This window comes from Kribbella koreensis (assembly GCF_039525325.1).
Classification (GTDB): Bacteria; Actinomycetota; Actinomycetes; order Propionibacteriales; family Kribbellaceae; genus Kribbella; species Kribbella koreensis.
Window position 1 is genome coordinate 1 of the sequence record NZ_BAAAHK010000007.1, and the last position, 115,343, is coordinate 115,343.

Below are 115,343 nucleotides of genomic sequence, written 5' to 3' on the forward strand. Positions count from 1 at the left end.
ACAGTTTCGGGCCGGAAAGCCCTTATCCACAAGGTGAATTCCTCACCACTTCACATCAACCAGGTACCTGTATGTTGTTTGAAGGGCGGGCCTCGTTCGGCGTTCGCGCCGGCGGCTACGCCACTCGAGTTCGACAGCGGCCGACCCTATGCTGCCTCTCATTTTGGCGCCCTTGCCGCCCAGCAAGCCGACCTTCACCCCTGGCACCGAGTGAACCACAGCGGCAGTCGGGCCTTGCCTGTAGTCCTTGCCTGTAGTCCTTGCCTGTAGTCCTTGCCTGTAGTCCTTGCCTGTAGTCCTTGCCTGTAGTCCTTCTCTCCACACCTGCCGCTCCTGGCACTGGCTAAACGACAGCGACAACCAGGACTCTCTGTAGCTCTTCTCTGTAGCTCTTCTCTGTAGCTCTTCTCTGTAGCTCTTCTCTGTAGCTCTTCTCTGTAGCTCTTCTCTGTAGCTCTTCTCTGTAGCTCTTCTCGCCTGGAAGCCCGGCACCGGGTGGACCACAGCGGCAGCCGGGACGGTCTGTTGCTCTTGGCCGTTGCACTTGGCCGTTGCACTTGGCCGTTGCACTTGGCCGTTGCACTTGGCCGTTGCACTTGGCCGTTGCACTTGGCCGTTGCTCTTGGCCGTTGCTCTTGGCTGTTGCTCTTGGCTGTTGATCTTTAGGAGTCGCCGAGGCCGGCGGAGCGGGCTCGGATTATGGCTTCGGGGCGGGTGGCTACCTGGAGTTTGGCGAAGATGTTGGTGATGTGGTTGCCGACTGTGGCTGGGGCCAGGGATAGGCGGTGGGCTATGGCTGCGTTGCCCAGGCCGGTGGCGATGAGGTCTAGGACTTCGCGTTCGCGGGGGGTCAGCTCGGGGAAGGCGGGTTGGTCGGGGCGGGGGCCGGAGAGGTAGGCGAGGGCTCGGCGGGCTACGCCGGGGCCGAAGATTGCTTCGCCGGCGGCGACGGCGGTGATTGCGCGGATCACGTTGTCGGGGGCGGCGCCCTTCAGGACGTAGCCGCGGGCGCCGGCTCGCATCGCGGCGAAGACTGATTCGTCGTCGTCGAACATGGTCAGCATCAGGACCGCGACCTCGGGTGCCACCTTCGCGATCTCGCGGGTCGCCTCGATCCCGCCGAGGTCGGGCATCTGGATGTCCATCACCAGTACGTCGGGGCGCAACGTGACCGCCGAGCGCACGGCCTCGGCGCCGGTGGCCGCGGTGCCGACGAGTTCGAAGCCGGCATGGGCCGACAGCAAAGCGCCCAGTCCTTCGCGGACGATGCCGTGATCGTCCGCGACCACGATCCGCAGGTCAGCCGAGGCACGTCTCCGCGGATCACCGGAGGCACCGATCCGCGGATCAGCCGAGACACCAATCTGCGGATCAGCCGAGACACCGATCCGCGGATCAGCCGAGACACCAATCCGCGGATCGGCGGAGGTGCCGATCCGCAGGTCGGCGGAGGTACCGTCTCCAGCCGCGGGTCCATTCATCGACGAGCTCCTTCCAACGGCAGTACGACGTCGACACGGCAACCGGTTCGGTCGTACCGGATCTCGCATCGCCCACCCAGTTCGCTGGCCCGCTCGCTCATCGAGGTGAGCCCGACGCCCGTCTTCCACTCTGGGCCTGCGTTCACCCCGTTGTCGAGTACGCCGAGCCGCAACACATCCGTCTCCACGCTCAACCGAACCGCCGCCGTCGTGGCCGTCGAATGCCGGATCACGTTGGTGAGCGCCTCCGTCGCGATCCGATAAGCCGCAACCTCCACCGCAGCAGGCAACTCCGCCAACGTCGCCGGCGCATCCACGGTCACCGTCAACGCGCCGCCGTCGCCACGACGCGACGCCATCGCCGCATACTCACGCAGCGCCCCCAACAACCCAAGCCCATCCAGCGCAGGCGGCCGCAACTCGTAGACCAACCGGCGAATCTCCTCCACCGCCCCGATCGCCTGATCCCGCAACTCCGCGAGCAACGTCGCCGACCGCTCCGGCTCAGCCTCGATCAACCGCCGGGCAGCGTCCGCATTCAGCACCACCGCGGTCAGCACCGGCCCGAGCCCGTCATGCAGATCCCGCCGAATCCGCCGCCGCTCCTCCTCCCGCCCACTGATGATCCGTTCCCTGGAGTCGCGCAGATCATCAGCCAGCCCTCGAGCCTGTACTGCGACCGCCAGCGGCGCCGCAAGCAACGACAGCACCTCCGAGTCAGCCGCATTCACCCGCGACTCCCCCGACCGCAGCCCCACCACAAGCTCCCCCAACCGCTCCGAACCGGAACGCAACGAGATCGCATGCCGAGCCGCCGGCAGTTCGCCGTACGCCGCAATCTCCTTGCCCTCGACAACGATCGTGGCGGCCGGGAAGCGCATCACCCGGCAGAGCGCGGCCAGTACGCCGGTGAGCCCCGACCCCATCTGCGCCCCCACCTCCGCCATCGCCCGCACCGGATCCCGCCGCGCACCGTAGAACGCCCGGTGAATCACCCCCTGCAACCAGACCCGCACCGGGTTGAACGCCAACGCGATCACCAGCGTCGCCAGCACCGACGCGTTGCGATCGAGCAACGCGATCAGCCCGAAGTACGCGGCGACAACCCCGCCGACCAGGATCAGGTAGAGCAACGACCGCGACACCACCAGCCGGATGTCGAGCAACTGGTGACGCAACACAGCAACAGCGACGGCCAACGGAATCAACAGCACCGGCAGCACACCGAGCACCAGAGACTCGCCCGACACCAGGTTCTCCAGCCCGAAGCACGCCACGATGACCAGCAGTGCGAGCAGCAGCCACAACACCTGCCGACGGACCTGATCCGACCCACTCCGATACCGCAGTACGACCGCCACCAACGCCGCGACGAAACTGACCAGCAACCCAGCACTGCTGATCGCGCCAATGGCATCGACCGCGGCAAACCCGGTCCAGTGCGGATACCCCGGAATGCCGACCTCGGCCGACAACCCACCCTTGCGATCCAGTACGCCGGTTGCCGTCCACAACACCGCATTGACCACCAACCCGACGACCAGCCAGCGCCAGCGACGCGAGAGCAACCGCCCATCCGGGAACACCATGAGCGTCAGCGGAATGAACAAAGCCAGCGCCGGAGCCCAACCCCCGTTCGTCACCGTCGCAACCAGCCGCCACCCCACCGTCGGCTCACCCAGCCACGCAAGGAGCGACAGCCCGGTCGCAGTCGAGGCGTAACAACAGCCGCCCACCAGCAACGACCACCCGATCGGGTTCGCCGGCCGGTAGTACGCGATCGGCCAGCCGGCGAAGGCCAGCGAAAGACCGATCGCCGCATTCGAGACGACGAACAAGTCGGTCAACTCAGACCAGCTCAAGGACGAGGCAGGCGCCGCCACAGCCGTGACAACGGCCTCGAGCAGCGCGACGGCGAGCAACACCCAGGCCACCCAGGCCCAGGCCGCCGGCCGCCGTCTCTCGCTCATCTACTCATCATCAGGCCGCCAGCCCCCGATCGAGTAGGGGCCTGCCCCCAGGCGACCCAGGAACCTTTCCGGACCGTACTACGACCCGCGCACCTGCCGACCAGGGGCGAGCCGACCCGACGCTGAAGCCATCAACCTCGGCCCTTAGGAGCACGACATGTCACAACTCACCACCTCAGCAAGCAACAAGACAGTCAAAAAGCCCCGCGACGTCCGCGGCTTCTGGCGGGTACTCCTCGCCGTGGTCGCACCGCTGCCGATGCTGTTCATGGGCATCTACTACCTGATCAGCCCGGTCGACGGCGACGCTCCCTTCGCCGAGACCGTCGCGGCCACCGCGGCCGACCCAGGCAGGTTCGAGCTGATGCAGTGGCTCCAGGTGCCGTTCTTCCTCCTGATCCCGGCGATGTTCGCTGCCGCCTGGGTCTCCCGGCGTACGGCGCCGCGGTTGGCCACCGCCGACGGACTGTTCGCCGTCGGCGGGATGAGCGCCGGCTTCTTCCTGCTCGACGGAGTCGTCACGCCGACGTACCTGGTCGTCCACGACGGGCTGGACGCGTCGGCGGTGGAGAAGTTCGCGGACGCCGTCGAGAAGCAGGCGACCGTACAGATCGGCAGCCTGCTCTTCATCCTCGCTGTCACCTTCGGGCTGCTGCTGCTCGGGATCGCCTTGTGGCGCAGCAAGGTGGCACCCGCCTGGATGGGCATCGCGCTAGCCTTCGGTGGCTTTACCCACCCGTTCATGCCGGGCCACCTCGCCGCCGGCGCCGGCCTCGTCATCGCCGCCATCGGGTTCGCCGGTGCGTCGTACGCGCTGCTGCACTCCGCCAACGACAACTTCGATCTACCTCCGTTGCAGAGGTAGGCAGTGTCGGGTCGCCTGTGGCTCGGGAGTTGGTTAGTGTCCGGAGTCTGTGGGGGGTCGAGGAAGAGGTGAGGAGCCCGATGGCAGACACCAAGTCCGTAGACCAGAACAGATTCAACCTGCCGACCAAGAACCTGCCCGCGCCACAGGTCCGCGACCTGCCCGAGCCGCCCAGCCAGACCTGGCGGATCGTCGGGCCCGGCATGGTCGGGGCCGGAGTCGGCCTCGCGTCCGGGGAGTTCATCCTCTGGCCCTACATCTCGTCGCAGGTCGGGCTGGTGTTCCTCTGGGGCGCCGTCGTCGGCGTCGCGATCCAGTGGTTCCTGAACATGGAGATCGAGCGGTACACGCTGGCCACTGGTGAGACAGCGTTGACCGGCTTCAACCGCTACGGCAAGCACTGGGGCCTGTTCTTCGCCCTGATGACGTACTTCGCGAACCTCTGGCCGGGCTGGGCGACCAGCTCCGCGTCGATGCTCACGTACCTGTTCGGCGCCGGCGATCCACGCTGGATCGCGATCGGGATCCTGGTCGTGATCGGCCTGATCCTCACGCTGGCCCCGGTCGTCTACGTGATGCTGGAACGGCTGATCTTCGTCAAGATCGCGGCCGTCGCGCTGCTCGTCGTACTGGCCCTGATCTTCGCCATCCGGGCCAAGACGTACAACGCGCTCGGCGACGCGGTCACCCACCCGGAGTTCCCGGTCGGCACGCTGGGCTTCGCGTTGATGATGGGCGCGATCGCGTACGCCGGGGCCGGCGGCGGGCAGAACCTGTGCCAGAGCAACTGGATCCGCGACAAGGGCTTCGGGATGGGCGTCCACGTCCCCCGGCTCACCTCGCCCGTCACCGGTGAGAAGGAGGCCGACCCGAACGCCAACGGCTACACCTTCCCGCCGGACGCCGAGAACCTGGCCCGCTGGCGGCGCTGGTGGAAGTTCACCAACCTCGAGCAGGCGCTGACGTTCGTGCTGATCACCGTGCTGACGATCGTCTTCACCTCGATGCTCGCGCACGCCACCTTGTTCGGGAACCCGGCGGTGCAGAACAAGATCAGCTTCCTCAAGATCGAGGGCGTCACCCTGCAGTCCCTGGTGGGCGGCTGGTTCGGCTACCTGTTCTGGGCGATCGGCGCGTTCTCCCTGTTCGCCGCGGCGGCCGGCATCGTCGACTACACCTCGCGACTCGCCTCGGACATGATCAAGGCCCGGTACCTGCGTACGTCGACCGTCACCGAGTCCAAGCTGTACTTCTGGCTGGTCTGGGGACTGGTTGCCTTCGGCATCATCGTCCTGCTGGCCGGCCTCGATCAGCCGCTCGTCCTGCTCGTCATCTCGGCCTGCACCGCCGGCACGATGATGTTCGTGTACTCCGGGCTGCTCTGGTGGATGAACTCCCGCGCCCTCCCGCGCGCCATCCGGATCAGCCGGTTGCGCACCGCAGTACTGGCCTTCTCCTTCCTGGCCTTCGGTTTCCTCGCGGTCTTCACGATCATCGACCAACTCAAGAAGAACTTCTGACCTGCTCCAGCAACTCCCGTACTTCACCCGCCTGCGGCAGACCGTAGCGGGCGCAGATGTCGATGGCAGTGGTCCACTCGACCTGTGCCCGCTCCGGGCTGCCAAGGGCCGCGTAGGCGCGACCCAGGTGCTGGCGGACGAGGACCTCCAGCGACTGGTTCTCGAAGCGCTCGGCGATCTCGAGACCCTCCAGCAAGTGGTCCAACGCCGGCTCGCCCCGGCCGAGATCCAGCTCCGCCATCGCTTGCTGGATCTGGGTCTCGGCGAGCCTGAGCTCGGCGCCCCGGCCCCGGTTGTACTCCGCGACCTCCGCCAGCACTGTCAAGGCGAGCTCAGGCCGGCCGGTCTCGCGGTACGACCTGCCGATGTGCAGCAGCAGCCAATGGTGCTGGCTCTCGATCTTCGACGCCCGGGCGAGATCCGCCGTCCGGCGGAACTCCTCGTCCTGTTCCTCGCTCCGGCCGAGCCGCCCGAAGATCGTCCCCAGCGTCAGGTGCGCCTCAGGCTCCCCTCGTTCGTCCTCGCGCTCGATCGTCATCGCCAGCGCCTCGCGGGCCCACTCCAGGCCGTCCTCGGGGCGACCGGACTTCTGCAGGCAGTCGGCCAGGTTCAGCAGGCAGAACTGCCGGTGCTCCGGGTACTCCGCGGTCTTCGGCGCGGCGATCGACGCGGCGAACTGCTCGGCGGCGGCCGGGAAGTCCTCCAGCATCGCGTACGCCATACCCAGCTCGAAGGGCGCGAACGCCCCCGCGAACGGATCGCCGACCGACCGCTCGGCCTCGACCGCGAGCAGTCCGAGATCACGCCAGTCGTGATGGCGCAGCCGCCCGACCAGTCCTGGACTCACGCCCGACAGGAGTCTGGCGACCAGGCGCCTGACCTCGATCGGTCCGGTGACGGCCCGGCGCGCGGCGGCCAGCACGTTGTGGCGCTCCGCGTCCAGCCAGGCCTCGACATCGGCCTTCTCGCCGATGTCCCGGGCCGCCGACAGCCATTCCTCCTGTAACCAGTCACCACTCATCTGGCCCAGTCCGAAGGACGAGCGGTACCTCCAGCCCGTCCCGACGTAGAGGTCCAGCACCCGCAGTCGCGCCGCGAACCGATCGCCCTCGTCGAGTTGCTGTTCGACGAGCTCTTGCGCGACCACCCGGACCAGGTCGTGCAGGCGGTAGCGGCCCGGCTCTGCGGCCTCCAGAAGGTGGATGTCGACGAGCCGCTCCAACAGCTGCTCGACCTCTCGTTCGGGCCGGTCAGCGAGCGCCGAGACCACGAACAGGTCGACATCGGGGCCTTCGGACAGCCCGAGCAGCGGGAACAGCGCGACGGCCTCGCGGTCCGCCGCCGCAGGGTCGTTCAAGGACAGGCCGATGGTGGCCCGGACGCTGAGGTTCTCGTCGGCCAGGACGTCCAGCCGGCTCCGCTCGTCGGCCAGCCGGTCCCGCAGATCGGCGACGCTCCAGTCGGGCCGGGCGGCCAGCCGCGCACCCGCGATCCGCAGTGCCAGCGGCAGGCCGCCACACTGCCGGATCACCGCTGCCGTCGCGTCCGGGTCCGACGCCAGCCGCTCCTTGCCGGCCGTTGCCTCCAGCAACTTCAACGCGTCGTCGTCGGGCAGTACCTCGAGCTCCAGGTGGAACGCCCCGGGCAGACCGGTCAGCAGCCGCCGGCTGGTGATCATCACCGCGCTGTCACCAGTGCCCGGAACCAGCGCCTCGACCTGCGCCTGGCCGGCCGCGTTGTCGAGGATCAGCAGCATCTTGCGGCCCGCGATCGCCGAGCGGTACCGGGCCGTCGCCTCGGCCAGCGACTCCGGGATCAGGTTCGCCGGGGTGCCGAGCCGGCGCAGCAGGATGCCGAGCGCCTCAAGGGTCTCCATCGGCTCGGCCGCGCCGAATCCGCGCAGATCCAGATAGAAGTGGCCATCCGGATAGGCCGTGGTCACCGCGTGGGCGGCGTGCACCGCGAGCGCGGTCTTGCCGACCCCACCCATTCCGGCGATCGCCGAGATCACCACCGCCCGGCTGTTCTCGGGCATCCTGGTCAGCCTGCCGGTGAGGTCCTCGAACTGCGAACTCCGGCCGATGAAGTCGACCAGATCGTCCGGCAACTGGTTCGCGCCACGGGCCTTGGGGCGGGCAGCAGCTTCGGTCAGCTGGGCGACCTCGGCTTCGGACAGCCCGAGAGCCGCCGCGAGCGCCTCGATCGTGGTCGTCCGTGGATAGCGTCGCCGGCCACCTTCGAGCGTCCGGACGGCTTCGACACTGACACCGGCCTTGTCGGCCAGCGCTTCCTGAGTCAGCGCGGCCGCGCGGCGGAAGCCTCGGAGTACAGAGGCGAACTCGGGCATCAGGCGACGGACGACTGGGCGGCGGGCGAAGTCATGCGCCAAATCGTAGGCGGGCCGCGTCAGTCCTCGTGCAGCAGTCCAGCGACCTCGTCCACTCTCGGCGCGCCGTGCCGGATCAGAAGCGTGAGCGCGGCCTGCCATTGCGCGCGGGCCTCGTCCGACCGCCCGGCCTCCTGCAGAGCATGCCCGAGCTGCTCCCGCACCCGCGCCTCGGACTGCCACGTGCCGCGGGTCAGGCCCAGGGCTCCGAGCAGATGTTCTTCAGCACGGTCGAGGACTCCTAGTGCCAGCTCGGCCCGGCCGAGGCCTTCGAGGGCGTCCGCGATCTCGAAGGGCAAGCCGTTCGAGATCGCGGCGGTGTGGCATCGGCGGAAGTACCTGAGCGACTCGCCGGGCCGGCCGGCTTCGCGGTACGAGGTCCCGACCATGACCAGGATCCAATGGCGTTCGAGCTGGGTACCGACGCGGGCCATCAACTCGAGGGCACGGCGGAACTCCTCGTCCTGGGCCTCGGGCCGCCCTTGCTTGCCCGCCGCGATGCCGAGCATCAGCCGGCCTTCGGCCTCAGCGCCCTCGTTGCCGTGCCGTAGCGCCTCCGCGATGCCGCGGTCAACCGACGCGATCCCCTCGTCCACCCGGTCGACTTCCATCAGGTAGGCACCGAGATAGACGTGGGCGAACGGGTACTGCCGCTTGCAGGCGATCAGCTCAGGGGTCGCGAGGGCGGCCGTCATCTGCTCGACCGCCAACGGGTAGAGACCGGCTCCGTCACACTGCACGGCGAGTTCGAAGTGCAGGATGGCGATCGCGGCCCGGTCACCGACCGACTGCTCCGTGTCCAGCGCGATCCTGCACAGCGCCACGCCATCGGACGAGCGGCGCCGCAAGGAAAGGTACTCCAGGTAGCCGATGGTGAGCCTGCTGACCATGGCCCGCTCAGCCGCCGTTCCGTCCGCCGCCCGGCGAATCGCGGCGATGATCTCCTCGATCTCCTCGCCGAACCAGGCATGGAACTCTTCCTGCGTCAGGTCCTCCGCCCCTGCCGTCCACCTGGCATCGCGCCATGACTCCGTCATCCAGCCGTGCGTGTCCGGCAGCCGGCTGCGCCACGCCGCCGCGAGATAGAGCCGCAGGACCCGCAGCCGGGCGGCCTCCCGAGCCGGCTCGTCGGTCAGTTCGGCGGTGGTCTCCTGGACGAAGCTGCGGATCAGGTCGTGCATCCGGTAGCGGCCGGGCAACAGCGAATCCAGCAGGTGCAGGTCGACCAGCCGCTCCAGCCGGTCCTCGGCCTCGGCGACGGGGAGGTCGAGCAGAGCGGCGGCGACCCGGACATCGAGCTCGTCGCCCTCATGGAGACCGAGCAACCGGAACCCGGCCGCCGCCTCGGCATCCCGCTCGGTCGCAGCGGCCAGCGAGAACTCGATACTGGCCCGGACGTCGAGGTCGGCCACCGACAGTTCGTCCAGCCGGCGCCGGCTGTTCTCCAGCCGCCGGCTGAGATCGGCGGCGGTCCACGACGGTTCGTCGGCGAGCCGGGCGCCCGCGATCCGCAAGGCCAGCGGGAGACCGCCACAGAGCCGGACGATCGACAGCGCCGCGGCCGGATCGGCGCTGATCCGATCGCCACCGACGACCAGGGCCAGCAGCTGCAGAGCGTCCTGGTCCGGCAATGCGTCCAAGGTCACCCGGGTGATCCCGGGCAGTGCGCCCAGGTTCCGCCGGCTGGTGATCAGCACCGCGCAGGTCGATGCTCCAGGCAACAAAGGTGCGACCTGCGCCGCATCGGCGGCGTTGTCGAGAAGGACCAGCACCCGCCGGCCGGCCAGCGCGGAGCGATAGCGGGAGGCCGCCTCGTCGATATCGTGCGGATCGGCCGGCGCTCCCACCCCGAGGCTCTCCATCAGCCGGCCCAGGGCTTCTTCGACCGGCATCGGGTGGCCCGGACCGAAACCCCGCAGGTTCAGGTACAACTGCCCGTCCGGGTACCAGTCGGCCAGTCGATGAGCGACGTGCACGGCGAGAGTCGTCTTGCCGATGCCACCCATCCCGGCGACCGCGGACGCCAGGACGACGCCCGGACGGGGCTCCTGAGCCCTGAACACCTTCTCCAGCTCGGCGACCTGCAGTTCACGGCCCGAGAAGTCGAGCAGGTCGTCGGGCAGCTGGCGGATCTCCTGGGGTTGCGACGCGGGCCGGCCACCGGCCGCGGCCAGCTCGGCGCGTTCGGCGCCGGTCAGCCCGAGCCCGCGCGCCAGCGACTCCAGCGTGGCCGATCGGGGCTGACGACGCCGCCCTGCCTCCAGCGCCTTGACGGCCTCGACGCTGAGTCCGGCAGCCGCTGCCAGTCCCTCCTGCGACAGCCCGACGGCCTTGCGGAAACTTCGCAGTACCGGGCCGAAGTCAGCCATCGTACGGCTGGCGGCCGCCGTTCACTGTGGTGAAGAGGGAGTAGAGGGAGGTGGTGGCGGTCAGGAAGAGGCGGTTGCGTTTGGGGCCGCCGAAGCAGAGGTTGGAGACGGTCTCGGGGACCAGGAGCTTGCCGAGCAGCGTCGCGTCCGGGTGGTAGATGTGGACGCCGTCGGCGGCCGCACCCCAGACCCGGCCTTCGCTGTCGAGCCGGATGCCGTCGAAGGCGCCGTTGCCGCACTCGGCGAACAGCTCGCCGCCGCGCAGCTTGTCGCCCTCGACCGTGAAGACGCGGATGGTCGCTTCCTCGGTGTCGGTGACGTAGAGCAGGCTGCCGTCGTTGGAGAAGGCCAGGCCGTTCGGGCGGTTGAAGTCATCGGCGACCACCGTCAGCGCGCCATCGGGGCCAACGCGATAGACGTGACATCCACCGACCTCGATCGAGCCTTTGTGGCCTTCGTAGTCGCTGTCGATCCCGTACGCCGGATCCGTGAACCAGACCGCTCCGTCCGGGCTCACCACGACGTCGTTCGGGCTGTTCAGCCGCCCACCGTTGTAGCCGTCGGCAAGCACCCGGACCGAGCCGTCGTGCTCGGTCCGCGTCACCCTCCGGTTGCCGTGCTCGCAGCTGACCAGCCGGCCCTGCTCGTCGAGCGTGTGCCCGTTGGTGTTCCCGGCCGGCTCGCGGAACACCGACACCTGGTACGACGTCTCGTCCCAGCGCAGGATCCGGTCGCTCGGGATGTCGCTCCACAACACGTACCGACCGGCCGCCGAGTAGACCGGCCCCTCCAGCCACCGCCCGCCGGTCCACAGCCGCTCCAGATGCGAGTCACCCCGGATCCCGGCGAAGCGATCATCCAGCCTCACCCATTCAGCGGGGACGGTACCGGCCAACGGCTCGAGCAGGGGCATTGCAGCTCCTCAGGTAGGACGTTGTCACCCGCGATCGTACGGCTGCGGCGCTCCGTCCGTGGTGAGTAGCCAGGAGTAGACCGAGGTGGTTGCCGTGACGAACAACCTGTTGCGCTTCGGACCGCCGAAGCAGAGATTGGAGACGACATCGGGGAAGAGCAGCTTGCCGAGCAGGGTGCCGTCCGGGTCGAAGCAGTGGACACCCTCGTGGGTCGCCGCCCAGATCCGGCCGTCGGCGTCCAGCCGGATGCCGTCGAACATACCCGCTTCGCACGGCACGAAGACCTCTCCGCCGACCAGCCGGTCGTCCTTCACCTCGAACCGCCGGATGTGCTTGGCCGGGGTGTCCACGACGTACAACCGGGACTCGTCGAGCGAGAAGGCCAGCCCGTTCGGCCGGGTGAAATCGTCCGCGACGACGGTCAGTTCACCGGCCGGGCTCAGCCGGTAGACGTTGCAGGTGGGGAGCTCCTGCAGGGCGGCGTGGCCCTCGTAGTTCGAGGTGATCCCGTACGGCGGGTCGGTGAACCAGATCGAACCGTCGCGCCGGACCACCACATCGTTCGGGCTGTTCAGCCGCAGCCCGTCGAGGTGCGAGGCGAGCACCGTCACCGAGCCGTCGAACTCGGTCCGGGTGACCCGGCGGTGGCCCTGCTCGCAGCTGATCAGCCGCCCTTGGCCGTCGAGCGTGTTGCCGTTCGTGTAGCCGGCCGGCTGGCGGAAGACCGAGACCGCGCCGGACAGCTCGTCCCAGCGGAGCATCCGGTCGTTGGGGATGTCGCTGAAGACGAGACTGCGCCAGGCCGGGATGTAGACCGGGCCCTCCAGCCAGCGGCCGCCGTCGTACAGGCGCTCGATGTAGTCGTCGCCACGCGCCACCAGTGCGAACCGCTCGTCCAGCGTCACCAGCTCGGCCCGCGATCGGGCCGGTGTGTTAGTCAGCGTGATCGTCATGACCCGAATGATATCCTTTCGATCATCTGATAGACCAGATGAGATTCGGTGATCATGACCATAGACCAGACAGATCGAGAGCTGCTTACCCTCTTGCAGGAGGACGCGACCCAGTCGTACGCCGTCCTCGGGCAGGCCGTCGGCCTGTCGGCGGGGGCGGCGCACGAGCGGGTTCGCAAGTTGCGGGCGGCCGGCGTGATCCGGCGTACGACGATCGAGGTGGACCCGGCGGCGCTCGGCAACGGCGTACTGGCCTATGTCCTGCTCGACACGGACGCCTGGATGGGCGACGCGCCGACGGTCGAGGCCCTCAAGGGCATCGCCGCCGTCGAGGAGGCGCACATCATCGCCGGGCCCGCCTCCGTGCTGGTCAAAGTCCGCACCGGCAGCACCGAGGCGCTCCAGGCGACCCTGCGCGCGCTCCACCAGGTGGACGGCGTGACCAGCACTCAGACAGTCGTCGTGCTGGAGTCCTTCTTCGAGCGGCCACCGGCGGTGATGTGACATAGAACCTGTCACCCTCCTGGCCTGGTTGACCCTAGACTCAGCCGGGCCGAAGGGAGTTCAGCTGTGTCTGACAGCAAGCGCATCACCAAGGTCCTGGTCGCGAACCGTGGAGAGATCGCCGTCCGGGTCGTCCGGGCCGCGGCCGACTCCGGTCTGGGCAGCGTCGCCGTGTACGCCGAGCCCGACCGCGACGCCCTGTTCGTCCGGCTCGCCGACGAGGCGTACTCGCTGGACGGCGCGACGCCGGCCGACTCCTACCTGAACATCGCCAAGATCCTCGACGTCGCGGCCCGCTCCGGCGCGGACGCGGTGCACCCGGGCTACGGCTTCCTGGCCGAGAACGCGCAGTTCGCGCAGGCCGTGATCGACGCCGGCCTGATCTGGATCGGCCCGCCGCCGCTGGCCATCGACTCCCTCGGGGACAAGGTGAAGGCGCGGCACATCGCCGAGAAGGTCGGCGCCCCGCAGGTTCCCGGTACGCCGAACCCGGTGGACGGCGCGGACGAGGTGGTGGCCTTCGCAACGGAGTACGGGCTGCCGATCGCGATCAAGGCGGCGTACGGCGGCGGCGGTCGCGGCATGAAGGTCGCGCGCACGATGGAAGAGATCCCGGAGCTGTTCGAGTCCGCGACCCGCGAGGCGATCAGCGCCTTCGGTCGCGGCGAGTGCTTCGTCGAGCGCTACCTGGACAAGCCGCGGCACGTCGAGACGCAGTGCCTGGCCGATGCCCATGGCAACGTCGTGGTGGTCTCCACCCGCGACTGCTCACTGCAGCGCCGGTACCAGAAGCTGGTCGAGGAGGCGCCCGCGCCGTTCATCTCGGCCGAGCAGCTCGAGACGCTCTACACGTCGTCGAAGGCGATCCTGCGCGAGGCCGGCTACGTCGGCGCCGGCACGTGCGAGTTCCTGATCGGCCAGGACGGGCTGATCTCCTTCCTGGAGGTCAACACGCGGCTGCAGGTCGAGCACCCGGTCAGCGAAGAGGTCACCGGGCTCGACCTGGTCCGGGAGATGTTCCGGATCGCCGACGGCGAAGAGCTCGGCTACGACGACCCGGAGATCTCCGGTCACTCGATCGAGTTCCGGATCAACGCCGAGGACCCGGGCCGTGGCTTCCTGCCCGCGCCGGGCACGCTGACCAAGTGGCACGCGCCGTCCGGACCGGGCATCCGGCTCGACGGTGGGTACGACCAGGGTGAGACCGTCCCTGGCGCGTTCGACTCGCTGGTGGCCAAGCTGATCGTGACCGGCCGCGACCGGACCCAGGCGCTCGAACGGTCCCGCCGCGCGCTGAAGGAGTTCGTCGTCGAGGGGATGCCGAGCGCCATCCCGTTCCACGCGGCCGTGGTGAGCGACCCGGCGTTCGTCGGCACCGACGGCTTCAAGGTGCACACCCGCTGGATCGAGACCGAGTTCGACAACCAGATCCCGCCGTACGACGGAGCCGCCGACGTGGCCGAGCCGGTCGAGCGCGAGAAGGTCACCGTCGAGGTGGGTGGCAAGCGGCTCGAGGTCGTGCTGCCGGCCGGTCTCGGCGCGTCGGTCGCTGCCGGTGGTACCGGCGCTTCGAAGAAGAAGCCGTCGCGGCGCGCCGGTGGCAGCGGCAAGGGCGCAGCCGCGTCGGGCGACTCCCTGACCTCGCCGATGCAGGGCACCATCGTCAAGATCGCCGTCGAGGAAGGCGCGACGGTGGCCGTCGGCGACCTGATCGTCGTCCTGGAAGCCATGAAGATGGAGCAGCCCCTCAACGCCCACAAGGCCGGTACGATCACGGGTCTGTCGGCCGAGGTCGGCGCGACGGTGGCAGCCGGTGCGGCTATCTGCGAAATCAAGGACTGAAAACACAGCCGTTTCTCAGCATTTACCGGTAGCTTCCCTCCAGGATTGCCGCGAGGTGAGGAGAACTCTGCATGTCCAGGAAGACCCACGAGCATCAGTTGGCTCAGCGCAAGGCGCAGCGGTTGGCCGAGCGGCAGGCTGAGCGCGCCCGGCAGCGGCGGATGCTGATCATCACCATCACCTCGATCGTCGCGGTGGTCGTGGTGATCGCCGGCGTGTTCGTGGTCGTCGCCAAGAACACCGGCAAGGACGACACTCCCGCGGCGGCCGGCACGCCGTCGGCGAACCCGTCCGACCAGCCCTCGGCGCAGACGACGCCCGGCCCGGAGAACAAGCCGAAGTCGATCCCGACCGCGCTGGCGCCCGCGCCGAAGCGGGCCACGCCGCTCGCGGCCGAGGTGAACTGCAGCTACCCGAAGACCCCGAACGAGCCGGCCAGCCGGAAGGTGAACCCGCCGTCGGACGGCAAGGTGAAGGCCAGCGGTACCTCGCCCGTCACCCTCACCACGTCGGTCGGCGACATCCACCTGACCCTGGACAGCGCCCTGGCGCCCTGCACCGTGAAGAGCTTCCTCAGCCTGGTCGGCCAGAAGTACTTCGACAACACCAGCTGCCACCGGCTCACCGTCGGCGACGGCCTGCAGGTGCTGCAGTGCGGCGACCCGACCGGCACCGGCAGCGGCGGCCCCGGGTACAGCTTCAACGACGAGGTGTACCCGACGCTGAAGTACGGCCGCGGCATCCTCGCGATGGCCAACCGCGACAAGAACACCAACGGCAGTCAGTTCTTCATCGTCTACGGCAACGCCGAACTGCCGCCGTCGTACAACGCCTTCGGTACCGTCGACAAGGCCGGCCTGGAGGTCATCGACAAGGTCGCCCGCGGCGGTGTGATCCCGCAGGGCGGGCCGACCGACGGCAAGCCCGCCATCCCGGTCGAGATCAAGACGGCGACCGCCGCCAGCTAGCACTATTGCAGCATCCTGCAACAGTCTGTACCTGACTGATCAACAGTCTGTAGCGTTCACGACACGGTATCCCGCCCCGATACGTGAGGAATCATCGTGAGCAAACAGAACAGGATCAGCCGGCGTTTCGTCCTGAGCGCGGTCGCGCTCGCCGTCGTCGGGGGTTCGGTCGGCCTGACCCAACCGGTCACAGCCGCACCGGCCCCCGAGGCGTCGACGAGCGCCTACATCTACCCGGTACTCCCGGGCACCGACGCGTGGAAGAAGCTGGCCACCCACGACGACATGCTGCGCGTGACGCAGGTCCCGGCCACTGCCCTGGCGGGGATGTCGACCGCCGCGCTGGTCGACACCGTGCTGCGCTACCCGCTCTACGACGACATGCTGGCCTTCGACGACCTGCAAAAGGGCTTCGAGAAGATGTCGGCCGGCTTCGACGGCTTCTCCGCTCTGGCCGCCCGCCCGGACGCCGGTGCCGCGCTGCTGCAGCGGTACGAGTCGATGAGCCCGGCGATCGCCGAGAAGAGCACTCTGCTGGAGCAGGGCCAGGCCGACGCGTCGTTCCGCCGGATCGAGACCCTGCTGACGCAGAGCAGCATCCGCAAGACGATGACCGCGAGCCAGCTCTCCCGGCTGGCCACCGTCGGCCAGTCGAAGCAGCTGGGCAAACAGGCCCGCGCGGACGTCTACGGCAAGGCGAGCAGCAGCCTGATCTTCACGCCGACGGACAACAACACCACCATCTACACGCCGCGCGGCAGCGCGGTGGCGGCGATCAACATGACGACCGAGCTCACCTCGGCCCAGATCACCTCGAACAACAACTACGTGGCCAGCAACTACCCGAACGCCACCCGGCTGCGGAACTCGAGCCGGAGGTACAACTGCCACTCGTACGCCTGGTACGACCAGGGCACCGGGAACACCAAGTGGATCAACAGCCCCGGTGACGACAAGTTCTGGACCGACGGCAGCTACATCCCGAACTCCAACGTCGGGCAGGGCGGCCGCAAGGTCTCGTACCGTAACGACGACCACTCCGCCATCACGGTGAACGCGACCGTCTTCGACTCGAAGTGGGGCCAGCTCCCCCTGATGCGGCACAACTACAACTACACGCCGTACAACTCGTCCGCGCTCTACTACTACAGCCGCGCCTAGCCCGCCCGGACCTCCCCGATCACGATCACGATCTCGATCTCGGGGAGGTCCGAGCTCGGTCAGCTAGGCCAGCTCGTCGTACTTGCTGCGCGGCCAGGCCAGCAAGGCGTCGATCTGGACCATGGCGGACTGCTCGAGCAGCAGCACCGGCCCGTCAGCGAAGTGGAACAGGCCCGTGGCAGGATCGCGGGTCTCTTTCCATGCCCGGTCGGAGTAGTCCTGCGCGACCTTGGTGTAGGCGCGGTCGTGGGAGACCGAGTCGAGGATCAGCAGGTTCTTGAAGTAGATCGCGTTGAACCGGGTGGGCTGCTTCCACAACCGGTCCTCGGTGCCGTAGAAGGCCAGCGACGCCTTTGCGAGCGCCTTGGCGTCGGTGAGGTACTTCTTGTCGTGAGTCGCCTTGTACAGCAGGGCTCCCGCGCCGAGCATGACGCCCTGGTTGTAGCTCCACTGGGTCTTCTCGACGTTGCCGGCCAGGTCGATGTGGTCCCAGTACAGGCCGTTCGGTGCCAGCATGCAGTTCTGCGCCCAGGCGTACATCCGCTTCGCCGAGGTCAGGTACGCCTTGTCGCGCGTCAGCAGGTACAGGTGCGCTCCGAGCTCGGCGCCCGGACCGTTGGAGATGGTGTTGCGGTCCTGGCTCCAGGGCGCCTGGGTCCAGAACGTCCCGCCCGCGCAGGGATGCGACGCGTCGGTGTCCCATCCGTGCTCGACGAGCGTGAAGATCTCCTTCGCCCGGGCCAGCGACGAGCGGTCACCAGTCCGCTGGTAGTGCTGGATCAGGTTGAGACCGATCCACTCGTTGTCGTCGTAGAACTTGTCGCCACCCTGGCCGAGCGGCGGCCGGACGTACGAGTCGTAGCCCTTGGGCGTGGTCGTCGCGTTCCAGTACGGCTGGTACCCGCCCAGCCGGCGGGTGGCTTCCTGGTCAGCCTTGCGGCCCGCGCCGGGGATGCCGGCCAGGTTCTCCGCGGCGACGGCTGCCTGCGAGTACGGCCAGACGTAGGAGTACGGGTTCTGCTGGGTGTTCGGGTACTCCTCCAGCAGCAGCCCTTGGTTGCCGGTGTCGAAGTACTTGTTCAGGGCCTGGTACGACGCCTGCGCCTTGGCCGCCGCTGAGTGCGGGCCGCCGGTCACGGTGTCGACCTTCGCGGTGGCCGCTGGGGCGTGCAGCGCGGCGAGCATCCCGACCGCGAGCACTCCCCCGGCGATCCGTTGAGTTGATATACCAAATTTTCTGCGCATCGACCTGCTCCTCCTGGGGCGGCAGCGATTGACATCGATGTCACGTTCTAGCTGGCCAAGGGATTCGCCGTCAATGGCTCGCGAATCATGGCTCAGTTGGCATATCAAGTACGAGCGGCTGGACCCCGGCGAAGGCGAACCAGGCCGAGCGCATGTGCAGCCGCAGCCGGACCTGGTCGCCGGTGAGCACGACCTTGCCCTTCGAGCCGATCGCCTCGACCGTGAGCACCCGGCCGCCGGACGGTCCGACACCGGTACGGCGTACGACGCGCAAACTGCGGAGCGTGCCGACGCCGAAGGTCGCCTGGAGCTGCGAGCTGGTCCGCGTGACCGTCCAGGTGACGTTCGGATTCTTGTTGCCGGGGTAGCTGTCCCAGCTGTCCGCCTTCATCACCTGGTACGCGACCGGGCCGTCGGCCGTCGCACCACCGTTGGAGGACGAGAACTCGGCCATGATCGGCTTGCCCTGGTAGAGCCGGACCTGCCCAGCCGTTGCGGCGATGGCCGCGTTGGTCGTCTTCTCCTCGTCGTTGTACCCGCCGTAGACCTGGCAGGCAGTCGTGTCGCACAGGTCGTACGCCCGTTTGGTGGACCGATTGCGATGAAAGACCGAATAGGTGCGCGCGGCAACGGCCTGCACCTGGAGCGCGGCCGGCTTCCACGTCGTCACGGCCTCGCGCGGGACGACTCCCCGCAGGTACAGCTCCAGCGGCAGCTCGTTGATGGTGTCGAAGTGCGCACCGGAGAGGTCCGCGGGCCTGAGGACACCGCGATAGCCGACCACCTTGCCGCTGGGCAGGATCAGCGAGAGGACGGCTGGGCCTTCGAACTGGCCGATCCCGGTCAGGGTCTTCCAGAGCGTCCACTTCTTGGTCTTCGTGTTGTACGAGCTGACCTTCGCGCCGCGTTCGCCGTTCGGGTCGATCGACCACTGGTTGCGAGTCGATGCCCTGGGCAACGTGTAGACCTTGCCGGTCTTGAGGTCGCGGAGGCGGAGGGTGCTGACGGCGGCGATCCGTACGCCGTCCGTGGTGTCGGCGCGGAGTTGGATCCGGATGTTGCCGGTCGCCCTGCCCACCGTCGTACCGGGGTAGTAGAAGTCCAGGATCGTCTTGGCGGACCGGCCCGCCAGGGCGGCGCCCTGAGCCCCGTACTGCGACATGCCACGGCCGTGGCCGAATCCCCGACCCGTGATCGTCTGCACCGCCTCCGGCTCGGGCGGCGGGACGGCCACAGCCGTTGCGCTCAGCAACGTGGAGCCGGCGATCAGGGCGACGAAGACACGTTTCATGAGATGAAGACCTTGCGCTCATGGTTGTTGTAGGTGAGCCAGCCGTGCTGGAACCTCTGCCGCAGGCCGCCCTTGATCCGGTACATGTCCGTGGTGGGCAGCCCGAGTCGCGAGCGCTCCGCACCGAGTGCGGCGTACTTGCGGTGGATCATCCCGGCGACCGGGCGCATCCCGGTCCGCTTCGACCAGTACAGGCCGCCGTTCTGGAAGCTCTGCACCTTGCTGTTGCCGGCGCGGCCGAGGCGGTACTCGCTCGTCGGCTGCTTCAGGACGCCGTCCGGGCCGCCGAGTTGGCGGTAGCGGGTCCGGAACAGGCTGCGAACCGAGTGCGCTCCGGTCTTGGGCGACCAGTAGATGTCGCGCGCTTTGAAGTAGGTGGCCCGGCCGGTCCTGGTGCGATGCTCGCCCCAGAATGGTTGCCCGGTCACCCTGAATCCGCCGAGCTTCACGGCGTACCGGTAGATCTCGGTGGAGACGCCGCGGCTCATCAGGGTGAGGATTCGTTGCTTCAGCCACGGAAGTTTGGCGTAGAGGTTCTTGCCGGGGCAGGCGGTCGCCTTGGTGTCGCGGTGGCCGGACACCGTGTGCAGCTTGCTGCCGTCGAGCACGATCGTTGCCGTCGGCGACCGGTAGTTGGCGTCCATCTTCCAGGCGATGATGCGGGCGGTCGTCTCCAGCATCGGGGCCGGCGGCGCGACCTGGTCGAAGTTGCCGATCAGCGAGACGCCGAACGAGTTGGCGTTGAAGGAGCCGGTATGGGCGCCGAGGACGGGCAGTTGCGCACCGCCGTACCGGCCCTCGAAGGCACGGCCGAAGCGGTCGACGAGGAAGTTGTAGCCGAGATCGCACCAGCCACGGCTCCTCACGTGGTACGCGTACATGCTGCGGACCATCGCGGGGACCTGCGCGCGGGTGTAGTTGTTGCGGTCGGCGGTGTGGTGGACGAAGGCGGCCTGGATGGTGCCGGTGTACTTCGGCTTGATGCAGGACTTGCCGTTGAGGGCGCGGAGTCGCTCGTCGGCGCCCCAGCCGCGGCGGGTCACCATCAAGGGCATCGGGTAGGGCGCTTTGGCGGTGTTGGCCTGGATCGGATCCTGGGTTGTTGCCGGATCGTCGTCGGTCGCGCGGATGCCCGGGTTGACGAGGGCGACCTTCGCGTCGGTGATCTTCGTACCGTCCGTGGTGGTCAGGGAGGTCTGGATGCCGTTCGCGGTGCCGACCCAGTAGGGCTCGGTGCCGGAGCGTTCGCTGCCTTCCGTCGTACCGGTCGCCGGGCCGTGGTCGTCCTCCACCTTGAGGGTTTCCCATGCTTCCCAGCTGCCGTTGCGCAGGATCCGCACCTTGACCTGCACCGGCGCGGAGTTCTTGCGGTAGGGCCAGGTGACGCCGACCAGGCCGAAGGGCTTGGTCTCCTGAGCGGCGGCGGTCGCGTACTGACCGCTTTGCTGCAAGGGGATCTCGACGTAGTCGGGGTCGATCGTCGGCCGCTGGGTCTGCTCAGCTTGCTCGGCGGTGGCTTGGCCGGGGGTGGGCGCGAGCGGTACGAACAGGGCCAGGCCAGTCACCGCGGTCAGCGCCAGTCGGGGTGAGAAGGTCTTGCTCATCGGACAGCCTTCTGCTAGACGGGACAGCAGTAATCGATTATGCGCACTGCGTGAGCGCTCGCCCGGCATTTTCGTCACCCTGCGTGGCGTCGAGTCTTGATTGCTAGGATGACTTCTGAAATCGAAGTGACATCGCATCGGCATGGCCGGCGGAATGAGGTGGGCGTGATGGCGGGTGCCAACCGGTTCCGGGACGAGGACCTGTCCTGCCCGTTGTCGACGACGGTGCGGCACGTCGGCGAGTGGTGGACGTTGCTGATCCTGCACGACGCCTTCGACGGGTACACCCGGTTCGACGAGTTCCAGCGCAATCTGAAGATCTCGTCGAGCATGCTGACGACGCGGCTGAAGAGTCTGGTCGACGACGGGCTGCTGGAGCGTACGAAGTACCAGGACAAACCGCCGCGGTACGAGTACGTGCTGACGCCGCTGGGGCGGTCGCTGCGGCCGGTCATCATCACGCTCGCCGCGTGGGGCAACGAGCGGCTGGCCACCTCTGAGCGATCGATGATTCTGGTCGACGCAGGCACCGGCGAGGAGGTCGAGCCGGTCGTGGTGGACCGGTCGACCGGGCGGCGGATCGACGGGCCGGACTTCGTCTTCACCGCCGGACCCGCAGCCTCGGAAGCAATGCGCAGACGGTATTCCTGAGCCCTGATTCACGTTGATTTTCAGGAGATTCTCAGGAGATTTCGGTCGGATTCGACCGCCCGGTAGGCTCGACGCAACACCAGTCGAGGAAGGCCCGACATGTTCACAGTCATCTTGCTGATCGCGCTCGTCGTGATCGGCGTCCTGGCGTACCGTTCCTACCAGCGAACTCAGCTGCAGAACAGGAAGCAGCACGAGATCACCGCGGCCGAGCTCGAGTCGGTGAAGAAGACCGCCGACGAGGACATCACCCGGTTCGGTGAGGAGCTGCAGGACCTCGACCTGGACATGGTCGGCAAGGACCTCGGCGACGGGGCCCGGCAGGACTACCAGCGCGCGCTCGACTCCTACGAGTCGGCCAAGCAGGCGGTCGAGCAGGTCACCGAGGCCGAGCAGATCAAGCACGTGATCGAGATCCTCGAGGACGGCCGGTACGCCGCTGCCTGCGTCCGCGCCCGGGTCAACGGCGAGCCGCTCCCGCAGCGCCGCCCGTCCTGCTTTTTCAACCCCCAGCACGGCCCCTCGGTCGTCGACGTCATGTGGTCGCCCCCCGGCGGCGCCCCGCGTGAGGTCCCCGCCTGCGCCGCCGACGCCGAGCGCGTCCGGGCCGGTGCCGAGCCCGACGTCCGCAAGGTCATGGTCGGCCCGCAGCGCGTCCCGTACTGGGAAGCCGGCCCGGCCTACTCCCCTTACGCCCAAGGCATGTTCGGCGGCCTCGGCGGCGTGATGACCGGCATGTTCCTCGGTACCATGCTCGGCGGCATGTTCGCCGGCGGCGGCTACGGCGACTACGCAGCCGGCTACGACGCCGGCATGTCCGACGGCGGCGGTGACGGCGGCGGCGGCGACAACGGCGACTTCAACTTCGGCGACAACCCCGGCGGCGACGGCGGCGGCGACGGCGGCGGCTGGGACTTCGGCGGCGGCGACTTCGGCGGCGACTTCTGATCCGACTGCACCACCGACCACCGGACGCCCCAGGCGTCCGGTGGTTTTTCTATCCGACGCAACTCCTCTGCCCAGCTCCCGCCCACCAGTTCCCTCTCCTGCACCGAATGCTCCGAATGCTCCGGCGGCAACCCTCCTCAGCAGCTGGACGGCCGGGAGACCGGCACGCGCTCCACAGCCCAGCCCGACTCGATCAGCGCTGCCATTGAACCCCCGGCCGTACACCCCCGTCGCCCGACTCCACCCCGGGTCAGCGTCGTGGTTGATGCACTGGCTGTCCGCCCGCTACCACCACCGGCCACCCGCCACCACGCCACCCGGACCGCCACCACCCACCAGCTCCCGCATGCCACCCAGACTCGCCGAGGTAGGCGCTTCAGGGCGAGTTGATGTGTGTCGTTGCGATCCGGCCGTTGCTGCGAGCAACCGAATCCGCCCCCACTGCCCCCCCACCGTCTGCAACCAGTCCCAGCGGCCCAGCGTCCTAACGGGCTAACGGGCCACCGGCCCACCGGCCCGCGGGATGACTGCCGGCCCACCGGCCGCGGGATGACTGCCGGCCCACCGGCCGCGGGATGACTGCCGCTTGTCCGGTCCCCGCGGTTGGGGAGGGATTTCTCCGACGCTGCGGAGACTTTTCGCCCCTATCGGGGGTACGAGACTCCCCAACCCTCCACCACCGATCCAGGTGGCCCGGACGGTGGGGCAAATGGGGTTGCCCGAGCGGCCGGACGAGGAGCTGGGGTCGACTGGGAGGTGCTCCCGCGGTCTTCGGGCAGTTGGCGAAGCCAGATCGCGCCTGGTGGGACGAGTTGCCGGCGATCGGCGTACTGACGTTGATGCTCGGCGGCGACTCCGCCGGCCCGGTACCACAGGACAAGCTGACCCAGGTGGCTGCGCGGATCCCGACAGCGCATCTCGTGACGATCGAGGGGGCCGGCACTCCACCCAGCGGACGTCGTCGACATCGCCGCGGTCAGCGCGCGGCTCGACGCACCTTGGGCAGCCGGCTGTTCACCGTCTTGCGGGGGTCGGCCGGTCGGCCTAGCGTCGGGAGGGTGCATGAGCTCGCCATTACGGAGAGCGTGGTCGATGCGATCGTCGAGAAGGTCGGCGACGGACCGGTTGTCGCGGTGCGCCTGGAGATCGGGAAGTTGTCGGGGCTGGTGGCCGATTCGGTCCGGTTCTGCTTCGAGATCGTGGCGGCCGGTACCGGGCTGGAGGATGCGCGGCTGGACATCGACGAGCCTCCTGGGCGGGCGTACTGTCGAACGTGCGGTGAGGAGTTCGCCCTCGACGAGCCGATCATGCTGTGCCCGTGTGGCAGTGCGGATCTCGACGTTCTCAGTGGCCGGCAGCTGAGAATCATCTCGGTGGAGGTGCGTTGACATGTGCAGCACCTGCGGCTGCGGCCAACCCGGCGACGGCGGCACCCGCCTCACAGTCGTCCACGCCCACGACCACCACCACGACCCCACCGACCACCACCACGAACACGACGAACACGGGCACGACGTCGAGCACGGCCATGGACACGGCCACGACACCGGGGACGGCCATGCGCACGGGCACGACGACGAGCACGGACATGGGCACGGGCACGACACCGGGGACGGCCATGGGCACGGCGACGACGCTGGGCACGGGCATTCGCACCAACTCGTACAGGAGACGAAGACTGTCCTGCTGGAGCAGGAGATCCTGGCCAAGAACGACGGGCTGGCGGCGGCTAATCGGCATCTGCTGCAGGAGCGGGGTATCGCGGCGGTCAACTTGATGAGTTCGCCCGGCTCCGGCAAGACGACGTTGCTCGAGCACACCATCCGCGCCATCGGCGACCGGCGGCAGGCGCTGGTGATCGAGGGTGACCAGGAGACCCTGTACGACGCCGAGCGGATCCGCGCGACCGGTACGAAGGTCGTCCAGATCAACACCGGCGCCGGCTGTCACCTCGACGCCCAGATGCTGACCTCCGGCCTGGCCGAACTCGCCCCACCCGACGGCTCACTGGTCTTCGTCGAGAACGTCGGCAACCTCGTCTGCCCAGCACTCTTCGACCTGGGCGAGGCTGCCCGCGTCGTGATCATCTCGGTCACCGAAGGCGCTGACAAGCCGGCGAAGTACCCATACATGTTCCGCACCGCCGACCTCGTCCTCCTGAACAAGATCGACCTGCTCCGGTACGTCGATTTCGACGTCGACCTGTGCCTGCGGCTGATCGCGCAGATCAAACCCGACGCGAAGATCCTGCAGGTCTCCGCGACCAAGGGAACTGGGATGGAGGCTTGGTACGACTGGCTTTCGAGGCTGTGAGCAGAACGGCCGCGGCAAGCGAAAGCCAAAGGTAGGAGTTCCCGGCCAGGACCTGGACGAAGTTCCAGTCGAACTCCTGGTTGTTACCCCTGGGCGGCCACCAGATCGGCGCGATCATGAACAACCCGAACCAGGTCAATGCCGTCGGTAACGGATACCGCCGCCCGACCGGCGTTGCCGTGAGCAACGAGACGCCGAGCGGGATCACCCAGACCCAGTGGTGACTCCACGACACCGGCGAACACATCAACCCGATCAACGCGGTCGTCGACACCGCCGCCAACTCCTCGCCCCGACGCCAGAGGTTGCGACTCAACCAGAGCCCGGCAACCACAGTCACCAGTACGACGCCCTGCCAGACGTGCCCGCCACCGTCGAGATCACCAGTCAGCCTCGCGAGGAAGCCGTTCCACGACTGGTTCCCCGAGTAGGCCAGCCCACCGATCCGGCTGGTGTCGGAAATCAGATGAGTCCAGTACTCGTACGCCGTCCGCGGCGTGATCAGGAACCCGATCAACACAGTCCCCACGAAGGCAGCCGATGCGTGCGCCAGCGCCTTCCACTGCCGGGTGACCAGCAGGAGACCGAAGAACACCAACGGGGTCAGCTTGATCCCAGCCGCCAGCCCGAGCCAGACGCCTCTGCCCATGCGGGTGTTCGGACCGAGTACGTCGTACAGGATCAACGCGCAGAGGATGAGGTTGATCTGGCCGTAGGACAGCGTCTCGCGCACCGGCTCGATCAGTATCGACGCCGCCGTGACGGCAATCAGCACAGCCGGGTGGAGCTTCCGCCCGTTGAGCCATTGCTTGAGGCTCAGCTTCCAGATCGCCACTAGCGCGATCAACGACGCCGCGATAGAGGCTCCGTAGGCCAGTCCCCACGGCAACAGCGAGACCGGCGCCATCACCACGCCGCCGAAGATCGGGTAGGTGAACGGCATCGAGATGTACCGCAGGCGGGCCGTGTAGAGGCTGTCCGGATCGGACAGCATTGCGGCGCCACCCAGCCGGTAGACCTTCAGATCAGCCCCGGTGTGGTCCCACACGAACGGCAGAATCACCGCGACGACGACGCAAACCCCCGCCGCCACCCACCACCGGCGCCTGGCCGGGTCCCCCAACAAGCCCGATATCACCTAAGTCAGCCTGACACTCCGCAGGGTCAAGGCGGTCTATGCCACTCCTACAGTTGTGTCTCAACCTGAGCGTGAGCAGCACCACCGCGACCATCGCCGCGATCAGATACGCGTTCCCACTGAACTGCTCCGCGAACGACCAGTCCAGCTCCCGGTTGTCGTGATTCGGCGGCCACCAGATCGGCGCGATCGTGAACACCCCGAACCACAACACCCCGAAAACAACCCGGTACTTCGTAAGCCGGCCGATCACCGCCACACCCAGCGGAATCGCCCAAACCCAGTGATGACTCCACGAAACCGGCGAACAGAGCAACCCGACGAGCGCGGTCACCGAAACCGCCGCCACCCGCTCGCCTGTCACCCAAAGCAGCCGCGCCAGCCAAAGCCCACCGCCGACCGTCACAACAACCAACCCGGCCCAGACCAGCCCCCCGCCGTCCAGATCCCCGGTCAACCTGATGAGAAACGCATTCCACGACTGATTACTGGAGAAGGCCAACCCGCCGATCCGGGTCGTATCCGCCAGCAGCGAGGTCCAGTACTCCTTCGCCCCATGCGGCGTCACCACAAACCCCACCAACATCGTCACCACGAACGCCGCCGCCGCGTGCGCCAACGCCTTCCACTGCCTCGTGACAACCAGCAGCCCGAAGAACACCAACGGCGTCAACTTCACCCCCGCCGCCAGCCCGACCCAGATCCCCCGCCCCCGCCGCTCCGCCGGGCCCAGCAGGTCATACAAAACCAACGCACACAACATCAAATTCACCTGCCCGAACCCAAGCGTCTCCCGCACAGGCTCGAGAACCAGCGACCCTGCCACCACCGCCAACAACACCGGCGAAGCCAGCCTGTTGCCAGTGGACAGCTTCCAAACTGCAATCAAGCTGACGAACGTCCCCAAAGTCCACACAGCCACCGCCACCGACCAAGGCAGCAACGCGAACGGCACCATCACCACGGCGGCAAACGGCGGATAAGTAAACGGCAACCCCGCCAACCGCACGTCGTACAACGCAGCCGCATCATCCAGCAACGTCGCCCCACCCAGCCGATAGACCTTCAAGTCCACCAGCGAGTGCTGCCAGAGCAACGGCAAGACAACACTGGCAACAACACACACCCCGAAAGCCAGCCCCCACAACACCTTGCTCCGCATACCCGGAATCCTGGCACGCACAGCAGGTCCTCCCCCAGCTGGTCACCGGTTGCTGCTCCCTCAAGCCTTCAGGTGGTGTCCATCGAGCGGCGGTGAGCGGCTGCCTCAGCGAGTAACGAGCGACCTTCGGGGGAGGCAGGTACTACGGGACGCCCGATACCGTCCGCGAGTGCCAGGGTCACGAGGAGTTGGCCGTGCAGCAGGGCGTGGAGGGTCGGGTGATTGCTGCGGCAGTAGTAGTCGAACGCACCTTGAGCGAACCGGCCGAACTGGTCAGGGTCCACCTGGTAGGTGTCGTCACCGGGCACTTCGATCCCAAGGGGAAGGTCCAGCAGATCCGCGAGCTGGGCGGCAGCCGAGTAGTACAGCCGGCCGACTCTCGTCGCGACGTTCCAGAGAGTCCGCCCGCGATGCTCGAAGTACACGCTCACGCGCCCCACCACTCGTCGGTGCCGCAGCCGACCTCGTAGTACCAGACATCGGCTTCTTCGCCTTGGGTCAAGAGTGCCTTGAGACCTGCGAGGTTCGCGTCTGCGGGGACGGTGAATGCGATCAATGGGGACTCGTTGCTGAAGACTTCTCCTCCGAGTCCGAACGCCGAGAGCCGCTCGTGTACCGCGCTCGGGTCTCGGCCCAGCGGTCCGTCGGGGTTGGCGAGGACCCGAATCGTGCAGTTACCGGAAGCACTGACCCGCTGCACGGACCAATGAACCCCATTCGAGTCGGTCTGGAACTGGATCACGTCGCCTTCGGCAACCCCGTCCTGGAGGAACGGCGTGTTCCGCACACTGGCGGTGTCTTCGCCAACTCTGGTAGCCCACAGCCCTTCACGATCCTGCGGCAGCCTGCGGTTCGGGTGGGCTCAAGACGGTCGGACGGGACACGAGTACGGGTGGGGGTATGTACCTGACAAGCAAGCGCCCACCCCAGGAGGTTCTGGGGTGGGCGCTTGTCAGTGCTGCGGTGTTAGTTGCGGTTGATGGTGATGGGGACGGACAGGGCGGACGGGGCTGAGGTCGGGCCGAGGAGCAGCTCGCCGTGGTAGGTCTGGCCTGCCGTCATTGCCTTGTTGTAGGCGACGTGGAGAGTGACCGGGGTGCCGGCCGGTAGGGGGCCGGATGGGATGCCGGTGACTGTTAGGTCGTTGCCCTGGACTGCGTTGATGTTCAGGGTGAAGGCGGGGGTGCCGGCGACTGCGAAGCCGTGGACCCAGATTTGGTAGTTGCCGTCGGGTGGGCTGACCAGGTTGACGGACTCGTTGGCGGTGCCGGAGGTCGAGGAGGCCACGATCTCCGACGGGGAGAAGACGCCGTCGTTGTTGGCGTCGCGGACCACGAACAGGTCGAGGTCGTTGGAGTCCAGGGCGGTGGAGACGCTCAGCCGGGAGGCGTGGTTCAGCGTGATGTTCTTCTTCACGCTCGCCGTCGACGGATCGTTCGGGTCGTCCTGGTGGGCCGTCTCGGTGGTGGTGCTCGGCTGGCTGAGGCCGAAGGCGGTGGCCTTCAGGCCGTCCAGCGCGACGCTCGACTCGAAGGAGACGTCGAAGCTGCCCGAGTCAGCCGAAGCAGCCTGAGAAACAGCGGACGGAGATACCGAGGCAGATCCGAGCTGCACCTTGAAGGGTGTGTTGAACGCGTCGCCCTGCCAGCCGACCTGGTGCACCGCCACCGCCTGCAGGCCTTCCTGCGCCGGCGCCGTCACGAAGTCCGCGGGACCGCCGGTCGCCGTGTCGAACCGCCACACACCAGCCCGGATGTTGGTGTTCGGGCTCTTCCCGACCGTGTCGATCGTGTACGGCGCACCGAACACCGAGTCCGGGAACAGCTGGAAGTGGTTCTCCGACCGGCCCATGATCAACGTGTCGAGATCGGTGTACGGACCCGTGCCCTCCCAGGTCGTGTTGGTCAGCAGCTTGGTGCCCTCGGCCGGCGTCTTCGGTACGTCGTAGTAGAAGAACCGCCAGTCGCCGGACTCCGCCCGCCAGCCCCAGTCGTTGGCGCCGAAGACAGATCCGTTGTTGTACGTGTAGTTCTTCTGCGCCTCGGCCACATCCGAACCACCGAAGGTCGTCGTCCCGACGATCTTCCCGGTCGCGTCCTGCGTCGCCTTGGCGGCAACCGCCACCGACACCGGTACGACCATCGAGTCCGACCCACGGGTCAGCACGACCGCACCGGAGTACATCCCGTACGGCGTACCCGTCGGCACCTTGATCGACGCGGTGACGGAGCCGTCCTTGGACCGGCCGGAGGTGGTGATCCACTTCCAGTCCGAGTTCTTGTACCAGTCGATCGAGATCTTGAAGTTCGTCACCGGGATGGCGGCGTTCTTGGTCGAGTGCTGCAGACCGAGGAACACACCGTCAGCCATCCGCGAGTACGGATCCCGCACCCACGACTGCAACGCGTTCGCGCCGGCCCGGTGGTACATGAACCGCCCGTACTCGCCCTGCTCCATCTCCGACTTGGCGAAGTCCAGGTCCTTGAAACCGTCGATGTTGGAGCTGGTCGTCTTGTCCGTGTGGTTGACGACTCCGTTGCCGTCGGCATCCTTCCAGAGCTTGCCGTCGCCGTTCACGTCGGTCCAGTTGTAGGTGAGCAACCGCCACGCCTGATCCTCGGTGTAGTCCTTGTTGGCGTCGAACTGCTCGCGCGGGTACTCCAGCTTGACCACCATCAGGTCGGCGTCCTTGTGCTGTTTCACCTTGCTGGTCAGGTCGACCAGATAGTCCGGCGCGTTGAAGTTGCCGGTGCTCTCCTGCTTCAGATCCTTGCTGCTCAGCGAGAACGTGTCGTTCGCGGTACGGACCAGCTGCCGGTCGCTGACGTCCCAGACCCCCGGGCCGCTGACCGTGAACTTCTGCGTGTCGGTCCCACCGGGCGCGATCACGTTCGCGAAGACCGGGTACTCCGTACCGCGGTAGTCGCCGACCCGCCACTGCGTCGGGCTGACCGAGGCGCGAGTACCGACCGCGCTGCGGACCGCCTTGCCGACGTCGATCGAGCCGGAGCCCTGGATGTTCGAGTCGTAACCGAGGTCCTGGGCCGAACTCTTCAGCAGGTTCTTCGCTGTCGAGTAGAACCCAGCCGGTACCGCGCCCGCGTGCTGCGCCTTGTACGCCTGGTAGACCAGCGCGGTCGCACCGGCGGCAACTGGTGTCGACCGGCTCGTACCACCCCAGGTGGTCCATGCGTTCCGGCCGTCGAGCACGGTGTTCAGCGTGGCGTCACCAGGCGCATAGGCGCCGTCGGCCACCACATCGACACCGTTGGTCGCGTTCGCGCCGAAGCCACGGTTCGACCAGACCATCACGTCGTTGTCGTTGATCTGCTTGGTCCGGATGATCGAGTCCCAGCCGGAGCCGCCGAACTGCGTCGACGCACCGACCTCGATGCCGGCCGTCGGGGCGGCCGATCCCGTCGTACCGAAGCCAGGCGCGCCGTTACCCGTCGAGAACAGCGGGGTCGTCCGACCGCCGTTGTGGATCACATCGGCCTCCTGCGAAGCCGCGTCCCAGCCGTCGTTGTCGATCTGCGACTGCCCGTAGGAGTTCGAGGTGACGTCGACGCCCTGACGAGAGGTCAGGAAGTAGCCGAACTGCGTGGAGAAGGCGAAGCCGAGGTAGATGTCACCGAACGGCGCGAGCTTCGCGTTCGGAGCACCACCCAGTACCGCACCGGCGTACTTGCCACCTGCGATGTCTTTGAAAGCCGGCGCCTTGCCGTTGGCAACTGCCTGGCCGACGATGTTCGACGCGGTCAGTGTGCCGTGGCCCTCGATCGACGGGTCGAAGTCACCCGTCCAGGCGACCACCTCGCCCGGCCCGAACGGCGTACCCTCGCCGCCGAACGCGTCCAGACCGCCCGGAAGCGGCGTCGCGCCGTCGGAGATGTAGTAGAGCAGCCCGCCGGACAGGTCGGTGTAGCCGTCACCGTTCATGTCCCGGTACGACGCCGGGCTGGCCTTGCTGACCGGCTTCTCGTCCGCGAACGAGTGGTCGTTGTCCAGGTCGGCGTAGATGGTGTCGTACACACCGGCCGTGTGCGGGTCGGTGAGCAGGAACGCCGGGCGCTCGCCGTACAGCTCGAGCAGGTGGTCGTCCGGGTGGCTGCCGAGGCGGACCTTGCCGGACTTGCTCCACGCGGCCGGGAAGCTGTAGCTGTGCTCGACCGTGCCGGCGGGTGCGGAGAAGTTGCGCGACGGGCCGGTCTTGGTGGCGAAGTCGACCGAGCACTCGCCGGCGGCCGGAGTACAGGTTGCCGCGTCGGTCTTCACGTACCAGGACAGGCCCTGGTCGATCTGGTCCGGAGCGAACAGCCACTGCTGCGTGCCGTACGGGTCGAAGGCCTTGGGCCAGCCGTTCCAGCCGGCCTTGGCGCCGGTCTGGCCGGACCAGGTCTGCCAGGTGTTGAGCAGGTCCGGGTGGCCGAAGTCAGTACCGCCGTCGAGGACACCGACGGTGATGCCGGTGCCGGTGAAGCCGTCCTTCCATGCGCCGGTGAAGTTGTGCGACTTGGCGTCGAGCAGGTTCTGGTTGCGCAGCTTCTCGAAGTTCGAGGGGAGCGGCGGCGGCGCTTCGGAGTACGGGACCTCGGCGGCCTGGATCTTGGCGATCGCGGCCTGCTGCTCGGCCTTGGTCGGTGCCTGGTGCAACTGCGGGTCGGGGTCGCCGAGCGGCTGCCCGGTCTTGCCGAACTCGACCGGCTGCACGGAGACGACGCCCGGCGCGGATGCCAGTTTGGCGAGCGCCTGTACGCCGATCGAGCCGGCGATGATGCCCGTGCCGCCGGACTGCGCGACCCGCGCGTTGTCGAGCAGCGCGCGGGCCTTGGTGGAGTCACCCTTGACGGTCGCGAACACCGCGACCTGCTGGGTCTCCCCCTTCTTGACCCGCTTCTCCAGCTTCGGATCCAGCTTCGCGACCGCGCCGTCGGTCGCCGTCTCCACCTGCGTGGTGGGCGGCGTACCAGGCGGTCCCGGCGGCGCCGCCCCGGTGGCAGCCTGCACCGGCGCCGACATCAGCGGCGCGGCGATCAGGGTGGTCAAGGCAACAAGCGCGGAGCCATGCAAAAGCCGACGTCTCATCAAGTCCCCTCCAGCACGGGCGGCCCCCCGACCACCGCAAGTCAACGCAACGGACTGTACGACCGTCACCTGCCGTCACGGAAGCAATCCGCGAGGCCAGTTCCCGCCACCCGGCATTTGGTTGCCACAAGCAACGGACACGGTCCGTACACGCCTCTCCACCGCCTGCCACCCGGCCCCCGATTTTCCGCATCACGCCGCCGACCGACCCCCTCGAACCCCGACTACGCGGAGTGTCCGACCCTCCCCCTTGCGAAAACGCATGTTTACCCCTGTCCTGTCGCGATAGGTTTCCGCTGCCACCCCCGCCCCCTGAGGAGACACCCGTTGGACAGCTCACTGGCGATCGCCGGCATCGGCGTACTGGGCACCCTGACCGCCTCGACCCTGTCCCCGCTGATCTCCGAGCGCTCCAAGCGCCGCGAGTTCGAGCGAGCCCGCGCCGAACGCCTCGAACAGGCCGAGCGGGACGAGTTGCGACTCCGACGGCTGGAACTGCGCGAGGGTTACATCGCCTTCAACGCGGCGGCGCGGGACTACCATCGCGCGCTTCGGGCCTGGTCCTACGCAGACGACAACGGCACCGAGCGGGCGGCCGAGTCCGTTGAGCTGCCGCAGACGCGGCAAGCATTCCAGACGGCGTACGCCGAGGCGCAGATGATCGTCACGGCGCCCGTGCTGGTGCTGGCGCAGCAGATCGCCCGGGGTCTCGCCGACGCGTGGGCCATCCTCAAACACCGCGAGGACGGCACGCACGATCCGGTCACCGATACGACCGAGCGCGCCCGGGAACTGCTCAACGACACGTGGGGACCGTTACGCACCATACGGGTTGCCATGCGCGCTGATCTCGATCTGCAGACCAGCTGATGCGGTCAGCAGATTCGGGGTAGTTGTTCTCCGATCGGGGTGTCGACTACTCGGGTGGCGCCGAAGGTGGTGTGAGTGGTGACCATGCCGGGGTGGGTGGCCACGCAGGTGCCGATGACGGTGGCGTCGGCTCCCAGCGGATGGGCTCGCATCGCCGCTAGTACGGCATCGGCGTCCGAGGGGGCGACGATGGCCAGGAGCTTGCCCTCGTTGGCTACATAGAGGGGGTCCAGGCCTAGGAACGAGCAGGCGTTGGCGACCGTCTCGGGGATCGGGAGGTCGGACTCGACCAGCTCGATGCCTACGCCTGCGGCCTTGGCGATTTCGTTGAGTGAGGTGGCGACTCCGCCGCGGGTTGGATCTCGTAGTACGTGGATGTCCAGGACTGCGTCCAGCATCGCCCCGACCAGCCCGTTGAGGGGAGCGCAGTCGCTGACCACCTCGGTGCCGAACGAGATGCCCTCGCGCACGCTCATGATCGCGATGCCGTGCACCCCGATCGCGCCGCTGACGATCACCACGTCACCGACGGCCGCGCGCTGCGGCCGGATGTCGACGCCCTCGCGCACCAGCCCGATACCGGCGGTGTTGATGTAGACGCCGTCGCCGTGCCCGGAGTCGACGACTTTGGTGTCGCCGGTCGCGATCGTGACGCCGGCCCGTTCGGCGGCCGCCCCCAGGTCCTCGGCGATCCGGCCGACCGTTTCCAGCGGAACGCCTTCCTCGAGGATGAACCCGCAGGACAGGTACGCCGGTTGCGCACCGGACATCGCCAGGTCGTTGACCGTGCCGTTGACCGCCAGGTCGCCGATGCCGCCACCGGGGAAGAACAGCGGCTGGACCACGAACGAGTCGGTCGAGAACGCGATCCGCGCCCCGCCCAACGTGACCACGGCCGAGTCCGTCAACCCCGCCAGCAACGGATTCGAGAACGCCGGTACGAAGAGGTGCTCGATCAGCTCGCCCGACATCTGGCCGCCACCGCCGTGGCCCATCACGATCGTCTTGTGGTCCCGCAGCGGCAACGGACAGGTCCAGCCGTCGAAGTTCGGCATCTCCGGGTCCGGAAGCATCACCTGCTCAGCCAACGGAGCTCACCGCCCCCGCGTCCAGGCGGCGGTACAGGTAGTACGCGGCGCAGGCGCCCTCGCTCGAGACCATCGTCGCGCCGAGCGGGTTGCGCGGCGTACAAAGTGTGCCGAAGGCCGAGCACTCGTGCGGCTTGATGTGACCTTGGAGGACCTCGCCGCTGCGGCAGATCTTGGACTCCTCGGTGGCGATGTCGCGGACCGAGAAGCGGTACTCCGCGTCGTACTCGCGATATCTCGGGGACAACCGCCAGCCACTCCGGGGGATGACGCCGATCCCTCGCCAGGCACGGTCGGTGGTTTCGAAGACGTCGGCGAGCATCGCCTGGGCGGCGGTGTTGCCCTCGTCCCTGACTGCTCTCTTGTAGGCGTTCTCGACGACGTGCTCGCCGCGCTCGAGCTGGGTGACCGTGCGCAGGATGCCGGCCAGGATGTCGAGCGGCTCGAAGCCGGTGACGACGATCGGGACCTTGTACTTCGCTGCGAGCTCCGGGTACTCCGAGACGCCCATCACGCTGCACACGTGGCCGGCCGCGAGGAACGCCTGGACCCGGCAGTTGGGCGACTCCATGATCGCGGCGATCGCCGGTGGGACCTTGACGTGCGAGACGAGCAGGCTGAAGTTGGGGATGTTGTGGCGCTTGGCCTGGTACACCGTCATCGCGTTCGGCGGCGCGGTCGTCTCGAAGCCGATGCCGAAGAAGACGACCTGGCGATCGGGGTTGTCCTTGGCGATCTTGAGCGCGTCCAGCGGTGAGTAGACGACCCGGACGTCGCCGCCCTCGCTCTTGATCTTGAACAGGTCGCGCCCGCTGCCCGGCACCCGGAGCATGTCGCCGAACGAGCAGAAGATGACGCCCGGCTGGGAGGCGATCTCGAGCGCCTTGTCGATGATCTCCAGCGGCGTCACGCAGACCGGGCAGCCCGGGCCGTGGATCATCTCGACGCCGTCGGGCAGCAGCTGGTCGATACCGTGCCGGACGATCGTGTGGGTCTGACCGCCGCAGACCTCCATCATCGCCCACGGCTGGGTGACGGTCGCGTGGATCTGGTCGACCAGTTTGCGGGCGAGCCCGGGATCGCTGAACTCGGCGAGATACTTCATGACATCGTCTCCTCTGTTCCCGGCGGGCGACGCTCCCCGGCCTGCTGGGCCGCGATCCCCCAGTGATCACCGAACTCCTCTTCCAGCGCGCCGAGCGACCGGTACAGCTCGAGCGACTGCTGGGCCGACTCCTCGTCCAGGCGCTGCAGGGCGAAGCCGACGTGCACGATGGTGTACTCCCCCACCTGCAGGTCCGGCAGATACGCCAGGCAGACGTCCTTGATCACGCCACCGAAGTCGACCTTCCCCATCCGGGTGTCGTCCTCGTCGCGAATCTCCACCACTCGCCCCGGCACCGCTAGACACATATCCCCTGCTCCTTCCACTCAGTCATCCGCCCCGCCACCGCCAACTGCCCCAGCGCGATCCCCGCATCCGTAGGCGGCACCCGCCGATGCCGCAACACCTCGAACCCCTCTTCCGCCAACCCCTTACAAGTTGCCTCCAGCAACAACCCGTTGACAAACACTCCACCCGACAACGCGACGGTGCTGATCCCCCGCTCATCCCTCACCCGAACCGCAGTCCGCACAGCCAAGTCCGCCAAACCCAGATGAAACTTCAAGCTGATCTCCGCCGCGTCCACCCCATCCAGCACGTCCTGTACGACGGCCTGCAACAGCACCCCGGGTTCCTCGAACTCGAACCGATATCCACGCCCGCTCAGCTCGCCAAAGCCGGCGTCCGATCCGGCAAAGGCGGAGGCCGCCCCAAAGCCGGAGCCAGCACCATCGGTAGCGAGGGCAGGCGCATCCGTGCGAGACGTCTGGGCTGGGCCGAGGTGGCGCCCGGCGCCACGAGGCCGGACTCCCGCGGCTAGGCCTTCTAGTTCCATGGCGGCTTGGGCTTCGTAGGTGGAGCGGTGGCAGGTGTTGGTTAGGGAGGACACCGCGTCGAAGAGGCGGCCCATGCTGGAGGTTGGGGTGCAGGCGAGGTTTCGGTTCAGTTGGGTTTTGAGTAGCGCGAGTTCTTCGGCGGAGCACGCCTGGACGGATGGGAGGTGGGGGTCCCAGGGGATGCCGGCCGCATGGAGATGAGATAGGGCCATGCGGCAGGGGTTGTTGACGCCTGCGTCGCCGCCGGGGAGGGGGCTGTAGGCGAGGTGGGTGTAGCGCTCGAAGGTGTTGTAGTCGGCCAGGAGGACTTCGCCGCCCCAGACCGCGCCGTCGTCGCCGTAGCCGGTGCCGTCGAAGGCGAAGCCGATGACGGGTGGGCCGGCGTAGGAGTGCTCGGCCAGTACGGAAGCTAGATGGGCGTGGTGGTGTTGTACGCCGATGACCGGGCGGCCGGCGGCATGGGTGAGGGCCCATTGGCGCGACCGGTAGGACGGGTGCTTGTCGACGATCAGCACCTCGGGGCGTACGCCGGTCAGTTGTTCCAGGTGTTCTTCGGCTTTGGCGAAGGCGTCCTGGGTGGCCAGGTCGTCCATGTCGCCGACATGGGCCGAGAGCCAGGCGTAGCGGCCATCGCCTAAGCAGAAGGTGTTTTTGAGGTCGCCGCCCACCGCAAGAGCAGGTCGCACCGGAGTCGCCAGGTTGATCGGGTACGGCGCATAGCCGCGGGACCGGCGGATCGGCAGCTCGGCGCCGTCGACCACCCGCACCACCGAGTCGTCGCACGGTACGTGGATCGCCCGGTCGTGGCTGAGCCAGGCATCGGCCAGCGGCGCAAGCCGTACCAGTGCCTCCGCGTCGTCCACCACGATCGGCTCGCCCGACACGTTCCCACTCGTCATCACCAGCACCGACGGCCCCGGCTGGTCGAACAGCAAGCGATGCAACGGCGTGTACGGCAGCATCACCCCGAGATCCGGATTGCCTGGAGCGACCATCGAGCAGACAGCAGAGCACGCGGTACGCCGAAGCAGCACGATCGGCCGTTGATGCCCCGTCAACAGCGCCTCCTCAGCAGGAGAGACCGAGGCGATACACCGCGCAGTCGCGAGATCAGCCGCCATCACCGCAAACGGCTTGTCGCCCCGATCCTTCCGCTTCCGCAACGTCGCCACCGCATCCTGATCCGACGCATCGCAAACGAGGTGATAGCCCCCAAGCCCTTTGACAGCGAGGATCGCCCCCGCCACCAGCAGCTGGTGAGCAGCAGCCAGCGCATCCTCGTCGTACGCCGAAACCGCCCCCGGCTGGACAAACCGCAACCGCGGCCCACACGACGGACAAGCGATCGGCTGCGCATGGAAGCGCCGATCCCCCGGGTCCGAGTACTCCGCCGAACACTCGTCACACAACGGAAACCCCGCCATCGTGGTGGCCGGCCGGTCATACGGAAGCCCGGTGATGATCGTGAACCGCGGCCCACAGTTGGTACAGGTGATGAACGGATGCCGGTACCGCCGATCCGCCGGATCCCCGAACTCGGTCAGACAGTCGTTGCACATGGCAACATCCGGCGAAACGAGCGTACGCCCCGCCCCGGCCGTGGAGTCGCGGATGACGAAGGCGGTGCCACCCCGTGCCGGCAGCTCCTCACGCTCCACGGACTCCACCACCGCCAGCGGCGGAGCATCCGTCCGGACCCGTACGCCGAACGCCGTCACCGCATCAGCCGCCCCCTCGACCTCCGCGATCACCCCCGAGGCGTCGTTGCAGACCTGCCCCGACAAGCCCAGCTCCCGGGCGAGGGCATAGACGAACGGCCGGAAGCCGACACCCTGGACCACCCCGGACACCGTGATCCGGGCACGCACGCGGGAAACCGGGACGGCCGTGGCACCCACCACCAGGGGATCGACTTGTCAGTTACGGTGACATGCGGGCCGACCGCGAGATGGCGAATTCGGTCATGAACGGACTCTTGGCACACTAGCGCCGGGAGCGACACTCCGCCAGAGTCCGGAAATACCGGACCGCGAATCGCCAGGGAATTCATTCCCCGGGCGGCGACCCGAAGATCGCGTGCACCCGGCGGAGATCCCGCAACCGCGGCTCGGTCACCCCACTCAGCCACCGGCTGACGGTCCGCACCGACACCCCGATCCGCTGCGCCGCGGCCTGCTGCGACAACCCCTGGCGACGTAGTACGGCGGTCAGCCACTCCGCGAACGGTTCTTCGGCGACCCCCGGCGACGTGCTGAGCCGCCGGCTCGCGGCGCCGTGCAGCACCTCGACCTCCACCCCGTCGGGAAAGAGCCGCACAGTCACGTCGAAGACGCCGTCGGCCGGTCCCGCGGCGGCGAGCAGGGACGCGGTGATCGCCCGGTACAGGGCCTGGTTCTCCGCCGGCTCGAGCTCGACCGGTTCGAGTGCCTCCCGGACGAACCGCTCGGCGTCCGGAAGCGAGCCCGGCCGGGCCGGGAACGTATGGGTGACGACGACCACCGGCGAGACGAACAAGCCGGACTCATCGTCCGGCAGGGGATCGTCGGACATCTCGGCACGGGCTCTCAGAGAAATGCTGCGAAGGTCAATCGTAACGGTCCCCGGAACGGTCGGAGAATCCACGAATCCCGGACTTCCGGAAAGCCCCATTAATACCCGACACAAGTGTCTGTTCGGGTGTGGCATCCGGACGTACCGTCCGAAGGAGGAACCCAGCCCATCCGTTGGAGGCGGCGCGGACCATGTCGATGACCGTGGAACCGGAACAGGCGCAGGAGACGGCCGACGAGGGTGTCGTCCACATTCTCTGGATGAACGGCGGGCTCAGCTGCGACGGCGACTCGGTCGCGCTGACCGCGGCCACCCAGCCGAGCATCGAGGAGATCGTCCTGGGCGCGTTGCCGGGACTGCCGAAGATCGCGGTGCACTGGCCGCTGATCGACTTCGAATGCGGCCCGGAGACAGGAGCCGACAACTTCATCGAGTGGTGGCACAAGGCCGACCGCGGTGAGCTGGAGCCCTTCGTCTTGGTGGTGGAGGGCTCGATCCCGAACGAGGCGATCAAGTCCGAGGGCTACTGGGCCGGTTTCGGCAACAACCCGGCGACCGGTCAGCCGATGAAGACGTCGGAGTGGCTCGACCGGCTGGCGCCCAAGGCGACAGCGATCGTTGCTGTCGGCACCTGTGCGGCGTACGGCGGAATCCACGCGATGGCAGGCAATCCGACCGGTGCGATGGGTGTGCCGGACTATCTCGGCTGGAGCTGGAAATCCAAGGCAGGGCTGCCGATCGTCTGCGTGCCAGGCTGCCCGATCCATCCCGACAACCTGTCCGAGACGCTCGTCTACCTGCTCTACCAGGTGGCCGGCCAGGCCCCGATGATCCCGCTCGACGCCGAACTGCGACCGCAATGGCTGTTCGGCGCCACCGTGCACGAGGGCTGCGACCGGGCCGGGTACTACGAACAGGGGCAGTTCGCCAAGGAGTACGGCTCCCCCAAGTGCCTGGTGAAACTCGGCTGCTGGGGTCCGGTGGTCAACTGCAACGTGCCCAAGCGCGGCTGGATCAACGGTGTCGGCGGCTGCCCGAACGTCGGCGGGATCTGCATCGCCTGCACGATGCCCGGCTTCCCGGACAAGTTCATGCCGTTCATGGACGAGCCGTTCGGCAGCAACATCTCGGTCGCCGCGAGCACGGTCTACGGCACCGTCATCCGGCGGCTGCGCAAGATCACCCAGAACAAGGGCAACAAGGAACCCAAGTGGCGGCACAAGGGCTCCAGCCTGGACACCGGCTACGAGAAGGTCAGGCCATGACCACCACCGAACCGAAGGTCGATCAGCACCTCGAGCCCGACGCGGGCAAGGACTCCGACGTCGTCGAGATGGCCTGGGACCCGATCACCCGGATCGTCGGCAGCCTCGGCATCTACGCCAAGGTGAACTTCAGGAACAAGACGGTCGAGGAGTGCCACAGCACGTCGTCGATCTTCCGCGGTTACAGCATCTTCATGAAGGGCAAGGACCCGCGCGACGCGCACTTCATCACCAGCCGGATCTGCGGCATCTGCGGCGACAACCACGCGACCTGTTCGGTCTACGCGCAGAACATGGCGTACGGCGTGGCGCCGCCGCATCTGGGCGAGTGGATCGTGAACCTCGGCGAAGCCGCGGAGTACATGTTCGACCACAACATCTTCCAGGAGAACCTGGTCGGGGTGGACTACTGCGAGCGGATGGTCAAGGAGACCAACCCGGGCGTGCTGGAGCTGGCGAACCGGACCGAGGCGCCACACGCCGGCGACCACGGGTACAGGACCATCGGCGACATCATGCGCTCGCTGAACCCGCTCGAGGGCGACTTCTACCGCGAGGCGCTGCACGTCAGCCGGTACACCCGCGAGATGTTCTGCCTGATGGAGGGGCGGCACGTCCACCCGTCGACGCTTTATCCCGGTGGCGTCGGCACGGTCGCGACGATCCAGCTCTTCACCGACTACCTGACCCGGCTGATGCGCTACATCGAGTTCATGAAGAAGGTCGTGCCGTTGCACGACGACCTGTTCGACTTCTTCTACGAGGCGCTGCCCGGGTACGAGCACGTCGGTGAGCGGCGGATCCTGCTCGGCTGCTGGGGCAGTCTGCAGGACCCGGCGATCTGCGACTTCGACTACAGGAACATGGATGCCTGGGGCAAGCGAATGTTCGTCACCCCTGGCGTCGTGGTGGACGGCAAGCTGGTCACCAACAACCTGGTCGACATCAATCTCGGCCTGCGGATCCTGCTCGGCAGCTCGTTCTACGACGACTGGGCCGGCGGCGGCCACGAGAAGTTCGTCGACAAGGATCCGCTGGGCAACCCGATCGACGTCCGGCACCCGTGGAACCAGCACACCATCCCGAAGCCGCAGAAGCGCGACTTCGCCAACGCGTACAGCTGGACGATGTCGCCGCGCTGGTTCGACGGTACGGACCACCTGGCGCTCGACACGGGTGGCGGCCCGATCGCCCGGCTCTGGTCGACCGCGCTGTCCGGCCTGGTCAACACCGACTACGTCCAGGCGACCGGTAGCAGCGTGAAGATCCAGCTCCCCAGGACCGCGCTGAAGCCGGCTACGGAGTACGAATGGAAGATCCCGCAGTGGAGCAACGCGCTCGAGCGCAACCGTGCGCGGACCTACTTCCAGGCGTACTCCGCGGCCCTGGCGCTGCACTTCTGCGAGAAGGCGATGGCCGAGGTCAGGGCCGGCCGGACCGACACCTGGACGCCGTTCAAGGTGCCGGACGACGCGATCTCGTGCGGTTTCACCGAGGCCGTTCGCGGCGTGCTCTCGCACCACATGGTGATCCGCGGCGGCAAGATCGCGAACTACCACCCGTATCCGCCGACGCCGTGGAACGGCAGCGTCCGCGACACCTACGGGACCCCTGGCCCGTACGAGGACGCGGTACAGAACACGCCGATCTTCGAGGAGAACCCACCGGACCGGTTCAAGGGCATCGACATCATGCGCGCGGTCCGCAGCTTCGACCCGTGCCTGCCCTGCGGGGTCCACATGTTCGTCGGCAACGGGAAAGAGAAGACACACCTGCACTCACCCACCCTCGCGGTGAAGCCGTACTGAGATGGACCGCCGCGACGTCGCCGCGCTGAGCGAACGGATCGACGTGCTGCTGGACGAGGTCCAGCGGCGGGCCGAGCCGGAGGTGACCGACAAGGTCGAAGAGCTGGTCCGTGCCGTGTTGTCTCTGCACGGCGCGGGCCTGGAACAACTGCTCGCGCGGCTCGACGAGGAGCAGGTCCGGGGCGTGCTGGAGGACGATCTCGTCGCCGGGATGCTGCTGTTGCACGATCTGCATCCCGATGACGTGGCGACGCGGATCCAGGCGGCGCTCGACAGCGTCCGGCCGTATCTCGGCTCGCATGCGGGCGGGATCGACTACCTCGGTCTCGATGACGACGGGGTCGTCCATCTGCGGCTCCAGGGCAGCTGCGAGGGCTGTCCGGGGTCGACGGCGACCGTGCGGCTGACGGTGGAGAACGCCGTTCTCGATGCTGCTCCTGAGGCGGTCGCGGTTGATGTCGAGGGCATGGTCGCCGCGAAGAAGCAGAACTTGCTGACGATCGAGCCGTTCCGGCCCCGGGAGAGCAGCGAGGGGTGGCACAAGCTGTCGCTGGTTACCGCTCCGGGGCAGATGCAGAAGCTGGTCGTTGCCGATCTCGAGTTGCTGGTGGCGAATCTGGCGGGGACGTTCTTCGCTTACCGGAACAGTTGCCCGACTTGCTCATCGGCGCTGCAGCACGGCGTACTGACGGGCGACCAGCTCACCTGCCCGCGGTGTACGGCCATGTACGACGTACGGCTGGCCGGGCGGGCGCTCGCACCGATCGGGGCGCCGCCGTTGGAGGCGTTGCCTTTGCTGCCCGATGACACCGGCTGGAAGGTCGCAGTGCCTGGAAGGCAGCCGGCGTGAGGACGTCATCCACCCTGCGCGCGCTCGCCCGCGACAAGCCGCTCCCGGGCCGGGGCTCTGGACCCGGCTCCGGCCCGGGGCCGGTTGTCTCCAGTGCCGGCGATGCCGGTGGTGATGCCTTGGTCGATCCGGTGGCTGTGTTGCGCGGCTTCACGGGTGGGGTGCGGCAGCAGTTGGCGCCGGGTGAGCAGTGCGAGATGTGCATGGTGCCGATCGGGCCGACGCATCCGCACGTGGCCGACGTACCGGATCATCGGCTGCTGTGCACGTGCCGGCCGTGCTACCTGCTCTTCAGCGCCGAGGAGGCCTCGCGCGGGCACTATCGCGCAGTACCGGAGAACTACCGCTTCGATGCGGACTTCGCGATGTCGTCCGCGCAGTGGGAGTCGCTCGGGATTCCGGTGAACCTGGCGTTTCTCTTCCACCAGACCGGCCAGGACAGGAGCGTCGCGTTCTATCCGAGCCCGGGTGGCGCCACCGAGTCGCTGCTCGATCTGGCGTCGTGGGATGAGGTCGTTGCTGCGGATCCGCTGCTGAGCACGCTGATCCCGGATGTCGAGGCGGTACTCCTGCGACGCCTCGACGACGGCTTCGAGTGCTATCTGGTGCCGATCGACTCCTGCTATGAGCTGGTCGGCATCGTGCGGCAGTACTGGGAGGGTTTCGCCGGCGGCGAGGAGGTCTGGGGACGGATCGATGCGTTCTTCGCCGAGGTCTCGGAGCGGTGCCGTGGTTGACCTGGAGTTCGTCTGCACCGGCGCCGACGCCGACCGGTACGCCGCCACCCCGACCGTCTTGCTGCATCTGCAGGTCACCGAGACGACCGGTACGCCGGTGCACGCGCTGGCCCTGCGTTGCCAGATCAGGATCGAGCCGATCCGGCGGCGGTACTCCGACGAAGAGGGCGACGCGCTGGCCGACCTGTTCGGGGACCGGGCGCGCTGGGGCGAGACGTTGAAGCCGTTGCAGCTGGCCTTCGTGTCGCAGATGGTTCCGGGGTTCAGCGGGTCGACGTCGGTGGATCTGGCGTTGCCTTGTAGCTATGACTTCGATGTTGCCGCGCACAAGTACCTGTATGCGGTGCGTGAAGGTGGAGTGCCGTTGTTGCTGTTGTTCAACGGGACGATCTTCACCGGGCGGCCGGGCACTTTGTCGGTGACGCCGGTCGCCTGGCAGAAGGAGACGTCATTCGCGTTGCCGGTGCCGGTGTGGCGAGAGGCCATGGATCAGCATTTTCCTGGTGCCGCTTGGCTGAAATTGCGGCGGGAGACGTTCGACCAGCTTTATGACTACCGGGCGCGGGAGGCCTTGCCTGGCTGGGATGACGCGATCGAGCGGTTGCTGAAAGAGAAGCTGGAATGAATGCTTTCGAGAGCGTTCAGTCGGTGGCGGACGCGTTGCTGTTCGAGGGGTACGTGCTTTATCCGTATCGGGCGTCGAACAGCAAGAACCAGGTGCGGTGGCAGTTCGGCGTACTGATGCCACCGGGGTACGCCGATCCGTCGGAGCGCTCGTGGTCGCAGACCGAGTGCCTGCTCGACGGCGGGTCGGCGCAGCTGACCGTGCGGATCCGCTTCCTGCAGGCGCAACGGCGTACGGTGCTGAATGCCGACGGGGTGGAGGTAGCGTCGTTGCAGACGCCGGATGCCTCCTACGTGCCCTGGGATGAAGCGGTCGAGCAGCACGTTGACATCGACCTCAACCTCGGCGAGTTGCCTTGCCAGCGCGCCTTCGTAGTTGCTGGAGGCATCGACTCGGAGGCGATCGAAGGCGGGGCGCTGCGCCGGTCCAGGCAGGAGTTGTCGGTTTTGTTGAGCGTCAGTGCTGAGGCATTGCCAGGGCCCTACGGGGTTGTCCGATTGCAGGTGCGTTTGCAGAACACCAGTGATTGCTCGACGTCCGAGCGATCGGTTGCCTTGCGGCAGGCGCTCATCGCGCATCACCTTCTGATCAAGGCCGATGGGGCTCGGTTCATCTCTTTGCTGGAGCCACCGGAGTGGGCGGTCGGGTATGTCGCGACGTGTGACAACGTCGGGATCTTTCCGGTGCTCGCGGGTGACTTGTTGTTGTGTTCGCCGATCATCTTGTACGACCACCCGGAGATCGCGGCGGAGTCGCAGGGAGATCTGTTCGATGCGACGGAGATCGACGAGATTCTGAGTCTGCGGACGATGACGTTGACGGAGGCGGAGAAGCGAGAGGTGCGGGGGACGGATCCGCGGGCGGCGGCGATGCTCGAGCGGGTCGACTCGATGCCGCAGGAGATTCTGGATCGGCTGCATGGGACGGTGCGGTACCTGCGGAAGGTGACGGCGCCGGAGCCGGCTCCATCGGATGCGCCCTGGTGGGATCCAGGGAACGACGCCAGTGTGGATCCCGAGCACGACACCGTGATGGTTCAGGGAGTTGCCGTGGGCAACGGAGTGCGGGTTCGGTTGCGGCCCGGCGTACGGCGTGCAGACGCGCAGGACATGTTCCTCGCCGGCCGGATCGGGACCGTGGTGGCTGTCTTGTCCGATGTGGACGGGGTGACGCATGTCGCCGTCGCGCTGGACGGCGAGGAGGGCGAGGCGCAGCGGTCGCACGGGCGGTACCTGTACTTCAGCCCGGAGGAGATCGAGCCGTTGGTAGGTGCCGGATGATTCTGGTGGCCGGGCTGGGCAACATGTTCTGCAGCGACGACGCGTTCGGGGTGTCGGTGATCGCGGAGTTGGCCAAGCAGGAGTGGCCTGAGCAGGTGGAGGTGCGGGACTTCGGGATTCGCGGGATTCACCTGGCGTACCAGTTGCTCGAGCCGTACGAGCTCGTCGTACTGGTCGATGTGGTGCAGCGGGGTGGGGCGCCGGGGAGTGTGTACGTGGTGGAGGCCGAGCCGGATCCGGAGCCTGGGCCGGAGGTCAGCATGGATGCGCATGATCTCGGTCCGGACGCTGTGCTCTCGCTTGTGCCGCGACTTGGTGGGACCTTGGGGAAGGTGGTGGTGGTCGGCTGCGAGCCGGCCGACCTCGGCACCGGGATCGGACTCACACCGGCCGTACAGGACGCAGTACAGCCCGCGGCCCAGCTGGTGCGCGACCTGGTGATCGGCCACAGTGCGGTTGGGCAGGGAGTGGATGGGCAGGGAGTGGTTGGGCAGCGGGTCGGCGAAGGGAGCGCGTAGAGCGGCTATGTGCCTCGGCATTCCGGGCAGGATCGTCAGTGTGACGCCGGGCCTCGACCTCGGACAGGTGGAGGTCGCCGGAGTCGTGCGCGAGATCAACCTGGCACTGCTGGACGGGCCGTTCGTGCCGGGCGAGTACATCTTGATCCACAGCGGGTTCGCGCTCGAGCGGATGTCCCCCGAGCGAGCCGCCGACGCCCTCGCCTTCTTCGGCGGCGACTGATGGTCTCGGGGCCGATCCTGTTCGTCCGGTACGCGCTGGCGCCCAACCTGCTCGGGTACTGCGGTCCGGCCGACTGCGACAGCTTGCTCGCGTACGGATCGAGCGGCGAGGTGGATGACGGGCTGCGTGAGCGGGCGCGGCAATTCGAGGGCGCCTGGCCGTACCTGGAGATGATCGCCTCGAAGGCGGGCCTGCGAGACCCACTCGACCACCGCGTCGTCGAGGCGTACTGGCTCGGGAATGCCCTGCTCGACGACGTCGGACCGCTGTTGAAAGCCCATGGAATGCCCCACCACAGCTACCAGGTCTTCTGCTGCTACCCCTGGGCCGACCTGCTCCCCGACGACCGCGCCAGCGCGCAGGCGCTGCATGTGCTCGACCAGTGCCGGATCCGCTGGGGCCGAGTCATCTCCGACCTGGGCACCCACGTCCTGGTCGAGTCCCGCCCCCTCGCCTGGGACGGCCATGCCTTGTCACTCGGCACCCTCCGCAAGGAGACAGTAATCCGCGGCACCAACGGCCTAGACCTCCTCGGTCCCCTCTCCCCTGGCGACTGGGTCTCCCTCCACTGGCAATGGGTCTGCGACCGCATAGACCTCCGCCGAGTCACCTCCCTCCGCCATTACTCCGCCTACCACCTCAACCTCACCAACAGGCGGCTTGTCCCGAGCGACAGGACATAGTCGAGCGGACCCCCGGGTTCCACGCTCAGGAATCGGCGGCCCGACGTCAGATCAGGCACTATGTCCTGTCGCTCAGGACGGGACTCTAGGGTGAGCTGTCCGGGCGAGCCGGGCGCACAGGACTGGAGACCGCGATGGAGTTGCAACTGGCTGGCAAGACTGCGCTGGTGACCGGGGCCAGCAAGGGGATCGGGCTGGCGATCACCAAGGAGTTGCTGGCTGAAGGAGTGAAGGTGGTGGCGGGGGCTCGGACGGTTGGCGGTGAGTTGGCGTCGCTGGGGGTTGAGACCGTCGCGGTCGATCTCGGTACACCGGAAGGGCCGGCTGCGTTTGTGGCGGAGGCGTTGGCGCGGACGGGTGGGTTCGACATCCTCGTCAACAACGTCGGGGCGGTGAGTCCGCGGCCGGGTGGGTTCGCCTCGGTGACCGACGAGGACTGGCTGGCCACCTGGACGCTCGACTTCCTGTCCGCCGTACGGACCACGCGGGCCGCCTTGCCGCAGCTGGTCGAACGGACCGGATCGATCGTGACCGTCGCCTCTGTCAATGCGAGCTACCCCGATCCGCTGGTGATCGACTACAGCGCCGCCAAGGCCGCGCAGACCAACTTCTTCAAGGCGCTGTCGAAGGAGGTCGGACCGCAGGGCGTACGCGTCAACACCGTCAGCCCGGGCCCGGTCTCGACAGACCTCTGGCTGGGCAAGGGCGGCGTCGCCGAGACGATCGCTGGGACAGGCGCGGTGGGAGGCGACCCTGCTGCGGTTGCGGCGCAAGCCGCGGCTGGGTCGGTGACCGGTCGCTTCACCACTCCCGAGGAGGTGGCCGCCCTGGTCGTCTTCCTCGCCAGCAACCGAGCCGGCAACCTCACCGGCGCCGACATCATCATCGACGGCGGCCTCACCCCGACGATCTGAGCAGCTGGCTGGCGGGTCTTGCTGCCGCTGGCGTCAAGCATCAGGCCAGTGGCACGAAAACCCGCCAGTCGGTCAGCTGCGGTGGGCGCGCGGCGGAGCGGGCGTACTGGGGTCAGCTGCGGTGGGCGGTTGCGCGGGTGGGGACGTCGGGGCCGAGGATCCAGTTGCCGGTGGCCGGGGTGGCGGGGCTGGGGCGGAGTAGGGGGGTGGGGTGGTCGGGGGACCATTGGGTGGGGTCCTCGGTCAGGCCGAGTAGGTAGGTGACTGTGCAGTCGAGGGCTGCGGCTAGCTCTGGTAGGCGGACTACGTCTACGCCGGCGCCGTGTTCGAAGCTGCTCAGGGTTTTGTTCGTCGTACGGATTCCGCGGCGGGCCAGCCGGGTGACGACCTGCTTCTGGGTCAGGCCGAGTTCGACGCGGCGGGCCCGCAGCCGATGCGTGAGGATCAGGTGGCGGTCGATCGCCAGATCGCCCTGGTCGATGAACATGTGGGGACCTCCCCTCATCGCCACGATCCTCCGGGTCCGGTAGTCCGTCAATCACGGACCGGGGTGAAAATCAGGTCATCTCGGCGAGCGCGTGCACCGTGTACCGGGCGAAGTTGAACACCGGCGCCCGCCCGAGCAGCCGCTCGAACTCCTCGTGCGACTCCACCTCGTAGATCCACGCGCCACCGTGCGAGCCGACCACGTGGTACCGCGCCAGCACCTTGCCCTCGCGCTGCAGGCGTTCGCCGTACTCCGGCATGGCGCCGACCGCCCTCGCCATCTCGGGTGAGAGCAGGCTCAGCTCCATCTGCCAGAGCACCAGGAACTTCATGACCTCAAGTGCAACCTACGCGCGGCTTCCGCGATAGACCCGGACACCGACGGATAGACGGTGAACGACTGCGCCATCTGGTCGACCGTCAGGCGGGCGCCGACGGCCAGTGAGATCGGGTGGATCAGCTCACTCGCCCGTGGCGCCACGACCACGCCACCGACGATGATGCCGGTGTTCGGCAGGCAGAACAGCTTCACGAAGCCGTCGCGGTTGCCCTGCATCTTGGCGCGGGCGTTGTCCCGCAGCGGCACCTTGACGACCATCGCAGTACTGCCGCCGGCGTCGAGTACCGCCTGGGTGAGGCCGACGGTGGCGATCTCGGGGGCCGTGAAGACGTTCGACGAGACGGTCGACAGGTCCAGCGGGGCGACGGCGTCGCCGAGCGCGTGGGACATCGCGATCCGGCCCTGCATGGCCGCGACGGAGGCCAGCATCAGTACGCCGGTACAGTCACCGGCCGCGTACACGCCGCGGGCCGTCGTACGGGAGACCCGGTCGACGGTCACGAACCCGCCGTCGCCCAGCGACACGCCCGACTCGACGAGGCCCATGTCCTCCGTGTTCGGCAGCGATCCGACCGCGAGGAGGGCGTGCGAGCCCTCGACCGTGCGGCCGTCGGTCAGGGTGACGATCACGCCGTCGCCCTGCCGCTTGACCGACTCGGCCCGGGACTTGCCCAGGACGGTCATCCCGCGGCGCTTGAAGACGTCCTCGAGCACCTCGGCGGCGTCCTTGTCCTCGCCCGGCAGGACCCGGTCGCGGGACGAGACCAGCACCACGTCGCTGCCAAGCGCGTCGTACGCGCTGGCGAACTCGGCGCCGGTGACACCTGATCCGACCACGATCAGCCGCTCGGGCAGTTCGTCGAGCTCGTAGACCTGCTCCCAGGTCAGGATCCGCTCACCGTCGGGCTCGGAGCCCTTGAGCACGCGCGGCCTTGCTCCGGTGGCGATCAGCACCACGTCGGCATCCAGCCGCTCGTCGCCGACCACCACGGTCTCCGGGCCGTCCAGCCGGCCGCGGCCGTTGATCACCCGGACCTTGTCGTCGGCCAGCCGCCGGCTGATCCCCTCCGACTGGGCCGCCGCCAGCGCCTTGACCCGTTTGTTGACGACGGAGAGATCGACACGCACGGAGTTCGCCGGATCGTCGTCGCCGTCGTCCAGCCGGACGCCGAGCTGGCCGGCGTCCTCGACCTCGGTCATCACCTCCGCGGTGGCGATCAGCGTCTTGCTCGGGACGCAGTCCGTGAGCACGCACGAACCACCGATCCCGTCGGAGTCGACGACCGTCACCTCCGCCCCTAGTTGGGCGGCCGCACTCGCCGCTTCGTACCCGCCTGGACCGCCACCGATGATCACAACTCGCGCCACGAGAGGCCATTGTTCCGTATCCTGTGACGTCGTGACCCTGTACGCCGCGTTTGCGTCGAATCTGGACCCGAACTTGATGGCCGAGCGGTGCCCGTACTCCCCCCTGCGCGGGACCGGGTGGATCGTCGGCTGGCGCCTGACCTTCGGGGGTGAGGAACTCGGCTGGGAGGGCTCGATGGCGACCGTCGTCGAGGACCCCAGCGACCCGACGAACCAGGTCTTCGTCGCCCTGTACGACGTCAGCCCGCAGGATGTCGAGCGGCTGGACGAGTGGGAATTCATCGACCAGGGCGTCTACCGCAAGATCCAGGTCCGCGTACAGACCCTGGACGGCGAGCAACTCGCCTGGATGTACGTCCTGAACGCCTACGAGGGCGGCCTCCCCTCAGCCCGCTACCTGGGCATCCTCGCCGAAGCCGCCGAAGCAGCCGGCGCCCCCGACGACTACGTAGCCGACCTCCGAGCCCGCCCCTGCCAGTCCTCCGGCCACTGACAGCCCCCACGCGATCTCCACCTCCGTCGCTCCGGTTCCGACCGCTCCCACCCACCCAGTGCGCGGCTCCTCCGTCGCCGCTTGAGTGAAAGCAATGCGGGCCACCCGCCGCTGAGTCGACCCGGACGCGCTCGCTGCTGCCCGCTGAGCCGGGTTGAACGCCTGATGGCGCCCGATCCGGGGACCTGCCTGGACAGCCGGCACTCCCGACGACTCTGGGCCGAACCTGCATGCCCAGCCCCACCCCGCCCCGCCTCGCCCCAGCCCGGTCCGGCCCGCCTCGCCCCAGCCCGATCCGGCCCGGCCCGGCCCGGATAGTTCTACGGCCGGTGAGCCCGTCAGGGCGAGGCTCGCCGGTGCCTCGCCGTGCTGGGTTGGATACGCCGTGGCGCTCTGGTGGTTCGTGTGCCCGGGGTCCGACCCTCGTCGCGCCGTCCGGCGGTGTACTGGGCGGTATCGTGCGGTGGTGACCGTCAACGATGCCGTTCTGATTCGTACTGCTGCCCAGGCTTGGCTTGCCGAGGATCCTGATCCGGACACGCGGGCGGAGCTTCAGGCTCTGCTGGATTCTGGGGCGGAGGCTGACGCGGAGCTGGCCGATCGCTTCGCCGGGACCCTGGAATTCGGTACTGCGGGGCTTCGGGGTGCCGTTGGCGCTGGGTCCAACCGGATGAATCGGGTCGTGGTGATCCGGGCCGCGGCGGGGCTGGCGGCGTACCTGAAGGCGAACGGGCTGACTGATGGGCCGGTGCTGATCGGGTATGACGCTCGGCACAAGTCGGATGTGTTCGCTCAGGACACGGCGGCTGTGATCCGGGGTGCTGGACTGGATGCGGTGTTGCTGGACCGGCCGACGCCTACGCCGGTGGTGGCGTTCGGGATCCGGCATCTGAAAGCGGTTGCCGGGGTCGTGGTGACGGCCTCCCACAATCCGCCGCAGGACAACGGGTACAAGGTGTACCTCGGGGACGGGTCGCAGATCGTACCGCCGGCCGACAGCGAGATCGCGGCGGCTATCGAGGCTGTCGGGGCGCTGGCATCCGTGCCGCGTGGGGATGACTGGCAGACGGCCGGCGACGACCTGCTGGACGCCTACCTCGACCGGATCGCGACGCTGGTACCGGCCGATGCTCCTCGAGAACTGAACGTCGCGTACACGCCGCTGCACGGGGTTGGGCGACTGCTGGTTGAGGCGGCTGTCGCGCGGGCCGGGTTCACGGCGCCGTCGGTGGTGGCGTCGCAGGCGGATCCGGATCCGGACTTTCCGACGGTGTCGTTCCCCAACCCGGAGGAGCCGGGGGCGATCGACGCGGCGTTGGAGCTGGCCCGGTCCGTCGACGCCGACATCGCCGTGGCCAACGACCCAGATGCTGATCGCTGCGCTGTCGCAGTACCGGACCCCGCTGCCGATGGCGGGTGGCGGATGCTCCGCGGTGACGAGCTGGGCGCCCTTCTCGGCGAGTTCCTGCTCTCCTCCCGCCCGTCCGGCGTCGCCGCCTGCTCGATCGTGTCGTCGTCGCTGCTGGGCAAGATCGCCGCGGCGTACGACGTCGCCTACACAGACACCCTCACCGGCTTCAAGTGGATCGGCCGCGTCCCCGACCTCGTCTTCGGCTACGAAGAAGCCCTCGGGTACTGCGTGGATCCCGCGGCCGTCAAGGACAAGGACGGCATCTCGACCCTCATCCGGGTCCTCCAGCTGGCCGCCGGGGCCAAGGCCGCCGGCCGCACCCTCCTGGACCTCCTCGACGACCTGGCCAAGAAATACGGCCTCCACGCCACCGACCAACTCGCCGTCCGCGTCGAAGACCTCAACCTGATCACCGCAGCGATGGAACGACTCCGCGCCACCCCACCCACCCAGCTCGGTGCCCACACGGTGGAACGCGCCGAAGACCTCAACGAAGGCTCGGAATCCCTACCCCCCACCGACGGCCTCCGCTACACCCTCTCGGCCGGCGCCCGGGTAGTAGTCCGCCCCTCCGGCACCGAACCCAAAATCAAGTGCTACCTCGAGGTCGTCATCCCCGTCGAAGCCGACGACGTAGCCGCGGCGCGCACTCAAGCAGCCGCCGAGCTCGCTGCCATCAAACAGGACCTGGCAACAGCAGCAGGCATTTAGTCGATCAAACAACTGACTGAGGGCTCCCGGGTGGTGGGAGCCCTCAGTCAGTTGGTGCAGTGTGTGGCAGCTGGTGGCGGGTCAGCTGCTGAGTGCTGCGGCTTCGGCTTGCTCGGCTCGCAGGGAGCTCTGCAGGGAGGAGTGCAGGATTTTGAGGGTGCTGGTGGACTGCATCAGCGCCTCGCGCTCGTCGGGGTTGCGGTTCGCGAGGGTGGTGATCTCGTGGATGCTCGCCTCGATCCGCGCGATCCGGTCGGCGACGGTGCCCTCGCCGCTGCTGGCCCGGCGTACTGCCTCGGAGGTGACGGTCCAGACGTCTTCCTTGTCGTTGGTCCGCCGGGACAGGTCGACCATCTGGCCGAGCGCGGCCAGATCGCTGTCGATCTGCGCGCGCTCCACCGGCGTGGTGATGCCGGCCGTCCCCTGCCGCAAGCGGGTGACGTGGCCGGACAGCTCCGACCAGCTGCACTTCCCGCTCTTGATCTTGTCCAGCACCTTCGTGTACTCGGTGTTGAACTCGTCGTAGTTCACGATCCTTGACTCCTGCCGTTCGTGGGTCGACCAAGACTGTAAGGCGTGCGGACCCGAAACACGGTAACCACACGATCGCAGATCGTGAACGTGTCGGCCAAATTGCAACATTCGACCGGATCAAAAACAAAGCCGCCTAGAACGTGAACGCGTTCCAGGCGGCTTGGTTACTCGGGGAACACCGGCGAGATTGTGTCAGTCAGGTCAGGAGACCCGGCTGGAGACCGCGTTGAAGGTGTTGCAGTACTTCGCGTAGGTGGCCGAGCTGCTGGCGTTGAAGCCGGCCGTCGACCAGAAGTTGTGGTTCGCGAACGAGCCGTGGTCGCGCGGGTAGCCCTTGATGTCGCCGGAGTGCGAGACGACGTACTTCCACTGGGTGTAGAGCGCGCCGGCCATCGGGTAGTAGCGCTTGTTCGCGCCGATCATCGCCGAGCCGAGGCAGGAGGCCTGCAGCTCACGACGGCGGTTCTCCTCGAGCTTCGCGGCGCTGCCGGAGATCGCGTACTGACGGCTCCAGGAGGCGCTCAGGATGCCGGTCATGTACTGCACGTGGTGGCCGTACTCGTGCGCGATCGTGTTGGTCGCGTACGCCCGGGCGTAGACCGGGTTCTGCTTGTAGAAGTTGACCACGTAGGCGCCCGGGATGTAGATCTCGGCCTTGCTGCCGTGACCGCAGTAGTACGACGTCGGCTGGCTGATGACGCCGCAGTACGTCTTCGCCCGGGAGGTGTACATCACCAGGGTCGGCTTGATGTGGTAGTTCGCGCCGGAGGCCTTCAGCGTCGGGGCCCAGGCGGCCCACATGCAGTTGACCATCGTCTGGTCGTAGGCCTTGACCGCGTTGGAGGTGCTCAGCGGTCCGCGGACCTCCTTGCACTTCGACGCCGCGATCGCGCCGGTCTTGTACAGCTTGTTGTTCTTCACGATCGCCGTGTCGGAGGCATACGACTTGGTGCTCGGCTGCTCGCTGAGCGCCTTCGCCGGCGGCTCGGCGGCGATGCCGGCCTCCGTGGCGACCGGCTGCGGCACGCCACCCGCGGCCTGGGCGGCCTGGGTCGGTACTGCGAGGGCTGCGAATCCGGCAACGGCGGCGGCGCCGGCCAGAACACGCAGTTTCTTGCTGGAGAGGTTGAACATGGGCTCCACTCTCGGTGATTCGGGGGACCTTGCGGTGACCATCCTGGCGACCTTGAGGTTCACCTGGCGACGGACACGGGACTCGGACGCTACCGATCCGGGCGAAGTTCCCCTAATCCCGGATTTTCTCGCCGAGAAAGGCGACTTGGGCCCCGAGCATGCGCCGCCAGTAACCGGCCGTGTGCGCTCCGGCCTGAAGCCCACCGGCCGCGGTGACCTCGGTCCGCAGGTCCCGGACCGCGTCGGCGAACGGGTCGTCCCGCCCACAATCGATGCGCAGGGCAACATTTTCGAGATCGGCCGCGCGCCCGAACACCTGGTTCTGCTGAAAGTCGCCGGCGCCGTCAAACGCACCGCCCGCGGCCTCAGAAGCCTTGTGCCACAAGGCCGGACTCATCGCCCCCGCGGCCGCGACCTCCTTCGCACCCCGGTCAGCCGCGAGCAGCAGAGCGCCGTACCCACCCATCGACCACCCCAGTACGCCGAACCGCTCGGTCCGCAGCCCGAGTTTCTTCAACAGAGGAAGGAATTCCGCCGTCAGCATCCGCGCCGGGTCGTCGCCGGACGCGCGCCGATGCCAGTAGTTGTCTCCCCCGTCGACAGCGGCCAGCGCGAAGGGCGGAGTACCGGCTTGTACCGCAGCTGTGAGGTATCGATCAGCGTTGAGGTCATTGATGGCCGATGTGTGGTCTCCACCACGTCCGTGCAGCATCAGTACGACGGGCAGCACCGCATCAGGATCCGCCCCGTGCGGGTACATCACCGTCCAGCCGACAGTGGTCCCTCGAGCGGACGACGCGAAGCTGCCGGACTCCACCGCACCGGGTGGGACGTCAGGAGCCACACCGTCTTCACCAGTAAGCCCCAGTACGCCGTGCAGCCGCCCACGACCCGGTACCACGCCTGTCTCCACCAGGCCGACGCCACTGGCGCCGGCGACCGCGACAGCTGCTCCAGTGACCAGCAAGCTCCGGCGGGACAGGTAACGGGTCATCTGCGCATCATGACCGCGCCAAGGGTCGATCAGCGCAGGGTCGATCAGCGCAGGGGTCGATCAGCGCAGGAGCTGGGCGACCAGGCCGATGACGGCGACGACCGCGGCGATGATCAGCTCCGGGCGGGCCCACGAGGTGACGATCTCGGCGTCGGCGGAACCCGTTCCGCCGTACATGTTCTTGTGGTAGTCGATCCGGTCGACGACGAACTCCGCACGCGACATCGAGTTCTCCGACTTGAGCTTGCTCGTGCGGCCGGCCCGTTGCTTGCGGATGTCCCTCATCACCAGCTGGACGCCGGGGCAGCGCAGCTTCCGCTCCTCGGTGTGGACGCGGAGGATGTCGGTCACGTCGACGTCGGTGATCTTGTTCCACGGCACCGCGTGGTCGCGGAGGTGGTTACGGATCAGCAGGTTCTCGGGGCGCAGCGTGACGGACGGGCGGAACAGGCCGACGTACGCGGCCAGCACCACCAGGCCGATCACGCAGGCCGACACCAGACCGCCGAGGGTGCGCCACTCCAGCACGATGTCGAGCACCCCGAGCGCGCCGATCGCCATCACCACGACCGCGGTGATCCGGTTCGACTGCGACAGGTACTGCTCGTTCTCCAGGGACTTCGAATTCACTCCGACAACGTAGCCGCCCGATGTCCACAGGCCCACATTCGGCCGGGAACGGGCGGGCCGAAACCGGATTAGACTGCCGAGCGTGACCACTACCGACACTGGCGTCGACAGTCTCGCCGACGTGACCTCGTCCGAGGACCGGCTGCGCCGGTTCCTGCTGGGCCTGCCGGGCGTCGACCAGGTCGGCGCCGAAGCCCGGGCCGCCGCCCTGAGCACCCGGTCGATCAAGACCACCGCGAAGGCGTACGCGCTCGACCTGGCCATCCAGATGATCGATCTGACCACGCTGGAGGGCTCGGACACCCCGGGCAAGGTGCGCGCGCTCTGCGCGAAGGCCAAACGCCCGGACCCGGCCGACCCGACCGCGCCGCAGGTGGCCGCGGTGTGTGTCTACCCGGACCTGGTGGCGACGGCGAAGTTCGAGCTGCGCGGCACCGGGATCAACGTGGCCAGTGTCGCCACCGCCTTCCCCAGTGGGCGTTCCAGCCTCGCGATCAAGGTGCAGGACACCAAGGACGCGGTCGCTTCGGGCGCCGACGAGGTCGACATGGTGATCGACCGCGGCGCGTTCCTCTCGGGGCGGTACGGGCTGGTCTTCGACGAGATCGCCGCGATCCGCGAGGCCGCCGGTGAGGCACATCTCAAGGTGATCCTGGAGACCGGCGAGCTGGTCACGTACGACAACGTCCGGCGGGCGTCCTGGCTGGCCATGCTGGCCGGGGCAGACTTCATCAAGACTTCAACCGGCAAGGTCTCCCCCGCGGCGACGCTGCCGGTGACGCTGGTGATGCTCGAGGCGGTCCGCGACTACCACGAGGCCACCGGGCTGCACATCGGCGTCAAGCCGGCCGGCGGGATCCGGACCGCGAAGGACGCGATCAAGTACCTGGTCACCGTCAACGAGACGGCCGGCCCGGACTGGCTCGACCCCGAGCTGTTCCGCTTCGGCGCGTCCAGCCTGCTGAACGACCTGCTGATGCAACGCACCAAGCTGGCCACCGGGCACTACCCGGGTCCCGACTACTTCACGCTGGACTGAGGGCATTGAGCAGATTCGAGTACGCACCCGCGCCGGAGTCGCGCGCGATCGTCGACATCAAGTCGTCGTACGGGTTGTTCATCAACGGCGCCTTCACCGAGGCGACCGACGGCAAGCCGTTCAAGACGGTCAGCCCGGCGTCGGAGGAGGTGCTGGCCGAGGTCAGCGAGGCCGGCCCGGCGGATGTGGATCGCGCCGTCAAGGCCGCCCGCAAGGCCTACGAGAAGGTCTGGGGCCCGATGCCCGGCCGCGACCGCGCGAAGTACCTGTACCGGATCGCCCGGCTGATCCAGGAGCGCTCGCGTGAGCTGGCCGTGCTCGAGTCGCTGGACAACGGCAAGCCGATCCGCGAGTCCCGCGACGTCGACCTGCCGCTGGTGGCCGCGCACTTCTTCTACTACGCCGGCTGGGCCGACAAGCTCGAGTACGCCGGGGCCGGCCCCGACCCGCAGCCGCTGGGTGTCGCCGCGCAGGTGATCCCGTGGAACTTCCCGTTGATGATGCTGGCGTGGAAGATCGCGCCGGCGCTAGCAGCGGGCAACACCGTCGTGCTGAAGCCGGCCGAGACGACACCGCTGACCGCGCTGGCGTTCGCGGAGATCTGCCAGCAGGCTGACCTGCCGCCGGGTGTGGTCAACATCATCACCGGCGCAGGTCGTACCGGGCAGGCACTGGTCGAGCACGAGGGTGTCGACAAGGTCGCCTTCACCGGCTCGACCGCGGTCGGCCGTGCGATCGCCAAGTCGGTCGCCGGGACGCCGAAGAAGGTGACGCTCGAGCTGGGCGGCAAGGCGGCGAACATCGTCTTCGAGGACGCCCCGATCGACCAGACCATCGAGGGCATCGTCAACGGCATCTTCTTCAACCAGGGCCACGTCTGCTGCGCCGGTTCGCGGCTGCTGGTCCAGGAGAGCGTGTACGACGAGGTGCTGGCGCGGCTGAAGCGCCGGATGTCGACCCTGCGCGTGGGCGATCCGCTTGACAAGAACACCGACATCGGCGCGATCAACTCGGCCGAGCAACTGGCCCGGATCCGCGAGCTCTCGCAGATCGGCGAGGACGAGGGCTCCGAGCGCTGGTCTCCGGAGTGCGAGCTGCCGGCGCAGGGGTTCTGGTTCCCGCCGACCGTCTTCACCGGGGTCTCCCAGGCGCACCGGATCGCCCGCGAGGAGATCTTCGGGCCGGTCCTGTCCGTGCTCACCTTCCGCACCCCGCAGGAGGCGGTCGAGAAGGCGAACAACACGCCGTTCGGGCTGTCCGCCGGGGTCTGGACCGAGAAGGGCTCGCGGATCCTCTGGATGGCGAACCAGCTCCGGGCCGGCGTCGTCTGGGCCAACACGTTCAACCGCTTCGACCCGACCTCGCCGTTCGGCGGCTACAAGGAGTCGGGCTACGGCCGCGAGGGCGGCCGCCATGGTCTGGAGGCCTACCTTGCCCACTAAATCCGACCCGGCCCGCCTCGACGTCCGCAAGACCTACAAGCTGTACGTCGGCGGCGCCTTCCCGCGCAGCGAGTCCGGCCGGTCGTACGTGGTGTCCGATGCCAAGGGCAAGTTCCTGGCGAACGCGTCGCAGGCCTCCCGCAAGGACGCCCGCGACGCCGTCGTCGCCGCGCGCAAGGCCTTCGGCGGTTGGTCCGCCCGGACGGCGTACAACCGCGGCCAGGTGCTGTACCGGATCGCCGAGGTGATGGAGGGGCGGCACGAGCAGTTCAGCTCAGAGGTCGCGGCGTCCGAGGGACTCTCGATCAGCAAGGCCCGCGCGGTCGTCGACGCCTCGATCGACCGCTGGGTCTGGTACGCGGGCTGGGCCGACAAGCTGGCCCAGGTGGTCGGCTCGAGCAACCCGGTGGCCGGCCCGTACTTCGACTTCTCCTTGCCCGAGGCAACTGGTGTGGTCGCGGTGCTCGCGCCGCAGGACTCCAGCCTGCTCGGCCTGACCAGCGTGATCGCCCCGGCCATCGTCTCGGGCAACACGGTCGTCGCGGTCACCTCCTTCGAGCGACCACTGCCGGCCGTGACGCTGGGCGAGGTGATGGCGACGTCCGACGTACCGGGCGGCGTCGTCAACATCCTCACCGGCTCGGCGACAGAGATCGGTCCCTGGCTGGCGTCGCACTCCGACGTCAACGCCATCGACCTGGCCGGCATCACCGACGCCGACGAGGCCACAGAGCTCGAGGCAGCGTCAGCGGAGAACCTCAAGCGGGTCCGCCGCCCAGCCCAAGAGGACTGGACGGAGTCACCGGGGTTGTCGCGGCTCACGCAGTACCTGGAACTGAAAACGGTCTGGCACCCGATCGGCCTGTGAAGGCCGGAGCCTGTGGATAACCAGCCGGCTGAGACGACCCCGCCGGATACACTCAGTTAGGAAGGACAGGGTGGCGGTGGTGCTGCGGATGTGGAGGGGCGACGGCTCCTGGCATGCGGAAGCCGTGCAGCTCGACCTCGGCGAAGACCGACTCAGCGCGACCGGCACCCAGTTCGGCGCAGACCCGCTGCCGTACCGGGTGGATTACGAGCTGGAGACCGGTGCCAATTGGGTGACCCGGCGGCTGCATGTCGATGCCGTCGGGGACGGGTGGAGCCGGTCGCTCGAACTGCTCTCGGACGAAGCCGGGCAATGGACCTGTACCTCGTCGGTCGACGGTGACGTCGACCTTCCGGTGCCTGGCGGGAACCTCGCCGCAGTGTCAGGCGCACTGGACTGCGACCTCGCGTTTTCGCCGTTGACCAATCTCATGCCGGTGCTGCGGCACGACCTGCACCGGCAGGCAGGGACGGTCGACTTTCTGATGGCTTGGGTGTCGCTGCCGGACCTTGCGGTGCATGCTTCGCCACAGCGGTATGAGGCGTTGGGGTCTGATGAGAAGAGCGCGCTCGTGCGGTACATCGGTCTCGACAACGACTTCGTGGCGGACCTCCAGCTCGACACTCGAGGCCTGGTAGTCCACTACCCCGGCATCGCCACCCGCGTCAGCTAAATCAAGGCGCCGGGCGGAGCACGGGTCTTGTAGCTTGGCCGCATGTTGTTTGCGCGCAAGGTGGTTGCCGGGGATCGGGTTGCTGTCGTCTCGGCGGGGAGTGGGTTGCCGGAGATCTTTCCTGGGCCGTATGAGCTTGGGCTGGAGCGGCTGCGTGGGTTCGGGCTTGTGCCCGTGGAGTACCCGACGACCCGCAAGCTCGGGTCGACGCCGGAAGCGCGGGCCGCTGATCTGCACGCAGCGTGGAGCGATCCGTCGATCCGGGCGGTGATCGCGTCGATCGGTGGGGACGATCAGATCACGGTGCTCAAGCATCTTGATCCGGACGTGTTCCGCGCCGATCCGAAGCCGTTCTTCGGGTACAGCGACAACACCAATCTGCTCAACTTCCTTTATTCGTTGGGGATTCCGGCCTATCACGGCGGTTCGGTGATGGTTCAGTTCGGCCGGGGCGGCGCCATGCATCCTGACTCCGAGCGGTCGCTGCGAGCGGCACTGTTCGGCTCCGGCGAGTTCGAACTGACGCCTGCGGCCGGGTGGACCGATGAGGATCGCGACTGGGCCGTCCCCGAGCACCTCGCGTCGGAGCCGTCGCTGTTCCCCGGAACCGGGTGGACCTGGCAGGGACCGCGGACGCCGGTGACCGGGCGGTTGTGGGGTGGCTGCCTGGAGATCATCGACTGGCAGCTGGCCGCCAATCGCTGGATGCTGCCGGTCGAGGAGTACTCCGGCGTGCTGTTCCTCGAGACGTCCGAGGAGATGCCGTCCGCGGACACGGTCTACCGGATCCTTCGCAACCTGGGCGAACGCGGCCTGCTCGCCCGCTTCGACGCAGTCCTCTGGGGTCGGCCGAAGAGCCGGTCGCTCGAGCACCGGTCCACGGCGGAGGAGTCGGCGGCCTATGTGGAGGGGCAGTACTCCGCGATCCGCCGGGCGCTTGCGGAGTACAAGCCTGATGCCTTGCTCGTCACGGGGCTGGACATCGGGCACACCGATCCGCAGCAGGTGCTTCCGTACGGCGGTACCGCGAGCATCGATCCGGTGGCTCAGCGGATCTCGGTCATTTACTGAGCTTGGCCGTCGCTGCCTGGGTCCGGGCCTGGGCCTCGGGGGTGTAGGCGTCGCCGAAGTCCTCGGCCTCGAAGATCTGGCGGAGGTCGACGCCGCGCGAGTTGCCCATGTCGGCGGCGAGGCAGCGCTCGGCCCAGGCGATCGCCTCTTCCTTCGAGGCGACCTGGATCAGGCAGTAGCCGGCGATCAGTTCCTTGGTCTCCGTGAACGGGCCGTCGACGACGCGGTGCTTGCCTTCGTGGATCTCGAGCCGGATGGCCTTGGAGCTCGGGTGCAGGCCGTCGCCACCGATCAGCACGCCGGCCTCGGCCATCTCGGCCATCAGCGAGGTCATCGCGGTGATGCTCTCCTCGCTCGGCATCGCGCCGGCTTCGTACTCGTCGGTCCCGCGAAACGTCATCATGTAGCGCATAACGGGCAGGCTAACCGACGGGCGGGCTAGCGGATCTGAGTCCTGGAGAGCGTCGGATTGGTGTCGGGGTAGCAGGCGACCGGCGACTTGATGGTGATGAACTTCCACTTGATCGCCGCCGTCAGAGTCAGGCCGGGGTCGTCGAAGCTGGTGCCCTTGAGGCTCGTCTTCACGACGCGACCGCTGGCGCCGGCCTTCAGACGGACGGAGAGGATCGGCAGCTGGTACGCCGATCCGCCTGGGACCGGACCGCCGAGGCGGATCGTGATGACCCGGCCGGAGTGCTCGAGGGTGGGCGTGGAGCCGAGGCCTGAGCCACCGATCAGGCGGCCGCTGATGAACCAGGTGTTGTTCGGGACGGGGATCCGGAGCGTCAAGTCGCGGACCTCCTTGAGCTTGAATCCCCGCACCTCGGCCGGCAACGAACCTGGCTTCAGTTCGACGGCGATGGTGAAGCCGGATCCTGCTTTGACGGTCGCCGGCGCCTTCGCGTTCACCCCTTGCTTGAGGCTGAAGGTGTGCTTGCCGAACTTGGTGTCCGCTCGACAGGCGTAGCTCGCGGTCGGCGCAGCGGCGGATTGTGCGGCGACGAGTTGCGCCGCGGCGGGTTGCACCCTAGGCGACGGCGACGCGGCGGCGGCCGGAGTACCGGCGGTCAATAGCGCCAGTCCTGTCAGCGCTACCACTGCTGTCAGGGCGGAGGTGGATGACTTGCGCAGCCGGGTTTCGATGCGTTGAGTAGTCATACGGCTACCGTACGGAGTCACGCTGGGATTTGGCTTGGCCCGTCTCGGCTGGTGGTCAGCGGCCGACGAAGTACCAGGCTCCGGTGCCCGCCAGCAGGAAGAGGAGTGGGAGCGAGGTGTAGAGCCAGCGGCGGCGGGCCCGGCGTTGGGTGGGTGATTGGGCGACCGTGGTCGGGACCTGGTCGACGTCGTTGAAGATCGTGCGCTGGGCGGCGAGCAGGGGGGCTTCCTGCTCGAGGCGGTAGGCCTCGGCCTCCAGGCGGTCGGCCAGGGTGTCCGCGCGGTTCCAGCGGTCGCCGACGCGGAAGGCGAGGGTTCGGGCGAGGATCTCGTCGATCTCGCCGATCGAGTCGTGCAGCAGCGGTCGCAGGCTCGGCGGGTTGCTGTCGGGATCACGGGCGAGCACGTCGGTGATGGACGACGCCACGAACGGCGGACGGCCGGTCATCAGCGCATAGGTCACGGCGCCGACGGCGTACACGTCTGCTCGCTCATCGAAGCCGCCATCGCCTCGACCCTGTTCGGGAGCCATGTACGACGGGGTGCCGACAGCCTGCGTCAGGCCCGACGCCTCGGCTGCCCGCTTGGCCAGGCCTAGGTCGGCCAGCACGATCCGGTGCGTGCCGCCGCCTGATTCGAGCCCTGAGGACGGTCGGAGGAGCAGGTTGGCGGGGGTGATGTCGCGGTGCACGACTCCCTCGTCGTGGAGGGCCGCGACGGCTCGGGCCAGGTCGGCGCCCCACCAGAGTGCGTCGGCGGGCTCAAGCGGTCCGTGCGAGAGCACCTCGGCGAGTGAGCCGCCGTCGACGAAGTCCATCACGAAGTACGGGCGGCCGTCGGGTAGTTGGCCGAGGTCGAACACGCGCACGACCCGGTCGCTGGCGATCCGGCGCATCAGCCGGGCCTCGGACAGGAAGCGCTCGCGGACGTCGGCGCGGGACGCCCAGTTGTCGGCGAGCACCTTCACGGCGACGTCCACGTCGAGGTCGTCGTCGTACCCTCGCCAGACCGTCGCGAAAGCGCCTGCGCCGATCTTCGACTGCAGCCGGTAGCGTCCGATGACATCCATCCCGGCTATTGTCGGTGACTGTAGGGATCAAGGCGAACACCGGACCACGACGAGTGGCGTCGTGGCGAACCTGGGGGAGCATGAACGAGGAGCTGGAAGAGCTCGCGGCCCGCGCGGCGGGTGGCGACGAGAGCGTCATCCCCGAGCTGCTGCAGGCGATCCGCCCGCAGGTACTGCGCCGGGTCTCGAAGTTCCTGCCCTATCGGGAAGACGCCGAAGAGGCCGCGCAGGACACGCTGATGACGGTCGCCACCAAGATCCACATGTTCAAGGGCACCGGCAGCTTCGCCGGCTGGCTGACGGTCGTCGCCACCAACTGTGCCCGCCAGACGTACCGCTCCCTCAAGCGCCGCTCGGTCGAACAGTCCGCCGAGGTACTCCCCGAAGCGATCGATCCCCGCACCACCTCGGTCATCGCCGGCTCCCGCCTGGACCTGCTCGAAGCCCTCGAGTCCCTAGAGGCCAACCACCCCCAACTGGTCCAGCCCCTGGTCCTCCGCGACCTCGGCGCCATGTCCTACAACGAGATCGCCGAAGAACTCGCCGTCCCCCTGGGCACGGTCAAAGCCCGAATCCACCAAGCCCGCAAACAGGTCGCCGAACACCTGACCGTCCGCTGACCCCCTCGGTGGAGTCAGCGAACGGCGTACGGCTTCAGCGGAGACGGCCCTGCCGTTGGGCTCCCGGGTCGACGGTGGTGGTCTTCGTCCGGGCTAGCGCGGGATTGGCGGCGACGCCCATCCATTTCTGCAGGATTTGGGTGGCTTCGGCGCGTTGGGCCGCGGGGAGGCCGGTGATGCTGGAGCCGTGGTTGCCGGCCGGCTGGATGTACCAGTGGGAGTCGCGGGTGCCCCGGCCGGGCTCGAACTTCTCCGCGCTCCACGGGTCGTTCTCGCCGTACACGAACAGCATCCGCCGACCCGAAGTCTTCAGCCACCGGTCGACGTCGGCCATCGCGTACGGCTCGTGCTTCGGCTCGATCGAGTCCGGTACGGCGGCCGGCGCGTCGCCCGCCTCGCGGTAGTGCAACAACCCCTTGAGCCAGGTCGTCTTGCTAGCGACGTCCGGCCAGTTCAGCTGCTGGGTCGCCTGGTAGTAGTACGGGAGGAAGTCCGCGGTGCCCTCGTCGGAGTAGAACTCCCAGCCCGAGATCTGATCGATGAAGTCGAACAGTTGCTGATCCGTCGCCGCCGCCGTCCCCGGCACCTGCGGGCAGTTCGCCTGCGTGCTGTACTGCCAGAAGGCGAACGGCGTGTCCAGTACGGCGGCCTCGAACGCGCGATCGACCGTGCCGAAGGTGTCCTCGTAGGTCAGCCCCTTCTGCACCGCCATCTCCTTCAGCTTCGCGACCATCGCCGGCCTGCGCAGCAACGTGTTCCGTTGCATGTTGCGCAGGGCGAGGTTGCAGGCCGGGTCGGTACCGGCGTCCTGGATGAAGGAGATGTACGAGTCGTGCCGGTTGTCCACATCCTGCGGCGCCACGTACGCGACCGTGGCGTCGACGTCGTTGGGATAGAAGCGCCGGTGGTAGACCGACGTCATACCGCCCTTGCTCGCCCCGGTGGAGACCCACTTACCGGAGTACAGGGCCTTCTTGAACGCCTGGACGATCTCGTGGTGGTCGGTCGCCGCCTGCCAGATGTTGAGCTTGGTCCAGTCCTGGCTGGCCGGCTTGGAATTGTTGAAGAAGCGCTGCTCGACGTTCAACTGGTTGCCGTCGACGAGCCGCGTCGGCTCCGAGGTGAAGGCGCCGCCGACACCGCCGTACCCGGTCGTGTGCAGCACGGTCGGGCGATCGAAGCCGCGGTGCCACAACGTCACCCGCTGCTCGAACTTCTCCCCGCGCGGCTTGCGGTGATCGGCCGCCTGCGTGTACCAGAGGACGAAGAACGGCTTGCCGCTCACGAGGCTGCTGCTCTCGATCCGCAGCCCTGGAATGGTCTGCAGTTTCGCCGTCACCTCGGCGACCGGATCAGCAGCCGGAGCCACCGCACCTTGTACTACGGGCGCGGCCGTCGCTGTGGTGAGCGCGGACCCCGCGATCAGGGCTGCGGTCAGAACAACCACGGGCAGACGGGCGAAGCGGCGCATCGGCGGACTCCTCGGTGTGGGGCGACACTGCGGAAGAGCCTAAGCTCCCCCACCGACAATCCGCGACCCTTGACAGATAGGTTGCCTGCATGTGCAGAGCGGTGAAGTGCAAGACCTGCGGGAAGACGACCTGGGCGGGCTGCGGGCAGCATGTCGCGCAGGTCAAGCAGGGCGTGCCGGCGCAGGACTGGTGCGCCGGACACCCCAAGGAAGCCGGTTCAGGACTGTTCGCGCGGTTCTTCCGCCGCTGACATCTGGCCGCTGACCTCTGGCCTCCGACCTCAGCCGAAGGTTCGGCGGACGGCGATCGCCCGGCGGAGGTCGTCGGTGTGGTCGGCGGTGGTGCGGCGGATGCTCGGGGCAACGGTTTCGTCGGCGATCAGCGCGTCGGCTCGCTCGATCACCGCTTCGTCCACCGCGTACTTCGGGAAGATCCGGACGACCGTCATCGCGACGGCCATGCCCGAGCGGATCTCGCCGGTGTGCGCGATCTCGGTGAAGTAGCGGTCGACGTACGGCGCGGTCAGCTCGGTCTGCGCCGGATCCCAGAAGCCCTCGGCGATCGCGAACAACTCGTTCACGCCGACCGTGGCATCCGTCATGATCCGCTGCCAGGCTGCTTCCTTGCCGTCCGCGGTTGCGGCCAGGCAGCGAGCCGCTTGGGCTACACCTTCGGTCGACTGGTCGTTGGCCAGCGCGGCATCGACCTCTGCCTTGCCGTAGACGCCTAGGCGGACCAGGCGGAGTACTAGGGACCAGCGGAAGTCCGTGTCGACCTGGAGGCCGCTGGGGACGCCAGTGCCGTCCAGCCAGCCCTGCAGCAGCTTGGCGTCGTCTGTGGTCGCCACTACTGCCCGGGTGATGGCTAGTTGGAGGCTGCTGCCGGCAGGGGTCTCGGCGAGCCTCTTTGTGAGCGCAGCAGCTGCCTGGGCGCGGTACGGGTCCTGAGGGAGGTAGGCGCCGAGCAGGCGGTCGTCCAGCCAGCGCAGGAGGGAGCCCACCGCGATGTCGCTGTCCTCGTGCTTGATGGCTTCGAGCAGGATCGCGAGCGCCTGGCGTGGGTCGAGTTCGGCGTCGGCGACGGCGTCGCGGATGCTGTTCCAGATCACGCCGCGGGTGGTGCTGTCGGCGATCTGCGGCAGTACTGCGGGGAGGTTGGCCAGGCTGGTCGCGTCGAGGCGGATCTTGGCCCAGGTGTCGTCGGCTGCGTCCGGGACGATCACGGCCGCGGTCGGGTCCAGCTCGATGTCGACGGAGTCGCGGTCCAGCAGTACTGGGAACGAGGTGAGGCGGCCGCTCTCGTCGTACGCGCCGACCGTCAGTTTGTGCGGGCGGTCGGCGGGGTGGGCTTGCGGCGTACTGCGGCGCAGCCTGATGCCCGTCGCGGTGCGCTCGGCGCTGATGGTGTCGAGGCCGGCCGTGCGGAGCCATTGCGCGGACCAGTTCGGCAGCTCGACGGCGCCGGCCTCGGTGAGCTTGGCGATGAACTCGTGCAGGTCCGCGTTGCCGAACTCGTGCGCGTCGATGTGCGCGTTGACGCCCTTGAGGAAGACCTCGTCACCGAGGTACGCCGCGAGCTGTTTGAGGACCGCGGCGCCTTTGGCATAAGAGATTCCGTCGAAGTCGTCGAGCGACTGGCGGGCGTCCTTGATCGAGTCCGCCGCGACCGGGTGGGTCGAGCGGCGCTGGTCGGCCTGCAGTCCCCACCACTTGCGGACGAAGGCGAAGTCCGTCCAATGGCCTTTGTGGTCGGTGACGTCGTGGGCGACGCGGTTGGCCATGTACTCGGCGAAGGACTCGTTCAGCCAGAGGTCGTTCCACCACTTCATCGTGACCGCGTCGCCGAACCACATGTGCGCCATCTCGTGCACGACGATCCTCGCCCGGAGACTGCGCTCGGCGTCGGTCACCGCTGAGCGGAAGACGAGGCTGTCAGCGAAGGTGACGCAGCCGGGGTTCTCCATTGCGCCGAGGTTGAAGTCGGGCACGAAGACCTGGTGGTACTCGCCGAAGGGGTAGCGGTAGCCGAAGAGGCGGTGGTACTCGTCGAAGGCCTGCGCGGTGACCCCGAAGAGGTCTTCCTTGTCCTTCTCGAGATGTTCCTTGAGGCTTTGGCGGCAGGCGAGTCCCAGTGGGATGCCGTCGTGCTCGCTCTTGATGAGGTGGAAGGGGCCGGCTACCAGCGTCACGAAGTACGTCGAAAGTGGTGGGGTTTGCTTGAGCTCCCACTCCCCTGGCCTTGTTTGCGTCGCGGCGCCGTTGCCGAGGACGATCCAGTCCTCGGGGCATTTGACGGTCATCGTGTACGGCGCTTTGAGGTCGGGCTGGTCGAAGCAGGCGAAGTACCGTGGAGCGGACTCCAGCGACGACATCCCGTACAGATAAACGCGTCCGTCGCCCGCGTCGACGGACCGCTGCAGGCCTTCGCCGTCCGCGGAGTACTTCATCACCGCATCGACCACGAGCACGTTCTCGCCCTGCAGGCCTTCGAGCTGCAGGCGTCCGTCCTCAAGGCTCTTGACGTCGAGGTTCGCGCCATTGAGCGTCACCTTGGTGAGCTCCTGCGGCTTCACATCGACGAAGCTCCGCTCGTCCCTCGCCTCGAACCTGATCGTGCTCACCGCCCGGAAGGTCTCCGGTCCGGTGGTCAGATCGAAGGCGATCTCGTAGGAGCTGACGGTGAGGGCGGCGGCCCGGGTACGGGCTTCTTCGACAGTGAGAGCGGGCATGCCGTAGACGCTACCTAACCCGGCGGAAGGGCGCGCCGCTCCCGCTCGTGCCGCAAGTACAACCCCGCAGCCGTCGACACACTCGTGAACAACCACATCCCGACACCCGCGTCATCGGCGATCCCGAGCACCGGCAGCAGATCGGGAAGAATGTCGATCGGAGAGATCAGGTACACCAACGCCACCAACCACAGAGCCTTCCGCCCACCACTGACCCCCGCATACCCCTCAGCCTTGGCTGCCCTGAGCATCCGCGGCAAGGCCCTGGCCCGCTCGAACACGTCTCCGACCGGGACCGGCTCCCCCTTCGCAGCCTTCCGCCGCCACCGGGCCCGCCGCACCAACCCGATCCCGACGGCAACCGCCCCCAGCGCCAGAAAAACACCCCCGACCCCGGCGGCCGGCACTCCCAGCACATCCCCATTCCGAAACACCAGAGTCGCCACCCCGACCAACCCCAGCAGCCCACCGAAGAACACCATCCCCCCACACTAAAGCCCCACGCTGCCTCAAGCTCGCTCCTAATGCTCGCCTTCGGCGCTCCCACCCACCCGGTGCTCTCCGTTGCGCGAAACCGAGAGTAGGCACCCACACCCGCCCGGCCTTCCGGACGCGCTCGAGACTGGAACGCAGCCGCCGTCCGTCGTTGATCCGAACTCCCCGAAGTCCGTTCATCGAGTTGGACGACGGCCGCGTCACCTGCCGGCTCGACCGACATATCCTCACTTCCGGACAAATCCTATTTAGCGGATAATTCGACACCCTGCGACTGTCCGGCTACTCACCCTCTGTCCCTCCACGATATCTCCGATACAGCGCTCGCGCGATAGCGAGAACCGTTCCACAGACAAATCCAACGATAAACAAAGTACCGAAGACGACGTCCAGGAGCCCGGCCCAGAACGAATCACTCGTAAGGATGGCCCCGATCACACTCAGGACAACACCTACGACCAATCCGATCCGGAACAAAGGATCCGACGACACCGGGCGGTCGAACCCCAGTGGATTCAAGAGGTTCATGCGGTACTCGCTTTCAGTGCGATGCCAGGATCAATAGCGGTACCAGTCGCTGATGAAGCGTCGGGAACCCCAGCCATACTCCCATCCCCAGCCGAAGGTCCAGGTCCAACCCCACCAGTCGAAGACCGGGGTCTGGAATGAGTATCGACGCCGGCTTTGGTACCGCGTGACCCACCGCATGAACAGCGTCCCGTACATACATTTCGTTTCCACCGCATACATCAGACGGTATTGGAACTGTACATCTTTGAAGATCTTGTACGTATACCACCAGCCGACAAAAGTCAGTGGCCACAAGCGGAACCACTTCCCCCTCCACACCTCATATATGGTATAGGCGACCTTCAGTCTGGATCCCTTGCATTTCGTACATCCATCCAGATCGGAATCGTTGATTGGATCCGACGGGTAGACGTAGTTGTTCGCACTGCCGCCGATTACCGGGTCCATCGATGTGAACAGACCGGTCGCCGGGTTGTAGAGGCGCGCCCCCATGAGCGTGAGACCCGCACCGGACTCGGCACGGTTCTGCGCACCTACCCAGCCGTAGCGAATGATCCCAGTATCGGTAGCCGTGCCAGCGCGGTTGCCGTACTCGTCATAGCTGGTCCAACCATCGATTGCCGTCGCCACCGCCGTGGCCGTGGTGAGGGTCGAAGTGCTGACCACATCACCGTGTGGATCGGTGAGCATCAGGGTTCCGACCGCGTTCTGGTTGATCGCCAGGCCCAACTTCGAGCCGAGCAGTGCGGAGTACCTTTGCGTGCTAGCGCCCTTGGACGTCCAAGTTGGGTTGTCCGACGAGTCCGTGTAGTGCCGGATCGTCTGCCCTGCACCAACTCCGGTGACGGTCTCGACGGCTCGGCGATCCAACGCGTCGAGCGTGAATTCAGTGGTGGTACCGCTCTGTGTTATCGACTTCGCGCGATCGTTGTCGTAGTAGGTGAGCGCGATGTCGCCGCCCGCAAGCGGTGCATCAGATGCTGGGATCGTGGTGGTGCGGCCCAGCAGGTCGTACGCGTAGGCGCCAGAACCGTTCGCTCCCGTCGTGGGACGATCGGCGGAGTCGTAACTGCGGGAGACGGTACTGGCTCCAACGGTGGTGCAGGCACCGTCCTGGCCGGAGATCGCAGTGGATTTGATGAGACGGTTGTCGTTCCGGTCGAACCCGTAGGAGCGTGTCACACAAGGGGCTGCGGCCGGGTCACTTATGTCGATGCCTGTGGCAGTGGCCGAACGGTCTCGAACCTGGGCAAGACGACCGTTGTCGTAGCTGTAGGTACGATCAGCGGAGAAGGCATCGGCCCCCAACTCGTTGAAGGCTGCCCCGTCGGGGGTCCACTCATGAACAACGCGGCCTGCATTGTCGTTTTCGATGGACCATGACAGCCAGCTGCCATCGGGATCGACCGCTGTCGAGCCATCGTCGTTGACGGTGGTCACCTGACCGGTGTAGCGCAACCCGATCGGCTCGCCAGCGTTGTCAACATCGTTCACCTGAGTGACGCCACCCGGCAGTTTTTGAGTGACGAGCGAGCCGGCGGTGTCGTAGGCGCCACCGGAAGCCCAGGTAGATCCAGCTGTGGTGATCTCAACCTTGGTTGGCAGGCCACGATGCTCGGTCTTACCGACCGCGTCAGTGCCATCGTATGTGTAGGTCGCCGACCCGTTGGCATCGCTGATTGTGGCGATGGAACCTGCGGCGTTGTAGGAGGTTGTGGTGACCTGTTCTCCGGAAGGCTGATAGGTGATCTGCCGGCCCCATGCGTCGTAGCCCGTGGTGACAGTGCTCACGGTTGAGCCATCGACCGCCTTGGCCGTGATGACAGTGGGCAGGCCGGTGTTCGGGTCATACGAGGTCTGCTTCTCGGTTGTCGGGCTGGAGGCAGGCAGGCCGGTGACCGTGGACTTGGCCGTGTTGACTGCACCTGCTGGCAGGTAGCTGATGATGTTGGTACGAGTCACGGCGCCGGAACTCTCGACGATCGTCGTGGGTGATAGCAGATACGTATAGCCGCCGAGCGTCTTCGTCGGCAGGCTCGGCGTGGGCGTGCCTGCGCCGGCAGTCGGCTGTGCTGCCGGGTAGGTCTTGCACCCCAGTCCTGCCCACTGGGGCTTCGCGCCACACTCGGGGAACGAAGCGTTGGCTGCTGCCGTGTAGTAGACCGTCTTTGTCGTGCCTGCGTCGGATCCGCTGGATTCAGGTTGGCGCGTCTCGATGATCCGGCCTTCGGCGTCATAGCGGGTGACCTTGACGATGTCCGTAGCGGTCTCGATCGTTCCGTTGAGATTGACATCGGTGGCCGACCTGCCGGCTCGACCCGCCGTCCAGCCAGTCGGGTCTCCGGCGACCGGTGGCCCGTAGTCCGTGAGCCTCTGGCTCGTGATCTCGAGGTCGGTGCCTGTGCCGGGGTCATGAGCGAACGATGTCTCGCCGGTGGGCAGCCGATACGGCATATTCGTATCCGGGTTGATGCCCGCGTTCGGCGCGCCCTCGTCGTACTTCGTCCGGGTGTGGGCCCGGATCCATCGCACCGTGCCGTCTTTGAGTGCCGCGAACCGGGACGGACCGTAGATATCAGTAACGAATGTCCCCGCCGGAGTCACCACTGCATCGCCGGCCGCGTTCTTGATGTCCGCGTTGTAGACCGTCAAAGATGCCAGTTGGTCGACCGTTGCGCCCGCCGGAAGGGATCCGTCGATAATGAGCCGCAATGCACGTTCGTCAAGTTCTCGGACGACATTGCCCTGCCCGTTGTAATCGGTCGCGGTGTACTGCCAATCACCCGCGCCGTACTTGGCGGTGTTGGTCGTATTACCGGAGGCATCAGTGAATTGCAGCTTTCCGTATTGCCAGTCCGCAGCCGAAGGGGCTCCAGCGACCGGATGTTCGGGGCCGAACACCGCGAACCCGTTCGTCGGCGTCGCCTTCTGGTTCCAGCGCGCCACAGATCCCGCGGAAAGGTCGGGAAGGCCCGCACCTGATAGCGGAATGTCGTACACAAACCTCGCCAGGGTCGCCGTGCCACCCGTCGGATCGCCTGCAGGACGCTCACGTGTGACGCTGTCGAGCTTCTCCCGCTGGTCGACGGCGACATATGTCAGTTGGTACGGCACCTGACCGGAGGGTCGCATCGACGTCAGGTGGTTGGCGGCGTTGTACGCATACTCGGTGGACAGGTTCGAGCGCGGGTCAGTGACCTTTGCGAGGCGGCCGCTGCCGTCATAGCTGTAGCCTGCGACTTGGATGGAGTCCATTCCCGCACCGCCAGGCTTGTCCGGGTTGTAGATATCCAGCCACGCCTGGCTCAACCGCACGTCGTCTCCGACGGTGGTGTAAACGAACCGCAGGGCACGACAGCCCGGATTCAAGGATCCCGTCGGAGGACATGTGACGCCCGGCGGAGGCGGCGCAAGGATCCGCGAGACACGGCCGGAGCCGTCATACGAGTAGGTCGTCTTCGAGGCCACTCCGGCCTCGGTGACCTGGATGGGCCGGAAGAGCGAATCCGTCGTCGCGGTCGGTGCCGCGGCAGGCGTCCAGACGGTCACAGTGCCGTCACTCTCGACCAGGGAGAGGATCGTCGATGCGCCAGTACCGCTCACGGTCAGCGTCGAGCCGTCCTTCTCAGAGTCCTCGCCGGCCGGAACCCAGCTACCGGTTGCGAACGTTGCTGTTGTACGACGCTGACCATTAGGCGACTCGAAGGTCCAGCCGGTCCCATCCCCATCCAGAATCGCGATGGTTCCATCAGCCCGGGTGGAGTCGACAACCTGCATTCCTGCGGCCCCCGCATCCGAGCCCTCGAAGTGGGCGACCCAGCCGGGGCCGAAGACGCCGTTGATCGGGTCCGGCGTACCGGCGTACGTGGAGTGCGAGCGGGAGATCGACAGGTCGCCGGTGTAGCCGGGGACGGAGATGTCGGTCGTGTCGGTGTTGAACTCACCGGTCCAGAGCGCGACCTGGCCGGGGCCGGCCTCGGCGGTGGGGAAACCGTTGCCGAAGGCATGCGGTACGCGCTGGATCGTCGTGTTGGGCGTCTGTGACCAGGTGCACTGGCTGGAGGAGGCGTAGGTGAGGCAGACCTGGACGTCGAGCTTGACCGGGACACGATCGTTCAACGTGGTTGGCTCGATCGCCGGGGTCGAGGGATCGGAGTCGACGTTGGCGTCGATCTTCGCGTTGTTGGAATCCCATACTCCGGTGACCGCGACTCCGGCGGTGCCGTTGTCGGTGACGGTCAGCGGGGTGTCGTCGACGTTCCAGCCGACGGTGTCGTGTTGGCCGTCTTTGGCGTAGCCGGAGAGGCGCCAGCGGACTTTGGCGGTGGGCATGTCGGCCGCGCCGCGGGGCGGGCCGGAGGCATCGATCTTGATGGCGCCGGTGGTGGTGATGCGCGGGTCGGCGGTCGGCGAGGCAAGCGCGGAGCCGCCCCAGCCGAAGCTGTACGCCGCAGCGCCGGACAACCGGCCTGCCGGGGACTCGGCCGTGGCCGTGATCCGGTGCAGCCCTTGGACGTCCTTGGGGAGGGTGACGGTGGTCTTGGCGGTGGCGGGGTCGCTGGACGGCGTGATCTTGATCTGGCCGGCGGCGCCGCCGGTGAAGTTCGTCGGGACCGGCTTGCCGTCGACGGTGAGGCGGATGTAGCCGGGTGAGGAGTAGCCGGTGCCGGTGGCGGTGATGGTGCAGACCACGTCGGCGGTGGGGGCGTCGTCTTGCCAGGAGTTGATGGCGTAGGGCTGGGGGCAGGAGATGATCGGGGCCTGGGGCTGGGTGGCGCCGATGCGCAGTTGGCTCCAGGCCGACCAGGCGGAGTCGAGACGGCCGTCGTTGGACTTGGCGCGGACGTAGATGAGGGTGTTCTCGGGCAGGTTGACGGACGGCTTGCAGCCGCCGGTCGTGCCGGAGGCGTAGGTGGCCGACGTACAGGTTGCCTTCAGGCTGGATGCCGAGACGGTGGTGGAGTCGTGGAACTCGATCACGTACTTGACGGTGTTGCCGTCGGCGTCGGAGGCCTTGGTGATCGCCCAGGGGTTCAGGTACGGGGAGTACAGGGCGCTGGTGCCGCCGGGGGCGGCGTAGGCGACCGCGGACGAGTACGCCGGCAGCGACGGCTGGCCAGGGCGGCGGTTCCAGGTCATCGTCACGTACGGGTCGGCGATGCCGGCGAAGGAGTAGAAGCGCTTGTACGACGTGCCGTCGGCCTCGTTGGCTGCGGTCAGTGCCAGGCCGCCGGTCGGGTAGGACGCGGTGGACCAGGCCTGGGCCAGGCCGGTCATCGGGATCGAGATCCGGCCGCCCGGGCAGCCGGTGGCGCCCTTCGCAGCTGACACCGAGCCGTAGACCGCGCCGTCCACCGGCCGCGTTGGCCAGCGGGAATCAGGCGTGGTCGGTGTTGCCGAGCGCAGTTGCACGACCGTCGGTGTACAAGTGTTGGCGCCGTACTGCCACAGCGATATCGACGCGGACAAGATGTCCTTACCGGCGAACGTCGAGGTCGCGAAGTTCATGTAGGAGCGCGCCACTTTCGCCGAGCCGTTCTTGCCGACCCTGAGGTCGACCGCGTTGGACTGATCGTTCGGCTCGTTTTCTTGCAACCAGGTGTCGAAGGTCGACTTCAGCGTGCCGGTCACATAGGTCGGGTCGACCGTCACCGGGAACACCCGCGACGTGTCGAGGAACCACTTCGCGTCCGGCGCGATCACCAGCGTCGCCTTCCCCCGCGACACCTGCTCGATCGTCACCTTCACAACAGCCTTGTTCGCTGGCTCGCCGTTGGCATCGGTCACGCCGTCCCACATGTAGCCGAGCGGGATCTTCGACCGGACCACGTTCTTGGCGTCGACGAACTCGATCGAGCCGTCCGCAGCTGTGCGCGGCGTCAAACCCTTCGTCCGCAAGGGAATTCGCCATACCGGCGCGGTTGCCGGACGCTGCCTGACGATGAAGTCGTTCTCGAAGCCGCTGCGCCGGGCGTCCAGCACGAGGTCGACGCCCGGTTGGACGTCGGCGTAGGTCGCCTTCGTGCCGTCCAGAGTCGGCTCCGGGAGCTTCCATGGCGACAGCCATTCCACCTGTCGGCCGGTACCGGACGACGCCGATGCGAAGACCTGGCCGGTCGCCGCGTTGCGCTTGCCCAACCGCAGACCGTGCTCGTGGCCACGCGGGGCGACCGTGCCGTCAGCAGCCTTCTGCAGCGTCAGGTTGATCGACTGCCACGCACCCTTCGCCGTCTTGAATCGGATCGGCACGGCGTGCGCATCCGTCGTCATGGTCCCGTCAGGGTTCGACCACGTCGTGGATGTCTCGGTCCGCATCGACTCGACCTCGACGCGACTGCCCTGCGCCCGCGCCGTGACCGAGGCAGAGATCACATCCGGGCGCGAAGCGACCTTGGCCGCGGGCGGCGGCGGATCCGCCGTGGGCGCGGCCTCGGCGGGTTGATGGCCTTCCAGGGCGGTCGCGAGGAGCGCCAACGACACCAGCGCGGCCACGACCCGAGGGGTTTTCTGCCCGCGAGAACGCTCAGAACGATCCACTAGAAACTTCACGGCGACTCCTGCTGCCTCACGCCGACCTGGGACAGCACGACGACGGACGATCGCCATGCGGGTCAGCGCTCGCTACATCGCCCGCCGTTCCATCCCGTTACCCGAATTGCAACAAGTTGCAGTAATGCCGGATCCGCTTGCCAAGCAGGTGTTTCGGGGTCCACGCGCGCGCTGAAGGTCAGCACCGGGTCGTGTCAGTGGGCTTGGTGGTCGAGCCAATGCTGGCGGAGTTTGGCGGTTTGGCGGGTGACTCGGCGGTTGCGGCCGCGGAAGGTGTAGCCGGACAGGCAGGACAGGAGGACGCCGGGCTCTTCGGGCGAAGGAGGGTCGGCGAGTTCGACATACGGGATTGCGATGGCGCCCAGGGAGGCCTCGCCCTCGTCGAGTCTGATGTCGGCGATGGCGGTCCACGGGATGAGTTCGTCGCGGCCGAGGTTGAGGAGTTTGAGGCCGGTGGGGGTGGCGGCGACGCCGACGCGGGCGAAGCGCCAGAGGATCAGCACGCCGACCGCGATGGAGATGATCACGGCGACTTGGTCCGGGATGGAGGAGAACTCGTCGTAGACGGCAAGCAGGCACATCTCAGCCAGGACCACCACACACACGGCCAGAAACACACCGTTCCCGATGGCTCTGAAGGCCATGCGTTCCCCCCGCTGCTCTACAAGAGATGGACGGATACTAGTGGCGTGAAGGTCCAGCAGAGCTACGTAGTGGACAGCGATGGGTGGGACCACGCCGAGCTGGTCGAGGTGTGCCGGCTGGTTTTAAGGGTGGTACGAGCAGGAGTCGCCAAGTACGAGACCGACCTACCGGTTGCTGATGGCGAGTGGCCTGTGGAGGTTGCGGCGGCGGCTGAGGTGCTGCGGGGAGTCGCCGGGCGGACTGGGCGGGTGGAGAAGGGTGGTTACGCGCAGACCGGCTTAGTGCGGGCCGATGCGGCGGCGGGCGGCAACGAGGAGACGTGGGCGGCGTTTGTGACGTTTGCGCCTTGGGCTTATGACGCTGGGGTTTGGGGTGAGGTGGGTGAGCTCGTGTCTTTGTCTGATGAGGGGCGGTCGATCGCTGTGCGGTTGGACGGGGATCAGGTGGAAGCGGTTGGGCGGGTGATCGGGGCGGCGCGGTTGGTGCCGGAGAAGGAGTGGCGGGCAGTGTGGAAGCAACGTCGCAGGGAGCGGCGGAGCTCGGGTGGTGACGGCTAGGCGGTCGGGTGGCGGCTAGGCCGGTCAGGTGGTGGCGGATTGGCGGATGTGGGTGGCTAGGGCGGTTATGGCTGGGGTGGGCGGGGTGGGGGCGTAGCAAATGAGGTGGGAGCGGGTGGCCCAGGGGTCTGTTAGGGGGCAGATGTCTAGGGCGGGGTTGCCGGCTACTGAGCGGAGGGGGGCGATGGCCAGGCCTACGCCTGCGGTGGCGAGGGTGATGAGGGTGTGGAGGGTTGGAACCAGGGTCCGGTAGCGCGGGGCCGGGGCGTGCGGGCCCAGGCGGCGGTCCATCCAGGTGCGGAGGGTGGAGCCTAGGTCCAGGCCGATCATGGGGTGCTCGGCGACCTCGGCGTACGACATCGTGGCGCGGCCGCTGAGGAGGCCGCCTGCGGGGCCGATGACTACCAGGGAGTCGTCGACCAGGGGTTCGGTACGCAGAGGGGTGCCGGTGGTTTCGTCGTCGTCGAGGACGATGCCGAGGTCGGCTTTGCCTTCGGCTAGGAGGCGGAGGGAGCGCGGGGTGCGCTGCTCGGAGACGGTGACGTCGTGCTCTGGGTACTCGCGCAGGAAGGACGCTAGGGCGGCCGGGACTACCCGGTGCATGGCTGAGCCGCCGGAGACCAGGACTAGTGGGCGGGAGCGGGCAGCGGTGTAGCTGGCGACGGCACTGTCCAGGCGGGCCGTTTGAGCCAGTACTTCGCGCGCGTGGCGAGCGAGCGTAGTACCGGCGGGAGTCGGCCGCACCCCACGCCGTTCGCGGACCAGCAGCGGGACCCCGGCGTGGGTCTCCAGAGCCCTGACCCGCGCGCTGGCCGAAGGCAGACTCAGGTGCATCTGTACTGCTCCGGCCGTGATCGAGCCTTGGTCCACCACGTGGACAAACAACCGCAGGTCGTCCAGGTCATAGCGCATAAGGGCAGACTATGCTTCACACAGAGGCTGACTGAGGCAAAAACGCATTGTGCTCCTTACCCCGGCTCCCCGATGCTCGGTACGTGACCACGCTGCTGATCGTCCTGCTCGCCGGGATCGCAGCAGGCGCGCTCAACTCGGTCGGCGGCGGCGGGAGCTTCGTCGCGTTCCCAGCGCTCGTCGCGGTCGGGGTCGGCGCGGTCACCGCCAACGCGGCAACGACCGTCGCCCTACTGCCTGGCGGGCTGGCCAGCCTCTGGGTCTACCGTCGCGACCTCGAGCCGATTCCCAGTACCTCGATCCCGGTACTGACCTGGACCAGCGTGATCGGCGGCGCGCTCGGCGCCGGACTGCTGCTCACCCTGCCGTCCGAGTCCTTCGACGCGCTCGTCCCCTGGCTGCTCGCGTTCGCCACGTTCGTGCTGGCCTTCGGCCGCAAGATCGCCAAGTCGCTGCGCACCCGGGTCGCCGGGCGGCCGACGATCGTGGCCGGCCAGCTGCTGCTCTCCCTGTACGGCGGCTACTTCGGCGGCGCGTCCGGGCTGATGATGGTCGCGTTCTGGAGCGTTGCCGCGAGCATCGATCCGGGCCGGCTCAATCCGCTGCGGATGTCCCAGATGGCCGCCATCTACCTGACCGCGGGCGCCGTCTTCCTGGTCGCCTCGGACATCCTCACCGAGTGGCTCAAGCTAGTACTGATGTTCACCGGCGCGATCATCGGCGGCTTCGGCGGAGCCACCGTCGCCCGCCAGCTGTCCACCCGCACACTCCGCGGCATCGTGGTGGCGTCCGCCGCGGCGATGACCGTCGGGTACTTCGTGATCACCTCATGATCACCGACGACTCGCTGGCCCGGCTCGCGATCGCCTGGGAGGCCTGCCAACTGGCGGAGTCGGCCCGCGCCGCCGTGACCGTCGAGGGCGATCCGCTCGCCCGGGCGCAGGAGGTACTGCGGGCCGCCGAGCGGTACGCCGCCACCGTGCACGCCTTCACCAGCCGTCCCCATGGCGGGCCCGCCGCGCCGATGAGCTGGCGGTTGCCGGAGGCACCGGAAGAGGCGGCGGAGGATCTCGACGACTGGGTCCGCCGGCACGCCGACGGCGAGGATCCGGGGCCGGCCCCGATCTCCGGACAGTTGTAGCCGAGGGCAACAAAAAGCTGTAACAGAGCTGTGATCCAACTATTTCGCCGGGGCCCGCGTCTCAGTCTGTGTCGAGCTCACAAGGGCTCAGAAAAGCTTGAAATCAAGGGGAGATCACCATCATGCGCAACCGTTCTCAGCTGGTCCGCCGGGTCGTCGCCGTCGTCGGAGGCCTCGGTCTCGCCGCCGGCGCCGTGGGGGTCGCCGGCGCGCTGCAGGCGAACGCGTCCACCACCGGCCAGAACACCGTCGCCGCCCAGCCGGTCGTCGCGAAGAAGATCACCATCGCCACGAACGGCACCTACGTGCCGCTGTGGGCGAAGGTGACGCTGAGCGGCAAGACCACCGGCATCAAGGCGAACTCCGTCGTCCAGGTCCAGCGCCTCGAGGGCACCAAGTGGGTCAACTTCCCGGCCACCACCAAGGTGACCTCGAAGGCCACCTACGCCGTCAAGGTCGCCAGCGGCCGCGCCGGTGTGAACAAGTTCCGGGTGGTCTCCTCGAGCACGATCAGCCCGGTGGTCAGCATCACCTTCGCGAAGTGACGCGCTGAACGATCAGGCGGCGTCCGTAGTGCCGGCGGGACCCGGTACTACGGACGCCGCTTTCGCGTTCGACGGAAACTCAGTCGATGAGACCCTTCACGATCGTCGTCATCCGGTCGACCGGGATCGCGAAGCCGATGCCGATGTTGCCGGAGCGGGACGACGTGCCCAGCGTCGCGATGGCGGTGTTGACGCCGACCACCTGACCGGCCGAGTTGACCAGCGGGCCGCCCGAGTTGCCGGGGTTGATCGCGGCGTCGGTCTGGATCGCCGACTGCCGGTTGCCGTTGTCACCGAACCGGGCCTGCCGGTTGACGGCGCTGACGATGCCGGCCGTCACCGTTCCTTCCAGCCCGAGCGGTGAGCCGACCGCCAGTACCGGGTCGCCCACCTGGAGCTGCGAGGACCGGCCGAGCGTGAGCGACCGCAGTCCCTCGACGTTGCCGCTGACCTGGAGTACGGCGAGGTCGTTGTCCGCGTCGACGCCGATGATGCTCGCGTCCACCGATCGGCCGGTGGACAGGACCAGTGACACATCGCTCGCTCCCTCCACCACATGGGCGTTCGTGACCACGTGCCCTTGCTGGTCGATCGCGAACCCGGAACCGGTCGCCCGGCCGGCCCGTACCGACACGACGCCCGGCAACACGCTCGCTGCAGCGGTAGTGATCGACCCCTGCTGAGCACCGGGCGACGGTGCTCCCGCCTGCGGCAACTCGACCGGCGCTACCGCCGATGGCGAGTCACCCCAACCCCCTGTCACAGCACCCGCTAGACCGCCCGCCAGAACGGACAGGGCTATTCCAGTGGCTAGTACGCGGCCGGTACGGCGTACAGGGGGTTGAACCGTCACCCCGGCCGGAGGTGCCGCGGCCGGAGAGGGGGGTGCCGACTGGACGGCGGCGGCCGGGGTGACGGGGAAGGGGACGCCCGGTGGGGGTGCAGCGGGAGGCGCTACGGGCGGTGGGCCGGGCTGGTAGTGCGGCCCGCGGAAGGGGTGACCTAGATGAGGGCTCATGCGAGGGCTCCTTAGGGCAGCCGCGAGAACCAGAGCAGCGACGCCAGGCCGGCCAGCAGTGCGACCGCCAGGGCGATACCCGCCACCAGGTTGGTGATCTCGCGTTCCTCGGTGGTCCAGCCGATCGACGACTGGAGATCGGAGTAGACGGAGCGCAGTTCCTCGTCGCTCTCCGCGGAGTAGAAGGAACCTTTGGTGGCGTCGGCCAGCTCGCGCAGTGAGTCGGCGTCGGCAGGGACCGCTACGTTGCGGCCGTCGAGGTTCACGGTGCCCTCTGCAGTGCCGTAGGCGATCGTGGAGACCGGTACGCCGGCCTGCGCCGCAGCCTGCGCTGCCTCGTCGATCGGGCGGCCGGAGGTGTTCCCACCGTCGGACAGCAGCACGATCCGGGTCGGAGGCGGGTCGGTGGCCGCGTCGGCGTCGAGGTTCTTCACGGCGTCGAGGCTGGTCAGGACGGCCTCGCCGATCGCGGTGCTGTCGGTGAGAGTGAGGCGGTTGAGCGCGTCGACGGTTGCCTGGTGGTTGGTGCTTGGTCGGGTGACGACGTTCGCAGTACGGGCGAAGGAGACCAGGCCGACGTTGAACTGCTTGGGGAGGTTGTCGACGAAGTCGGTCGCGGCGCTCTTGGCCACCTCGAAGCGGTTGGGCTCGACGTCGGTGGCGGCCATCGAGTTGGAGATGTCCATCGCTACGACGACGGTGGCGCGTTCGCGCGGTACCCGGACGTCGGTGACCGGGCGGGCGATCGCGATCGTGAGCACGGTCAGGGCGGCGAGGAAGGCGAGGGCGGGTGCGTGGCGGCGCCAGCCCGGGCTCTTCGGGGCGACCTTCTCGAGCATGGGGAGGGTCGCGAAGCGTACGGCGTACTTGCTGCGGCGGCGTTGCGCTACGACGTAGGCGACGACGAGCGCAGCGACGATCAGCAGCAGCCAGAGCCACAGCGGTTGCTCGAACTTCATCGGATTCCGGTCCTCCCTCTCGGTGTTCGCCGGGTATCGGCCCGCCTCCGCGCGGTCGCGAACACAGCGACATCACGCACCCAGTCGGTGTCCGTGCGCAGGACGAGATGGGCTGCGCCTGCCGCGCGGATGGCCTGGGCGGTCTGCTCCCGGTGCTCACGCATCGCCGCGGCATACCGCTCCCGCAACCTGCGCTTGCTGGTCTGCACCTCCCGCCGCCGCCCCGTCTCCGGGTCGACGAGGGTGAGTAGGCCGACTTCCGGCAACTCCAGCTCGCGGGGGTCGAGAACTTCGACGGCGATCACCTCGTGCCGGGCGCCGAGACGCCGCAGAGCGTCAGCCCAGCCGGCGCCGGCGGGGTGAGCGGCTTGCCAGGGTGCGGTGTGGAAGTCGGAGATGACGACTCTCAGGCCCGGGCGGGGGTGTTCGCGGTTGAGGCGAGTGATCGCGTGCGCCAAGTCCGTTTGGGGATGTTCTCCTGGAGTTGCTCGCGGCAACGAGAGCAGGGTGCGGAGGGTACGGCGGAGCGCGGGGCCGCCTCCTACGTCGGGGATTCTTCGGACTTCATTGCCGAGGGCAACTCTTACGCCGAGGCGGTTGCCGGGGCGGCCTGCCAGGAGGCCGACGGCGCCTACGATGGCTACGGCCAGGTCGCGCTTCTCCGACAGCGCAGTACCGAAGTCCATGGAAGCCGAGGCGTCGACGAGGGCCCAGGTCTCCAGTTCGCGTTCGGCGAGGGGGGCTCGGACGTGCGGTTCGAGGGAGCGGGCGGTGACGTTCCAGTCCATCCGGCGGACGTCGTCCTGGCCGGCCTGGTACGGGCGTGCCTCGTTCGGCTCGGAGCCCGGGCTGCTCCGCAGGCCGGTGATCTCGCCGTGCAGGAAGCCTTCCAGCTTCCGCTTCACCGATAGCTCGAGCGAGCGGAGCGCCCGCTCCCGCCCGGCGAGCAGGTCAGGACCTGTCATGCCGCGGAGCCCTGCTGATCAGCCGGTACGACGTGAGGCTGCTCGATCGCCTGCAGCACCCGCGACACCACCGCCCGCGGATCGACCCCATCGGCAAGCGCGTCGAACGTCAGCACCAGCCGATGCGCCATCACGTCATGCGCCACGTCGTACACATCAGCAGGCAGTACGTAATCCCGCCCCCGCAACAACGCCAGCGCCCGACCCGCCGCAACCAGCCCCAGCGTCGCCCGCGGACTCACGCCGAACTCCAGTACGCCGCCAAGATCATTGATCCCGTACTGCGCCGGCACCCGCGTCGCGTGCACCAGCCGGACGACGTACTCCGCGACGGCATTGTGCACGAAGACGTCTTCCGTCGCCTCCTGCAACTCGCTCACGATCGCCGGCGTCAGCACCGCGTTGGCATGCGGCCGATGCGAACTCATCCGCTGCAGGATCGTGAGCTCCTCCAGCGGCGTCGGGTAGTCGACGGTGATCTTGAGCAGGAACCGGTCCCGCTGCGCCTCGGGCAACGCATAGACGCCCTCGGACTCGATCGGGTTCTGCGTCGCTAGTACAAGGAAAGGCGCAGGCAACGGGTAGCTGACGCCGCCGATGCTGACCTGGTTCTCGGCCATCGCTTCCAGCAGCGCCGACTGCACCTTGGCGGGCGCGCGGTTGATCTCGTCGGCTAGTACGAGGTTGGCGAAGATGGGGCCTAGCTCGGTGTCGAAGCCTTCCGCGGACGGCCGCCAGATCCGGGTGCCGACGATGTCGCCGGGTACGAGGTCAGGGGTGAACTGCAGTCGGGCGAAGCGGCCGCCGATCACCTCCGCCAGGGTGCGGACGGCCAGGGTCTTGGCGACGCCCGGTACGCCTTCCAGGAGACAGTGGCCGCGGGCAAGCAATCCGACGAGCATCCGCTCCACCAGCTGGTCCTGCCCGACGACGACCCGCTTCACCTCGAAGAGCGCCCGCTCCAGCACTGCGGTCATGCGTTGCTCTGCGGGTTCGCCTGGCTCTGCTCGGGTTGAGCGGTACCAGAGCCGTTCTTGTCAGGACAGTCGTGCGTGCTACTCGGCGTACCGGGGCCTTCTTCGACGGTTACGTAGCCCTGGTCGGGGGCTGGGTCGTTGCCGGCGGCGTACGCGACGCCGCCTGCGCCCAACGCGGCCGCAGCGATCGCAGTACCGAGCAGGAGGCGCTTGCCGGGGAGATTCATGCTGACTCCTTCACGTTCGGATGGTGGGCACCAATTCATCAGGCCGCCCCGAAAACGACCGGAAAGCAGACCGAAAGTCCGCCGAAAGCGCCTACCGGCTCTCCCCGCCCGCGCCGCTACCTTTGAGTCGTGCGACTACTGGTGGTGGAGGACGAGGAAGGCCTGGTCAGCGCGCTGCGCTCGGGACTCGGCCGGGCGGGCTATGCGGTGGATGCGGCGCTGACCGGCGCCGAGGCGGTCGAGAAGCTCGCGACCACGCCGTACGACCTGGCGATCCTCGACATCACCCTGCCGGACACGAGCGGCCTCGACCTGTGCCGCGCGGTACGCCGGGGTGAGATCGAGGTCGCGTCCGGACGCGAATTGCGGGTGCTGATGCTGACCGCGCGCGCCTCGCTCGCCGATCGGGTGCGGGGGCTGGACGAGGGTGCCGATGACTACTTGACCAAGCCGTTCGCGCTCGTCGAACTGCTCGCTCGCATCCGCGCGTTGCTGCGGCGGGACGTGACCAATGGGACGACGCAGTTGCATGTCGGCGATCTCGTGCTGGACAGTTCGCGTCATCTGGCGAGCCGTGCTGGGCGGGAGCTCCCGCTGACACTGAAGGAGTTCGGCGTACTGCGGTATCTGATGTCGAGGCCGGGGCACGTGGTGTCGGCCGAGGAACTGCTCGAGCATGTCTGGGACGAGAACGCGGATCCGTTCACGCAGAGCGTCCGGGTGACGGTCGGGACGCTGCGGCGCAAGCTCACGCTGGAGGGCGAGGAAGCCTTGCTGGAAACGGTGATCGGGCGCGGGTACCGGCTTCGGGGTGACACATGACCAGGCCGGCGTGGACCCAGACGATCCGCTTCCGCTTGACGCTGACCTACTCCGCGGTGCTGATCGGGCTCTCGGCTCTGGTCCTCGGAGGTCTGTACTTCGCCTTGTCGGCGTACCTCGATCCGCAACCGCTGGATCCGATCACCGTCAAGAAGTCCTACTACGACAAGGAAGGGCACCTGAAGTTCAAGCCTGGCGAACCGATCCAGGCCGCTGACATCGCCAGCGTCCAGTCGGCGGTGAACTACAAGACCCTCGAAACACTCAAGACCTACTCGGCGGCCGGTATGGGCGTCCTGCTGCTGTTCAGCCTTGGTACCGGATGGTGGCTCTCGGGTCGCGCTTTGAAGCCGGTACGACGGATCACCGCGACCGCGCGCGACATCTCGGCGACCGATCTGTCCCGGCGGATCGCGATGGACGGGCCGCAGGACGAGTTGCGCAATCTCGCGGACACCGTCGACGACATGCTCGAACGGCTGGAGTCCGCCTTCGTCGCGCAACGGCAACTGGTCGACGACGCGTCGCACGAGCTGCGGAACCCGTTGGCGGTGATCCAGGCCAACGTGGACGCAGTACTGGCCCACGACGACACTCCAGCCGAGGACCGTGCCCAGGCGACGGCGATCGTCTCACGCGCGATCCAGCGGATGACTCGGCTCGTCGAGGACCTGCTGGCGTCTGCGCGGCGGTCGTCACCGGCCTTCGTGGACGCGGACGTGGACCTGGCCGCGATCGCCGGCGAGGCCGCGGAGGAGTATGCGCTGCTCGCTGCTGATCGAGAGCTCCGGTTGGTACGCCGATTGTCGCCTGGACCCATCGCTGCTGGTGATGCCCAAGCGCTGCGCCGGGCGGTCGACAACCTGCTCTCCAATGCTGTCCGGCTGGCCCGCGGTGGCAGCGAACTCGTCCTGGCCGTCGGCAGCCGCAACGGCTGGGCCTGGATCGCCGTACGAGACGAAGGACCCGGCATCGCCGACGAAGACACCGACCGAGTCTTCGACCGCTTCTTCCGCTCCGGCCAACGCCAACCCCCCGCCACCGTCCCCCTGGTCGACCCGTCCAGCGGCCCCTCAACCAACCAACGCCGAGCCGGTCTGGGCCTGGCCATCGTCCGCCAGATAGTCGAATCCCATGGCGGCACGGTCGCCCTCCACTCCGAACTAGGCACCGGCTCCACCTTCATCCTCTGGCTCCCCGAACGCTCCCTGACCAACACCACCCGCCGCTCCCCCACCCCACCCACCGAAGACCCCCTAGGCCCCCGACAGAACAGCCCTGGCGCCGTCAGGCGGACTCGCGGTTGATGGTCGGCAGGTTCGACCGTCTGGTTCACGGGGCTGTGACGGCTGCCGCCGCTGTCCGGTTACAGGTGGTCAGCGGTAGTCGGAGGCGAGCAGGGGGCGGGTGCCGGAGAGCACTGCGGCGTAGCGGGCGCGGACGTCGGCGGCGGCTTCGTCGGTCAGTACTGCGGACTCGGGCTTGCTCATGGCAACGTCCCACACCGGCAGGTCCCCGGAGATGGCCCAGGCTGCTTGGCGGGCGGCGCCTAGGGCTACGTACTCGGCTGGTTCGGGGAGTACGACCGGGGCGCCTAGTAGGGCGGGAGCTAGGGCCTGTACTGCGCGGGAGCGGGCCGCGCCGCCTAGCAGTAGGACCCGGTGGACGGGGATGCCTTGGGCTCGGAGGGCGTCTACGGCATCGGCTAGGCCGCAGAGCATGCCTTCTACCGCGGCGCGGGCCATGATGGCGGGCTGGGCGGTGGTACGGGTCAGGCCGTAGATGAGCCCGGTGGAGTGGGGTAGGTCTGGGGTGCGTTCGCCGTCCAGGTACGGGAGCATGACCAGGCCGTTGCTGCCGGGGGACGTCAGGGCAGCTTCGTCTAGAGCAGCGAGGTCCATGCCGAGCAGAGTCGCTGTGGCCGAGAGGACTCGGGCGGCGTTGAGGGTGCAGACCAGGGGGAGGTAGCCGCCGGTGGCGTCGGCGAAGCCGGCTACGAAGCCGCTGGGGTCGCTGGTGGGTGATGAATACCGAGCGAAGGCGGTGCCGCTGGTACCCAGAGACACCGCGACGTCGCCGGGCTGGAGGTCCAGGCCCAGGGCGGCGGCCATGTTGTCGCCGGTGCCGGCCGCCAAACTCGCGCCGAAGGCGGTTTGGCCGACGACCTCGGAAGGGCCGGCCACGCGCGGGAGTTGCAGGGAGCGGCCGAAGGCTAGTTCGACGAGGTCGGGGCGGTAGTCATTGGTGGAGGGCGACCACCAGCCGGTACCTGAGACGTCTCCCCGGTCCGTCGTGAGATCGGCGATGCCGGAGCGGTCGGCAGCCAACTGATGGGTCAACCAGTCGTGGGGCAGCGCAACAGCCTCGGCGCGAGCAGCCGCGTCGGGAGCAGCGCCACGGACCCAGCGCAGCTTGGTGACGGTGAAGCTCGGTACGGGCACGGATCCGACAGCGGAAGCCCAGGCCTCGGGGCCGCCCAGCTCGGAGACCAAGTCAGTTGTGGCATCGGCGGAGCTGGTGTCGTTCCAGAGCACCGCCGGGTGGACGACGGCGCCGGAGCCGTCGAGCAGGACCATGCCGTGCTGCTGACCAGCGACAGACAGAGCAGACACCCCGTCCAGTAGGCCGTCGGAGGCGATGGACCACGCCTTCCACCATTCGGCGGGGTCGACCTGGGTGGCGTCGGGATGGGGTGCGCGGCCTTCCCGTAGTACCTCGCCGGTGGTGGCATCGCATACGACGACCTTGGTCGCCTGGGTCGAGCAGTCGACTCCGGCAACCAGTCTGGGGTCAGTCATCTAGAGATCCTTTTCGGTAGCGAGGTGCCGCAGGACGTCACGGGCGAGGTCGGTCGTCGTCACCAGCGTGCTGACCAGCCCGGCCCGCACGGCGGCGACCACCGCCGGCGCGCGATGAGCTCCCGCGGCGAGGGCGATCCGCTCCGCCGGGTGGCGTAGCTGGTCGACCGAGACCGCGATGATCATCTGCTCCAACGGTGACTGGACCAGTCTGCCGTCCTGGTCCAGAAGATGCCCGCTGACCTCGGCGATTGCGCCGCCGGCGACACCTTCGGCCCGGAGTTCCTCCGACACCGCGTCCCAGACCGTCGAGCAGCCGGCCCGCCAGGCGCCGATCGCGACCACCGAGATGTCGAGCCCGTCGGCCAGCGCCAGGGTGTCCGCGATGCCGGGCTGCCGGCGCAGTGCGGCGACCGCGGCGATGTCGTCGACGACGAGCGGTGCGTGGACGGCGTGCGCAGTACCGCCGGCAAGCGCGGCTGCTCGGCGGGCGAGGTCCATCGTGCTGCCGCCGCCCGCGGGTGAGTGGAGTGAGCCGGCCATCTGGATCACCGTGCAGGCAGGCAGTACGTCGATGTGGTCGACCATCGCGTCGACCGCCCGGCTCCAGGTCAGGCCCAGCAGATCCCCGTCGCGAACCAGCGGCGCGACCGTCCGCGCCGCAGCCTCGGCGACCTGGTCGCGGACCTGCTCCGGCGAGCCCGAGGTGTGCGTGACGACGCACAACTGGAGCCCGAGCGCGTCGGCCAGCTGCTCGGACAGCCCGCGATCGATCGGCGAGGGGTTCTTGATCTGGATCTGGACGATGCCACGACTGCGCGCGTCCTCGAGCAGCCGGGCGACCTTGAACCGGCTCAGGTCGAGCTCCTTGGCGATGTCCACCTTGGAGACGTTGTCGAGGTAGTACCGGCGCGCGACGTCGGCCAGCAGCTCGTCGTCCTCGTCACCCTCGCCGAGCAACTGTCCCCGACCGTTCACCGTCGCCCCGCCACCAATCTTCTCCCGTGATTCCCCGGCACCGTAACGGTTCGCGGGCCTTTGCCGCGAGCCCCTTCTCAGGCCCGCGCCTCCAGGGTCGCTCGTGCTCCGTGCTCGTGGAGCGAGGACAACGCGGCCGTGTAGGCGCTGACGAAGCGGGCGTCGTCGACGAGGTCACCGAAGAGGTCCCGGTCGGACACGAAGAGCAACGGCTCGTCGCGGTTGTGCTGGGCTCGTTCGACCAGCTTGTCGCGCAGCCGGTCGACCACCTCGATCGGCTCACCTTGCTCGTCGACGCCCTCGGCGTACCGGGCCCAGGAGGCGATCACCAGAGCGGAGTGCTCGATCCCGCGATCCGCGGCGAGCTGCTCGCGGACGACCGGGACCAGCCACTTGGGGATGCGGTCCGAGCTCTCCGCGCAGAGCCGGGCGAGGGTGTCGCGTACTTCGGGATTCGCGAACCGCTCGATCAGCTGGTGCTTGTAGCGGTCGAGGTCGACCCCCGGCACCGGCGGCAGCGTCGGCGTACCCTCCGAATCCATGTAGCCGAGCAGGAAGTCGACGAACAGCTTGTCCTGGCAGACCTCGTGCGCGTAGCGGTAGCCGGCCAGATACCCCAAGTAACAAAGGGCTTGGTGGCTCGCGTTGAGCAACCGCAGCTTCATCAGCTCGTACGGTTCGACGTCCTCGACCAGCTGCACGCCGACTTCCTCGTACGCCGGCCTGTCGCCACCGAAGTCGTCCTCGAGCACCCACTGCGTGAACGGCTCGCACACCACCGGCCAGCCGTCCTCGACCCCGTACTGCGACGCCAGCGCCTCACGATCCGCGTCGGCCGTGACCGGCGTGATCCGGTCGACCATGCAGTTCGGGAACCGGACGTCGCTTTCAAGGAAGTCGGCAAGCGACGGGTCCTTGAGCCGAGCGAAGGCGGCGAGCATCTTGCGCGCGACGTGCCCGTTGCCAGGAATGTTGTCGCAGGACATCACCGTGAACGGCGCAACACCGGCCGCCCGTCGGCGGGCCAGCGCTTCGATGATGAAGCCGAACGCGCTCCCCGGCAGCGCGCCCGGCTCCAAGTCGGCAGCCAGGCCGGGGTCGGACGCGTCCAGCTCCCCGGTTACCTGGTTCACGTGATAGCCGCCCTCGGTGATCGTCAGCGAGACGATCCTGGTGGCGGGGTCGGTCAGCCGGGCGAGCACCGCCTCGGGGTCGTCGGGTGCGAAGAGGTACCCGACGATCGAGCCGATGACCCGGGGCTCGAGCGTCCCGTCGGGGTACTTCACGACCAGCGTGTAGAGGTTGTCCTGCGCCGCCATCACCTCGGCCATCCGCTTGTCGTGCGGGAGGACGCCGACGCCGACGATGCCCCAGTCGAGTGCCTCGCCGTCGTTCATCAGCTGGTCGAGGTACATCGCCTGATGCGCGCGATGGAATCCGCCGACCCCGAAATGGACGATGCCGGGGCTGATCGAAGTACGGTCGTACGCCGGTACGCCGACGCGCTCGTCGAGCGACCCCAGGCTTGCCGAGTTGAGTCGTTGCACCGTTGCCTCCGTCACTTGACCGCCCCGAGGGACAGGCCCTGGACGAGCTTGTCCTGTGCCGCGAACCCGGCGATCAGCACCGGCAGCGACACCACCAGGGAGGCCGCGCAGACCTTCGCGAGGAACAGGCCCTGGCTGGTGACGAAGCCGGTCAGGAACACCGGCGCGGTCTGTGCCACGGTACCCGTGAGGACCCGGGCGAAAAGCAGCTCGTTCCAGCTGAAGATGAAGCAGATCAGCGACGCGGACGCGATGCCTGGCATGACGACCGGCGCGACCACCGAGCGCAGCGTGCGGACCAGGCCGGCGCCGTCGACGGAGGCCGCCTCGAGGATCTCGACCGGTACTTCGGCCAGGAAGCTGCGCAGCATCCAGACCGCGATCGGCAGGTTCATCGACGTGTAGAGCACGATCAGCAGCCAGATGTTGTCCAGCAGCCCGGCGAACTGCGCGAACAGGTAGATCGGCAGCAGCCCCGCGACCACCGGCAGCATCTTGGTGGACAGGAAGAAGAACATCACGTCGGTCCACTTCTTCACCGGCTTGATCGACAGCGCGTACGCCGCCGGGAACGCCAGCAGGATGACCAGGATCGTCGACAGGATGCTCGCGGTCAGCGAGTTCGCGATCGACGGCCAGGGACCGGAGTCGAAGAACGACCGGAAGCCGTCCAGGGTCAGCGGCGCGGTGACGTCCGGCGGGTTCTTCGCCGCGTCCTCCTCGTGGTGGAACGAGGTCAGCGCCATCCACAGCACCGGCAGCACGAACAGCACGCCCACGATCCAGGCCAGCGCGCTCAGCGCCAGCCCGCCGCCGCGGTTCTTGCGGCCCGTCACGATCGTCACTTGGCCGCTCATCGGCCCTCCTCCTTGAACAGGGTGGACACCGAGCGGAGCGCGAAGGTCGCGATCAGGATGGTGCCGATCACGACGATGACGCCCGCGGCCGAGGCCCGGCCGTAGTCATGGGCGGTGTAGAAGGTCTGGTAGATCGTGTACGGCAGGTTCGCCGTCCCGAGGCCGCCGGACGTGATCGTGAAGACGGCGTCGAAGTTCTGCACGACGTAGATCGAGCCGAGCAGCGCGCTCAGTTCGAGGTACTGACGCAGGTGCGGCAGCGTCATGTACCGGAAGATGTCCCACTGGCTGGCGCCGTCGATGCCGGCCGCCTCGATCACGTCGAGCGGGCGGCTCTGCAGGCCGGCCAGCAGGATCAGCATCATGAACGGCGTCCACTGCCAGACCAGCGCGAAGATCACCGACCACAAGGGCTGGTTGCTGATCCAGTCGGGCTGTGGCGCGTTGTCGCCGAAGATCCACTTCAGCACGCCGTTGAAGAGCCCGTACTCCGGGTTGTACAGCGCGTGTTTCCACAACAAGGCCGCCGCGACCGGTACGACGAGGAACGGCGTGATCATCATCGTCCGTACCGCGCCACGGCCGCGGAACTTGCGGTCGAGCAGCAGGGCGATGCCCAGGCCGAGCAGCAGGCTGATGAGGACGACGCCCGCGGTCAGCAGGATGGTGACCCAGATGGCGTGCCGGGTGTTCGCGTCGGTGAGGACGCGGCGGAAGTTGTCGATGCCGGCGAAGCTGCGTTCGTCGGGGTAGTACGCGTTCCAGTTCATGAACGAGGTGATGATCGTGACCACGAACGGGAGCTGGGTGACGATGATCATGAAGACCAGGGCGGGCAGCAGCGGCGCCCGGCGGGCCCAGTCGCCGGTACTGCGCAGCAGCGTGCCCGGCTTCTTCGGCGGTGTGGCTGTATGGCGGCCTGGGCGCGCCTCGGTTTCGACACTCATGTCAGCCCTCACTTCGCTTCTCTGGCGCGATAGCGCTCTGCCACGTCGTCGGCGAGTTCCTGGCCGCGTTTCAGCGCCTCGTCGACGCTCATCCGGCCGGCGATCGCGGAGCTGACGTCCTGACTGACCTGGGTACCGAGATCGGGGAACTCGGGGATGTCGATGAACTGGATGCCGATCGCGGGCCGCGGCTGGGCGCCCGGGTTGCGCGGGTCGGCGGTCTCGATCGCCTGCTTGGTCGGGTCGGCGAACGCCGCCGCCTCCTTGCGGTACTCCGGGTTCTCGTACGTCGAGGCGCGCTTGCCGGCCGGGACGCGGGACCAGCCGAGCTCCTTGCCGACCAGCTCCTCGTACTGCTTGCTGGAGGCCCAGGAGATGAACTTCCAGGCGTTGTCCTTCTTCTTGCTCGCTTCCTGGATGCTCCACGACCAGGCGTACAGCCAGCCGGAACTGTCGGTCTTCACGACCGGCGCGGGGGCGTACCCCATCTTGCCCTTGACCGGTGAGTTGGGCGCTTCGAGCGAACCGGCGGCGGAGGTTGCGTCGTACCACATCGCGACGTTGCCCTGGACGAGGTTGTTGAGGCACTCGGTGAAACCGGCCTGCGGGGCGCCGAGCTCGCCGTGGTTGCGGACCAGGTCGACGTAGAACTTGGTCGCCTCGGTGAACTCGGGGGCGTTGACCTTCGCCTGCCAGTCCTGGGTGAACCAGGTACCGCCGAAGGTGTTCACGACCGTCGTCAGCGGGGCGAACAGCTGGCCCCAGCCTGGTTGGCCGCGCAGGCAGATGCCGCGCATGCCGGGCTGGGCGTTGTCGACCTTCGCCGCGATGTCGGCGACCTGCTGCCAGGTCGGCTTGGCCGGCATCTCGACACCCTTGGCCTGCAGGATGTCCTTGCGGTACATCAGGAACGACGACTCGCCGTAGAACGGCTCCCCGTAGATCTTGCCGTCGTCACCCGACATCGACTCGGTCATCGGCTTCAGGATGTCGTCCTGGTTGAACGCGGTGTCCTTGGCGATGTAGTCCGACAGCGGCGCGATCCACTTGCTCTTGGCATAGATCGGGATCTCGAAGTTGCTCAGCGACGCGACGTCGTACTGGCCGGCCTGGCTGGAGAACTCCTGGCTGATCTTGTCCCGGACGTCGTTCTCCGGCAGGACCGTGTAGTTGACCTTGATCCCGGTCTGTTTGGTGAAGTTGTCCGCGGTCAGCTTCTGCAGGTCGACCATCTGCGGGTTGTTCACCATCAGCACGTTGACGCTGTCGGCGCCACCGCCACCGGCTCCGCCGCCCCACCCGGCGCAGCTGCTCACTCCACTCACCAGGAGGAGTGCGATCGCCACACCTCCGATGCGTTTGCGCTGTTCCAGCACGGGCTGCTCCTTCGCGATCGGCGGGCACTCGCTCATATGAGCAGCACGCTGCTCATCGTTGAGTGAACCGTTTGCCCTGGCGCGTGTCAAGAGTTCGTTGCACAACTGTGCATTGGATTGCTCATTTGAGCGACCTAGCGCTTGGGGTGGGCAGCAGCCACACTGTGCGGTGATGCCTGAGGTCGAGACCCGCCTGCTCGGCGGCACCGCCAACCGTGGCCTGGTGGTACGGGTCGGCGATACCGTACGCCGCCCGCTGCGGCCCAGCAGTCCTGCCGTGCATGCGCTTCTGGACCATCTCCAGGAGGTCGGCTTCGACTCGTCCCCCGCCTTCCTCGGGGTGGACGAGCAGGGCCGGGAAGTACTGACCTACGTGCCCGGCGAGACGGTGCAGGCGCCATACCCTTCGTGGTCGATGACCGACGCGGCACTGGAGAGCGTCGCGCATCTCCTACGGCGCTATCACGAGGCCGTACTCGGATTCGACCCCTCCGGCTACCCGTGGGCCGAGCGAGTGCCCGCTGCGTATGACGACGGACTGGTCGGCCACAACGATCCGAACCTCGACAACATCGTCTTCCGCGACGGGGTGGCGGTCGCCCTGATCGACTTCGACCTGGCCGGTCCTGGGTCGACGCTGTGGGATGTCGCTGCGGCCGTACGCCTGTGGGCACCCCTGCGCCCCGACGCCGACATCCACGACGCCCGCCAAGGCCAATCGCTGACCCGCCTCCGCCGCTTCACCGACGCCTACGGCCTCACCGGCGACGACCGCACCCGCCTGATCGACGCAGCCGCCGCCAACCACATCTGGTGCATGGACTACGTCCGCCGAGGCGCCGAGTCCGGCCACCCCTGGTTCCGCCAACGCTGGACCACCGGCGAATCCACCCTCACCGACCGAACCAACGCCTGGTTCACCACCCACCACAACGAACTAGTCAAAGCCTTACAGGCCTAGGAATCCCCCACGCGCCCGTCGGTGCACGCACAACTCCACCGGCAAGCGGATACCCCCGGTGTGTCGCGGTGTTTCGGGTGAGTTGCGTATGCATGGCCGTCCGGTCGGCCGGGGCCGTGGAGGGGGCTTCGTGGTTGTGGTGGACGAGGGGCGGGAAGTGAAAGGCCGGGGCGGTGGGAGAATCTCGGGGTGAATGCTCGGGTGGTGTTGCTGGCGGGGCCTTCAGGGGCTGGGAAGTCGCGGTTGGCTGAACTGGTGGGGTTGCCGGTGGTACGGCTCGATGACTTCTACCGGGACGGGGATGACGCGGCAATGCCGCGGTCGCCGTTGGGGATCGTGGATTGGGATGATCCGCGGTCCTGGGACGGCGAGCGGGCGGTGGCTGCGCTCGAGGTGTTGTGCGCCACTGGGGTCGCTGACATGCCGATCTACGACATCGCCGCCGACGGGACCATCGGACATCGGCCTGTGGAGACAGGCGGATCACCACTGATCATTGCCGAGGGCATCTTCGCCGATCAGGTTGCCGGAGCGCTTCGGGAACGCGGTCTGCTGGCAGCGGCGATCTGTGTTCGGCACCACCGGATCGTCACCTTCGTACGCCGGTTCCAGCGCGATCTACGCGAGCACCGCAAGCCGCCGTTCACCCTGCTCCGGCGGGGATTGCTGCTACTGAAGGACGATCCGCGAGTGGTGAAGCGCTGCGTCGACGCCGGCTGCGAACCGCTGCACCCCAAGGCCGCCCGCCGACGCATCACGGATCTCCTCGCCACCGTCGCCGGCTAGGCAGTGCGTGGGGAATTAGGTGGTTCGGGGGTGGACTTCGGGGTGGGCGGTCCACCAGGGGGCGTAGGTGGGGCTGCGGAGGGCGTGGTCTGTGTAGGAACTCGCTATGGCTAGGTAGGTGGATTCGACTTGGTCTTCGGTTAGGCGGGGGCGGCGCCAAGCCAGGATCAGGCGGCCTCTTAGGGGGTCGCCGGTCAGGCGGCGGATTGTCATGCCTTCGGCGCCGGCCGAGGTGGGTTCTACGAGTTGGACGGCTCGGCCGGATTGGATCAGTTGGCGGCCGCCGCCGCTGGGCGCCTCGTAGCGGATCTTGGGGGTGAAGCCGGCTCGGCGGCAGGCGGCTCGGAGGGAGGCCAGGGAGCCGTCGTCGGCGCCGGGTGGGCTGATCCAGGATTCGTTGGCCAGGTCGGCGAGGTTGATTTCCTCTTGGGCGGCCAGGGGGTGGCTGGAGGTCAGGGCGATGAAGAACGGGAGGCGGGGCAGGACGGTGCGCTGAGCCAGGTCGGGCGCCAGGGGTACGTCGTGGTCGTCGCTCATGCCGATGACGGCGAAGTCCGAGCGCTGATGGGCCAGGGATTGGGCGAGGCTGATGGCCGAGGGGTCCACCTGGACGGTGAGGTCCACAGGGGCCAGGGCTGTTTGGACGCGTTCGACGATGGTGCCTACGCATTCCATGTGGGCTGTGCCCATGTGCAGCTCGGCCGGGCCCGCGGTGGCAGCCATGGTGAGGTCGCCGGCGAAGGAGTCGATGTCGGCCAGGACCAGGCGGGCGCGTTGCAAGGCGCGTTCGCCCAGCGGCGTGGGGCGTACGCCGGTACGGGCTCGTTCGAACAGCTGGCCGCCGAGTGAGCGTTCGAAGCGTTGCAGGAGGCCGGTCAGCGCTGGTTGCGAGATCCCGAGGCGGGCGGCGGCTCTGGTCACGCTGCCGGCGTCGGCGATCGCGCAGATCGCCCGCAGGTGGCGGATCTCGGGATCCATAACGTGAGGCTATCGCCGTTGGGATGACCGGGGAACGGCTCGACGTGCCACGCTCCCAAACACTGCGGATCCCCCACCGCAGCCACGCGGGTTCGCGTGTTCCGCCCCGGAGGAGAACCTGATGACATCCCCACGACTCCAGCGATTACGGCGACAGGCGTCGGTACTGACCCTTGCCACCGTCATCGCCCTGACCGGACTGGCCCTCACCACCAGCCCAGGTCAGGCAGCCACCAGCCCGCAACCGCCGACAACCAAAGCAGGTCCGAGCGGGTCGGCCGACGAGCCCAGCCACGTCACCGATGCCAGTACGCCGGTAAGCCAACGTGCTCCCCTGCCGGCCTCCAAGCAGGAGTTGCGTCGTGACTACGACGGACCAGGACAGGTCGCCACCTTGCCCCGCCCGTCGATGCAGGGCCACAAAGCCGCGGCGACCTGCAACCCCGCTGACTTCACCAGCCGTACCGGCCAAGCTCTCGTCAACCAGATCAAGGCGTCGACGACGGACTGTGTCAACACACTCTTCAACCTGACCGGCACGGATGCGTACAACGCGTTCCGTGAGGCCCAGATGGTCAGCGTCGCGTACGGCCTGCGGGACAACGGATCCGGCTACCCCGGCAACAACTCGACCGGTACCGCCCAGCTGACCCTGTATCTCCGCGCCGGCTACTACGTGCAGTGGTACAACCCCTCATCCGTCGGCACCTACGGCCCAACGCTGCGGACTGCGATCCAGTCGGGCCTGGACAGCTTCTTCGCCAACACGCACGCCTTCGAGGTCAGCGACGCCAACGGGGAGACCCTCGCGGAGGCGATCACGCTGATCGACAGCTCGGCGCAGAACGCCCGCTACCTGTCCGTCGTGAAGCGGATGCTGACCGGCTACAACAACTCGTACAACACGTCGTGGTGGATGCTGAACGCGGTCAACAACGTCTACACGGTGTTGTTCCGCGGGCACCAGCTGCCGGAGTTCGTGGCTGCGGTACAGGCCGACGCGAGCGTGATCGACACCCTCTACGCCTTCGCGTCCAGCCACAAGGATCTACTGTCCGGCGACCAGAGCTACCTGACCTCGAACGCCGGCCGTGAACTCACCAGGTTCCTCCAGTACTCCGCCCTGCTGCCCAAGGTCCGTCCGCTTGCAAAGGGCCTGCTCGGGCAGACCGCGCTACAGGGCCCGACGGCACCGCTGTGGGTCGGCGTCGCCGAGCTGGCCGACTACTACGACAAGGCCAACTGCGCGTACTACGACATCTGCAACCTGCAGGCCAAGCTGGCGGCCGTCGTGCTGCCGATCACCCACACCTGCAGCTCGACTCTGCGCATCCGGGCCCAGGAGATGACCACTGCCCAGCTGTCCTCGAGCTGCAGCAGCCTGGCGAGTCAGGACGCCTACTTCCACGGCATAGTCGCCGACCCCGGCCCGGTGGCCAACGACCGCAACACCAGTCTGGAGGTGGTGGTCTACAACTCCAGTACCGACTACCAGACCTATGCCGGAGCGATGTGGGGCATCGACACGAACAACGGCGGGATGTACCTCGAGGGCGACCCGGCCGCGGTCGGCAACCAGGCCCGGTTCATCGCCTACGAGGCCGAGTGGCTGCGACCGGTGTTCGCGATCTGGAACCTCAACCACGAGTACACCCACTACCTCGATGGCCGCTTCGACATGGCCGGTGACTTCGACGCGGGCGTCAGCACTCCGACGATCTGGTGGATCGAGGGGTTCGCGGAGTACGTGTCTTACTCCTACCGCAACGAGACCTACACCGCGGCGATCACCGAGGCTGCCCGGCGTACCTACTCACTGAGCACCCTGTTCGGTACCACCTACAGCAACGACACCACCCGGATCTACCAGTGGGGCTACCTCGCGGTGCGCTACATGCTGCAGTCGCACCGCAGTGATGTGACCACCGTCCTCAACTACTACCGGTCGGGCAACTGGAACGCTGCCGCCAGCTACCTGCGGACCACGATCGGCAGCCGGTACGACGCCGACTGGTACAGCTGGCTGTCCGCGTGCGGGGCGGGGAACTGTGGAGGCGGAGGCGGTACGACCTTGCCCGAGTGCACTGCCGCAGACATCCGCGTGCTGGGCAAGAACTGCCAGCGCGGCAACCGAGGCACGACCACTGGCAACTACGACTACCTCTACATCAACCTGCCTGCCGGTACGACGCAACTGCAGATCACCGCCAGCGGTGGTACCGGCAACTGTGATCTCTACTACAACAAGGCCACCTGGGCGACCACCTCCGCCTACACCCAGCGATCGACCGCTACCGGCAACACCGAAGCGATCACCGTCGCCAATCCCCCCGCGGGCTACAGCTACGTCAGCCTGTACGGCGCAACAGGCTGCACCGGCGTCACTGTCAGCACCCGCTACTGATGATCGTTCGTTCCCTCCGCGTGGGTTCTACAGCGCGCGCTCATGTGGAGGGAACGAACCCCGCCGTACTTTGCCTGGCGTTCATCTTTGTCTGGTGGGCTCGCGGGGTAATCCCCTGACCCTGCGGAGGAATCGTGAGGCGAACCGCGCCCGGTGTAGCCGCTGTGGTGTGCGTTGGGCTGGTGTTCTTGACAGGCTGCGGAAACGACGCGGGGGCGTCGACCGCGCCGGTCGGCGGGAATGAGCAGCCCCCAGCGCCGGCTGATGCTGCTGTGCCTGCTGCCGCTGGTGGGTTGGCCGGGCTGGCCGTCGTACCGGATGGGTTTCAGAAGGGTGTGGCCGGCGAGCCGGCGCAGGTGACCGGGCCGTTCACGCGGCAGAGCTTCGTGGACACGTTGTCGGCTTCGCCTGCTGAGGATCTCGCGCTGCTGTTGAACGCCGGGTGCAAGGAGGGGTACCAGACGTTCCGCTTGAGCACGGATCGACGCAAGCGGGTCACCGTGCAGCTCTTCAAGGCGGCGTCGGCGAGCAAGGCCCGCGACCTGCAGAAGGGTTTCTGGGCGCAGGACGAGCACACCAAGCCGTTCGCAGTACCGGGGGTGCCGGGTGCGTTGACCGACGCGCAGACCGGGGTCGCCGGCGTGACCGGCCAGATCGAGGCAGTCGCAGAGGCCAGCATCACGGTCGGCTCGATGGTCGCCGAGATAACCGTCAGCCAGAGCGGCACGCTGGAGAAGACGCCGGTACCCGACATCAAGCTCGCCACCACAGTGGTCAAGCTCCAGTACCAGCGCCTGACCACCAAGTCCGGCTGACGGTCGCACCGGCCCCACGATCAGAAGCAGGTGAAGGCGTCCTTGATGACCACGAACGAGGACGGGTCGCTGAAGATGCTCGGGGCTCCCTTGCGGACGGCGAACGCCTTGATCCGTGGACGGCCTGGCTGGTCGGCCCAGGCGCCGCTGATCTTGTCCGCGCCGGCCTCGACCGCCGAGCGCGGGATCGTGTACTTGAACACGCCCCAGTTGTAGGGATCCATCGTGGAAGCGGCCCAGCCGACGAGATCCTGCGCGGCCTTGCAGTCGGACACGAAGTACCGCAGTCCGGTCGACGGGACATCCTTCAGCTTGCCGCTCTGCCGCACCTCGGCGACCTCGGACGGGTTGCCGATCTGGTACAGGGTGATGGTGGGGCTGGTGCCGTTGAGGATGTCCGAGCCCGGTGTGCCGAACGGCGCCGGCAGCGAACCGACGACGGGCGAGTTCATCGCACCGGGCGAGCCGGTGCTCTGCAGGGTGTTGAAGCGGATCGCGAACTTCCCGCCGCTCGAGCAGGCCGGTGCCACCAGGTTCGCCTCGACCTTGAGAGCGTCCAGGATCCAGTAGTTGAACATGGTCGTGCCGGGCGCGGGCGCCAGCGTGGTCGAGAGCTGGCCGGACAGGTTGACCGGAGCGGCTGACCCGCAGAGCCACTGCCACGTGTAGACCAGCGTCGCGGTCTTGCTCGACGGCTGGCCCTGTGCGTTGAACTTCGGCACCGCCCCGAAGTACGCCGTGACGTGCACCGGCTTGGTGGTGTCGACCCAGAGCTTCGCGAGCAGATGGGCATCCCACAGGTCGTCATAGGTCACGCCGGTGTACCCACCACCGAACTGCAGGTTCTTGCCCAGCGCGGTCGGCGCATCCGGGTCGGCCGCCACAGTGGCCGACGGCGTGGATGCCTGTCGTTCGGCAGCTGTCGCCTGACCGGCCGCACCGAGCAGCAGCGCAGCCGCCGTCAGCACCGCTGTGACCAGCTTCGATTTCCCCTGTCGCATCGCGTCGTCCTCCCGAGTGACTTTCCGTGACTCCGGTCAGCCTAGGAGTCACGGAAACGAGCCGGGAAGAGCGATTCGTTGCAGGTACGTGCAAGTTCGGTACTGCGGAATCAGGCCGTGATGCGGTCGATCACCAGTGGGGCCGGGGTGTAGGAGTCGGAGATTGTCACTGCGTCGGTGAGGGATTCCAGGGCTCGCTCGAAGCGGCTTGGATCGTCGGCGTGCAAGGTGAGGAGGGGCTGGCCCTCGGTGACCTGGTCGCCCGGTTTGGCGTGGAGTTGGACGCCTGCGACTGGGGAGACGGGGTCTTCCTTGCGGGCTCGGCCGGCGCCTAGGCGCCAGGCGGCTACGCCTACTGCCAGGGCATCCAGTTGGGAGAGGACGCCTGGGGTTGTTGCCTTCACCACGTGTTGTTCGGGGGCGATGGGGAGATCGGCGTCGGGGTCGCCGCCCTGGGCTGCGATCATCCGGCGCCAGGCGTCCATGGCGGTGCCGTCGCGGAGCTTTTCGGCGGGGTCGATGTCGGTGACGCCGGCTGCCGCGAGCATTTCCACTGCCAGAGCGACGGTGAGCTCGATGATGTCGGAGGGGCCGCCGCCGGCCAGGACCTCGACGGATTCCCTGACCTCCAAGGCGTTTCCGGCGGTCAGGCCGAGGGGCGTCGACATGTCGGTGAGCAGGGCAACGGTCTTGACCCCGGCGTCAGTGCCCAGGGCAACCATGGTGGAGGCGAGTTCGCGGGCGTCGGCCAGGTCCTTCATGAAGGCGCCGGTGCCGACCTTCACGTCGAGGACCAGGGCGCCGGTGCCTTCGGCGATCTTCTTGCTCATGATGGAGCTGGCGATCAGCGGGATCGCCTCGACCGTGCCGGTGACGTCGCGCAGGGCGTAGAGCTTCTTGTCAGCGGGAGCCAGGCCGTCGCCGGCAGCGCAGATGACGGCGCCGACGTCCTCGAGCTGCTGCATCATCTCTTCGTTGGACAGCGCCGCACGCCAGCCGGGAATGGACTCGAGCTTGTCCAGGGTACCGCCGGTGTGGCCGAGGCCGCGGCCGGACAGTTGCGGTACGGCGACGCCGCAGGCCGCCACCAAAGGGGCCAGCGGCAACGTGATCTTGTCGCCGACGCCGCCGGTGGAGTGCTTGTCCGCGGTCGGCCGGGACAGCTTGGCGAAGTCCATCCGCTCACCGGAGGCGATCATCGCTGCCGTCCAGCGGGCGATCTCACGGCGGTTCATCCCGTTCAGGAGGATGGCCATCGCCAGCGAGGACATCTGCTCGTCGGCGACCGCGCCCTTGGTGTAGGCGTCGATCACCCAGTCGATCTGGCCGTCGCTCAGCTCGCCCTTGTCCCGCTTGGTGCGGATGACGTCTACCGCGTCGAAAGACACTATTCCTCCAGTCGTTCAGGCCCGAACGCGTCGGGCAGTAGCTCGCGCAGGGGGCGGCTACCGGTGGCGGACTCCACCAGGAGAGTCGGTCCGCCGTGCTCGTGCAGCAGCTGGCGACAGCGCCCGCACGGGGTGAGCAGTTCCTCGTTGTGGTCCACGCAGGTGAACGCGACCAGGCGTCCACCGCCGCTCGCGTGCAGCTCGGACACCAGGCCGCACTCGGCGCACAACGTCAGTCCGTACGACGCGTTCTCCACGTTGCACCCGGCAACGATCCGCCCGTCGTCGACGAGCGCCGCGGCGCCGACCGGAAACCCGCTGTAGGGCGCATACGCCCGCTGCATCGCCTGGACGGCGGCGGCGCGCAGCGCCCGCCAATCAACCGCACCGGCGATTCCCCGCCCTGCGGAAGGGGAATCGCCGGAAGAGGGGTCGGCGGCGGAGCCGCTATTCGGTGACGTAGGGCTCACCGTCCGCCTTGGGAGCTCTCACTCGGCCGACCAGGCCCGCGACGGCGATCACCGTGGCCAGGTACGGGGCCATCAGCAACAGTTCGCCGGGGATCGGGGTCTGGATGATCTGCAGCTGGGACTGGAGCTGGGTGGCGAAGCCGAAGAAGAGCGCCGCGACCATCGCGCCGATCGGGTTCCAGCGGCCCATGATCAGCGCCGCCAGCGCGATGAAGCCGTTGCCCGCGGTCATCCCCTTGTTGAACGACCCGGCGTACCCGACCGTGAAGAACGCTCCACCGAGACCGGCCAGCACGCCGGCCCAGAGCACCGCGGAGTACCGGATGCGCTTGACCCTGATGCCGACTGTGTCGGCCGCCTTCGGGTGCTCACCGACGGCGCGGACGCGAAGGCCCCAGCGAGTCTGGAACAGCACGAAGGTGACGACGGCGACCGCGATGTAGGTCAGGTACACGAGGACCGTCTGCTCGAACAGGATCGGCCCGAAGAACGGGATGTCCCCCAGCAGCGGGATCTTCATCGCCGACAGCACGTCCGGCGTGTTCAGATTGGCGGCGTCCTCCTGCAGGAACTGGTCGAACAGGTACCCCGTGATGCCGGTCGCGAAGACCACCAGCACGACGCCGAGGACCACCTGGTTCACCAGGTACTTGATGGAGAAGACGGCCAGCAGCGCGGCCATCAGTACTCCGGACACGGCGGCCGCGATCAGCGCCGCGGCGCCGCTTCCCGTCGTACTGGACACGACCGCCGCCGTGAAGGCGCCGACCAGGAACTGGCCCTCGATCGCGATGTTGATGACACCGGCCCGCTCGCACAGCACACCGGCGAGCGCGCCGAGGATCAGCGGGGTGGCGAAGTTCAGCGTGCCCTGGAACTGGTTGGCCAGCGGGAAGGTCTTGCCCGCCGCGGCCCAGCACAGGAAGGCGCCCAGGAAGCTGACACCCAGTACTGCGGCCAGCCAGCCGGCGTACTTCGTCGGCACCCGGCGCATCACGTACGCCACGGCCGCCACCAGCCCGAACGCCCCGAGCAGCAGCGCGACCGGCTGGGCCGGGATCCCGACCAGGTTGTGCTGGAGGTCGCCGGACACCAACTGGAAGGTGGCCTTGCCGCCCTTGGTGCCGATCGCCAGTCCCAGCCCGATCAGCGCGAAGACGACCATCAGGCCGCCGACCCGCAGCCGGCGGGTCCGCTCGGCCGGCGCCTCGATGACAGCCGGCGCGGGCGCCGGGTCCTGTGCCCGGGAGTCGATCTCGGTCGAGCTCATCCGTTCCAGCCTTTCGCGAGGACGGCTCCGATGCCGCGTTCCTTCGGCAGGAACCGGAAGATCGAGCGCACCAGCGCCGGGGCGGCGACGAAGAGCACGATCACGGCCTGCAGGACGGTGGTCAGGGTCAGCGGCGTCTGGGTCTGCAACTGCATCTGCAGACCGCCCGCGTTGAGGGCGCCGAACAGCAGACCGGCCAGGACCGTGCCGAGCGGCGTACCGCGGCCGAGCAGGGCGACGGTGATGGCGTCGAAGCCGACCGATGCCGCGACGCCGTCGGTCAGCGGCAGGTCCGTGCCGAGCACCTGCTGGGTGCCCGCGAGGCCGGCCAGCGCACCGGCGACCAGCATCGCGACGAAGTACGCCCGGCCGACCGACATACCGGCGGTCCGGGAGGCGTCGGCGTTGGCGCCGACCGCGCGCAGCTCGAAGCCGACCGTCGAGCGGTTCAGCAGCCACCAGACGAAACCGGCCGCGACCAGCGCGAGCAGGAAGCCCACGTGCAGCCGGGTACTACCGAACTGCGGGTACTGCGCGTTCGCGTCCACGATCGGGCTGATCGGGTCCTCGCGACCGGGCCGCTTGAAGGTCGTCGTCGTCAGCAACCACTGGAGCAGGTAGACCGCGACGTAGTTGAGCATGATCGTGACGATCACCTCGTGGGCGCCGGTCCGGGCCTTGAGCAACCCGACCACGCCACCCCACAGCGCGCCGCCGATCAGGCCGGCCAGGATCGCCACGACCAGGTGGATCCCCGGCGGCAGGTGCCAGGCGAACCCGACCCAGGCGGCCAGGATCGCGCCGATGATCAGCTGGCCCTGGGCGCCGATGTTGAACAGCCCGGTCCGGAACGCCAGCGAAACGGCCAGGCCGCCGCAGATCAGCGGCGTCGCCTGGGTCAACGACTCGGTGATCGGCGTGATGCCGCCGAGCGCGCCGGAGGCCAGTGCCTGGTACGAGTCGCCGACGGCGCTGAAGGCCGCCGAGAAGGTGTCCATCGGCGCGGCGCCGAAGTACCCGACCGCTGTCTTCACCTGGTCGTCGCCGATGATGATCAAGATGGCGCCGACCAGCAGCGCCAGCACGATCGCGCTCAGCGAGACCAGGCTCTGGACCGCCCAGCCCGGCAGCGGCCGGCGCCCCGGCTTGGCCGGCTGCGGTTCGGCCGGTACCTGGGCCGGCTCGGTTGTGGTGTCGATACTCATCTAGATGGTTCCCAACGTCGTGGGGTTCTCGATCGCGACCTCGTGCGCCTCGGTCCGGGAGGCGCCGGCCATCATCAGGCCGAGTTCGTCGCGGGGCGTGTCGGACGGGACGACGCCGACCACCTTGCCGCGGTACATCACCGCGACCCGGTCGGACAGCGCGGCGATCTCGTCCAGTTCGGTGGAGACGATCAGTACGGCGGTGCCGTGGTCGCGTTCCTCGACGATCCGGGTGTGCAGGAACTCGATCGAGCCGACGTCGACACCGCGGGTGGGCTGCGAGGCGACCAGCAGCTTCAGCGGCCGGGACAGCTCCCGGGCCAGCACGACCTTCTGCTGGTTGCCACCGGACAGCGAGGAGACGGGCTGGTCCGCGCCCTGGGTGCGGATGTCGAACTCCTCGATCCGCGCGGTCGCGTTCTTCTCGATCTCGTCGGTGTGCAGCATCAGGCCCTTGCCGAACGGCTCGGACCGGAACAGGTCGAGCACCAGGTTCTCGGCGACGCTGAACGGGCCGACGAAACCGTCGTGGCCGCGGTCCTCGGGGACATAGCCGATCCCGGCGTCGAGACGCTCCCGGGTGGAGACCCCGGTCAGGTCCTTGCCGTCCAGCGAGATGCTGCCGGCCGCGATCGGGGTCAGCCCGAGCAGCGCCTCGGCGAGCTCGGTCTGACCGTTGCCCTGGACCCCGGCCACCGCGAGGATCTCGCCGCTGCGGACCTCCAGGTCCACGTTGTCGACGGCGGTGAAGCCACGCTCGTCGATCACCGTCAGGCCGCTGATCCGCAAGACGGCGTCCCCCGGCTGGGCGGGCGCCTTGTCGACCACCAGGTCGACCGCCCGGCCGACCATCATCTCGGCCAGCCCTTCCTCGGTCTCGCCCGGATCGGCCTGGCCGACCACCTTGCCACGGCGGATCACGGTGATCTTGTCCGCGATCGCCTTGACCTCCTTGAGCTTGTGGGTGATGAAGACGATCGAGGTGCCGTTCTCCTTGAGCTGGCGCATCACCGTGATCAGCTCGTCGATCTCGGCCGGCGTCAGCACCGCGGTCGGCTCGTCCAGGATCAGCACCTTGGCGTCGTTGGTGAGCGCCTTGATGATCTCGACCCGCTGCTGGACGCCGACCGGGATGTCCTCGACCAGCGCTTCGGGGTCGACCTCGAAGCCGTACCGCTCGGACAGCTCGGTGACGAGGGCGTCGGCCTTCTTGCGGTCCAGGATGCCGCCGGGGTGGGTGTTCTCCCGGCCGAGCATGATGTTCTCCGCGACGGTGAAGACCGGGATCAGCATGAAGTGCTGGTGCACCATCCCGATGCCGTGCTGGATCGCGTCGCTCGGCGAGGTGATCTTGACCTTCTCGCCGTCGATCAGGATCTCGCCGGAGTCAGGCTGGAGCAGCCCGTAGAGCATGTTCATCAGGGTCGACTTGCCGGCCCCGTTCTCCCCGAGCAGGCAGTGGATCTCGCCCGGCTCGATCACCAGATCGATGTGATCGTTGGCGACCAGGGAACCGAAACTCTTGGTCAGACCTGAGAGCTCTAGATGCATGCGGGCATGCCCCCTTCGAAATGACTTCAGCCTGCAGACGGCGAGCCAGGAAGGGCGGCCCCTTGGCAGGGACCGACTTTCCTGGCTCGCACCGTACTACTTAGTCGTGCTGTGAATCAGGAGGCCTTCGGCTGGGCCTTGGACTCGAGCGTGATCTTGCCGGCGATCAGGTCGGCCTTGATCGTGTCCAGCTCGGTCTTCAGCTCGGCCGGGACCTTGCTGTCGAACTCGTGGAACGGCGCCAGCGAGGTGCCGCCGTTCTCCAGCGTGCCGATGAACTGCTTGTTGTCGAACTTGTTGTCGACCACCGAGGTGATCGCGTCCTGGACGGCGACGTCCATGCCCTTCTTGACGCTGGAGATCAGCACCGAGCAGTACTCCGCGGCGCTGACGCAGCCGTCGGTGTCGACCCAGATCGCGTTGACCTTGCCGTTGCTGGCCTTGGCCGCCTGCAGACCGCCCAGACCGGACGGGCCGGCCACCGGGAAGATGATGTCGGCGCCCTGGGTGATCAGGTTCTGGGCGGTGTTCTGGCCCTTCGCCTTGTCCTCGAAGCCACCGGCGAACAGGCCGGCCTGCTTGGCGTCGTCCCAGCCGAGCACCTGGACGTTCTTCGACTTCTGCTTGTTGTAGTAGCGCACGCCCTCGGCGAAGCCGTCCATGAAGATGGTCACCGGCGGGATCTTCAGGCCGCCGAAGGTGCCGACCTTGCCGCTCTTGGACATCCCGGCGGCCAGGTAGCCGGCCTGGAAGCTGGCCTGGGCGGTGTTGAAGCTCAGCGGCTTCACGTTCTCGATCGGGGTGGCCGGGGCCGAGTCGACGATCGCGAACTTGATGCTCGGGTTCGCCTTGGCCGCCTTGTCGGTGGCGTCCTCCAGCTTGAAGCCGACGGCGACGATCACGTTGCACTTGGCGGCGACCATCGCGGTCATGTTGGTCGGGTAGTCGTTGTCCGACTTCGACTCGGCCTTGACCGGGGTCAGCCCCTTCGCCTTGACGGCGGCCTGGAAACCTTCGTACGACGTCTGGTTGAACGACTTGTCGTCGAACCCACCGGAGTCGGAGACCATGCAGGCCTTGAAGTCCTTGTTGGCGTCGCCGCCAGCCGTGTTCTCAGCCGGCTTGCTGCCACAAGCGGCGACAGCGAGCGTCAGCACGCCCACGATCGCCAATCCCCGCACGTACTTCTTCACCGGACGTCTCCTTTGTCGACCAAGTTCTGTCACCGGCACGCCTTCCCAGGTGCCGCATCCGCAGACTATAGGTGCGCGCCCGCCTTTCTTAGAACGGCAAAAGGGCCTCGATACCGGAAAGTGACCGGCGTGAGTGGCATTGCAACGAAACTTCTGCTGACCGCCCCAGTCCCGTCACGCAGAGTAGTCAAACTGAGGGAGCCAGGGATGGGTCGAGGACGAGCGGTACTCGGATCTCGTGCTCGTCGACGGGATCGAAGCGCTCTACGAGCACACCCACGAAGGCGTCACGCATCCGTTGCTGTGGGCCCGTGAGGTCGGCGGCGGGCGGGTCGTGTACGACGCGCTGGGCCATGACGAGCGCTCCTACGACGCCCCTGAGCGGGTGGAGTTGCTGCGACGCAGTGCCGGATGGTTGCGGGGTTGATGCAAGGATTGTGGGATGACGACTTCGCACAGCCTGCGTCTCGCTGACGTGAAAGCCCGCGTCGACGAGGTGCGGGATGAGGCAGTCGCGGTACGCCGTGACCTGCACGCCCACCCCGAACTCGGCTGGCACGAAGTCCGTACGACGGAACTGCTCGCGCGGCGGCTGACCGAGGCCGGCCTCTCGCCTCGCGTGCTGCCGACCGGCACCGGGCTGATCTGCGACATCGGCTCGGGCGACACGTGTACCGCGCTGCGGGCCGACATCGACGCGTTGCCGGTGCCGGACGCGGTCGACGCGCCGTGGCGGTCGACGATCGATGGAGCGGCGCACGCGTGTGGGCACGACGTCCACACGGCCGCCCTGCTCGGGGCTGCCCTGGTGCTTGCCGGGATGGCGCGCGACGGGGTGCTCGATCGGCGGGTTCGCCTGATCTTCCAGCCCGCTGAGGAGGTCATGCCGGGCGGTGCGCTCGGGGTGATCGCGGCGGGCGGGCTGGACGGCGTACGGCGGATCTACGGCCTGCATTGCGATCCGCGGCTCGACGTCGGGCAGATCGGCCTGCGTACGGGTGCTTTGACGGCTGCCGCGGACCGGATTCTGGTGCGGTTGACCGGGCCGGGTGGGCACACGTCGAGGCCGCATCTGACCGCGGACCTGGTGTATGCGCTGTCCACGCTGGTGACCGAGTTGCCGGCTGCGCTCTCGCGGCGGGTCGATCCTCGCGCTGGAATGTCGCTGGTGTTCGGGCGGATCACGTCGGGGTCGGCGGCCAACGCGATCCCGGCTCGTGGCGAGGTGGAGGGCACACTGCGCTGCCTCGACGTCAACGCCTGGCGGCTCGCTGCCGAGTTGATCCCGACGCTCGCGGAGCAGCTGGCCGCGCCGTTCGGGGTGGAGGTGGACACCGAGGTCACGCACGGCGTGCCGCCGGTGATGAACGACGCCGGCGCGATCGACGTGTTCCGCGCGGCCGTCGAGCAGACGATCGGGCCGGGCGCGATCGCCCCGACCGACCAGAGCCTGGGCGGCGAGGACTACGCCTGGTACCTCGAGCACGTGCCCGGCGCGATGGCCCGCCTCGGCGTCCGCCCGGTCGGTGTCGAGACGGCCGCCGACCTGCATACGCCGGGCTTCAACCCTTCGGAGGAAGCTATCGCGCTCGGCACCGGCGTACTGACCGCTGCCGCCCTACTGGACTAGAAGGTGTCTGCGGGGACGTAGACGCCCCAGACGGCGCGGAGGGCGTTGCTGACCTCGCCGACGGTGGCGCGGGCCTTGAGGGCTTCCTTCATCGGGTAGAGGCAGTTGTCGTTGCCCCGGGCAGCGTTCTGGAGATCGCTGAGCGCCTTGTCGACGGCCGCCTGATCGCGTTCGGCCCGGAGCCGGGCGAGGCGCTCGACCTGCTGCGCCTCGATCAGCGGGTTCACCCGGAGCGGCTCGTAGGGCTCTTCTTCAGCGACGCGGTACTTGTTCAGGCCGACCACGACCCGCTCAGCGCTGTCGATCTCCTGGGCGATCCGGTACGCCGACCGCTCGATCTCCTGCTTCTGGAAGCCCTTCTCGATCGCCGCGACCGCGCCACCGAACTCCTCGACCTGGTCCATCAGCTCGCGCGCCGCCGCCTCGACCTCGTCGGTCAGCGACTCCACGACGTACGAACCGGCGAACGGATCGACCGTCGCGGTGATGTCGGTCTCGTACGCGAGCACCTGCTGCGTGCGCAGGGCGAGCCGGGCAGCCTTCTCGGTCGGCAGCGCGATCGCTTCGTCGTAGGAGTTGGTGTGCAGCGACTGGGTGCCGCCGAGCACGGCCGCGAGGCCCTGGATGGCGACCCGGACCAGGTTGACCTCGGGCTGCTGCGCGGTCAGCTGGACGCCGGCCGTCTGGGTGTGGAAGCGCAGCATCAGCGACTTGGGGTTCTTGGCGCCGAACTCGTCCCGCATCACCTGCGCCCAGATCCGGCGGGCCGCCCGGAACTTGGCGACCTCCTCCAGCAGCGTCGTGCGCGAGACGAAGAAGAAGCTCAACCGAGGAGCGAAGGTGTCGACGTCGAGGCCCGCGGCAACGGCGGTCCGGACGTACTCGATGCCGTCGGCCAGCGTGAAGGCGATCTCCTGCGCGGGCGTCGCGCCGGCCTCGGCCATGTGGTAGCCGGAGATCGAGATCGTGTTCCAGCGCGGCAGTTCGGTCTGGCAGTACGCGAAGATGTCGCTGATCAGCCGCAGCGACTCCTTCGGCGGGTAGATGTAGGTGCCGCGGGCGATGTACTCCTTCAGCACGTCGTTCTGGATCGTGCCGGTGAGCTTGTCACCGGAGACGCCCTGCTCCTCCGCGACGAGCTGGTAGAGCAGCAAGAGCACCGAGCCGGGCGCGTTGATCGTCATCGAGGTGGAGACCTGGTCCAGCGGGATCCGGTCGAACAGCACCCGCATGTCGTCGATCGAGTCGATCGCCACGCCCACCTTGCCGACCTCGCCGTGCGCGATCTCCGCGTCGGAGTCGTAGCCCATCTGGGTCGGCAGGTCGAAGGCGACGGACAGTCCCATCGTGCCGGCGTCGATCAGCTGGTGGTACCGCTGGTTCGACTCGGCGGCGGTCCCGAACCCGGCGTACTGCCGCATGGTCCACGGCCGCTGCGTGTACATCGTCGGATAGACGCCCCGGGTGAACGGATACTCCCCTGGCGCGCCCAGCTTCTCCGCAGCGTCGAACCCTTCGAGCCGCTCAGGCCCGTACACGGCCTCGAAATCCCACCCGGACTCGGTTTGATGGCTCATCCCTCCACGGTAGTGGGACCACGCCCCCACTGGTATGCACCAGCGCACGCTGCTGGTGTGGGCTCCAGCACAGCCCTGGGATAGATTCGCGCATCTCCGCCGAACGGAAGGCTGCCGCATGTCGCACCGCCCCGCTCCGGCCCCGTCCCTGGACCGCCGGCTCGATCAGCCACACCGCAGAAGATGGCCGTTCGTCTGCGTCGTCGCCGTACTGGTCGTGCTCGCCGTCGTCGCGGTGTTCGCCATACGGCGGGACGATTCGGCTGTCGGCGCGGAGTCGCGAACCGCCCCGCTCGTGCTGGTCGACGGGGTCACCGCAGGCGGCCGGTTGAGCGGCCAGGCGCGAACCCTCGCCGATGCCCTGGCTCAGCACGGCCTGGACTGCAGCGTGCGTTTCACCGGCGCTGACGGAGGTCAGACCGGTTGCTTCGCCGGCCGGCAGATCCGCGGGACCACAGTGGAGGCGGTGTTCCAGCACCAGCCCGACGGCACAGTCATCGGCCTGGACATCAAGGTGAACGGCCCCCGGGACACCGCACAGACCATCCGGGCCCTCCTCGACAGCGTCGGCACGATCGTGTTCCCCGCGGATCTGCCGAAGCTGATCGACATCACGCAACGAGCCTTCGCGGGCTTCCCGGACGGAACCTGGGGCACGTACGTCATCGTGGGCCACGGCAAGAAGACCTCGCTGAGTGCGTCGAAGGTGGACACCACCCCGATCAAGGTCCCGGTCCTTCACCTCGACACCACCGAACCGGCTCTGGCCGACGCTCTTCGCGCCGACGGCTTCAGCTGCACCGCCGACAACGAAACCTGCGCCGCGCAGCCGGGCATGACGCTGAAGTTCTCCGGCCCGGACGAGGGCATCACGTATCTGGTCGCCACTGCCGCGACCGGCCCGACCTCACAGGAGACCTTCGCGCAACTGGCCGACAAGCTGTTCGGACACCTGAGCGGCAGCGCAGTACAGCCCATGCGGGACTGGCTGACCAAGCACCTCGACGGCAACTCGCACAGCGCCTATGTAGCCGGCTGGCGGGCCGATTTCGAGGTGACGACCGGCAAGCAACTCCGCCTGACCCTCTTCAACGAAGAGCGCTGGCTCATCCCAGGCTGACGCCGACCGACCGGAACTGGAGTACGAATGCCCAAGCGTGGCCTGATCATCGGGGGCCTTGCCCTGTTCGCGGTTGCCGCCGGCGCCGTCCAGTGCGTGGGCGCCGACCAGGGCCCGACACAGCCCGACCAGTTGGCGTTCAGCTATCGGCGGATCGGGGGCGAGGGATACATGGATCAAGTTCTGACCATCGTCAACGGGGGCCCGACTGCCGCCGTCCCGACCCTGGAGATCACGCCGTTGGACCCCAGTGGCACGCCGGTGCTGGGAATCACCGTGGGAACGGCGTACGGAAGTGATCGAGGCAAGGTGCTCGTCCCCACGGCTGGAGACGCGACTGACGTGCTGATTTTCCATGGTGCCGATGTCGCCCGGATCTCCGACGTCCGGGTGAGCGTTCGGGACATGGTCACTCCGGACTATCCGAGGGCACCGGTTTTCGATGACCCGCAGCCCAGGGACGACAGCGGAACCCCGACCACGAAGTCCGGGCCGTTCAGCGCGTTCACGGTGATCAATCCGAACCGCGGGCAGATCTCCCTCGGGGTCGTCTGCATCATCTGGAACCAGCCGTTCGACGGGCAACCCCAGGAGGTACTGGAGGCCACCACGCTGGGCGTGGCAACGGTTGCGGGGCGCGATACCGCGACGATCCCCGTCCCCGCCTCCGCTCAGCAGGCGAGGACTCGGGGCTGCGGAAGCTTGAAGGCCTACCTAGCTGCTCCAGCACTTGCCGGATGAGTACTGCCCACCCGGACGTGGGCGATTGGTCATCTGGTCGTCATCCGGTGGGTGCTGATTGATCGGCTGGCGATCGACGCGCTGTCACGCGAGTGTCGCCGAGGGTTCATGCGGGGTCGGGACTCTCACAGTGTGCGCATAGTGATGGTCGCCGAGTCCTTCCTGCCGCAGATCAATGGTGTGGCGAACACAGCTCGCCACGTCACCGATCGGCTGCTGGCCCACGGGCACCAGCTGCTGATCATCGCCGCCGGGCCCGGGCCCGACACCTACCAGGGAGTCCGGGTGATCCGGGCGCGTAGCTTCGGGATCCCCGGCTACAAGGAGTTCCCGGTCGGGCTGCCCGATCCGGCGATCGAACGCGCGATGGCGGACTTCAAGCCGGACCTCGTTCACCTGGCGTCGCCCTTCATCATCGGCGCCTACGGGCTGCGCAGCGCGCGCCGGCTCGGGCTGCCGACGGTGGCGATCTTCCAGACCGACCTGGCCGCGTTCGCCCGGCAGTATCCGTGGTTCGCGAAGGCGGACCGGGGCATCACGGCCTGGATCCGCCGGGTGCACTCGCGGGCGGATCGCACGCTGGCGCCGTCGTCGGCATCGGTGGCTCAGCTGGTGCAGGCGGGGGTTCCGCGCGTGCACACCTGGGGCCGTGGCGTGAACCTCGATCTGTTCGACCCGGCCAACCGCGACGAAGCCTGGCGCCGGGAGATCTCGCCGGACGGCAAGCCGATCGTGGGGTACGTCGGCCGGCTGGCCGCGGAGAAGAAGGTCAAGCGGCTGGCCGAGCTTGACGGGCTCGACTGCCGGCTGGTGATCGTCGGCGACGGGCCGGACCGCGCGAGCCTGGAACACACGTTGCCTGACGCAACGTTCCTGGGGATGCGCCGCGGTACGGACCTGGCGTCGATCTTCGCCGGGCTGGATGTCTTCGTGCATACGGGTGAACACGAGACGTTCTGCCAGACGATCCAGGAAGCGCAGGCTTCTGGCGTGGCGACGGTCGGACCGGCCGCGGGCGGACCGCTCGACCTGATCCGGCCGGGGGTGAACGGGTTGCTCTTCGAGCCTGGCCGGCCGGGGTCGTTGCGGCAGGCGGTCGCGCAGATGCTGGACGACCCGGCGCGGCGGCAGGCGATGGCCGAGGCCGGACAACGACGAGTACAGACAAGGACTTGGCCTGCAGTGGTCGACGATCTGGTGAACAAGCACTACGCCGAGGTGCTCCAGGAGGCGGCCACGCGTGGCTCCCAAGCCCGTACTTCGTGGTCGCGGCGGGCCGCATGAACCTACGGATCGCCCAGCTGGCCAACTTCGTCGGGCCGACGTCAGGCGGGATGCGGACCGCGATCGAGCATCTCGGCCAGGGGTACTGCGAGGCCGGCGCCGACCGGATCCTGATCACGCCCGGCGAACGGGACTCCGTGATCGAGACCGAGGTCGGCACGATCGTCCGGATGAAGGCGCCCAAGGTCGGCGGCGGCTACCGGCTGATCACCGACCCGTGGAAGGTGATCGAGACGCTGGAACGCTTCCGGCCGACCACCGTCGAGATCTCCGACAAGTCCACTTTGTTGCCGGTGGCAAGGTGGGCACGCAGAAACGAGATCGGCTCGGTGCTGTTCAGCCACGAGCGTCTCGACGCGATGCTGTCGCTGCGGACCGGCCGCCAGCTGGGGGTCGCGGCCGGCGTCGGAGCGCTCTACCGGCTGCTCAGCCGGACGTACGACGCTGTCGTCGTGACGTCCCGCTATGCGGCAGCCGAGTTCGACGAGGTCACCACTCCACTCGTCCGCATCCCGCTCGGTGTCGACCTGGAGACCTTCCACCCGTCGCTCGCCACTCCGGTGGACGACGGAGCGCTGAAGCTGGTCCACGCCGGCCGGCTGTCCCGCGAGAAGAGTCCGCACCTCGCAGTTGCCACCGCAGCTGAGCTGCACAAGCGGGGCGTGAAGCTGCGGATGGATGTCTATGGCTCCGGGCCGCATCTCGACGAGTTGGTCGCGATCGCCGGCCGCGCGCCGATCACCTTCCACGGCTACGTCGACGGCCGGGTCAAGCTGGCCCGCCACCTGGCCGAGGCCGACATCGCGTTGTCGGTGTGTCCGGGTGAGACCTTCGGGCTCGCAGTACTGGAGGCTTTGGCCGCCGGTACGCCGGTAGTCACCGCCGACACGGGTGGAGCACGAGAGCTGGTCGACGAAACCTGCGGCCGCTGGGGACGCCCGACGCCGGCAGCGCTCGCGGACGCAGTACTGGACCTGGCCAAGGTCCCCGGCCGCAGAGCCGCGGCCCGCCGGCGAGCCGAGCTCTACGACTGGGATTCCTGCATCCAGCACATGCTCAACCTGCACACGCGTCTGGCCTTGAAGCGAATGGCCGCCTGAGCCCGGATTGCAGGAAGCTGCAACGGGGGTTGCCGCCAGACCCTTCCCTGCTGTAGTCATTGACCTCCCTGCCCGGCCTTCGGGGGCCTGCCGGAATCGCCTGCTCTGGAGATTCGATGCGTCGCGCCCGCAAGACCGTCCTGCTCCGCACTGCCCTGGCCGCGGCTCTCGCGGCCATCACCGTGCCGTTCATCGCCCATGCCGCCTTCGGTGACGAGGCCGTCACAGCCCCGACCGCCCAGGTGTTCCCGACCCGGCAGGGCATCGGCATCGTCTGGAGCGACGTCGACGCAGCGGGCTACCGCGTGGAGCGCAGGCAAGCCGCCGCCGACTGGCAAGACGTCAGTGGCACGCTCGCGGCCTCGGCCACCAGCTGGATCGACGAGTCCATCCCGGCCGGCAGCGCCGCGGAGTACCGCGTCATCGGTGAGTCCGACTCCGCTCCTGCCACGAGCCCCACGGTCACCGCCACCCGAGTCGAAGAACCCCCAGCCGTCGGCGACATCGACGCCCTCGCCCTGGACGCGAACCGCGGCGCAGGAGTCACCTGGCTCCAGAACGAGACCGCCACACCAGTCACGGCCTCAGCACCGGCCGACGGTTCCCGAACGCTGACGGCGGGACAACTCAAGCTCAGGATGCCCGCCTTCTTCGCCGGACCGGGCTACTACGACCTTCCCGCGCAATCAGCGGTCACGCTGACCCAAGGTGACCGCAGTTGCACATCTGCCGCCACCGTCCGGGTCTCGGCGGTCACCTACACCGCGGACCTCCAACTGGAGACCTTCGCCGCTTCGCTGGCGGCAGGTACCTGCGCCGGTGCCGCCCCCGTGGCATGGTTCGAGATCCGCTATCGCAGTGCCGTTGGCTACCAGGCACTGTCCGTCGTGCCGGACCACGCGGATGCCGGCCCGGTCCAGTACGGGAAGACGTCGAACCTCCCGGTCACGGTGACGAACACCGGTACCGCTCCGGTGCAGATCAACGGCTGGAGGTTCCGTTTCGGCCCTTCCTCAGAATGGACGGTGACCACGAACGACTGCCCGGCGACGCTGCCCGT

Annotated in this window: 103 protein-coding genes (1 of these 103 running past the window's edge); 47 read left to right on the forward strand and 56 right to left on the reverse strand. The window is 67.7% G+C overall.

Annotated features, from left to right (window positions below):
* Positions 1–42: 42 nt before the first annotated feature.
* The 3 genes from ABD116_RS13895 to ABD116_RS13905 form a co-directional block, all read right to left on the reverse strand.
* Positions 43–492 (reverse strand): hypothetical protein, encoded by a 450-nt coding sequence (locus ABD116_RS13895; RefSeq protein ID WP_343968822.1) that lies wholly within the window; start codon positions 490–492, stop codon positions 43–45.
* A 170-nt stretch (positions 493–662) separates the two neighbouring features.
* The gene (locus ABD116_RS13900; RefSeq protein ID WP_343968824.1) at positions 663–1,481 is read right to left on the reverse strand and encodes a response regulator transcription factor; all 819 of its coding nucleotides are present in this window, start codon (positions 1,479–1,481) and stop codon (positions 663–665) included.
* The gene (locus ABD116_RS13905; protein WP_343968826.1) at positions 1,478–3,451 is read right to left on the reverse strand and encodes a sensor histidine kinase; all 1,974 of its coding nucleotides are present in this window, start codon (positions 3,449–3,451) and stop codon (positions 1,478–1,480) included. Before ABD116_RS13905 ends, ABD116_RS13900 begins: the two co-directional genes overlap by 4 nt.
* A 157-nt stretch (positions 3,452–3,608) precedes the next feature.
* Here ABD116_RS13905 and ABD116_RS13910 point away from each other — a divergent pair, with 157 nt between their 5' ends.
* Together ABD116_RS13910 and ABD116_RS13915 are read left to right on the forward strand one after the other, a co-directional pair.
* Complete coding sequence (locus tag ABD116_RS13910; RefSeq protein WP_343968828.1) at positions 3,609–4,316, forward strand: hypothetical protein; 708 nt, start codon at positions 3,609–3,611, stop codon at positions 4,314–4,316.
* A gap of 80 nt (positions 4,317–4,396) precedes the next feature.
* Positions 4,397–5,836, forward strand: a complete 1,440-nt coding sequence (locus ABD116_RS13915; RefSeq protein ID WP_343968830.1) for an Nramp family divalent metal transporter — start codon at positions 4,397–4,399, stop codon at positions 5,834–5,836.
* Here the strand turns inward: ABD116_RS13915 and ABD116_RS13920 are convergent.
* The 4 genes from ABD116_RS13920 to ABD116_RS13935 are packed head-to-tail and all read right to left on the reverse strand — an operon-like array spanning position 5,820 to position 12,458.
* Positions 5,820–8,183, reverse strand: a complete 2,364-nt coding sequence (locus ABD116_RS13920; RefSeq protein WP_343968832.1) for a helix-turn-helix domain-containing protein — start codon at positions 8,181–8,183, stop codon at positions 5,820–5,822. The genes ABD116_RS13915 and ABD116_RS13920 overlap by 17 nt on opposite strands.
* A gap of 59 nt (positions 8,184–8,242) precedes the next feature.
* Entirely contained in the window at positions 8,243–10,591 is a 2,349-nt protein-coding gene (locus tag ABD116_RS13925) for an ATP-binding protein (protein ID WP_343968834.1), read from the reverse strand.
* Entirely contained in the window at positions 10,584–11,504 is a 921-nt protein-coding gene (locus ABD116_RS13930; RefSeq protein ID WP_343968835.1) for an SMP-30/gluconolactonase/LRE family protein, read from the reverse strand. The genes ABD116_RS13925 and ABD116_RS13930 overlap by 8 nt, the downstream gene beginning before the upstream one ends.
* Before the next feature lie 24 nt (positions 11,505–11,528).
* A complete protein-coding gene (locus tag ABD116_RS13935; RefSeq protein ID WP_343968837.1) occupies positions 11,529–12,458 on the reverse strand; it encodes an SMP-30/gluconolactonase/LRE family protein in 930 nt (309 codons plus the stop codon).
* A gap of 54 nt (positions 12,459–12,512) precedes the next feature.
* Between ABD116_RS13935 and ABD116_RS13940 the strand changes: the two genes are divergently transcribed.
* The 4 genes from ABD116_RS13940 (at position 12,513) to ABD116_RS13955 (ending at position 16,933) form a co-directional block, all read left to right on the forward strand.
* The gene (locus ABD116_RS13940; protein WP_343968839.1) at positions 12,513–12,962 is read left to right on the forward strand and encodes an Lrp/AsnC family transcriptional regulator; all 450 of its coding nucleotides are present in this window, start codon (positions 12,513–12,515) and stop codon (positions 12,960–12,962) included.
* A gap of 66 nt (positions 12,963–13,028) precedes the next feature.
* Positions 13,029–14,804, forward strand: coding sequence for an acetyl/propionyl/methylcrotonyl-CoA carboxylase subunit alpha (locus ABD116_RS13945; RefSeq protein ID WP_343968841.1), 1,776 nt, complete (start codon positions 13,029–13,031; stop codon positions 14,802–14,804).
* Between the two features lie 71 nt (positions 14,805–14,875).
* Complete coding sequence (locus tag ABD116_RS13950) at positions 14,876–15,772, forward strand: peptidylprolyl isomerase (RefSeq protein WP_343968843.1); 897 nt, start codon at positions 14,876–14,878, stop codon at positions 15,770–15,772.
* 96 nt (positions 15,773–15,868) lie between these two features.
* Positions 15,869–16,933 (forward strand): hypothetical protein, encoded by a 1,065-nt coding sequence (locus ABD116_RS13955; RefSeq protein ID WP_343968845.1) that lies wholly within the window; start codon positions 15,869–15,871, stop codon positions 16,931–16,933.
* A gap of 63 nt (positions 16,934–16,996) precedes the next feature.
* Here the strand turns inward: ABD116_RS13955 and ABD116_RS13960 are convergent, their stop codons facing one another.
* From ABD116_RS13960 to ABD116_RS13970, 3 genes are all read right to left on the reverse strand, one after another.
* Positions 16,997–18,178, reverse strand: coding sequence for a glycoside hydrolase family 76 protein (locus ABD116_RS13960; protein WP_343968847.1), 1,182 nt, complete (start codon positions 18,176–18,178; stop codon positions 16,997–16,999).
* A gap of 85 nt (positions 18,179–18,263) precedes the next feature.
* Positions 18,264–19,469, reverse strand: coding sequence for a SpoIID/LytB domain-containing protein (locus tag ABD116_RS13965; RefSeq protein ID WP_343968849.1), 1,206 nt, complete (start codon positions 19,467–19,469; stop codon positions 18,264–18,266).
* Positions 19,466–21,073, reverse strand: a complete 1,608-nt coding sequence (locus ABD116_RS13970) for an N-acetylmuramoyl-L-alanine amidase (protein ID WP_343968850.1) — start codon at positions 21,071–21,073, stop codon at positions 19,466–19,468. The genes ABD116_RS13965 and ABD116_RS13970 overlap by 4 nt, the downstream gene beginning before the upstream one ends.
* A 168-nt stretch (positions 21,074–21,241) precedes the next feature.
* On the opposite strand from ABD116_RS13970, the gene ABD116_RS13975 reads away from it, so the two are divergent.
* The 4 genes from ABD116_RS13975 (at position 21,242) to hypB (ending at position 24,985) form a co-directional block, all read left to right on the forward strand.
* Positions 21,242–21,724, forward strand: a complete 483-nt coding sequence (locus ABD116_RS13975) for a winged helix-turn-helix transcriptional regulator (RefSeq protein WP_343968852.1) — start codon at positions 21,242–21,244, stop codon at positions 21,722–21,724.
* 99 nt (positions 21,725–21,823) lie between these two features.
* Complete coding sequence (locus ABD116_RS13980; RefSeq protein ID WP_343968854.1) at positions 21,824–22,672, forward strand: hypothetical protein; 849 nt, start codon at positions 21,824–21,826, stop codon at positions 22,670–22,672.
* A 779-nt stretch (positions 22,673–23,451) separates the two neighbouring features.
* Positions 23,452–24,060: a hydrogenase/urease maturation nickel metallochaperone HypA gene (locus tag ABD116_RS13985; protein WP_343968856.1), complete on the forward strand. Its 609-nt coding sequence runs from the start codon at positions 23,452–23,454 to the stop codon at positions 24,058–24,060.
* 1 nt (position 24,061) lies between these two features.
* The gene (hypB, locus tag ABD116_RS13990; protein WP_343968858.1) at positions 24,062–24,985 is read left to right on the forward strand and encodes a hydrogenase nickel incorporation protein HypB; all 924 of its coding nucleotides are present in this window, start codon (positions 24,062–24,064) and stop codon (positions 24,983–24,985) included.
* Here hypB and ABD116_RS13995 read toward each other — a convergent pair.
* The 5 genes from ABD116_RS13995 to ABD116_RS14015 all read right to left on the reverse strand — a co-directional run bounded on the left by ABD116_RS13995 (position 24,900) and on the right by ABD116_RS14015 (position 32,370).
* Positions 24,900–26,033: a glycosyltransferase 87 family protein gene (locus tag ABD116_RS13995; RefSeq protein WP_343968860.1), complete on the reverse strand. Its 1,134-nt coding sequence runs from the start codon at positions 26,031–26,033 to the stop codon at positions 24,900–24,902. The genes hypB and ABD116_RS13995 overlap by 86 nt on opposite strands.
* Positions 26,011–27,132 (reverse strand): glycosyltransferase 87 family protein, encoded by a 1,122-nt coding sequence (locus tag ABD116_RS14000; protein WP_343970949.1) that lies wholly within the window; start codon positions 27,130–27,132, stop codon positions 26,011–26,013. Before ABD116_RS14000 ends, ABD116_RS13995 begins: the two co-directional genes overlap by 23 nt.
* A gap of 221 nt (positions 27,133–27,353) precedes the next feature.
* On the reverse strand, positions 27,354–27,716 hold the full coding sequence (locus tag ABD116_RS14005) for a DUF6086 family protein (RefSeq protein WP_343968862.1): 363 nt from the start codon (positions 27,714–27,716) through the stop codon (positions 27,354–27,356).
* Positions 27,713–28,129, reverse strand: coding sequence for a DUF4265 domain-containing protein (locus ABD116_RS14010; RefSeq protein WP_343970951.1), 417 nt, complete (start codon positions 28,127–28,129; stop codon positions 27,713–27,715). The genes ABD116_RS14005 and ABD116_RS14010 overlap by 4 nt, the downstream gene beginning before the upstream one ends.
* Positions 28,130–28,251: 122 nt before the next feature.
* Complete coding sequence (locus ABD116_RS14015; RefSeq protein ID WP_343968864.1) at positions 28,252–32,370, reverse strand: S8 family serine peptidase; 4,119 nt, start codon at positions 32,368–32,370, stop codon at positions 28,252–28,254.
* Positions 32,371–32,697: 327 nt separating this feature from the next.
* Between ABD116_RS14015 and ABD116_RS14020 the strand changes: the two genes are divergently transcribed.
* Positions 32,698–33,240, forward strand: a complete 543-nt coding sequence (locus tag ABD116_RS14020) for a hypothetical protein (protein ID WP_343968866.1) — start codon at positions 32,698–32,700, stop codon at positions 33,238–33,240.
* 5 nt (positions 33,241–33,245) lie between these two features.
* Here ABD116_RS14020 and hypE read toward each other — a convergent pair whose 3' ends face one another.
* The 5 genes from hypE to ABD116_RS14045 form a co-directional block, all read right to left on the reverse strand.
* The gene (gene hypE, locus ABD116_RS14025) at positions 33,246–34,328 is read right to left on the reverse strand and encodes a hydrogenase expression/formation protein HypE (RefSeq protein ID WP_343968868.1); all 1,083 of its coding nucleotides are present in this window, start codon (positions 34,326–34,328) and stop codon (positions 33,246–33,248) included.
* The gene (gene hypD / locus ABD116_RS14030; protein ID WP_343968870.1) at positions 34,321–35,433 is read right to left on the reverse strand and encodes a hydrogenase formation protein HypD; all 1,113 of its coding nucleotides are present in this window, start codon (positions 35,431–35,433) and stop codon (positions 34,321–34,323) included. The genes hypE and hypD overlap by 8 nt, the downstream gene beginning before the upstream one ends.
* Positions 35,430–35,741: a HypC/HybG/HupF family hydrogenase formation chaperone gene (locus ABD116_RS14035; protein ID WP_164602167.1), complete on the reverse strand. Its 312-nt coding sequence runs from the start codon at positions 35,739–35,741 to the stop codon at positions 35,430–35,432. Before ABD116_RS14035 ends, hypD begins: the two co-directional genes overlap by 4 nt.
* On the reverse strand, positions 35,732–38,137 hold the full coding sequence (gene hypF / locus ABD116_RS14040) for a carbamoyltransferase HypF (protein WP_343968872.1): 2,406 nt from the start codon (positions 38,135–38,137) through the stop codon (positions 35,732–35,734). The genes ABD116_RS14035 and hypF overlap by 10 nt, the downstream gene beginning before the upstream one ends.
* Positions 38,138–38,315: 178 nt before the next feature.
* Entirely contained in the window at positions 38,316–38,819 is a 504-nt protein-coding gene (locus ABD116_RS14045; protein ID WP_343968874.1) for a helix-turn-helix domain-containing protein, read from the reverse strand.
* Positions 38,820–39,016: 197 nt separating this feature from the next.
* On the opposite strand from ABD116_RS14045, the gene ABD116_RS14050 reads away from it, so the two are divergent.
* The 10 genes from ABD116_RS14050 (at position 39,017) to ABD116_RS14095 (ending at position 47,722) form a co-directional block, all read left to right on the forward strand.
* On the forward strand, positions 39,017–40,084 hold the full coding sequence (locus ABD116_RS14050) for an NADH-quinone oxidoreductase subunit B family protein (protein WP_343968876.1): 1,068 nt from the start codon (positions 39,017–39,019) through the stop codon (positions 40,082–40,084).
* Positions 40,081–41,892, forward strand: a complete 1,812-nt coding sequence (locus ABD116_RS14055; protein WP_343968878.1) for a nickel-dependent hydrogenase large subunit — start codon at positions 40,081–40,083, stop codon at positions 41,890–41,892. The genes ABD116_RS14050 and ABD116_RS14055 overlap by 4 nt, the downstream gene beginning before the upstream one ends.
* 1 nt (position 41,893) lies before the next feature.
* Positions 41,894–42,742 carry a NifU family protein gene (locus ABD116_RS14060; protein ID WP_343968880.1) on the forward strand — a complete coding sequence of 283 codons (849 nt, stop codon included), beginning with the start codon at positions 41,894–41,896 and terminating at the stop codon, positions 42,740–42,742.
* The gene (locus tag ABD116_RS14065; protein ID WP_343968882.1) at positions 42,739–43,479 is read left to right on the forward strand and encodes a DUF5947 family protein; all 741 of its coding nucleotides are present in this window, start codon (positions 42,739–42,741) and stop codon (positions 43,477–43,479) included. Before ABD116_RS14060 ends, ABD116_RS14065 begins: the two co-directional genes overlap by 4 nt.
* A complete protein-coding gene (locus tag ABD116_RS14070; protein ID WP_343968884.1) occupies positions 43,472–44,104 on the forward strand; it encodes a DUF6084 family protein in 633 nt (210 codons plus the stop codon). Before ABD116_RS14065 ends, ABD116_RS14070 begins: the two co-directional genes overlap by 8 nt.
* A complete protein-coding gene (locus tag ABD116_RS14075) occupies positions 44,101–45,384 on the forward strand; it encodes a hypothetical protein (RefSeq protein ID WP_343968886.1) in 1,284 nt (427 codons plus the stop codon). The genes ABD116_RS14070 and ABD116_RS14075 overlap by 4 nt, the downstream gene beginning before the upstream one ends.
* Positions 45,381–45,902: a hydrogenase maturation protease gene (locus ABD116_RS14080; RefSeq protein ID WP_343968888.1), complete on the forward strand. Its 522-nt coding sequence runs from the start codon at positions 45,381–45,383 to the stop codon at positions 45,900–45,902. Before ABD116_RS14075 ends, ABD116_RS14080 begins: the two co-directional genes overlap by 4 nt.
* Positions 45,903–45,909: 7 nt before the next feature.
* On the forward strand, positions 45,910–46,125 hold the full coding sequence (locus ABD116_RS14085; protein ID WP_343968890.1) for a HypC/HybG/HupF family hydrogenase formation chaperone: 216 nt from the start codon (positions 45,910–45,912) through the stop codon (positions 46,123–46,125).
* Positions 46,125–46,808: a DUF6390 family protein gene (locus ABD116_RS14090; protein ID WP_343968892.1), complete on the forward strand. Its 684-nt coding sequence runs from the start codon at positions 46,125–46,127 to the stop codon at positions 46,806–46,808. The genes ABD116_RS14085 and ABD116_RS14090 overlap by 1 nt, the downstream gene beginning before the upstream one ends.
* Before the next feature lie 134 nt (positions 46,809–46,942).
* A complete protein-coding gene (locus tag ABD116_RS14095; protein ID WP_343968894.1) occupies positions 46,943–47,722 on the forward strand; it encodes an SDR family oxidoreductase in 780 nt (259 codons plus the stop codon).
* Positions 47,723–47,834: 112 nt separating this feature from the next.
* On the opposite strand, the gene ABD116_RS14100 is transcribed toward ABD116_RS14095, so the two are convergent.
* From ABD116_RS14100 to ABD116_RS14110, 3 genes are read right to left on the reverse strand one after another with little or no spacing between them, the layout of a single operon-like run.
* Positions 47,835–48,227, reverse strand: a complete 393-nt coding sequence (locus tag ABD116_RS14100; protein WP_343968896.1) for a helix-turn-helix domain-containing protein — start codon at positions 48,225–48,227, stop codon at positions 47,835–47,837.
* Between the two features lie 52 nt (positions 48,228–48,279).
* Positions 48,280–48,540, reverse strand: coding sequence for a muconolactone Delta-isomerase family protein (locus ABD116_RS14105; protein WP_328334473.1), 261 nt, complete (start codon positions 48,538–48,540; stop codon positions 48,280–48,282).
* The gene (locus ABD116_RS14110) at positions 48,537–49,916 is read right to left on the reverse strand and encodes an NAD(P)H-quinone dehydrogenase (protein ID WP_343968899.1); all 1,380 of its coding nucleotides are present in this window, start codon (positions 49,914–49,916) and stop codon (positions 48,537–48,539) included. The genes ABD116_RS14105 and ABD116_RS14110 overlap by 4 nt, the downstream gene beginning before the upstream one ends.
* A 31-nt stretch (positions 49,917–49,947) precedes the next feature.
* Between ABD116_RS14110 and ABD116_RS14115 the strand changes: the two genes are divergently transcribed.
* Positions 49,948–50,409: a gamma-glutamylcyclotransferase gene (locus ABD116_RS14115; RefSeq protein WP_343968901.1), complete on the forward strand. Its 462-nt coding sequence runs from the start codon at positions 49,948–49,950 to the stop codon at positions 50,407–50,409.
* Positions 50,410–50,872: 463 nt separating this feature from the next.
* Complete coding sequence (locus ABD116_RS14120) at positions 50,873–52,531, forward strand: phospho-sugar mutase (RefSeq protein WP_343968903.1); 1,659 nt, start codon at positions 50,873–50,875, stop codon at positions 52,529–52,531.
* An 81-nt stretch (positions 52,532–52,612) separates the two neighbouring features.
* On the opposite strand, the gene ABD116_RS14125 is transcribed toward ABD116_RS14120, so the two are convergent.
* From ABD116_RS14125 to ABD116_RS14140, 4 genes are all read right to left on the reverse strand, one after another.
* Positions 52,613–53,062 (reverse strand): hypothetical protein, encoded by a 450-nt coding sequence (locus ABD116_RS14125; protein WP_343968905.1) that lies wholly within the window; start codon positions 53,060–53,062, stop codon positions 52,613–52,615.
* A 204-nt stretch (positions 53,063–53,266) separates the two neighbouring features.
* Complete coding sequence (locus ABD116_RS14130) at positions 53,267–54,199, reverse strand: neutral zinc metallopeptidase (protein WP_343968907.1); 933 nt, start codon at positions 54,197–54,199, stop codon at positions 53,267–53,269.
* A gap of 112 nt (positions 54,200–54,311) precedes the next feature.
* The gene (locus ABD116_RS14135) at positions 54,312–55,193 is read right to left on the reverse strand and encodes an alpha/beta hydrolase (RefSeq protein WP_343968908.1); all 882 of its coding nucleotides are present in this window, start codon (positions 55,191–55,193) and stop codon (positions 54,312–54,314) included.
* Between the two features lie 60 nt (positions 55,194–55,253).
* Entirely contained in the window at positions 55,254–55,823 is a 570-nt protein-coding gene (locus ABD116_RS14140) for a PH domain-containing protein (RefSeq protein ID WP_343968909.1), read from the reverse strand.
* A gap of 82 nt (positions 55,824–55,905) precedes the next feature.
* On the opposite strand from ABD116_RS14140, the gene deoC reads away from it, so the two are divergent.
* The 5 genes from deoC to ABD116_RS14165 all read left to right on the forward strand — a co-directional run bounded on the left by deoC (position 55,906) and on the right by ABD116_RS14165 (position 60,916).
* Positions 55,906–56,862, forward strand: coding sequence for a deoxyribose-phosphate aldolase (gene deoC / locus ABD116_RS14145; RefSeq protein ID WP_343968910.1), 957 nt, complete (start codon positions 55,906–55,908; stop codon positions 56,860–56,862).
* A 5-nt stretch (positions 56,863–56,867) separates the two neighbouring features.
* On the forward strand, positions 56,868–58,304 hold the full coding sequence (locus ABD116_RS14150) for an aldehyde dehydrogenase family protein (protein ID WP_343968912.1): 1,437 nt from the start codon (positions 56,868–56,870) through the stop codon (positions 58,302–58,304).
* Positions 58,294–59,172 carry an aldehyde dehydrogenase family protein gene (locus ABD116_RS14155; RefSeq protein WP_343968914.1) on the forward strand — a complete coding sequence of 293 codons (879 nt, stop codon included), beginning with the start codon at positions 58,294–58,296 and terminating at the stop codon, positions 59,170–59,172. Before ABD116_RS14150 ends, ABD116_RS14155 begins: the two co-directional genes overlap by 11 nt.
* Before the next feature lie 70 nt (positions 59,173–59,242).
* Positions 59,243–59,845, forward strand: coding sequence for a putative glycolipid-binding domain-containing protein (locus ABD116_RS14160; protein ID WP_343968916.1), 603 nt, complete (start codon positions 59,243–59,245; stop codon positions 59,843–59,845).
* A 42-nt stretch (positions 59,846–59,887) separates the two neighbouring features.
* On the forward strand, positions 59,888–60,916 hold the full coding sequence (locus ABD116_RS14165) for a S66 family peptidase (protein ID WP_343968918.1): 1,029 nt from the start codon (positions 59,888–59,890) through the stop codon (positions 60,914–60,916).
* Here the strand turns inward: ABD116_RS14165 and ABD116_RS14170 are convergent.
* Genes ABD116_RS14170 through ABD116_RS14180 form a run of 3 tightly spaced genes read right to left on the reverse strand, consistent with a single transcriptional unit; the run spans position 60,906 to position 63,143 of the window.
* The gene (locus ABD116_RS14170; protein ID WP_343968920.1) at positions 60,906–61,328 is read right to left on the reverse strand and encodes a YciI family protein; all 423 of its coding nucleotides are present in this window, start codon (positions 61,326–61,328) and stop codon (positions 60,906–60,908) included. The genes ABD116_RS14165 and ABD116_RS14170 overlap by 11 nt on opposite strands.
* Before the next feature lie 26 nt (positions 61,329–61,354).
* A complete protein-coding gene (locus tag ABD116_RS14175; protein ID WP_343968922.1) occupies positions 61,355–62,074 on the reverse strand; it encodes a hypothetical protein in 720 nt (239 codons plus the stop codon).
* A 55-nt stretch (positions 62,075–62,129) separates the two neighbouring features.
* Entirely contained in the window at positions 62,130–63,143 is a 1,014-nt protein-coding gene (locus ABD116_RS14180; protein WP_343968924.1) for a serine/threonine-protein kinase, read from the reverse strand.
* Positions 63,144–63,223: 80 nt separating this feature from the next.
* On the opposite strand from ABD116_RS14180, the gene ABD116_RS14185 reads away from it, so the two are divergent.
* The gene (locus ABD116_RS14185) at positions 63,224–63,763 is read left to right on the forward strand and encodes an RNA polymerase sigma factor (RefSeq protein WP_343968926.1); all 540 of its coding nucleotides are present in this window, start codon (positions 63,224–63,226) and stop codon (positions 63,761–63,763) included.
* A gap of 34 nt (positions 63,764–63,797) precedes the next feature.
* Here the strand turns inward: ABD116_RS14185 and ABD116_RS14190 are convergent, their stop codons facing one another.
* Entirely contained in the window at positions 63,798–65,234 is a 1,437-nt protein-coding gene (locus ABD116_RS14190; RefSeq protein WP_343968928.1) for a S28 family serine protease, read from the reverse strand.
* An 89-nt stretch (positions 65,235–65,323) separates the two neighbouring features.
* Between ABD116_RS14190 and ABD116_RS14195 the strand changes: the two genes are divergently transcribed.
* Complete coding sequence (locus ABD116_RS14195) at positions 65,324–65,485, forward strand: hypothetical protein (protein WP_328334441.1); 162 nt, start codon at positions 65,324–65,326, stop codon at positions 65,483–65,485.
* A gap of 30 nt (positions 65,486–65,515) precedes the next feature.
* On the opposite strand, the gene pepN is transcribed toward ABD116_RS14195, so the two are convergent.
* The 4 genes from pepN to ABD116_RS14215 all read right to left on the reverse strand — a co-directional run bounded on the left by pepN (position 65,516) and on the right by ABD116_RS14215 (position 76,182).
* Positions 65,516–67,963, reverse strand: a complete 2,448-nt coding sequence (pepN, locus tag ABD116_RS14200) for an aminopeptidase N (protein ID WP_343968931.1) — start codon at positions 67,961–67,963, stop codon at positions 65,516–65,518.
* Between the two features lie 14 nt (positions 67,964–67,977).
* Positions 67,978–68,445, reverse strand: a complete 468-nt coding sequence (locus ABD116_RS14205; RefSeq protein WP_343968933.1) for a YkvA family protein — start codon at positions 68,443–68,445, stop codon at positions 67,978–67,980.
* Positions 68,446–69,016: 571 nt separating this feature from the next.
* Positions 69,017–75,538 (reverse strand): DNRLRE domain-containing protein, encoded by a 6,522-nt coding sequence (locus ABD116_RS14210; protein ID WP_343968935.1) that lies wholly within the window; start codon positions 75,536–75,538, stop codon positions 69,017–69,019.
* Between the two features lie 194 nt (positions 75,539–75,732).
* Positions 75,733–76,182 carry a PH domain-containing protein gene (locus tag ABD116_RS14215; RefSeq protein WP_343968937.1) on the reverse strand — a complete coding sequence of 150 codons (450 nt, stop codon included), beginning with the start codon at positions 76,180–76,182 and terminating at the stop codon, positions 75,733–75,735.
* Positions 76,183–76,227: 45 nt separating this feature from the next.
* Between ABD116_RS14215 and ABD116_RS14220 the strand changes: the two genes are divergently transcribed.
* Positions 76,228–76,740, forward strand: a complete 513-nt coding sequence (locus ABD116_RS14220) for a hypothetical protein (RefSeq protein WP_343968939.1) — start codon at positions 76,228–76,230, stop codon at positions 76,738–76,740.
* A 24-nt stretch (positions 76,741–76,764) separates the two neighbouring features.
* On the opposite strand, the gene ABD116_RS14225 is transcribed toward ABD116_RS14220, so the two are convergent.
* Positions 76,765–77,652 carry a LysR family transcriptional regulator gene (locus ABD116_RS14225; RefSeq protein WP_343968940.1) on the reverse strand — a complete coding sequence of 296 codons (888 nt, stop codon included), beginning with the start codon at positions 77,650–77,652 and terminating at the stop codon, positions 76,765–76,767.
* 83 nt (positions 77,653–77,735) lie between these two features.
* On the opposite strand from ABD116_RS14225, the gene ABD116_RS14230 reads away from it, so the two are divergent.
* The 3 genes from ABD116_RS14230 to ABD116_RS14240 all read left to right on the forward strand — a co-directional run bounded on the left by ABD116_RS14230 (position 77,736) and on the right by ABD116_RS14240 (position 79,338).
* Positions 77,736–78,485 (forward strand): sulfite exporter TauE/SafE family protein, encoded by a 750-nt coding sequence (locus tag ABD116_RS14230; RefSeq protein WP_343968941.1) that lies wholly within the window; start codon positions 77,736–77,738, stop codon positions 78,483–78,485.
* A complete protein-coding gene (locus tag ABD116_RS14235) occupies positions 78,482–78,793 on the forward strand; it encodes a hypothetical protein (RefSeq protein WP_343968943.1) in 312 nt (103 codons plus the stop codon). The genes ABD116_RS14230 and ABD116_RS14235 overlap by 4 nt, the downstream gene beginning before the upstream one ends.
* A gap of 122 nt (positions 78,794–78,915) precedes the next feature.
* Entirely contained in the window at positions 78,916–79,338 is a 423-nt protein-coding gene (locus ABD116_RS14240) for a hypothetical protein (protein WP_343968945.1), read from the forward strand.
* Positions 79,339–79,417: 79 nt separating this feature from the next.
* Here ABD116_RS14240 and ABD116_RS14245 read toward each other — a convergent pair whose 3' ends face one another.
* From ABD116_RS14245 to ABD116_RS14265, 5 genes are all read right to left on the reverse strand, one after another.
* Entirely contained in the window at positions 79,418–80,101 is a 684-nt protein-coding gene (locus ABD116_RS14245) for a S1C family serine protease (protein WP_343968947.1), read from the reverse strand.
* Positions 80,102–80,367: 266 nt separating this feature from the next.
* Positions 80,368–81,315 carry a VWA domain-containing protein gene (locus ABD116_RS14250; protein WP_343968949.1) on the reverse strand — a complete coding sequence of 316 codons (948 nt, stop codon included), beginning with the start codon at positions 81,313–81,315 and terminating at the stop codon, positions 80,368–80,370.
* Positions 81,312–82,280: a DUF58 domain-containing protein gene (locus tag ABD116_RS14255; protein WP_343968951.1), complete on the reverse strand. Its 969-nt coding sequence runs from the start codon at positions 82,278–82,280 to the stop codon at positions 81,312–81,314. Before ABD116_RS14255 ends, ABD116_RS14250 begins: the two co-directional genes overlap by 4 nt.
* Positions 82,277–83,257, reverse strand: coding sequence for an AAA family ATPase (locus tag ABD116_RS14260; RefSeq protein ID WP_343968953.1), 981 nt, complete (start codon positions 83,255–83,257; stop codon positions 82,277–82,279). Before ABD116_RS14260 ends, ABD116_RS14255 begins: the two co-directional genes overlap by 4 nt.
* Positions 83,254–83,484, reverse strand: a complete 231-nt coding sequence (locus tag ABD116_RS14265; protein ID WP_343968955.1) for a hypothetical protein — start codon at positions 83,482–83,484, stop codon at positions 83,254–83,256. Before ABD116_RS14265 ends, ABD116_RS14260 begins: the two co-directional genes overlap by 4 nt.
* A 129-nt stretch (positions 83,485–83,613) precedes the next feature.
* Between ABD116_RS14265 and ABD116_RS14270 the strand changes: the two genes are divergently transcribed.
* Together ABD116_RS14270 and ABD116_RS14275 are read left to right on the forward strand one after the other, a co-directional pair.
* The gene (locus ABD116_RS14270) at positions 83,614–84,306 is read left to right on the forward strand and encodes a response regulator transcription factor (protein ID WP_343968957.1); all 693 of its coding nucleotides are present in this window, start codon (positions 83,614–83,616) and stop codon (positions 84,304–84,306) included.
* Positions 84,303–85,613, forward strand: a complete 1,311-nt coding sequence (locus ABD116_RS14275; protein ID WP_343968959.1) for a sensor histidine kinase — start codon at positions 84,303–84,305, stop codon at positions 85,611–85,613. Before ABD116_RS14270 ends, ABD116_RS14275 begins: the two co-directional genes overlap by 4 nt.
* Positions 85,614–85,682: 69 nt before the next feature.
* On the opposite strand, the gene ABD116_RS14280 is transcribed toward ABD116_RS14275, so the two are convergent.
* The 6 genes from ABD116_RS14280 to ABD116_RS14305 all read right to left on the reverse strand — a co-directional run bounded on the left by ABD116_RS14280 (position 85,683) and on the right by ABD116_RS14305 (position 92,809).
* Positions 85,683–87,104: an FGGY family carbohydrate kinase gene (locus ABD116_RS14280; protein WP_343968961.1), complete on the reverse strand. Its 1,422-nt coding sequence runs from the start codon at positions 87,102–87,104 to the stop codon at positions 85,683–85,685.
* Positions 87,105–88,082: a sugar-binding transcriptional regulator gene (locus ABD116_RS14285; RefSeq protein WP_343968963.1), complete on the reverse strand. Its 978-nt coding sequence runs from the start codon at positions 88,080–88,082 to the stop codon at positions 87,105–87,107.
* A 77-nt stretch (positions 88,083–88,159) separates the two neighbouring features.
* Positions 88,160–89,629, reverse strand: a complete 1,470-nt coding sequence (locus ABD116_RS14290; protein WP_343968965.1) for a mannitol dehydrogenase family protein — start codon at positions 89,627–89,629, stop codon at positions 88,160–88,162.
* An 11-nt stretch (positions 89,630–89,640) separates the two neighbouring features.
* Positions 89,641–90,486, reverse strand: a complete 846-nt coding sequence (locus ABD116_RS14295) for a carbohydrate ABC transporter permease (RefSeq protein ID WP_343968967.1) — start codon at positions 90,484–90,486, stop codon at positions 89,641–89,643.
* Entirely contained in the window at positions 90,483–91,433 is a 951-nt protein-coding gene (locus ABD116_RS14300) for a carbohydrate ABC transporter permease (protein ID WP_343968969.1), read from the reverse strand. Before ABD116_RS14300 ends, ABD116_RS14295 begins: the two co-directional genes overlap by 4 nt.
* Positions 91,434–91,441: 8 nt before the next feature.
* Positions 91,442–92,809, reverse strand: coding sequence for an ABC transporter substrate-binding protein (locus ABD116_RS14305; RefSeq protein ID WP_343968971.1), 1,368 nt, complete (start codon positions 92,807–92,809; stop codon positions 91,442–91,444).
* 172 nt (positions 92,810–92,981) lie between these two features.
* Between ABD116_RS14305 and ABD116_RS14310 the strand changes: the two genes are divergently transcribed.
* Entirely contained in the window at positions 92,982–93,770 is a 789-nt protein-coding gene (locus ABD116_RS14310) for a phosphotransferase (protein WP_343968973.1), read from the forward strand.
* 189 nt (positions 93,771–93,959) lie between these two features.
* Positions 93,960–94,556: a uridine kinase family protein gene (locus ABD116_RS14315; RefSeq protein ID WP_343968975.1), complete on the forward strand. Its 597-nt coding sequence runs from the start codon at positions 93,960–93,962 to the stop codon at positions 94,554–94,556.
* Between the two features lie 15 nt (positions 94,557–94,571).
* On the opposite strand, the gene ABD116_RS14320 is transcribed toward ABD116_RS14315, so the two are convergent.
* Positions 94,572–95,534 carry a LysR family transcriptional regulator gene (locus ABD116_RS14320; RefSeq protein ID WP_343968976.1) on the reverse strand — a complete coding sequence of 321 codons (963 nt, stop codon included), beginning with the start codon at positions 95,532–95,534 and terminating at the stop codon, positions 94,572–94,574.
* A gap of 121 nt (positions 95,535–95,655) precedes the next feature.
* Here ABD116_RS14320 and ABD116_RS14325 point away from each other — a divergent pair, with 121 nt between their 5' ends.
* The gene (locus ABD116_RS14325) at positions 95,656–97,938 is read left to right on the forward strand and encodes a M9 family metallopeptidase (RefSeq protein ID WP_343968978.1); all 2,283 of its coding nucleotides are present in this window, start codon (positions 95,656–95,658) and stop codon (positions 97,936–97,938) included.
* Positions 97,939–98,120: 182 nt separating this feature from the next.
* Entirely contained in the window at positions 98,121–98,753 is a 633-nt protein-coding gene (locus tag ABD116_RS14330; protein WP_343968980.1) for a hypothetical protein, read from the forward strand.
* Positions 98,754–98,773: 20 nt separating this feature from the next.
* Here the strand turns inward: ABD116_RS14330 and ABD116_RS14335 are convergent, their stop codons facing one another.
* The 7 genes from ABD116_RS14335 to ABD116_RS14365 all read right to left on the reverse strand — a co-directional run bounded on the left by ABD116_RS14335 (position 98,774) and on the right by ABD116_RS14365 (position 106,831).
* Complete coding sequence (locus tag ABD116_RS14335) at positions 98,774–99,754, reverse strand: hypothetical protein (RefSeq protein WP_343968982.1); 981 nt, start codon at positions 99,752–99,754, stop codon at positions 98,774–98,776.
* A gap of 110 nt (positions 99,755–99,864) precedes the next feature.
* On the reverse strand, positions 99,865–101,145 hold the full coding sequence (locus ABD116_RS14340) for a thymidine phosphorylase (protein ID WP_343970953.1): 1,281 nt from the start codon (positions 101,143–101,145) through the stop codon (positions 99,865–99,867).
* A complete protein-coding gene (locus tag ABD116_RS14345; protein ID WP_343970955.1) occupies positions 101,142–101,537 on the reverse strand; it encodes a cytidine deaminase in 396 nt (131 codons plus the stop codon). The genes ABD116_RS14340 and ABD116_RS14345 overlap by 4 nt, the downstream gene beginning before the upstream one ends.
* Before the next feature lie 52 nt (positions 101,538–101,589).
* The gene (locus ABD116_RS14350; RefSeq protein ID WP_343968984.1) at positions 101,590–102,882 is read right to left on the reverse strand and encodes an ABC transporter permease; all 1,293 of its coding nucleotides are present in this window, start codon (positions 102,880–102,882) and stop codon (positions 101,590–101,592) included.
* The gene (locus ABD116_RS14355) at positions 102,879–104,087 is read right to left on the reverse strand and encodes an ABC transporter permease (protein ID WP_343968986.1); all 1,209 of its coding nucleotides are present in this window, start codon (positions 104,085–104,087) and stop codon (positions 102,879–102,881) included. Before ABD116_RS14355 ends, ABD116_RS14350 begins: the two co-directional genes overlap by 4 nt.
* Positions 104,088–105,638 carry an ABC transporter ATP-binding protein gene (locus ABD116_RS14360; protein ID WP_343968988.1) on the reverse strand — a complete coding sequence of 517 codons (1,551 nt, stop codon included), beginning with the start codon at positions 105,636–105,638 and terminating at the stop codon, positions 104,088–104,090.
* A 116-nt stretch (positions 105,639–105,754) separates the two neighbouring features.
* Positions 105,755–106,831, reverse strand: coding sequence for a BMP family lipoprotein (locus tag ABD116_RS14365; RefSeq protein ID WP_343968990.1), 1,077 nt, complete (start codon positions 106,829–106,831; stop codon positions 105,755–105,757).
* Positions 106,832–107,069: 238 nt separating this feature from the next.
* On the opposite strand from ABD116_RS14365, the gene ABD116_RS14370 reads away from it, so the two are divergent.
* Both ABD116_RS14370 and ABD116_RS14375 read left to right on the forward strand, forming a co-directional pair.
* Positions 107,070–107,258: a ThuA domain-containing protein gene (locus ABD116_RS14370; RefSeq protein WP_425552090.1), complete on the forward strand. Its 189-nt coding sequence runs from the start codon at positions 107,070–107,072 to the stop codon at positions 107,256–107,258.
* A 15-nt stretch (positions 107,259–107,273) separates the two neighbouring features.
* A complete protein-coding gene (locus ABD116_RS14375; RefSeq protein ID WP_343968992.1) occupies positions 107,274–108,461 on the forward strand; it encodes an amidohydrolase in 1,188 nt (395 codons plus the stop codon).
* On the opposite strand, the gene ABD116_RS14380 is transcribed toward ABD116_RS14375, so the two are convergent.
* Entirely contained in the window at positions 108,458–110,038 is a 1,581-nt protein-coding gene (locus tag ABD116_RS14380; RefSeq protein WP_343968994.1) for an acyl-CoA mutase large subunit family protein, read from the reverse strand. The two genes, ABD116_RS14375 and ABD116_RS14380, sit on opposite strands and share 4 nt — an antisense overlap.
* A 118-nt stretch (positions 110,039–110,156) precedes the next feature.
* Here ABD116_RS14380 and ABD116_RS14385 point away from each other — a divergent pair, with 118 nt between their 5' ends.
* From ABD116_RS14385 to ABD116_RS14405, 5 genes are all read left to right on the forward strand, one after another.
* Entirely contained in the window at positions 110,157–111,158 is a 1,002-nt protein-coding gene (locus ABD116_RS14385) for a hypothetical protein (protein ID WP_343968996.1), read from the forward strand.
* A 27-nt stretch (positions 111,159–111,185) separates the two neighbouring features.
* A complete protein-coding gene (locus ABD116_RS14390) occupies positions 111,186–111,899 on the forward strand; it encodes a hypothetical protein (protein ID WP_343968998.1) in 714 nt (237 codons plus the stop codon).
* 132 nt (positions 111,900–112,031) lie between these two features.
* Positions 112,032–113,183: a glycosyltransferase family 4 protein gene (locus ABD116_RS14395; RefSeq protein ID WP_343969000.1), complete on the forward strand. Its 1,152-nt coding sequence runs from the start codon at positions 112,032–112,034 to the stop codon at positions 113,181–113,183.
* Positions 113,180–114,283 carry a glycosyltransferase gene (locus ABD116_RS14400; protein WP_343969002.1) on the forward strand — a complete coding sequence of 368 codons (1,104 nt, stop codon included), beginning with the start codon at positions 113,180–113,182 and terminating at the stop codon, positions 114,281–114,283. The genes ABD116_RS14395 and ABD116_RS14400 overlap by 4 nt, the downstream gene beginning before the upstream one ends.
* A 116-nt stretch (positions 114,284–114,399) precedes the next feature.
* A protein-coding gene (locus ABD116_RS14405) for a choice-of-anchor D domain-containing protein (RefSeq protein WP_343969004.1) crosses the window boundary here: on the forward strand, positions 114,400–115,343 show its 5' portion. Its footprint extends 2,083 nt past the window's final position; only the first 944 of its 3,027 coding nucleotides appear in the window; the start codon lies at positions 114,400–114,402; the stop codon falls past the right edge of the window.

Coding starts and splice junctions, on each gene's coding strand:
- ABD116_RS13900 (WP_343968824.1), bottom strand. CDS start 1,481: ATGAATGGACCCGCGGCTGGAGACGGTACCTCCGCCGACCTGCGGATC.
- ABD116_RS13905 (WP_343968826.1), bottom strand. CDS start 3,451: ATGAGCGAGAGACGGCGGCCGGCGGCCTGGGCCTGGGTGGCCTGGGTG.
- ABD116_RS13910 (WP_343968828.1), top strand. CDS start 3,609: ATGTCACAACTCACCACCTCAGCAAGCAACAAGACAGTCAAAAAGCCC.
- ABD116_RS13915 (WP_343968830.1), top strand. CDS start 4,397: ATGGCAGACACCAAGTCCGTAGACCAGAACAGATTCAACCTGCCGACC.
- ABD116_RS13920 (WP_343968832.1), bottom strand. CDS start 8,183: ATGCCCGAGTTCGCCTCTGTACTCCGAGGCTTCCGCCGCGCGGCCGCG.
- ABD116_RS13925 (WP_343968834.1), bottom strand. CDS start 10,591: ATGGCTGACTTCGGCCCGGTACTGCGAAGTTTCCGCAAGGCCGTCGGG.
- ABD116_RS13930 (WP_343968835.1), bottom strand. CDS start 11,504: ATGCCCCTGCTCGAGCCGTTGGCCGGTACCGTCCCCGCTGAATGGGTG.
- ABD116_RS13935 (WP_343968837.1), bottom strand. CDS start 12,458: ATGACGATCACGCTGACTAACACACCGGCCCGATCGCGGGCCGAGCTG.
- ABD116_RS13940 (WP_343968839.1), top strand. CDS start 12,513: ATGACCATAGACCAGACAGATCGAGAGCTGCTTACCCTCTTGCAGGAG.
- ABD116_RS13950 (WP_343968843.1), top strand. CDS start 14,876: ATGTCCAGGAAGACCCACGAGCATCAGTTGGCTCAGCGCAAGGCGCAG.
- ABD116_RS13960 (WP_343968847.1), bottom strand. CDS start 18,178: ATGCGCAGAAAATTTGGTATATCAACTCAACGGATCGCCGGGGGAGTG.
- ABD116_RS13965 (WP_343968849.1), bottom strand. CDS start 19,469: ATGAAACGTGTCTTCGTCGCCCTGATCGCCGGCTCCACGTTGCTGAGC.
- ABD116_RS13970 (WP_343968850.1), bottom strand. CDS start 21,073: ATGAGCAAGACCTTCTCACCCCGACTGGCGCTGACCGCGGTGACTGGC.
- ABD116_RS13975 (WP_343968852.1), top strand. CDS start 21,242: ATGGCGGGTGCCAACCGGTTCCGGGACGAGGACCTGTCCTGCCCGTTG.
- ABD116_RS13980 (WP_343968854.1), top strand. CDS start 21,824: ATGTTCACAGTCATCTTGCTGATCGCGCTCGTCGTGATCGGCGTCCTG.
- hypB (WP_343968858.1), top strand. CDS start 24,062: ATGTGCAGCACCTGCGGCTGCGGCCAACCCGGCGACGGCGGCACCCGC.
- ABD116_RS14015 (WP_343968864.1), bottom strand. CDS start 32,370: ATGAGACGTCGGCTTTTGCATGGCTCCGCGCTTGTTGCCTTGACCACC.
- hypD (WP_343968870.1), bottom strand. CDS start 35,433: ATGAAGTATCTCGCCGAGTTCAGCGATCCCGGGCTCGCCCGCAAACTG.
- ABD116_RS14035 (WP_164602167.1), bottom strand. CDS start 35,741: ATGTGTCTAGCGGTGCCGGGGCGAGTGGTGGAGATTCGCGACGAGGAC.
- ABD116_RS14045 (WP_343968874.1), bottom strand. CDS start 38,819: ATGTCCGACGATCCCCTGCCGGACGATGAGTCCGGCTTGTTCGTCTCG.
- ABD116_RS14050 (WP_343968876.1), top strand. CDS start 39,017: ATGACCGTGGAACCGGAACAGGCGCAGGAGACGGCCGACGAGGGTGTC.
- ABD116_RS14055 (WP_343968878.1), top strand. CDS start 40,081: ATGACCACCACCGAACCGAAGGTCGATCAGCACCTCGAGCCCGACGCG.
- ABD116_RS14060 (WP_343968880.1), top strand. CDS start 41,894: ATGGACCGCCGCGACGTCGCCGCGCTGAGCGAACGGATCGACGTGCTG.
- ABD116_RS14075 (WP_343968886.1), top strand. CDS start 44,101: ATGAATGCTTTCGAGAGCGTTCAGTCGGTGGCGGACGCGTTGCTGTTC.
- ABD116_RS14080 (WP_343968888.1), top strand. CDS start 45,381: ATGATTCTGGTGGCCGGGCTGGGCAACATGTTCTGCAGCGACGACGCG.
- ABD116_RS14085 (WP_343968890.1), top strand. CDS start 45,910: ATGTGCCTCGGCATTCCGGGCAGGATCGTCAGTGTGACGCCGGGCCTC.
- ABD116_RS14090 (WP_343968892.1), top strand. CDS start 46,125: ATGGTCTCGGGGCCGATCCTGTTCGTCCGGTACGCGCTGGCGCCCAAC.
- ABD116_RS14095 (WP_343968894.1), top strand. CDS start 46,943: ATGGAGTTGCAACTGGCTGGCAAGACTGCGCTGGTGACCGGGGCCAGC.
- ABD116_RS14100 (WP_343968896.1), bottom strand. CDS start 48,227: ATGAGGGGAGGTCCCCACATGTTCATCGACCAGGGCGATCTGGCGATC.
- ABD116_RS14105 (WP_328334473.1), bottom strand. CDS start 48,540: ATGAAGTTCCTGGTGCTCTGGCAGATGGAGCTGAGCCTGCTCTCACCC.
- ABD116_RS14130 (WP_343968907.1), bottom strand. CDS start 54,199: ATGTTCAACCTCTCCAGCAAGAAACTGCGTGTTCTGGCCGGCGCCGCC.
- ABD116_RS14135 (WP_343968908.1), bottom strand. CDS start 55,193: ATGACCCGTTACCTGTCCCGCCGGAGCTTGCTGGTCACTGGAGCAGCT.
- ABD116_RS14165 (WP_343968918.1), top strand. CDS start 59,888: ATGTTGTTTGCGCGCAAGGTGGTTGCCGGGGATCGGGTTGCTGTCGTC.
- ABD116_RS14170 (WP_343968920.1), bottom strand. CDS start 61,328: ATGCGCTACATGATGACGTTTCGCGGGACCGACGAGTACGAAGCCGGC.
- ABD116_RS14175 (WP_343968922.1), bottom strand. CDS start 62,074: ATGACTACTCAACGCATCGAAACCCGGCTGCGCAAGTCATCCACCTCC.
- ABD116_RS14180 (WP_343968924.1), bottom strand. CDS start 63,143: ATGGATGTCATCGGACGCTACCGGCTGCAGTCGAAGATCGGCGCAGGC.
- ABD116_RS14185 (WP_343968926.1), top strand. CDS start 63,224: ATGAACGAGGAGCTGGAAGAGCTCGCGGCCCGCGCGGCGGGTGGCGAC.
- ABD116_RS14190 (WP_343968928.1), bottom strand. CDS start 65,234: ATGCGCCGCTTCGCCCGTCTGCCCGTGGTTGTTCTGACCGCAGCCCTG.
- ABD116_RS14195 (WP_328334441.1), top strand. CDS start 65,324: ATGTGCAGAGCGGTGAAGTGCAAGACCTGCGGGAAGACGACCTGGGCG.
- pepN (WP_343968931.1), bottom strand. CDS start 67,963: ATGCCCGCTCTCACTGTCGAAGAAGCCCGTACCCGGGCCGCCGCCCTC.
- ABD116_RS14205 (WP_343968933.1), bottom strand. CDS start 68,445: ATGGTGTTCTTCGGTGGGCTGCTGGGGTTGGTCGGGGTGGCGACTCTG.
- ABD116_RS14215 (WP_343968937.1), bottom strand. CDS start 76,182: ATGGCCTTCAGAGCCATCGGGAACGGTGTGTTTCTGGCCGTGTGTGTG.
- ABD116_RS14225 (WP_343968940.1), bottom strand. CDS start 77,652: ATGCGCTATGACCTGGACGACCTGCGGTTGTTTGTCCACGTGGTGGAC.
- ABD116_RS14235 (WP_343968943.1), top strand. CDS start 78,482: ATGATCACCGACGACTCGCTGGCCCGGCTCGCGATCGCCTGGGAGGCC.
- ABD116_RS14240 (WP_343968945.1), top strand. CDS start 78,916: ATGCGCAACCGTTCTCAGCTGGTCCGCCGGGTCGTCGCCGTCGTCGGA.
- ABD116_RS14250 (WP_343968949.1), bottom strand. CDS start 81,315: ATGAAGTTCGAGCAACCGCTGTGGCTCTGGCTGCTGCTGATCGTCGCT.
- ABD116_RS14255 (WP_343968951.1), bottom strand. CDS start 82,280: ATGACAGGTCCTGACCTGCTCGCCGGGCGGGAGCGGGCGCTCCGCTCG.
- ABD116_RS14260 (WP_343968953.1), bottom strand. CDS start 83,257: ATGACCGCAGTGCTGGAGCGGGCGCTCTTCGAGGTGAAGCGGGTCGTC.
- ABD116_RS14265 (WP_343968955.1), bottom strand. CDS start 83,484: ATGAATCTCCCCGGCAAGCGCCTCCTGCTCGGTACTGCGATCGCTGCG.
- ABD116_RS14275 (WP_343968959.1), top strand. CDS start 84,303: ATGACCAGGCCGGCGTGGACCCAGACGATCCGCTTCCGCTTGACGCTG.
- ABD116_RS14280 (WP_343968961.1), bottom strand. CDS start 87,104: ATGACTGACCCCAGACTGGTTGCCGGAGTCGACTGCTCGACCCAGGCG.
- ABD116_RS14295 (WP_343968967.1), bottom strand. CDS start 90,486: ATGAGCGGCCAAGTGACGATCGTGACGGGCCGCAAGAACCGCGGCGGC.
- ABD116_RS14300 (WP_343968969.1), bottom strand. CDS start 91,433: ATGAGTGTCGAAACCGAGGCGCGCCCAGGCCGCCATACAGCCACACCG.
- ABD116_RS14310 (WP_343968973.1), top strand. CDS start 92,982: ATGCCTGAGGTCGAGACCCGCCTGCTCGGCGGCACCGCCAACCGTGGC.
- ABD116_RS14320 (WP_343968976.1), bottom strand. CDS start 95,534: ATGGATCCCGAGATCCGCCACCTGCGGGCGATCTGCGCGATCGCCGAC.
- ABD116_RS14325 (WP_343968978.1), top strand. CDS start 95,656: ATGACATCCCCACGACTCCAGCGATTACGGCGACAGGCGTCGGTACTG.
- ABD116_RS14335 (WP_343968982.1), bottom strand. CDS start 99,754: ATGCGACAGGGGAAATCGAAGCTGGTCACAGCGGTGCTGACGGCGGCT.
- ABD116_RS14350 (WP_343968984.1), bottom strand. CDS start 102,882: ATGAGCTCGACCGAGATCGACTCCCGGGCACAGGACCCGGCGCCCGCG.
- ABD116_RS14355 (WP_343968986.1), bottom strand. CDS start 104,087: ATGAGTATCGACACCACAACCGAGCCGGCCCAGGTACCGGCCGAACCG.
- ABD116_RS14360 (WP_343968988.1), bottom strand. CDS start 105,638: ATGCATCTAGAGCTCTCAGGTCTGACCAAGAGTTTCGGTTCCCTGGTC.
- ABD116_RS14375 (WP_343968992.1), top strand. CDS start 107,274: ATGACGACTTCGCACAGCCTGCGTCTCGCTGACGTGAAAGCCCGCGTC.
- ABD116_RS14380 (WP_343968994.1), bottom strand. CDS start 110,038: ATGAGCCATCAAACCGAGTCCGGGTGGGATTTCGAGGCCGTGTACGGG.
- ABD116_RS14385 (WP_343968996.1), top strand. CDS start 110,157: ATGTCGCACCGCCCCGCTCCGGCCCCGTCCCTGGACCGCCGGCTCGAT.
- ABD116_RS14390 (WP_343968998.1), top strand. CDS start 111,186: ATGCCCAAGCGTGGCCTGATCATCGGGGGCCTTGCCCTGTTCGCGGTT.
- ABD116_RS14400 (WP_343969002.1), top strand. CDS start 113,180: ATGAACCTACGGATCGCCCAGCTGGCCAACTTCGTCGGGCCGACGTCA.